This window comes from Comamonas sp. BIGb0124 (assembly GCF_003752175.1).
Taxonomy (GTDB): Bacteria; Pseudomonadota; Gammaproteobacteria; order Burkholderiales; family Burkholderiaceae_C; genus Comamonas_F.
In genome coordinates this window covers 1-114699 of record NZ_RJVF01000001.1, presented here as the reverse complement: position 1 = coordinate 114699, position 114699 = coordinate 1, and the positions used below count along the sequence as shown (strand labels likewise).

Annotated in this window: 100 protein-coding genes, 1 tRNA gene and 1 pseudogene (1 of these 102 only partly in view); 57 read left to right on the top strand and 45 right to left on the bottom strand. The window is 66.7% G+C overall.

Annotation, left to right across the window (positions count from 1 at the left end; all coding sequences use genetic code 11):
• From EC845_RS00515 to EC845_RS00505, 3 genes are all read right to left on the bottom strand, one after another.
• Positions 1–466, bottom strand: the 5' portion of a protein-coding gene (locus EC845_RS00515) for a C40 family peptidase (RefSeq protein WP_123295270.1). The gene continues 41 nt to the left of window position 1, outside the view; only the first 466 of its 507 coding nucleotides appear in the window; its start codon is at positions 464–466; its stop codon lies off the left edge, out of view.
• 57 nt (positions 467–523) lie between these two features.
• Entirely contained in the window at positions 524–832 is a 309-nt protein-coding gene (locus EC845_RS00510) for a hypothetical protein (protein ID WP_148077200.1), read from the bottom strand.
• Between the two features lie 143 nt (positions 833–975).
• Positions 976–1938 carry a D-glycerate dehydrogenase gene (locus EC845_RS00505; RefSeq protein ID WP_123295268.1) on the bottom strand — a complete coding sequence of 321 codons (963 nt, stop codon included), beginning with the start codon at positions 1936–1938 and terminating at the stop codon, positions 976–978.
• Here EC845_RS00505 and EC845_RS21995 point away from each other — a divergent pair.
• The 5 genes from EC845_RS21995 (at position 1922) to EC845_RS00485 (ending at position 6094) form a co-directional block, all read left to right on the top strand.
• Entirely contained in the window at positions 1922–2152 is a 231-nt protein-coding gene (locus EC845_RS21995; RefSeq protein WP_148077199.1) for a hypothetical protein, read from the top strand. The genes EC845_RS00505 and EC845_RS21995 overlap by 17 nt on opposite strands.
• Before the next feature lie 69 nt (positions 2153–2221).
• Positions 2222–2980: an SDR family oxidoreductase gene (locus EC845_RS00500; protein WP_123295267.1), complete on the top strand. Its 759-nt coding sequence runs from the start codon at positions 2222–2224 to the stop codon at positions 2978–2980.
• A 68-nt stretch (positions 2981–3048) separates the two neighbouring features.
• Positions 3049–4392, top strand: coding sequence for an MFS transporter (locus tag EC845_RS00495; RefSeq protein WP_123295266.1), 1344 nt, complete (start codon positions 3049–3051; stop codon positions 4390–4392).
• Between the two features lie 31 nt (positions 4393–4423).
• Positions 4424–4810: a VOC family protein gene (locus EC845_RS00490; protein WP_123295265.1), complete on the top strand. Its 387-nt coding sequence runs from the start codon at positions 4424–4426 to the stop codon at positions 4808–4810.
• 84 nt (positions 4811–4894) lie between these two features.
• On the top strand, positions 4895–6094 hold the full coding sequence (locus EC845_RS00485) for a citrate synthase (protein WP_123295264.1): 1200 nt from the start codon (positions 4895–4897) through the stop codon (positions 6092–6094).
• A 33-nt stretch (positions 6095–6127) separates the two neighbouring features.
• On the opposite strand, the gene EC845_RS00480 is transcribed toward EC845_RS00485, so the two are convergent.
• From EC845_RS00480 to EC845_RS00440, 9 genes are all read right to left on the bottom strand, one after another.
• Positions 6128–7576: an amidase family protein gene (locus EC845_RS00480; RefSeq protein WP_123295263.1), complete on the bottom strand. Its 1449-nt coding sequence runs from the start codon at positions 7574–7576 to the stop codon at positions 6128–6130.
• A gap of 89 nt (positions 7577–7665) precedes the next feature.
• Positions 7666–9183: a M81 family metallopeptidase gene (locus EC845_RS00475; protein WP_123295262.1), complete on the bottom strand. Its 1518-nt coding sequence runs from the start codon at positions 9181–9183 to the stop codon at positions 7666–7668.
• Positions 9184–9234: 51 nt separating this feature from the next.
• Positions 9235–10836, bottom strand: coding sequence for a gamma-glutamyltransferase (locus tag EC845_RS00470; RefSeq protein ID WP_123295261.1), 1602 nt, complete (start codon positions 10834–10836; stop codon positions 9235–9237).
• Positions 10837–10946: 110 nt separating this feature from the next.
• Complete coding sequence (locus EC845_RS00465; RefSeq protein WP_123295260.1) at positions 10947–12095, bottom strand: M20/M25/M40 family metallo-hydrolase; 1149 nt, start codon at positions 12093–12095, stop codon at positions 10947–10949.
• A gap of 44 nt (positions 12096–12139) precedes the next feature.
• Complete coding sequence (locus EC845_RS00460; RefSeq protein WP_123295318.1) at positions 12140–13792, bottom strand: ABC transporter ATP-binding protein; 1653 nt, start codon at positions 13790–13792, stop codon at positions 12140–12142.
• Positions 13793–13873: 81 nt separating this feature from the next.
• A complete protein-coding gene (locus tag EC845_RS00455; RefSeq protein ID WP_123295259.1) occupies positions 13874–14863 on the bottom strand; it encodes an ABC transporter permease in 990 nt (329 codons plus the stop codon).
• 124 nt (positions 14864–14987) lie between these two features.
• Entirely contained in the window at positions 14988–15929 is a 942-nt protein-coding gene (locus tag EC845_RS00450) for an ABC transporter permease (RefSeq protein ID WP_123295258.1), read from the bottom strand.
• 24 nt (positions 15930–15953) lie between these two features.
• Complete coding sequence (locus EC845_RS00445; RefSeq protein ID WP_370451217.1) at positions 15954–17486, bottom strand: ABC transporter substrate-binding protein; 1533 nt, start codon at positions 17484–17486, stop codon at positions 15954–15956.
• Between the two features lie 400 nt (positions 17487–17886).
• The gene (locus EC845_RS00440) at positions 17887–18816 is read right to left on the bottom strand and encodes a TIGR01777 family oxidoreductase (protein WP_123295256.1); all 930 of its coding nucleotides are present in this window, start codon (positions 18814–18816) and stop codon (positions 17887–17889) included.
• Positions 18817–19073: 257 nt separating this feature from the next.
• Here EC845_RS00440 and EC845_RS22720 point away from each other — a divergent pair, with 257 nt between their 5' ends.
• Entirely contained in the window at positions 19074–19205 is a 132-nt protein-coding gene (locus EC845_RS22720; RefSeq protein WP_255416880.1) for a hypothetical protein, read from the top strand.
• A 48-nt stretch (positions 19206–19253) separates the two neighbouring features.
• Here EC845_RS22720 and EC845_RS00430 read toward each other — a convergent pair whose 3' ends face one another.
• Genes EC845_RS00430 through EC845_RS00420 form a run of 3 tightly spaced genes read right to left on the bottom strand, consistent with a single transcriptional unit; the run spans position 19254 to position 22753 of the window.
• Positions 19254–19853 (bottom strand): TetR/AcrR family transcriptional regulator, encoded by a 600-nt coding sequence (locus EC845_RS00430; protein WP_123295254.1) that lies wholly within the window; start codon positions 19851–19853, stop codon positions 19254–19256.
• Between the two features lie 23 nt (positions 19854–19876).
• Positions 19877–21193, bottom strand: coding sequence for an LLM class flavin-dependent oxidoreductase (locus EC845_RS00425; protein ID WP_123295253.1), 1317 nt, complete (start codon positions 21191–21193; stop codon positions 19877–19879).
• A 36-nt stretch (positions 21194–21229) separates the two neighbouring features.
• Complete coding sequence (locus EC845_RS00420; protein WP_233597878.1) at positions 21230–22753, bottom strand: ABC transporter substrate-binding protein; 1524 nt, start codon at positions 22751–22753, stop codon at positions 21230–21232.
• Between the two features lie 318 nt (positions 22754–23071).
• Between EC845_RS00420 and EC845_RS00415 the strand changes: the two genes are divergently transcribed.
• On the top strand, positions 23072–23749 hold the full coding sequence (locus EC845_RS00415) for a DUF2238 domain-containing protein (RefSeq protein ID WP_123295316.1): 678 nt from the start codon (positions 23072–23074) through the stop codon (positions 23747–23749).
• A gap of 79 nt (positions 23750–23828) precedes the next feature.
• Here the strand turns inward: EC845_RS00415 and EC845_RS00410 are convergent, their stop codons facing one another.
• Both EC845_RS00410 and EC845_RS00405 read right to left on the bottom strand, forming a co-directional pair.
• Positions 23829–24749, bottom strand: a complete 921-nt coding sequence (locus EC845_RS00410; RefSeq protein ID WP_158615569.1) for an alpha/beta hydrolase — start codon at positions 24747–24749, stop codon at positions 23829–23831.
• A gap of 166 nt (positions 24750–24915) precedes the next feature.
• The gene (locus EC845_RS00405) at positions 24916–25824 is read right to left on the bottom strand and encodes a LysR family transcriptional regulator (RefSeq protein ID WP_123295251.1); all 909 of its coding nucleotides are present in this window, start codon (positions 25822–25824) and stop codon (positions 24916–24918) included.
• A 112-nt stretch (positions 25825–25936) separates the two neighbouring features.
• On the opposite strand from EC845_RS00405, the gene EC845_RS00400 reads away from it, so the two are divergent.
• Positions 25937–26815, top strand: a complete 879-nt coding sequence (locus EC845_RS00400; RefSeq protein ID WP_123295250.1) for an aldo/keto reductase family oxidoreductase — start codon at positions 25937–25939, stop codon at positions 26813–26815.
• Positions 26816–26842: 27 nt separating this feature from the next.
• On the opposite strand, the gene EC845_RS00395 is transcribed toward EC845_RS00400, so the two are convergent.
• Positions 26843–28051 carry a DSD1 family PLP-dependent enzyme gene (locus EC845_RS00395; RefSeq protein ID WP_123295315.1) on the bottom strand — a complete coding sequence of 403 codons (1209 nt, stop codon included), beginning with the start codon at positions 28049–28051 and terminating at the stop codon, positions 26843–26845.
• Between the two features lie 54 nt (positions 28052–28105).
• Positions 28106–29476 (bottom strand): annotated as a pseudogene (locus tag EC845_RS00390) (D-serine ammonia-lyase); the annotation flags it as partial.
• Between the two features lie 249 nt (positions 29477–29725).
• Here EC845_RS00390 and EC845_RS00385 point away from each other — a divergent pair.
• The 8 genes from EC845_RS00385 (at position 29726) to EC845_RS00350 (ending at position 39560) form a co-directional block, all read left to right on the top strand.
• Positions 29726–30694, top strand: coding sequence for a LysR substrate-binding domain-containing protein (locus EC845_RS00385; protein ID WP_123295314.1), 969 nt, complete (start codon positions 29726–29728; stop codon positions 30692–30694).
• A gap of 146 nt (positions 30695–30840) precedes the next feature.
• Positions 30841–32352 (top strand): cobyric acid synthase, encoded by a 1512-nt coding sequence (locus EC845_RS00380; protein ID WP_123295249.1) that lies wholly within the window; start codon positions 30841–30843, stop codon positions 32350–32352.
• Positions 32353–32582: 230 nt separating this feature from the next.
• Complete coding sequence (locus EC845_RS00375) at positions 32583–34079, top strand: SulP family inorganic anion transporter (protein WP_199739686.1); 1497 nt, start codon at positions 32583–32585, stop codon at positions 34077–34079.
• Positions 34080–34136: 57 nt separating this feature from the next.
• Positions 34137–34871: a response regulator gene (locus EC845_RS00370; protein WP_123295248.1), complete on the top strand. Its 735-nt coding sequence runs from the start codon at positions 34137–34139 to the stop codon at positions 34869–34871.
• A gap of 146 nt (positions 34872–35017) precedes the next feature.
• Positions 35018–36406, top strand: a complete 1389-nt coding sequence (locus EC845_RS00365; RefSeq protein ID WP_233597889.1) for a sensor histidine kinase — start codon at positions 35018–35020, stop codon at positions 36404–36406.
• Positions 36407–36576: 170 nt separating this feature from the next.
• Entirely contained in the window at positions 36577–37572 is a 996-nt protein-coding gene (locus EC845_RS00360) for a tripartite tricarboxylate transporter substrate binding protein (protein WP_123295246.1), read from the top strand.
• Between the two features lie 21 nt (positions 37573–37593).
• A complete protein-coding gene (locus EC845_RS00355; protein WP_123295245.1) occupies positions 37594–38037 on the top strand; it encodes a tripartite tricarboxylate transporter TctB family protein in 444 nt (147 codons plus the stop codon).
• Positions 38034–39560, top strand: a complete 1527-nt coding sequence (locus EC845_RS00350; protein ID WP_123295244.1) for a tripartite tricarboxylate transporter permease — start codon at positions 38034–38036, stop codon at positions 39558–39560. The genes EC845_RS00355 and EC845_RS00350 overlap by 4 nt, the downstream gene beginning before the upstream one ends.
• Positions 39561–39727: 167 nt before the next feature.
• Here the strand turns inward: EC845_RS00350 and EC845_RS00345 are convergent, their stop codons facing one another.
• Together EC845_RS00345 and EC845_RS00340 are read right to left on the bottom strand one after the other, a co-directional pair.
• Entirely contained in the window at positions 39728–40741 is a 1014-nt protein-coding gene (locus tag EC845_RS00345) for a CoA transferase (protein WP_123295243.1), read from the bottom strand.
• Between the two features lie 102 nt (positions 40742–40843).
• Positions 40844–41734: a LysR family transcriptional regulator gene (locus tag EC845_RS00340; RefSeq protein ID WP_123295242.1), complete on the bottom strand. Its 891-nt coding sequence runs from the start codon at positions 41732–41734 to the stop codon at positions 40844–40846.
• A 76-nt stretch (positions 41735–41810) separates the two neighbouring features.
• Between EC845_RS00340 and EC845_RS00335 the strand changes: the two genes are divergently transcribed.
• The 3 genes from EC845_RS00335 to EC845_RS00325 all read left to right on the top strand — a co-directional run bounded on the left by EC845_RS00335 (position 41811) and on the right by EC845_RS00325 (position 44045).
• Positions 41811–42272 (top strand): CidA/LrgA family protein, encoded by a 462-nt coding sequence (locus EC845_RS00335; protein ID WP_123295241.1) that lies wholly within the window; start codon positions 41811–41813, stop codon positions 42270–42272.
• Positions 42262–42951 (top strand): LrgB family protein, encoded by a 690-nt coding sequence (locus EC845_RS00330; RefSeq protein ID WP_123295240.1) that lies wholly within the window; start codon positions 42262–42264, stop codon positions 42949–42951. Before EC845_RS00335 ends, EC845_RS00330 begins: the two co-directional genes overlap by 11 nt.
• A 149-nt stretch (positions 42952–43100) precedes the next feature.
• On the top strand, positions 43101–44045 hold the full coding sequence (locus EC845_RS00325; RefSeq protein WP_123295239.1) for a DnaJ C-terminal domain-containing protein: 945 nt from the start codon (positions 43101–43103) through the stop codon (positions 44043–44045).
• 42 nt (positions 44046–44087) lie between these two features.
• Here the strand turns inward: EC845_RS00325 and EC845_RS00320 are convergent, their stop codons facing one another.
• The 6 genes from EC845_RS00320 to EC845_RS00295 all read right to left on the bottom strand — a co-directional run bounded on the left by EC845_RS00320 (position 44088) and on the right by EC845_RS00295 (position 53685).
• Positions 44088–44486, bottom strand: coding sequence for a nuclear transport factor 2 family protein (locus EC845_RS00320; RefSeq protein WP_123295238.1), 399 nt, complete (start codon positions 44484–44486; stop codon positions 44088–44090).
• A gap of 182 nt (positions 44487–44668) precedes the next feature.
• Entirely contained in the window at positions 44669–47137 is a 2469-nt protein-coding gene (rpoD, locus tag EC845_RS00315) for an RNA polymerase sigma factor RpoD (RefSeq protein WP_123295237.1), read from the bottom strand.
• A 519-nt stretch (positions 47138–47656) separates the two neighbouring features.
• Entirely contained in the window at positions 47657–49705 is a 2049-nt protein-coding gene (gene dnaG / locus EC845_RS00310) for a DNA primase (RefSeq protein ID WP_123295236.1), read from the bottom strand.
• Between the two features lie 185 nt (positions 49706–49890).
• Positions 49891–50721: an NAD(P)-dependent oxidoreductase gene (locus EC845_RS00305; protein ID WP_123295235.1), complete on the bottom strand. Its 831-nt coding sequence runs from the start codon at positions 50719–50721 to the stop codon at positions 49891–49893.
• Positions 50722–51034: 313 nt separating this feature from the next.
• Positions 51035–52576 carry an amidase gene (locus EC845_RS00300; protein WP_123295234.1) on the bottom strand — a complete coding sequence of 514 codons (1542 nt, stop codon included), beginning with the start codon at positions 52574–52576 and terminating at the stop codon, positions 51035–51037.
• Between the two features lie 125 nt (positions 52577–52701).
• Entirely contained in the window at positions 52702–53685 is a 984-nt protein-coding gene (locus EC845_RS00295) for a tripartite tricarboxylate transporter substrate binding protein (protein WP_123295233.1), read from the bottom strand.
• Positions 53686–53876: 191 nt separating this feature from the next.
• Here EC845_RS00295 and EC845_RS00290 point away from each other — a divergent pair, with 191 nt between their 5' ends.
• From EC845_RS00290 to EC845_RS00280, 3 genes are all read left to right on the top strand, one after another.
• A complete protein-coding gene (locus EC845_RS00290; protein ID WP_123295232.1) occupies positions 53877–54845 on the top strand; it encodes a LysR family transcriptional regulator in 969 nt (322 codons plus the stop codon).
• 171 nt (positions 54846–55016) lie between these two features.
• Positions 55017–55367: a RidA family protein gene (locus EC845_RS00285; RefSeq protein WP_123295231.1), complete on the top strand. Its 351-nt coding sequence runs from the start codon at positions 55017–55019 to the stop codon at positions 55365–55367.
• Between the two features lie 52 nt (positions 55368–55419).
• Positions 55420–56667 (top strand): FAD-binding oxidoreductase, encoded by a 1248-nt coding sequence (locus EC845_RS00280; RefSeq protein WP_123295230.1) that lies wholly within the window; start codon positions 55420–55422, stop codon positions 56665–56667.
• Here the strand turns inward: EC845_RS00280 and ggt are convergent.
• Positions 56664–58505 carry a gamma-glutamyltransferase gene (gene ggt, locus EC845_RS00275; protein WP_123295312.1) on the bottom strand — a complete coding sequence of 614 codons (1842 nt, stop codon included), beginning with the start codon at positions 58503–58505 and terminating at the stop codon, positions 56664–56666. The two genes, EC845_RS00280 and ggt, sit on opposite strands and share 4 nt — an antisense overlap.
• Before the next feature lie 493 nt (positions 58506–58998).
• Here ggt and EC845_RS00270 point away from each other — a divergent pair, with 493 nt between their 5' ends.
• The 3 genes from EC845_RS00270 to EC845_RS00260 all read left to right on the top strand — a co-directional run bounded on the left by EC845_RS00270 (position 58999) and on the right by EC845_RS00260 (position 62494).
• Positions 58999–61359: a Tex family protein gene (locus EC845_RS00270; RefSeq protein ID WP_123295229.1), complete on the top strand. Its 2361-nt coding sequence runs from the start codon at positions 58999–59001 to the stop codon at positions 61357–61359.
• Positions 61360–61509: 150 nt separating this feature from the next.
• Positions 61510–61836: a plasmid stabilization protein gene (locus EC845_RS00265; RefSeq protein WP_123295228.1), complete on the top strand. Its 327-nt coding sequence runs from the start codon at positions 61510–61512 to the stop codon at positions 61834–61836.
• An 88-nt stretch (positions 61837–61924) separates the two neighbouring features.
• Positions 61925–62494: a nucleoside 2-deoxyribosyltransferase gene (locus EC845_RS00260; RefSeq protein ID WP_123295227.1), complete on the top strand. Its 570-nt coding sequence runs from the start codon at positions 61925–61927 to the stop codon at positions 62492–62494.
• Positions 62495–62526: 32 nt separating this feature from the next.
• On the opposite strand, the gene EC845_RS00255 is transcribed toward EC845_RS00260, so the two are convergent.
• On the bottom strand, positions 62527–63663 hold the full coding sequence (locus tag EC845_RS00255; RefSeq protein WP_123295226.1) for an iron-containing alcohol dehydrogenase: 1137 nt from the start codon (positions 63661–63663) through the stop codon (positions 62527–62529).
• Between the two features lie 465 nt (positions 63664–64128).
• Here EC845_RS00255 and EC845_RS00250 point away from each other — a divergent pair, with 465 nt between their 5' ends.
• From EC845_RS00250 to EC845_RS00175, 16 genes are all read left to right on the top strand, one after another.
• Positions 64129–64572: a tripartite tricarboxylate transporter TctB family protein gene (locus tag EC845_RS00250; RefSeq protein ID WP_123295225.1), complete on the top strand. Its 444-nt coding sequence runs from the start codon at positions 64129–64131 to the stop codon at positions 64570–64572.
• 10 nt (positions 64573–64582) lie between these two features.
• Positions 64583–66109 carry a tripartite tricarboxylate transporter permease gene (locus EC845_RS00245; RefSeq protein ID WP_123295224.1) on the top strand — a complete coding sequence of 509 codons (1527 nt, stop codon included), beginning with the start codon at positions 64583–64585 and terminating at the stop codon, positions 66107–66109.
• 127 nt (positions 66110–66236) lie between these two features.
• Complete coding sequence (locus EC845_RS00240) at positions 66237–67202, top strand: alpha/beta hydrolase (RefSeq protein WP_233597877.1); 966 nt, start codon at positions 66237–66239, stop codon at positions 67200–67202.
• 139 nt (positions 67203–67341) lie between these two features.
• Entirely contained in the window at positions 67342–68166 is an 825-nt protein-coding gene (locus EC845_RS00235; RefSeq protein WP_233597888.1) for a YbgC/FadM family acyl-CoA thioesterase, read from the top strand.
• 208 nt (positions 68167–68374) lie between these two features.
• Positions 68375–69481 (top strand): aromatic ring-hydroxylating dioxygenase subunit alpha, encoded by a 1107-nt coding sequence (locus EC845_RS00230; RefSeq protein WP_123295310.1) that lies wholly within the window; start codon positions 68375–68377, stop codon positions 69479–69481.
• 21 nt (positions 69482–69502) lie between these two features.
• Positions 69503–70297, top strand: coding sequence for a GntR family transcriptional regulator (locus EC845_RS00225; RefSeq protein WP_123295223.1), 795 nt, complete (start codon positions 69503–69505; stop codon positions 70295–70297).
• A gap of 244 nt (positions 70298–70541) precedes the next feature.
• The gene (locus tag EC845_RS00220) at positions 70542–71549 is read left to right on the top strand and encodes a PDR/VanB family oxidoreductase (protein WP_123295222.1); all 1008 of its coding nucleotides are present in this window, start codon (positions 70542–70544) and stop codon (positions 71547–71549) included.
• Between the two features lie 148 nt (positions 71550–71697).
• Positions 71698–72882: an ABC transporter substrate-binding protein gene (locus EC845_RS00215; protein ID WP_123295221.1), complete on the top strand. Its 1185-nt coding sequence runs from the start codon at positions 71698–71700 to the stop codon at positions 72880–72882.
• Positions 72883–72900: 18 nt separating this feature from the next.
• Positions 72901–73779: a branched-chain amino acid ABC transporter permease gene (locus EC845_RS00210; protein WP_123295220.1), complete on the top strand. Its 879-nt coding sequence runs from the start codon at positions 72901–72903 to the stop codon at positions 73777–73779.
• Positions 73776–74834 (top strand): branched-chain amino acid ABC transporter permease, encoded by a 1059-nt coding sequence (locus tag EC845_RS00205; protein ID WP_123295219.1) that lies wholly within the window; start codon positions 73776–73778, stop codon positions 74832–74834. The genes EC845_RS00210 and EC845_RS00205 overlap by 4 nt, the downstream gene beginning before the upstream one ends.
• Entirely contained in the window at positions 74831–75709 is an 879-nt protein-coding gene (locus EC845_RS00200) for an ABC transporter ATP-binding protein (RefSeq protein ID WP_123295218.1), read from the top strand. Before EC845_RS00205 ends, EC845_RS00200 begins: the two co-directional genes overlap by 4 nt.
• Positions 75702–76406, top strand: a complete 705-nt coding sequence (locus EC845_RS00195) for an ABC transporter ATP-binding protein (protein WP_123295217.1) — start codon at positions 75702–75704, stop codon at positions 76404–76406. The genes EC845_RS00200 and EC845_RS00195 overlap by 8 nt, the downstream gene beginning before the upstream one ends.
• Positions 76407–76526: 120 nt before the next feature.
• The gene (locus EC845_RS00190) at positions 76527–77219 is read left to right on the top strand and encodes a TetR/AcrR family transcriptional regulator (RefSeq protein ID WP_123295216.1); all 693 of its coding nucleotides are present in this window, start codon (positions 76527–76529) and stop codon (positions 77217–77219) included.
• 340 nt (positions 77220–77559) lie between these two features.
• Positions 77560–78291 carry an OmpW family protein gene (locus EC845_RS00185; RefSeq protein WP_123295215.1) on the top strand — a complete coding sequence of 244 codons (732 nt, stop codon included), beginning with the start codon at positions 77560–77562 and terminating at the stop codon, positions 78289–78291.
• Positions 78292–78435: 144 nt separating this feature from the next.
• Complete coding sequence (locus EC845_RS00180; protein WP_370451216.1) at positions 78436–79530, top strand: transporter; 1095 nt, start codon at positions 78436–78438, stop codon at positions 79528–79530.
• A gap of 267 nt (positions 79531–79797) precedes the next feature.
• On the top strand, positions 79798–81651 hold the full coding sequence (locus EC845_RS00175) for a phosphoethanolamine transferase (RefSeq protein WP_123295214.1): 1854 nt from the start codon (positions 79798–79800) through the stop codon (positions 81649–81651).
• 9 nt (positions 81652–81660) lie between these two features.
• On the opposite strand, the gene EC845_RS00170 is transcribed toward EC845_RS00175, so the two are convergent.
• The gene (locus EC845_RS00170; RefSeq protein ID WP_123295213.1) at positions 81661–82422 is read right to left on the bottom strand and encodes a sulfurtransferase; all 762 of its coding nucleotides are present in this window, start codon (positions 82420–82422) and stop codon (positions 81661–81663) included.
• Between the two features lie 91 nt (positions 82423–82513).
• On the opposite strand from EC845_RS00170, the gene dnaE reads away from it, so the two are divergent.
• The 3 genes from dnaE (at position 82514) to mtlD (ending at position 89944) form a co-directional block, all read left to right on the top strand.
• Positions 82514–86068 (top strand): DNA polymerase III subunit alpha, encoded by a 3555-nt coding sequence (gene dnaE / locus EC845_RS00165; protein ID WP_123295212.1) that lies wholly within the window; start codon positions 82514–82516, stop codon positions 86066–86068.
• A gap of 1 nt (position 86069) precedes the next feature.
• Positions 86070–87308, top strand: coding sequence for a DUF418 domain-containing protein (locus EC845_RS00160; protein WP_233597875.1), 1239 nt, complete (start codon positions 86070–86072; stop codon positions 87306–87308).
• A gap of 425 nt (positions 87309–87733) precedes the next feature.
• Positions 87734–89944, top strand: a complete 2211-nt coding sequence (gene mtlD / locus EC845_RS00155; RefSeq protein WP_123295210.1) for a bifunctional mannitol-1-phosphate dehydrogenase/phosphatase — start codon at positions 87734–87736, stop codon at positions 89942–89944.
• Between the two features lie 180 nt (positions 89945–90124).
• On the opposite strand, the gene tolA is transcribed toward mtlD, so the two are convergent.
• Genes tolA through EC845_RS00110 form a run of 9 tightly spaced genes read right to left on the bottom strand, consistent with a single transcriptional unit; the run spans position 90125 to position 97068 of the window.
• Positions 90125–91270, bottom strand: a complete 1146-nt coding sequence (gene tolA / locus EC845_RS00150) for a cell envelope integrity protein TolA (RefSeq protein ID WP_123295209.1) — start codon at positions 91268–91270, stop codon at positions 90125–90127.
• A 45-nt stretch (positions 91271–91315) separates the two neighbouring features.
• On the bottom strand, positions 91316–91780 hold the full coding sequence (locus EC845_RS00145; protein WP_123295208.1) for a biopolymer transporter ExbD: 465 nt from the start codon (positions 91778–91780) through the stop codon (positions 91316–91318).
• Between the two features lies 1 nt (position 91781).
• Complete coding sequence (tolQ, locus tag EC845_RS00140; RefSeq protein WP_123295207.1) at positions 91782–92498, bottom strand: protein TolQ; 717 nt, start codon at positions 92496–92498, stop codon at positions 91782–91784.
• Positions 92499–92538: 40 nt separating this feature from the next.
• Positions 92539–92973 (bottom strand): tol-pal system-associated acyl-CoA thioesterase, encoded by a 435-nt coding sequence (gene ybgC / locus EC845_RS00135; protein WP_123295206.1) that lies wholly within the window; start codon positions 92971–92973, stop codon positions 92539–92541.
• Positions 92970–94154, bottom strand: a complete 1185-nt coding sequence (locus EC845_RS00130; RefSeq protein WP_123295308.1) for a pyridoxal phosphate-dependent aminotransferase — start codon at positions 94152–94154, stop codon at positions 92970–92972. The genes ybgC and EC845_RS00130 overlap by 4 nt, the downstream gene beginning before the upstream one ends.
• Positions 94155–94164: 10 nt before the next feature.
• Positions 94165–94701: a transcription antitermination factor NusB gene (gene nusB / locus EC845_RS00125; protein WP_123295205.1), complete on the bottom strand. Its 537-nt coding sequence runs from the start codon at positions 94699–94701 to the stop codon at positions 94165–94167.
• 59 nt (positions 94702–94760) lie between these two features.
• The gene (gene ribH, locus EC845_RS00120; protein WP_123295204.1) at positions 94761–95219 is read right to left on the bottom strand and encodes a 6,7-dimethyl-8-ribityllumazine synthase; all 459 of its coding nucleotides are present in this window, start codon (positions 95217–95219) and stop codon (positions 94761–94763) included.
• A gap of 47 nt (positions 95220–95266) precedes the next feature.
• Positions 95267–96406: a bifunctional 3,4-dihydroxy-2-butanone-4-phosphate synthase/GTP cyclohydrolase II gene (ribBA, locus tag EC845_RS00115; protein ID WP_123295203.1), complete on the bottom strand. Its 1140-nt coding sequence runs from the start codon at positions 96404–96406 to the stop codon at positions 95267–95269.
• The gene (locus EC845_RS00110; RefSeq protein WP_123295202.1) at positions 96403–97068 is read right to left on the bottom strand and encodes a riboflavin synthase; all 666 of its coding nucleotides are present in this window, start codon (positions 97066–97068) and stop codon (positions 96403–96405) included. The genes ribBA and EC845_RS00110 overlap by 4 nt, the downstream gene beginning before the upstream one ends.
• Positions 97069–97195: 127 nt before the next feature.
• Here EC845_RS00110 and serS point away from each other — a divergent pair, with 127 nt between their 5' ends.
• The 3 genes from serS (at position 97196) to EC845_RS00090 (ending at position 99601) form a co-directional block, all read left to right on the top strand.
• Entirely contained in the window at positions 97196–98512 is a 1317-nt protein-coding gene (serS, locus tag EC845_RS00105; RefSeq protein ID WP_123295201.1) for a serine--tRNA ligase, read from the top strand.
• A gap of 52 nt (positions 98513–98564) precedes the next feature.
• Positions 98565–98654: transfer RNA gene (locus EC845_RS00100), tRNA-Ser, on the top strand.
• A 440-nt stretch (positions 98655–99094) separates the two neighbouring features.
• Entirely contained in the window at positions 99095–99601 is a 507-nt protein-coding gene (locus tag EC845_RS00090; RefSeq protein ID WP_123295200.1) for a GAF domain-containing protein, read from the top strand.
• Positions 99602–100135: 534 nt separating this feature from the next.
• Here EC845_RS00090 and EC845_RS00085 read toward each other — a convergent pair.
• Positions 100136–100351 (bottom strand): hypothetical protein, encoded by a 216-nt coding sequence (locus tag EC845_RS00085; protein WP_123295199.1) that lies wholly within the window; start codon positions 100349–100351, stop codon positions 100136–100138.
• A gap of 201 nt (positions 100352–100552) precedes the next feature.
• Between EC845_RS00085 and EC845_RS00080 the strand changes: the two genes are divergently transcribed.
• The 9 genes from EC845_RS00080 to EC845_RS00040 all read left to right on the top strand — a co-directional run bounded on the left by EC845_RS00080 (position 100553) and on the right by EC845_RS00040 (position 108914).
• Positions 100553–101413: a sugar phosphate isomerase/epimerase gene (locus EC845_RS00080; RefSeq protein WP_123295198.1), complete on the top strand. Its 861-nt coding sequence runs from the start codon at positions 100553–100555 to the stop codon at positions 101411–101413.
• A 72-nt stretch (positions 101414–101485) separates the two neighbouring features.
• A complete protein-coding gene (locus tag EC845_RS00075; RefSeq protein ID WP_123295197.1) occupies positions 101486–102490 on the top strand; it encodes a tripartite tricarboxylate transporter substrate binding protein in 1005 nt (334 codons plus the stop codon).
• Positions 102491–102528: 38 nt separating this feature from the next.
• A complete protein-coding gene (locus tag EC845_RS00070; protein ID WP_123295196.1) occupies positions 102529–102969 on the top strand; it encodes a type II 3-dehydroquinate dehydratase in 441 nt (146 codons plus the stop codon).
• Entirely contained in the window at positions 102966–103475 is a 510-nt protein-coding gene (locus EC845_RS00065) for a nuclear transport factor 2 family protein (RefSeq protein WP_123295195.1), read from the top strand. The genes EC845_RS00070 and EC845_RS00065 overlap by 4 nt, the downstream gene beginning before the upstream one ends.
• A 91-nt stretch (positions 103476–103566) precedes the next feature.
• Positions 103567–104814, top strand: coding sequence for an ABC transporter substrate-binding protein (locus EC845_RS00060; protein ID WP_158615568.1), 1248 nt, complete (start codon positions 103567–103569; stop codon positions 104812–104814).
• Positions 104811–105710 (top strand): carbohydrate ABC transporter permease, encoded by a 900-nt coding sequence (locus EC845_RS00055; RefSeq protein ID WP_148077198.1) that lies wholly within the window; start codon positions 104811–104813, stop codon positions 105708–105710. Before EC845_RS00060 ends, EC845_RS00055 begins: the two co-directional genes overlap by 4 nt.
• Positions 105703–106572: a carbohydrate ABC transporter permease gene (locus EC845_RS00050; RefSeq protein WP_123295192.1), complete on the top strand. Its 870-nt coding sequence runs from the start codon at positions 105703–105705 to the stop codon at positions 106570–106572. Before EC845_RS00055 ends, EC845_RS00050 begins: the two co-directional genes overlap by 8 nt.
• A 3-nt stretch (positions 106573–106575) precedes the next feature.
• Entirely contained in the window at positions 106576–107751 is a 1176-nt protein-coding gene (locus tag EC845_RS00045) for an ABC transporter ATP-binding protein (protein ID WP_123295191.1), read from the top strand.
• A complete protein-coding gene (locus EC845_RS00040; protein WP_123295190.1) occupies positions 107748–108914 on the top strand; it encodes a PrpF domain-containing protein in 1167 nt (388 codons plus the stop codon). The genes EC845_RS00045 and EC845_RS00040 overlap by 4 nt, the downstream gene beginning before the upstream one ends.
• A 99-nt stretch (positions 108915–109013) precedes the next feature.
• On the opposite strand, the gene EC845_RS22225 is transcribed toward EC845_RS00040, so the two are convergent.
• The 3 genes from EC845_RS22225 to EC845_RS00025 are packed head-to-tail and all read right to left on the bottom strand — an operon-like array spanning position 109014 to position 110601.
• The gene (locus EC845_RS22225) at positions 109014–109280 is read right to left on the bottom strand and encodes a DUF2158 domain-containing protein (RefSeq protein WP_233597886.1); all 267 of its coding nucleotides are present in this window, start codon (positions 109278–109280) and stop codon (positions 109014–109016) included.
• A gap of 27 nt (positions 109281–109307) precedes the next feature.
• The gene (locus EC845_RS00030; protein ID WP_123295188.1) at positions 109308–109697 is read right to left on the bottom strand and encodes a nuclear transport factor 2 family protein; all 390 of its coding nucleotides are present in this window, start codon (positions 109695–109697) and stop codon (positions 109308–109310) included.
• Positions 109698–109701: 4 nt separating this feature from the next.
• Positions 109702–110601: an MBL fold metallo-hydrolase gene (locus EC845_RS00025; protein ID WP_123295187.1), complete on the bottom strand. Its 900-nt coding sequence runs from the start codon at positions 110599–110601 to the stop codon at positions 109702–109704.
• 189 nt (positions 110602–110790) lie between these two features.
• On the opposite strand from EC845_RS00025, the gene EC845_RS00020 reads away from it, so the two are divergent.
• Positions 110791–111747 carry a LysR family transcriptional regulator gene (locus tag EC845_RS00020; RefSeq protein ID WP_123295186.1) on the top strand — a complete coding sequence of 319 codons (957 nt, stop codon included), beginning with the start codon at positions 110791–110793 and terminating at the stop codon, positions 111745–111747.
• Between the two features lie 27 nt (positions 111748–111774).
• On the opposite strand, the gene EC845_RS00015 is transcribed toward EC845_RS00020, so the two are convergent.
• Together EC845_RS00015 and EC845_RS00010 are read right to left on the bottom strand one after the other, a co-directional pair.
• Positions 111775–112371 carry a TetR/AcrR family transcriptional regulator gene (locus tag EC845_RS00015; protein ID WP_123295185.1) on the bottom strand — a complete coding sequence of 199 codons (597 nt, stop codon included), beginning with the start codon at positions 112369–112371 and terminating at the stop codon, positions 111775–111777.
• 18 nt (positions 112372–112389) lie between these two features.
• Complete coding sequence (locus EC845_RS00010; RefSeq protein WP_123295307.1) at positions 112390–113898, bottom strand: MFS transporter; 1509 nt, start codon at positions 113896–113898, stop codon at positions 112390–112392.
• Between the last annotated feature and the right edge of the window lie 801 nt (positions 113899–114699).

The following is a 114699-nucleotide window of genomic DNA, read 5'->3' as shown; positions in this document are numbered from 1 at the left end:
TCGAATCCAGGCGATCGAGCCGCACCGTTCCGCCGGTCGACGGCGCGTGCACAAAACGCCCTTGGCCGACATAGATGCCGGCATGCCAGGGCGTGCCGCGGCCGAAGAGCACCAGGTCGCCGGTGCGCAGTTCGCCGGCATCGATGGCACCGCCAAAGGCGCTGAGCTGCGAGACGGTGCGCGGCGGCGCCACGCCTGCGCGCGAGCGGTAGACGTAGTTGATGAGGCCGCTGCAGTCGAAGCCGCCCTCGGGGGTGTTGCCGCCGTAGCGGTAGGGCGTGCCGACCAGGCCCAGCGCATGGATGGCCAGGTCGCTGGCCTGCTGGGCGCTGAGGGTGGGCCGGGTCGAGGTGACGCTGGGCACGGTGCCCGGCGAACCGGTGCGCGGCGCACTGCCGCAGGCGACGAGAAGCGCGGCGGCACAGGGCAGCAGCACGGGTCGCAACAGAATTCGAAGACATCCCATGCCTCGAGATTACCCGATCGTCGTGAGCATTCACGGCTCGTGCCTGCGGTGCGGGGGTCAGCTGCGGTTTGTGGACGGCCAGATCGAGACGCCGAGCGGCGACCGGATATCGAAGGGCGTCATGGGCTGGGGCTGGGTGGGCAGGTGTTCGATGGACGGCGGGCGGGTGTCGTCGCCGCCGGCGCCGCTGTCCTGTCCCTCGATCCAGCGGCGGACGATCGAGCCGTCGACGATGCTGTTGGCGGCCTTGGCCGACTGTTCGAGGATCTGGCGGTTGCGTGGCGTGTCGGGTATCCACTGACCGGTATGGACCGGCGCGTTACCCGTGGACGTGCTCACGCGCCATGCCATGCGGATTTGTTTCATCTCGATTTCCCTGTATCGGCCCGAAGGGGCCGGGCTGCCGTGTCAACGCGGAAATTGAAGCACGTGCAGGGAAATCCGAAGCCCGGAGAAAACCGGCAGGTCCGGCCTTTTTCGGGCTTTGGCGATGTGCCTCCTGGCAGGGATCAGACCGGATTGAGGGGCGCCAGGCCTTCGAGGACCGCCTGCACGTTGTCCAATGCGGTGTAGCCCATCTGGTCGCGGGTCTCGACGGTGGCGCTGGCCATGTGGGGCGTGAGAAAGACGTTGGGCAGATCGGCCAGGCGTTTGTCGAACCCCGGCTCTTTCTGGTAGACGTCCAGGCCCGCTGCAAACAGGTGGCCGCTGGTCAGTGCGTGGATCAGTGCATCCTCGTCGACCAGCGAGCCGCGAGCCGCATTCACGAACACCGCGCCGCGCGGCAGCAGGGCGAATTCACGGGCAGTCATGAGGTGGCCGTGGCCGCCGGGGACATGCAGGGTCAGCACGTCGCATTGCGGCAGCAGGGCGTCGAGGCTGGGGGCGAAGGTGGCGCCGTTCTCGAGCTCGGCGGGGGCGCGGGCGCGGTCGGTGTAGACGATCTTCATGCCGAAGCCGCGGGCTCGGTCGGCGACGGCGCGGCCGATGCGGCCGAAGCCGACGATGCCCAGCGTCTTGCCGCTGACCTTCAGGCCCAGCATGTCGGTCATGCCGAAGGTCTGTTTCCAGCCCTCGCGCATGATGCGTTCGTATTCGGAGGCGCGGCGGCTCGCGGCCAGGATGAGCAGGAACGCGAAGTCGGCCGTGCAGGCGGTGAGGGCGTCAGGCGCATTGGTGACCGCGATGTGGCGTGCGCGAGCGGCTTCGACATCGAGATGGTCGAAGCCCGCGCTGGCGTTGGCGATGATCTTGACGCTGGCCGGCAGCCGGGCGATATCCGCTGCCTGCAGGCCGGATTTCTTGCCGATCAGGACGGCCTGCACGCGGTGTTCGTTGCAGAAACGAACCACGGATTCGCTGTCCATGTCGGTGGGGCTGATATAGGCGTTGAACTGCGCTTGGGCACGCGTCGCGACGGCTGCGGGAATGCGGCGGGCCACGAGGAGTTGGTAGTTGGCTGATGTCGTCATGGATGTAGGGGGTGGAGTTGCAGCGCGATCTTATTCAGCCCCCGCCTGGACCGTCAATATTGATCTTTTCGATCAATATAAAGAAGGCTCGCACGGTATCCGGCTATCGGCTCTCCTGAGTCCGAATGCACCGATTTTCTCTCTCGGTGTTTGTACCTATGCCTCCCAGGAGAGGTTTGGAAATCATTGGGTTGATTTTATGAATCAAGATTGATGAGAAAGCCTTGGAATGCAATTCTGTCGAGACTCTTTCAATGACATTGCATCTACAAAAAGGCGAAAGATGAGTACAAATCAACGTGTGGCATTGGTCACGGGCGCCGGAAGCGGCATCGGCAAGGCCAGCAGCCTGGCGCTGGCCGCCCAGGGCTTTTCGGTGGTGCTGACCGGGCGCCAGATCGACCCCTTGAACGCGGTGGCCCGCGAGATCGAGGCGCAGGGCGGAACCGCGCTGGCGGTGACCTGCGACGTGACTTCGGCGGCGTCGGTCGACCAGCTGTTTGCCGAGACGGTGGCGCGGTTCGGCCGGCTGGACGTGCTGTTCAACAACGCAGGCCGCAACGCCGGCAGCACGCCGCTCGACGAGTACGACGTCGACCTGTGGAACGCGGTGGTGGCGACCAACCTGACGGGTGTCTTTCTCTGCACCCGGGCCGCTTTCAGGCAGATGAAGACGCAGACGCCGCAGGGTGGCCGCATCATCAACAACGGCTCGATCTCGGCGTATTCGCCGCGTCCCAACTCGCTGGCCTACACCGCGACCAAACACGCCATCAGCGGCATCACCAAATCGGTGGCGCTGGACGGCCGGCCCTACGACATCGTCTGCAGCCAGATCGACATCGGCAACGCCGTGACCGGCCTGACCGAACGCATGACCCGCGGCGTCTTGCAGGCCGACGGCTCGCTGGCGGCCGAAGACCGCCTGGATGTCGAGCACGTCGCGCAGGCGGTGGCGCACATGGCCGGCTTGCCGCTGGGCGCCAACATTCTGAACATGACCATCATGGCTTCGAAGATGCCATTCGTCGGTCGCGGCTGAGGCCGGTTACCGGTCCTGAATCCCGAGTTCGAAAAAACACACGCCACGAGAAGTGTGAGGAGATCAACATGTCCACCAGCCATCCCCCTTTGAGAAGTGCAGGCCGGCCGCCTGCTTCCGCCGCCGCCTCGGCTGCCCAGAAGCCGACCCGCGTGCGTTATGCGATCCTGGTCATGCTGCTGCTGGCCACGATATTGAATTACGTCGACCGCTCCAGCCTGGGCATTGTTGCCCCGTATCTGTCCAAGGACCTGGGGCTGGACAAGGTGCAGATGGGCGAGCTGTTTGCCGCCTTCGGCATGGCCTATGCCATTGCGCTGATGCCCGGCGGCGCAATGGCCGACATCCTGGGCTCGCGGCTGACGTATGCGATTTCGCTGATCGGCTGGTCGCTGGCGACCATGGCCCAGGGTTTCGCCAATACCTACCATTTGCTGTTCGGTGCGCGCATGGCCATCGGCGCGCTCGAAGCGCCGGCTTTCCCGTCGAATGCCCGTGCCGTGACGATGTGGTTTCCCACACAAGAGCGATGCCTGGCCACCAGCGTGTACGTGATGGGGCAGTACATCGGCACACCGCTCTTTGCCGGTCTGCTGCTGTGGATCACGACCAGCTTCGGCTGGCGCTCGGTGTTCTATGCAACGGGCATGGCGGGGGTGATCTTTGGTCTGCTCTGGTACATGACCTACCGCGATCCGGTGCACCACAAGCGCGTGAATGCCGCCGAGCTCAAGCACCTGCGCGACGGCGGGGCCTTGATGGGCAGCAAGCAGAAGGAGCCGTTCGACTGGAAGATGGCATTCAAGCTGCTGCGCTACCGCCAGATCTTTGCGATCTGCCTGGGCAAGTTCTGCAACAACACCATCCTGGTCTTCTTCACGACCTGGTTCATGACCTACCTGATCGAAGAGCGTGGCCTGTCGATGATCAAGGTCGGGATCTTCCAGGCGCTGCCTTTCCTGGGGGCGACTGCCGGGATCCTGCTGGCGGGCTTTTTCTCGGACTTCTTCATCCGTCGCGGCTGCTCGGTGTCGACGGCTCGCAAGGCGCCGCTGATCATCGGCACGCTGCTGGGGTCGTCCATCGTGCTGGTCAATTTCGTGGAGTCGAACGAGGTGATCATCGCGATCCTGACGCTGGCCTTCTTTGCCCAGGGGGTGGGCGCCTCGTCGTGGGCGGCGGTGTCGGAAATCGCGCCCAAGCAGTACATCGGCCTGACCAGCAGCATCACCAGCCTGGCCGCGAACATCGCTGCCGTGACCACGCCGATCATGATCGGTTATGTGCTGCAGGCGACCGGGAAATTCTATTGGGCGCTGAACATCATGGGGATTCTGTGCCTGTGCGGTGCTTTCTCGTATTCCTTCATCCTGGGGAAACTCGAGCGGATCGAAATCAAGCAACCGGCCTGAGTCCGGGTTTCATTGAAAAGGTATTTTGAATATGTCGCGATTTGTTTTCGATCATCTCCAGCTGCGCAGCCGAAACCCCGAGGCCGCGGCCGAATGGTTCCGTTCGTGCCTGGATGCAGAGGTATTCGTGCGGCCGAATGGAATCGGCATGCGGGTGGCCAGCGTGAATGTCTTCATTTCCCCGGTGGTGGACGGCGACGGCGTCGCGCCCGCGCCCTTGCCGCCCTACGAGGGGCTGGACCATTTCGGCCTGGTGGTGCAGGACCTGGATGCGGTGGCCCGCGAGCTGAAGGCGAGGAATGTGTTGTTCTATGCCGAGCCGCATATTATCCGGCCGGGCGTCAAGGGCTGTTTCATCAAGGGGCCGGATCAGATCGCCATCGAGATACTCGAGCGAAAACCCGTGGATCCGGCTTGATCCGGGTTTGTGTCGAGGGGTTTTGAAAAGGTGCCATGCTACAATCCGCGCTGTCTGTTGACTTTTATTTAGAAGATAAATCGAATGGCGACGTGGAGCACACTTTCCGAGGCGCAGCGGCTGCTGGGGGTTCAGGCACAGACCATATATGCCTACGCCAGCCGTGGCCGCATCGGGGTGAGCCCGGATCCGTCCGATCCCCGGAAAAGCCTCTACCGCACCGAAGACCTGTCGGCGCTGGTGCGCAAGAAGGTCACGGGCCGCAAACGCGAGACGTTGGCGGCGAGCACGATTTTCGGCGCCGAGCCCTGCATCTCGACCGGGCTGTGCGCGTTTCGCCAGGGGCGTCCGTACTACCGCGGCAAGGACGTCATCGCGTTGGCCGAGCATGCGTCGCTCGAAGACGCGGCCCGGCTGCTCTGGGAAACCGAAGGCATGCCGGTCTTCAGCCATCGCATCGGTGCATTGCCCGATCTTCCGGCCGGCCGTGAACGCGCTTTCGTGGCCTTGGCCATGGCGTCGTCCAAGGGGCATTCCACCACCGGCCGCATCCGCAAGGCCCTGCATGCCGAGGCCGCGCAACTGGTCGGCTACCTGGCCGAAGCGTTCGGTGCCGACAACGACCAGACGCTGCCCCTGCACGAACGGCTGGCACGCGGCTGGGGTCAGCCGGAAGAAGTCGGCCAGCTTCTGCGCCGCGCCATGGTGCTGCTGGCCGATCACGAGATCACCAGCTCGGCGTTTTCCGCCCGCATCACGGCCTCCACGGGCGCATCGTTGCCGGCCTGCCTGTTGACGGGGCTGACGACGTTCTCGGGCCCCCTGCACGGCGATGCATCGGGCCGCGTGCGGGCCTTGTTCGACGAGGTCGAGCGGGCCGGCGCCCATGCGGTGGTGGATCGTTATCTGTCGTCGGCGCTGCCTATTCCCGGTTTTGGCCATCACCTGTATCCCGAGGGCGATCCACGGGGTGCGGCTCTGATGGCGGTGCTGGATGTGCCCGACGAGATCCGGCGCATGACCGACAAGGTGGAGACGCTGACTGGTCTCAAGCCCAATATCGATGCCGGCCTGGCCACTTTGGTGGCGCGTTATCGCCTGCCTTCGGATGCGGCGTTTGCGCTGTTCGCCGTGGCGCGCAGCATCGGCCTGCTGGCGCACAGCATCGAACAGCTCAATGTGGGCATGGTGATCCGGCCGCGCGGCCGCTACACGGGACCGGCGATCGAGCTCGAACCCGAGCTCAAGCCCCCGACTCAGACTCAGGCCCTGCCCGGTCGCTGATCGCGCCGGGCCGGGTGCGATGGCCGGCGGCTGTCAGGCGCGTGTCCAGCCCGGGGTGACCGGGGGCAGGGCGGCGCTGCGGGCTTCGATGTCGGCGCCGGCCAGCAGCACGAGGTCTTCGCGGAAGCGGCTGGCGATCACCTGGATGCCCAGGGGCGTGCTGCCCTGGAAACCGGTGCACAGGCTCAGTGCAGGCAGCCCGGTGACGGGCAGGGCCAGCATGGGCATCTGGGCAGCCCATACGCGCTGGTAGCTGGCGGCGTCCTTCAGGTCGAGGTTGTCCTCGAACGGCAGTTCGGCGCTGGGCGGCATCAGCACCACGGGGTAACGCTCCAGGAACAACTGCCATTGTCGGGTGATGCTGGCACGCGCCATCAAGGCCTGCGAGAAGTCGGAAAAACCGATGCTGCGGGCGAACTCGGCCTGGCCTGCCAGTACCGCGATGGCACCGGGGTCGCCTTCGGCTTCGGCGGTCTTGACCTGGCTTTCATAGGCATCGGCCAGCCACAGCGTGAGCTGCACGGGCAAGGCGGCGTTGAGCGGCGGCAGGGCATCGATTTCGTCGACGATCCAGCCGGCATCGCGCAGCTTGGCGGCCGAGGCCAGCAGCGCTTCGCACAGGGCCGGGTGGGTGTCGAGGCCTTCGGGGCGCAGGCACAGGGCGGCACGCTTGGCGGTGTCGGGGTAGACCAGCGGCGCAGGCATCCACCAGGGGTCGCGGGCGTCGGGCCGGGCCATGGCGTGCAGGGCCAGGCGCAGGTCTTCGACCGAACGGGCCAGCGGGCCGGACACGGCCATCAACTGGCCGCCGATGGGCCGTTCGGATTTGCCGCTGGGGTTGAAGGCGGCGACGCGCCCCAGGCTGGGCCGCAGGCCGTGGATGCCGCAGGCGTAGGCGGGATACCGGATCGAGCCGCCGATGTCGGTGCCGTGCCCGATGCAGCCCATGCCGGCCGCCGTGGCCGAGCCTGCGCCGCCCGACGAGCCGCCGGGCGTCAGTCGCTTGTCGTGCGGGTTGTAGGTGGCGCCGTGGAGCAGGTTGCTGGTGAACCAGCGGTAGCTGAAGGCCGGTGTGTTGGTGCGGCCGACGGGCACGGCACCCGCGGTCAGCAGGCTGTCGACCACGGGGTTGTTGTGTTCGGCGATGAGGTTGCGGTTGGCGACCAGGCCGTTGGTCGTGGCGTAGCCTTTCTGGTCGACGATGACCTTGATGGTCACCGGCACGCCGGCCAGGGGGCCGACCGCGTGGCCCTGCGCAAGCAACTGGTCGATGTGGCGCGCACGGGCCAGGATTTCTTCGGGTCGATGCTCGACGATGGCGTTGAGCGCGGGATTGACGGCCTCGATGCGTTGCAGGTGCGACTGGGCGACTTCCGTGGCGCTGGTCTGGCCCAGGCGGATGGCCGAGGCGGTCTGGCTGGCGGTGAGCTGGTAGAGCTCGGTGGCCGGGAGGGCCTTCGGTGCGGTGCGGCTGGATGGCATGGCAAGTCTTTCGGAACGGCGATGAATCGGATGGGCCCGATGGGCCCGCAGGAACCCGGTGCTGAGCGTGAGCGGTCGATGCGGCGGGCTCAGGCCGTGCGCGAGGCGCGGAACGCGGCAAAGGTCGGTCCGCCCGGGAACATGCGGATGGCGGGATCGAGATGCCGCCAGTCCATCTCGGTCGGGTCCATGGCGATGGGGCCGGGGACGGCGCTGAAGAGAATGTCCTGTGCGATGGGGGCGAAGTCGGCCCGGAAATGCAGCGTGCTCTTGACCACCAGGATGCGCTCGCGGGTGGGCTCGATGCCCACGTAGCGGAACATGGCCTGATCGGCCAACTGGGCCTTGTGGCTGGCCAGCACGATCCGTACGCCGCCCAGCCGCAGGCAGGCGCTCGGGCCGAGATCCATGTGGAAACCGCCGTAGTAGGGGCCGAAGGCGTCGAAGCGGCCGTCGGACAGCGACTCGACCAGGAACTCGGCCTCGAAGGGGGTGTCGCCCGGCACACCGGATTTGCCGCCCAGCGACAGCCGCACGGTGGCACCGGCCCCGGCGGCGTGCGCGGCCGACGCGGCAGCGGGGTCGACCATCAGGCCCAGGGCCGCATCGGTCGCGCCGGCGTCGACCAGGGCACGCAGCAGTCCGGTGGTGTCCGACTCGCCGCCCGCGCCCGGGTTGTCCTGGGTGTCGGCGATCACCACGGGCTGGCCGGCCGGGGCCTGCAAGGCGCGTTGCACGGCGGCATCGGCCGGCAGCAGCTCGCCCTGGAAATCCATTTCTGCGGCGCAGACGGCGTCGTAGAGGGCATCGGCGGCCTGCTGTGCGGCCTGCGGACTGGTGGCATGGGCCCAGACGACCGGCCCGCATTCCGAGAAATCCGCAGCCGGAAACCCCATGGTGAACGACAGGCTGACGAGCTCGGGGTTGCCGCGCTCGAGGGCCTCGAGCTGGGCATACAGTCCCTGGGCCGGCTGCAGGTCGGTGCATTGCCAGACGGTGGGGATGAGGAAGGGGATGCGGCGCCAGGCGGTGTGCAGCGGCGGCAGGCCGTCGAACAGGCGCTGCAGCACGGCCATCGTGCGGCGGCCGGTGGCCGCCATGTCGACGTGCGGATAGGTGCGGTAGGCCACCAGCACGTCGGCCTGCTCGAGCATGGCGGCCGTGGTGTTGGCGTGCAGGTCGTAGCTGGTCACCAGCGGCACGTGCTCGCCGATGCAGGCGCGCACGCGGCGTATCACTTCGCCTTCGCCGTCGTCGTAGGCCTCGGCGGACATCGCGCCGTGGAGGTCGAGGTAGACCGCGTCGAGCGGCTTGGCCGCTTCGATGCCCGCCACGATCATGGCGCAGATGCGCTCGAAGGCATCGACGGTGACCCGCGACGACGGGCTGGCCGCGCACCAGACCGTCGGCAGCAGTTCATGGCCCTGGGCGCGGGCGGCTTCGACGAAGCCCGCTGCAGGAATGTTGGCGCCGCCGATGGCGTCGAAGATGGCCGGGCCGACGCTGAGGCCGGGCCACCCGCCGCCCAGTTCGAAGGCGTGGTAGTCGGCAGGTGCCGGGGCGAAGGTATTGGTTTCGTGCTGGAAACCGGCAAAGGCAATGCGCATGTCAGACCCGTCTGGACTAAGGGAAAGAAAAAGGCGATCGGCGTGCGGGCTTCAGTCGCAGGCCGGCAGGCTGTCCTCGCCGACGGCGTCGGTCCAGACGTGAAAGGGTTCGGAGTAGCCGGAGTTGCGGCCGCCCTGGCGCCGAACGGCACCCAGAATGGTGAAATGGTTGGGGCTCTCCATGCGGTCGGCCACCACCGTAGGATAGTGCCGGGCCAGCGCGGCGAGCGTGTCGTCCGGCAGGCGGCCGTCGGCCACCACGGTCGGCGGGGCCGAATAGTCGAGTCTCGGACTGGCTATGCACTGCTCCAGGCTCATGCCGAAATCGGCGGCGCAGGCCAGGGCATGGAAAACCGCCGGGATGATCTTGCGCCCGCCCGAGCCGCCGATGCCGAGGACATCGTCCTCGCCCGCCAGCAGCATGGGGGCGTAGTTGGCCAGGGCCCGGCGGCCCGGCGCAATGGCGTTGACGCGGCCCGGGCGGGGATCGAACCAGTTCACGCCGTTGTTGAGCAGGATGCCGGTGCGCGGCGACATCACCCCCGAGCCGAAGCTCGACAGCAGGGTCTGGGTGAGGGTGACGACCTGGCCGTTGCGGTCCACCACGCTGAGGTGGCTGGTGCAGCTCGGACGTGTGCGTTCGGCGGCATCGCCCAGACGCGACAGCCGGTACGCCCAGGCCTGTGCCAGGGCCTGCGCGTAGGCCAGGTAGGTGGCGGTGCCGGGCGCACCCCCTTCGGGCCGGTAGTGGCGTTCGCAGAACTGCAGGGCCATGGCGACGGTGATGCCGCCGTTGAGCTCGGGTACCAGGTGGATCTCGCGGCCTCGGTAGCGCACGCTGTCCGAGGGGCCGGCGGCGGCGGTGAATCCATGCAGATCGGATGCCTGCAGGTAGCCGCCGGCTTCCAGCACGTCTTGCGCCAGGGCCTGCGCCAGCGGGCCTTCGTACAGGGCGCGGGGGCCGGCTTCGGCGATGTGCTGCAGGCTGGCGGCCAGCGCCGGAGCGGGCAGACGCGCCACCTGGCCCGAAACGGCAGACGGCGTGAGCGGCAGCTTGCCGCCGGGAAAAAAATAGGCGCTGCAGGCGGCATTGCGGCGCAGGCGATCCATCTCGCAGGCGATCCATTGGGTGGTGTGGAAGTCGACGACCGGACCTTGCCGGGCGAGCTCGACCGCAGGGGCCACCAGCGCCGCCCAATCCAGGCGGCCGAACTGCCGGTGCGCAACGCCCAGGCCGTCGACGAGGCCTGGAATGCAGACCGACCGTGCACCGATGACGTTGCGGTCTTCCAGCACATTGGGCCAGCCGAAGAGATCGCCGTCGCTGCCGTCGACCAGCGGAAAATCGGCCGGATCGAGGCCTGCCGGCGAGTGCGCACCGGCGTCGATGGCGGTGACTTCGCCTTCGGGGCTGCGCACCAGCAGGGCGCCGACGCCGCCGATGCCGCTCATCCAGGGTTCGAGCACGCCGATGGCGAACGAGGTGGCGATGGCCGCATCGACCGCGGAGCCGCCTTGCTTGAGAACCCGCGCGCCGACGGTCGCAGCGAGCCGGTTGTGCGCGACGACGATGCCGCCCTCGCTTTCGACGACCGCCTTGTGCACACGCAAGGTGGACGAGAGATTGGGGGAACGGATATCGGTCAGGGACATGATGGAGGGGTCTGGGAAGGCGCGAGGCTTGCGGCGTGGCGGCAGAAGGGCGGGTAAGGTTGCAGTTGCAGTTGTGATCGTGGTCGTGGGTGCGTTGTGGAAGGGCGGCCTCAGCGCAGCCGCATCACCAGGCTGGCCATGAGCCGGGTGCGCGGCACCAGGCTGTCGACCTCGATGTGCTCTTGCAGCGTGTGGTGCAGGTCGCCGCAGGCACCCAGGCCGTCGAGCGTGGGCAGTCCCAGCGCCCCTGTGAAGTTGCCGTCCGAGCCGCCGCCCGAGACCAGGCGCGGCAGCTCGAAGCCCAGGTCTTTGGCGGCAGCTTCGGCGACCTCGTAGAGCGCCAGGCAGCCGGCGTTCTCTTCCCAGCGCGGGCGCTGCAGGGTCTGGGTGATGGTGAAGGAGCCGCTGGCATCCTGGCTGGCCAGGGCCTGCAGGGCAGCCAGCCGTTCCTCGCGCACGGCGGGATCGCGGATGAGGACCAGCAGCTCGGCCGTGCAGGTGGTGGCGACGCAGTTCGACCACAGGCCGCCGCGCAGGATGCCCACCGTGAAGGTCGCATCGGCGGTGCTCAACCGCTCGATGGCGATGAGTTTCTCGGCCATCTGCCGGATGGCCGACCGGCCTTTTTCAGGGGTGTTGCCGGCATGTGTGGGCTGGCCGGTGGATTCGAGCGCAAAGCGCACCACCTCATGCCGCCCCAGCACGATGGCGCCGTCCGGACGGGCCGGTTCCGGGACCAGGATGTACTTGAACTGACGGGCGGTGGACTCGATCAGCGCGCGGCTGGCGGGGCTGCCGATCTCTTCGTCGCCGGTGTACAGGATGGTGACCGGCAGGGGCGTGGTCCAGCCGGCCGCGCCGAGTTCACGCAAGGCGCACAGCGAAAGGTAGTCGCCGGCCTTCATGTCGTTGATGCCGGGGCCGTAGCAGCGCGAGCCTTCGCGGCGCCAGGGCAGTGCGGCCAGCGTACCGATCGGGTGCACGGTGTCGAGGTGGCCCATGACGAGGATGCCGGGCTGCTCGGGGTGCGGATGGGGAAAGCGGCCCATGACGGCGCCGGCATGCCCCGGCAGGGTCTGCAGGCGTTGGACTTCGGCGCCGGCCGCCGCCAGATCGTGCTGGGCCAGGTCGAGCATGCGTTCGACCGAGGACACATCCAGCGTGGGGCTTTCACACTCGACCCAGCGCCGCAGACCCGCAAGCATGGCCTCCTGGTCGAAGGGCAATGCAGAGACATCGAAAGGCGTGCCGGTGGCCATGGGAATCTTTCGTCTGGAAATGAAGGGGTGCACCCGCGTCGGTTTCAGGCGGCCTTGGCAACCGGCCGGAAGTTCTGGAAATCCCATCCGGGTGCCGGTGCCGCATCGATCAGCGAGCGGGTGTAGGCATGGCGGGGTGCGGCCAGCACCTCGGTGGCATCGCCGGCTTCGACGACCTGGCCGCGTTGCATGACCACGATGGTGTTGCAGATCTGCGCGGCCACACGCAGGTCGTGGGTGATGAACAGAATGCCGACGCCCGTGCGGTCGCGGATTTCCTCGAACAACTGCAGCACCTGGGCCTGCACGGACACGTCGAGCGCCGAGACGGCTTCGTCGGCCACCAGCAGGTCGGGCTCCATCACCACTGCGCGGGCGATGCAGATGCGCTGGCGCTGTCCGCCCGAGAACTGGTGCGGATAGCGGTTCATGACGTCGCCGGAGAGGCCCACGAGTTCGAGTGTGGCGGCGGCTTTCTTCAGGGCCTCGGCCTCGGGCATGCCGTAGTTGACGAGACCCTCGATGATGGATTGGCCCACCGTGCGGCGCGGATTGAGCGAGCGGTACGGGTCCTGGAAGATGTACTGCACGCGCTGGCGCACGGCATGCATGTCGCGCACCTGCGCGATGTCGTCGCCCTTGAGGAAGACGGCGCCTGCGCTGGGGTCGGTCAGGCGGATCACGCAGCGTGCGACCGTCGATTTGCCCGAGCCCGATTCGCCGATGATGCCGGTGATCTCGCCGCGCCCGACGGTGAAGCTGACGTTCTGCGCGGCCAGCACCGAACGGTTCTTGCCGAAGAAGCTCTTTTCCTCGTATCGTTTGTCCAGGCCCACCACCTCGAGCACCGTCTGGCTGTCGGGCAGGGCGCGGTAGCGCGGGATCAGGCTGGGCACGGACGACACCAGCATGCGGGTGTAGGCCTCGCGGGGCTGCGCGAGGATGGCGTCGCGGGTGCCGGTCTCGACCATGGCGCCGCGGTTCATCACCACGATGCGGTCGGCGATCTCGGAGACCACGCCGAAGTCGTGCGTGATGAAGACCACGGCTGTCTGCTCCTGCTCCTGCAGCTCGCGTATCAGCAAGAGGATCTGCTTCTGCGTCGTCACATCCAGCGCGGTGGTCGGCTCGTCGGCGATCAGCAGGTGCGGGCGCAGGATCAGCGCCATGGCGATCACGATGCGCTGGCGCTGCCCACCCGACAACTGGTGCGGATACGAGTCGTAGATGCGTGCGATGTCGGGTAACTGCACCCGCTCGAGCATCTTGAGCACCTTGTCCTTGCGCTCGGCGGCGTTGAGTTGCGTGTGCAGGCGCAGCACTTCGTCGATCTGGTGGCCGACGCGCTGCACGGGGTTGAGCGCGGTCATGGGCTCCTGGAACACCATGGCGACGCGGGTGGCGCGCAGTTCGCGCATGCGGTGCGGCGTGGCCTTGAGCACGTCTTCGCCGTCGAGCAGGATGCGGCCGCCGTTGGCGAACAGGCCGCCCTTGGGCAGCAGGCCCATGATGGCCAGCGAGGTCACCGACTTGCCCGAGCCGGATTCGCCGACCACGCACACGGTTTCGCCGGCACGCACGTCGAAGCCGATGTTCTGGACGATGGACTTGCCGCCGCTGCGTGCGGTCTGCACCGTCAGGTCCTGAACGGACAGCACGACCGGGGGCAGGGAGGAGGAGTGTGTTGCTTCAGCCATGTCGTAAGCGATGCCGGGTCTGTGAATGGGAAGGAAACGATCGGGGCGTTCGGGGCGATGCTGCAAGGCGTTCGGATGCGCTCAGAGGCGCTTGGCCATGCGCGGATCCAGTCCGTCGCGCAGCGCATCGCCCAGCATGTTCACGCTCAGCACCGTGAGCGAGACCAGCACGCCGGGGTAGAGGATGATCCCCGGCATGAGCAGGAAGAAGGTGCGGCCGTCGGCCATCAGGTTGCCCCAGGACGGCGTTTCCGGCGGGATGCCGGCACCCAGGAAACTCAGCACCGCTTCGGTCATGATGGCCGAGGCGAAGATATAGGTTCCCTGCACGAGCAGCGGCGCCAGCGTGTTGGGCATCATGTGGCGCCAGACCATGGCCGGCAGCCGGGTGCCCAGGCTGGTCGCGGCCTCGACATAGGATTCGTTGCGCACGCCCAGGATCACGCTGCGCACCATGCGCACCACGCGCGGAATCTCGGGCACCGAGATGGCGATCAGCACCGTCGCCAGCGTCGCGCCCGACAGGGCGACCAGTGCGATCGCCAGCAGGATGCCGGGTATCGCCATCATGCCGTCCATCACCCGCATGATGATGGCGTCGGCCAGGCGGAAGTACCCGGCCGCGATGCCGATGATCAGGCCCAGCGTGACGCTGATGAGCACCACGCCCGCGCCCACCACCAGCGAGACGCGGGCGCCGTAGACCACCCGCGAATACACGTCGCGGCCGAAGCCGTCGGTGCCCAGCCAGTGCTCGGCCGAGACGCCGCGCAGACGCTGCGAAGGGTCGAGCTGCACCGGATCGACCGTGCCCAGCCAGGGCGCGAAGACGGCCATGGCGACGATGGCCAGCAGGATGAGCAGCGAGATGCGCACCGGCCAGGTCTTGAGCAGGCGCTTGAACGCCGAGGGGCCGGCACTCTCGCCTGCGCCGAGCGGAGCGGGCGTGGGCAGCGTCGCAGCCTGGACGGCAGGGGGCGGGGTAGACGCCGAGGGCGTGGCCGCCGCCGCATGGCCTGCCGCTGCAGGCACGGGCTCTTCGACGGAAGCGTTGTACGTGGTGGTGTTCATGTCGGGCGATGGAAATCCGGGAGGCTTCGGGCGCCGGCCGGAGCCCGTGAGGGCAGGGGGCCGGCGGTCGACGGTTCTGATCGGGGGGTGGCGTGGAGCACGGGCACTTCGTGAGTACCGGATGTCAGTACCGGATGCGTGGGTCGAACACCGAATACAGCAGATCGATGCCGAGGTTGATCAGCACGTAGAGCGTGGAGAACAGCAGGATCAGCGACTGGATCACGGTGTAGTCGCGGGCGAGCACGGCTTCGAGAACCAGGCGGCCCAGGCCGGGAATGTTGAACACCGACTCGGTCACCACCACGCCGCTGATGAGCATGGCGATGCTGACGCCGATGATGGTCACGATGGGCACCGCCGCGTTGCCCAGCGCATGTTTCATCAGCACGGCGGTTTCGGACATGCCCTTGGCGCGGGCGGTGCGGATGTAGTCCTCGCCCATCACCTCGATCACGCTGGTGCGCACGATGCGGGCGATCAGCGCGATGTAGGGAAAGCTCAGCGCCACGGTCGGCAGCACCAGGCGTTCGGCAAAGCCGCCGAAACCGTCGGCCAGCGGCTGATAGCCCTGCACCGGCAGCCAGCCCAGCAGCCGCGCAAAGACCAGGATCAGCACGTAGCCGATGATGAAGACGGGCACCGAGAAGCCCACCACCGAGCCGGCCATCACCACCCGGTCGAGCGGCTTGCCCTGTTGCCAGGCCGCGAACACGCCGAGCGGAATCGCCACCAGAATGGCGAAGGCGATGGTGCTCAGGCTCAGCGCGATGGTCGGGCCGAACCGGTCGAGCACCATGTCGCTGACCGGCAGTCCCGAGATCAGCGAGGTCCCGAGGTCGCCCCGCAGCACCTTGCCGATCCACATGAACAGCTGTTCGAGCAAGGGCTGGTCCAGGCCCATCGAGGCCCGGATCGCCGCCAGCTGTTCGGGCGAGGCGTTGTCGCCGGCGATCATGACGGCCGGATCCCCCGGAGACAGCCGCAGCACCAGGAAAACGATGATGGCCACCATGAACAGCACCGGAATGGCTGCCAGGATACGCCGGACAAAAAACGCCGCCATGTGTTGCCTTTCGTGCGTTGCCTGTTATTTGCCGGACTTGGTCATGTTCCAGAACACGGGGGCTGCCGCATCGAGCTGGTTGCCGATCACCTTGCGTTTGCTGGTGACGTTGGTGAACTCGCCCATGGGGATCATCACCACCTGGTCGATCACCTGGCGCTGGATCTCTTCGGCCAGCTTCTTGGCTTCGGCCGGATCGCTGGTGCGGGCCATCTTGCCGCGCGCCTCTTCGATCGCCGGCACGTTGGGCCAGCCGAACCAGGCGCTGTCGCCCCCGGCGGCCACGCCGATGAAGCCCAGCGGGTCGGCCACGTCGGGCAGCACGTTGGTGGTCGAGAACACGTTCCAGCCGCCGGCCGACGGTGCGGCCTTCGAGGCACGGCGAGCCGTCACCGTGGCCCAGTCCATCGACAGCATCTGCACGTTGAAGCCGCCGTTGCGCAGTTGCTGCGCGAACACCGGGCCCATGGGCGAGAGGTTGATCAGGTCGGTCGCATGCAGCAGCACGATGGGGGTGTTGTCGTAGCCGGCTTCCTTGAGCAGCGCCTTGGCCTTGTCGGGCTGGGCTTCGATGATCTTGTCCTTGCCGGTGTCGCTGGCATAGGTGCTGCCGCAGCCGAACACCGCCGCGCAGGTCGAGTACATCTTGGCGTTGCCGACCTGCGCATCGAGCAGGGGCTTCTGGCCCAGCGCCAGCAGCGCGGCCTGGCGGATCTTCAGGTTGTCGAAGGGCGGCTGCGTGAAGTTCAGGCGGGCTAGGTTCTGCGAACCCTGCTTCTTGTAGACCGACAGGGTGTAGTCGGCATTGCCTTCGAGCATGGGCAGCAGATCGTGCGGGGTCTGTTCGATGAAGTCGACCTCGCCGCCCATGAGGGCCGTCACCGCGGTCATGGCGTCGGGCATGGTGATCCATTTCACCCGGTCGACCTTGACCACCTTGCCGCCGGCCAGGCCGCTGGCCGGCTCGCTGCGCGGCACGTAGTCGGTGTACTTGTCGAACACGGCCTGCACGCCGGGCTTGTACTCGGCGGCGTTGAACTTGAACGGGCCCGAGCCGATGGTCGAGGTGATGGGCTGCCCGATCGGAGCGGCCGCGGCCGAGGCCTGCATCATGAAGGGCGCCACGCCGCTGGGCTTGCTCAGCGCACGCAGGGCGATGTCGGTCGGCACGTTGAAGGTCATGTCGAAGGACTTGTCGCCCGTCGTCTTCATCTCGGTGAGCATCGAGGCCATGAGCTGCCCGAGCTTGTCGGCCTTGCTCCAGCGCTGAAGGCTGGCCACGCAGTCGGCGGCGGTGACGGGTGTGCCGTCATGCCATTTCAGGCCTTCGCGCAGCGTGAAGGTGTAGGTCTTGCCGTCGGGCGACACTTTCCAGCTCGCCATCTGGGGCTGGATGGCGTTGCTGGCGTCCTGGGCCAGCAGGGTGTCGTACACCATGTAGCCGTAGTTGCGCAGGATGTAGGCCGTGCTGATCACCGGATCGAGGGCACGCAGCGGTGCGTGCATGACCGCGTTGATGGTCTGGGCTTGTGCCGTCGTGATGCCGGCCACGGCCATGGCGGCACACAGGACGGCGGCCTTGAGATGGCGGCGAACGAAGCTGGGCTGGGACAAGGGAGACCTCCGGGAAGCAGGGTTGTTGAAGAAGCAGCTAGGGTTGCTGAGCATTCTTGCGACAAGCGGCCACGGATCGCTAACGATTTGTAATCGTTGCAGGCATTAGGCTGGCTGATGGCTGCAGCCGGTCAAGACACATCGTGGTGCAGCTTGTCCCGGCGATGGGGCGCCATGATTCATGTTGGAGGATGGTGCTGCACTGGAAGCATGCAGGACAGGCCGACTGTCATGGTGAACAATGCACCACACATCGGTCTGCACGGTTTTGTGGCGTGGAGTCGGCGTGCGAAGGCGCCGCATCGGCGGCCCGGCAGCGTGTGCCGGCCCGCGAAAGAAGGCCTCAGCCGAGTATTTTCTGCAGCGAGCCCTGGATCTCGGGCTGTTCGAACACAAACCCGCTGGCCAATGCCTGGCTGGGCACCACCTGCTGGCCCTGCAGCATCAGCTCTTCGGCCATGTCGCCCAAGGCCACGCGCAGCACAACGGGCGGAATGGTGAACAGGCAGGGGCGGTGCAGCGCGCGGGCCAGCGCGGCGCAGAACTCGGCCTGCGGCACGGGCTTGGGGGCCGTTGCGTTGACCGGTCCATTCAGTGTGGGCGTGCGGACGACGTGCAGAATCAGTCGGATCAGATCGCCGCGATCGATCCACGACAGCCACTGGCGGCCGTGCCCGATTCGTGCGCCCAGCCCCAGCTTGAAAGGCAGCAGCATCTTCTGCAGAAAGCCGCCGCCGGGGCCGAGCACCACGCCCAGGCGCAGCCGGACGGTGCGCACCCCCAGGGCTTCGGCGCACACGGCTTCCTGCTCCCACAGCGCGCACAGTTCGTGCGAGAACGCCCCGCCCTCGGTCGACGGCGGGGTCTGCTCGTCGAACACCGTGGAGACACTGGTGCCGTAGAAACCGATGGCCGAGGCGCTGATGAACACGCGGGGCGGGCGCGGGGCCTGCTGCATGAATTGAATCAGTGCCTGTGTACTGCCGATGCGGCTCGACAGGATGCGGGCCTTGGCTTGCGGTGTCCAGCGCTGCGAGATCGGCTCGCCCGCGAGGTTGATGACGGTATCGAACGACTCGCCCTTGAGTTCCTGCAGGCTGCTCACCTGGCGCAGGGCCTTGGCGCCGTGATCGCCCGCAGGCCGCTTCGACCGCGACAGCACCACCACCTGCGCGCCGGCCTGAAGCAGCGCCTGGCACAAGGCCCGGCCCACGAAGCCCGTGCCGCCCGTGACCAGGACGGTCGAACCCACCACGATGTCTTCTGTCTGCATGTCGATACCTCTCGATACAGTTTACCCGCACCCTCGTTCCGGCTTGTGTCGGGGCGCAGGCAAGTCCCAGCTCGCGGACGGCCACAGGCTGGCTTTCATCACGAATGCCCATGCGGTGTGGAACCCGTCTGTCTTTCCGCGGCTGAGCTACGACCCGGGCACCGACCTCAAGCCCGTCAGTCCGGTTGCCGTGCTGCCGATGGCCGTGGCGGTGCCGGCTCAACGCGGCCATCGGCGCGGCCCTGCGCCAGCCCGACATGGTTCAGGCCTATGCCGGCCATGGTTCGGTGATCTATCACGACACGCCGGCCCGGTTTGCGCGGCGCATCGCCGACGAACGGGCCACCTGGGGTCCGATGATTCGCGCGCTGGGCATCGCGCCCAACTGAAGACCGGGGCGGCCGCCGGCCGATGCCGCCCGGCGGCCTGCACGACGATCACGTGTCGCCTGGGCGGCGGGCCATCCACGCGCTCACCAGTGCGGCCGCGCAGCGACCCGCGACCGCAGCGGGCGCCGAGGTGCGTTGCACCATGATCTGGGCCAGCGCGCCGTCGTAGAGCAGTGCCAGCTGCCCTGCGATATCTGCGATATCGGTTGCGGGCAGAGGGCCGGCGTTGCCGAGAATCTCCGAGAAGATGTCGCGGACGCAGGCCTTGTGCCGGCGTGCGACCTCGACCACCTCGGCGTTGTTGCCATACTCCGAGACGGCCATGAGGAAGGCGCAGCCCCTGAACGTCTCGTCGCTTTCGGCCTTGTTCTCGAGCAGGCCGAACACTTGCATGACCTGGTCCTGCGGCGGCAGCGACGGCGAGAGCAAATGGCTTTTCAGGGATTCGATCACACGCTGGTGACGGCTTTTCAGGTACGCCACCACCAACTCGTCCTTGCTGCGGAAGTGCTTGTAGAGCGTGGCCTTGGCGACGCCCGATGCGTCGATGATCCGATCGATGCCGACGCCTCGGATGCCCTCGCTGTAGAAGAGCGCGCTGCTGACGTCGATGATCCGATCGCGTAAGGTCGGGGGTGCAGTTTCCATGGATGACGGGTGAGTCGGCGGTTTCAGGTGTAACGGTTCCTGGGTCTTGCAAGCCCCAGGTGCTCGCGCAGCGTGCGGCCTTCGTAGGCTTCGCGGTAGAGGCCGCGCCGCTGCAGTTCCGGCACGACGTGGGTCACGAAATCGTTGAAACCTTCGACACCGAAAGGTGCCATCAATGTAATGCCATCGCACGCGCCCTGACGGATCCAGTGCTCGAGATCGTCGGCAATGGTCGTGGTGCTGCCTGCCAAGACCCTGTGTTTGTTGCCCACGGCCAGCCTCTGGGCCGTCTGCCGGATGGTCAGCCCGTTCTGCGTGGCATAACGCGTGATCTCGCGTTGATGCCCGACCGAGAAACTGGCGGCAGGCAGGTCGGTGGGGAACGGCGCGTCGATGTCGTAGCCATGCAGGTCGAGCATGAGATTCTCGACCGCGACTTCGACCGGGAACAGCTTCGAGATTTCGTCGAGCCTGGACTCGGCCGCCTCGTCGGTCTCGCCCCAGACGATGCTGCAGCCGGGCATGATCTTGATCGCCTCGGGATCGCGGCCGGCCGCTGCGGCACGCTGTTTGATTTCCGAATGGAAAGCCCGGCCCGATTCGATGGACAGGCAATTGCAGAAAACGACATCGGCCGTCTGTGCGGCGAAAGCCCGGCCGTCTTCGGATGCGCCGGCCTGCGCGATCACCGGATGCCCCTGGATGGGGCGGGCGATGCGCAGCGGCCCACGCACATCCGGGTAGTACGGGCCGCTGTGCGCCAGCGGATGAATCCGGCTCAGGTCGGCGAACACGCCCGTTTCCCGGTCGCGGACCAGGGCGTCGTCCTCGAAACCGTCCCACAGGCCGCGGACGACCTCGATGAATTCCGAGGCTCTGGCGTAGCTGTTGTCGTCTTTCCGGTTGTCCGGCAGGCCGAGTTGCCGTGACGACGGGCCGTAAGAGGTCACGAGGTTCCAACCCGCCCGGCCGCCGCTGATGTGGTCGAGCGATGCCACCTGCCGGGCCAGCAGGGCCGGGGGGTAATCGCTCACGCTGGCGGTGTAGATGAGTCCGATGGCGCGGGTGTGTGCCGCGACGGCACTCAGCAGGCTGAGCGGTTCGAACAGGCTGACGGTCGCCATCCGGGCCACGACCGCATCGGGCGCTTCCGGAAAAACAGGGCTGTCGGCGATGAAGACCGTGTCGAAGAGGCCGCGTTCGGCCACCTGCGCGCTTTCGATGTAGTAATCCAGGGAAAACGGATAGTCGGCCCGGAGGCGGGCATGCCTCCAGGATTGCGAAGTGAAACCCGGCATCAGGAATGCCGCGATCTTCAGTTGTTTGAGGCTGGAGGTCATGTCGGTGCTCGGCTGGGCTGTGTCGGATGCCGCCGGTCAGCGCTGGATCCACACGGTCTTGAGCGAGGCTTGCGATGCATCGGCGTCGTCGGACAGACCGTGCACTTTCCGGTTGTAGACCGTGAAGTTCTTTTCCTCGTAAAGCGCCAGGGCCGGAATGTCCCTCTGGGCGATCCGCTGGAAATCGCCGAAGGCCTTGTACCGATCGTCCTGTCGGGTCGCGTAGCGGATCTTGTCGATGATCGCGTCGAGCTCGGGGTTGGCGTAACCCGATGCGTTCTGCCAGGGCGTGCCCTTGCTGATGGTCTGCGTCCAGAACTGACGAAGGCCGCCGAGTTGGGGATCGATGTAGGGCGCCCAGCGCGTGGTCTGAAGGTCGAAGTCGTAATCGGTATAGACCCGCTTCAGGTAGCTCGCCAGATCTTGATTGCGCACGTCGACCTCGATACCCACCTGCTTGAGGTTCTGCTTGAGGTACTCGGCATGTCGTCCGAAGTTCTGGTTGAAGGGCGCGTAATCGATGTGGATCGAGAAACGGACCCCGTTGGCTTGTCTGGGGTAGCCGGCCTGGTCCAGAAGGCGATTGGCCAACTGGGGGTCGTAGGGGTATTGGGGAACCTTGTCGGTGGTGTAGAACTGCTTGAGCGACGAGGGAATTGTGCTGGCGGACGGCGTGCCGAGGTTGTACCAGACGGCCCGTGTCAGGCCCGGGCGATTGATGGCGTGGGCGATCGCATGGCGAACGGTGGGATGGGCCAGCTCGGGCCGGCGGAGGTTGAACTCGAGCACCAGGTAGTTCGATTGCCACGAATAGCCCTGGTAGGTCACGGCCAGCGAGGGCAGCTTCTGCAGGCGTTCGACATCGTTCAGCGGCACGCTGTCCCAGGGAATGTAGTCGACCTCGCCGGTTTCCAGCGCCGCCGAGCGTGCCGCCGCGTCGGGGATGATGCGGAACACGATGCCGTCCAGGTAGGGCTTGCCCTTGTCCCAGTAGTCCTCGTTGCGGACCAGGTCGATCTGCTGACCCTTGGACCAGCTCTTGAATTTGAAGGCACCGGTCCCGACAGGTTTCTGGTTGTAGGGATTGGTGCGAACGTCGGTGTTTTCGTAAAGATGCCGAGGCAGCACGGGCAGGCCCTGTGCGTTCAGGAAGTTCAGCACGACCAGCGCCGGGCGCTTGAATTTCAGGACGGCCGTGTGATCGTCGGGGGTGGCGACGTCGTCGAGGTCGGCCAGGATGTTTCGGCCGATCGGGTGGACCTTTTTCCAGACTTCCAGCGCGCTGTACTTCACGTCGGCCGAGGTGAAGGGGCGGCCGTCGTGCCACTTCACCTCCTTGCGCAGCGTGAATTCGATCGACAGGGCATCGGGGGCGACTTTCCAGGCCGTCGCCAGCGAGGGACCGGGCTTGTGGTCCTTGTCGTAGGTGAGCAGCCCCTCCAGAACGTTGGTCGCGACCACACCGTTCACGTAGGAGTTGTTGTATCCGGGATTGAGCGTCACGGGTTCGGGTTGCACCACCGCCCGAAGAATGCCGCCCGGGGCCGGCGTTTGGGCCATGGCGCTGTGGAGCGGCAAAACCAGTGAGAGGGCCAGACCGGTGGCTATGCGGAGAAACATCATTCGACCTCGCGTTGTTCGAGGGTCAAACTGTATAGACAGACCGTTCTGTCCGCTTCTCGAAAATCGAGCAAGCTTAGTCGGAAACCGACGATTTGCCCGGGCCTCGCCGCGTGGCCGGGGGCCATGACGTGCGCCCGGCGCAGGGGCGGCGGCGAGAGAGACGACTCTGGCATGATGCAGGCGGTGTTGTCGTTGCAACGCACGGGCGCAGAGATCGGTCTCGCCCGTGCCTTTCATTCGGAGCGTCCACCCCGCATGTCCGTGCCATCCCGCTCAAGCCCCATTCCGCCTCACGCTCAGACCCTGCCGCGCGGGGTGCTGGGGCTCGCTGCCGCCGTCCTTCTGGTGCTGCTCGTGCTTTCGGGATGGCAACCCTACGACCGCACCACGTGGGTGCTCGAGGTGCTGCCGGTGGTGGCTGCACTGGCGGTGCTGGCGGCCACCCGGCGCCGCTTTCCGCTGACGCCGCTGCTCTACGGACTGGTGTTCGTGCACGCCTGCGTGCTGATGTACGGCGGGGCTTTTTCGTACGCACGCGTTCCGCTCGGTTTCGAGATCGCCCATTGGCTGGGGATGGAACGCAACCCCTACGACAAGATCGGCCATTTTTTCCAGGGTTTCGTGCCGGCCATCGCTGCGCGCGAGATTCTGCTGCGCGGCCACCACGTCCGGGCCGGCCGCATGCTGGCCTTTCTGGTGGTGTGCGTGGTGCTGGCGATCAGTGCCAGCTACGAGCTCGTCGAGTGGGCGGCCGCGCTGGCGCTGGGCCAGGGCGCCGAAGAGTTTCTCGGCACGCAGGGCTACGAATGGGACACGCAATCCGACATGTTCTACGCGCTGCTCGGCAGTCTGGCCGCGCTGATCCTGCTGTCACGCCTGCACGACCGTCAATTGCGGCGGCTGGAACCGGCTCCGGGCATCGGGCCCCGCTGACTCGAGACCGAACGATCGCCCGCCGCTGCCGATCCATCGAGACCGCGCGGCGGGCTTCAAGAGCGCGGCAAAGCCCGGCTCAGGCCTGCGCGAGCGCAAAGCTGCGCGGCAGCGAGGCCATGAAGGTGGCGCCGTGTCCCAGACCTTCGAGAACCTGCAGCTGGACTTTCCACGAGGGCTGCCGGCGCAGCAGTTCCACGAGCTGCAGCGTGGCCGGATTGGGGCCGGGGGGCCGTGACGGGGCGGGCTGGGCGCCGCTGCTGCCGGCCCGGCCCTGGCCGCGGGCTTCGCTGTCGCCCAGCATGACCAGCACATCGGCGGCAGGCGGCCGCTGGGGCCGTGTCAACCGGCCTGGCGCAGGCAGTTGCCGGTCGGCAAGCCCGGCCAGCAGGCTGTCGCCCCAGGTCGACGAGGGGCTGATCGCCAGATAACGCGAGAAATCGCGGGGCTGGGTGAGCAGGGTGTACAAGGCAAACAAGCCGCCGTACGAATGGCCCCAGAGCGACCGGCGCGTGCTGTCCAGCGCAACACCGCGGAGCATGTCCTGCTCGGCCACCGCGCGCAGCGGGCCGGCCAGCAGGCGCTGGAACTGCGGAGCACCGCCGGCCTTGTCGCGGCGAGGTTCGGTGCTGCCCTTGGGCAGAGGGGGCGTGTAGTCGCGTGTGCGGCCTTCGATGTCGAAGCCGCTGATCGACGGGTAACCCACGCCCACGATCACCAGGTCTGCGGCGAGTGCCAGGTTTTCGGCGGTCAGCCGGTCGAACAGCGAGTTGCCGTCCAGCATGTAGAGCACCGGAAAGCCGCCTGCCGGCGCGGCCCGGCGGGGCACCGCCGTGAACAGCTGGTACTGGTGTTGCGGCTGTTCGCCGATCTGCACCTCCTGGCGCGCAAGCCGATGCGATGCCGGCTCGGATTCGAACAGGCCATAGGCGGCGGGCGCCTGGGGTGCCCGCTGGGCCAGCGCCGCCGTGGCGGGGCCGAGTGCTGCGGCCGTCAGCATGCCGTTCTTCAGCAGGCTGCGGCGTGTGATTGGGGACGGGGGCGTGACGAGAGACGGGGAGAGAAGGGCGTGCTGAATCGGCATGCCGGCGATTCTGCGCAGGAACCGGTCGGTTTGCAGCATGTCCCTGCGGCCTGCAGGGAATGCCGGCAGCCCCGTCCGGCCCTTACAGCCAAGGCGGCATGGCCTTGACGAAATCCACGAAGGCCCGCAGCGTGGCCGGCACATGGCGGCGGCCCGGGTAGTAAAGAAAGGGGCCCGAGAAGCGGGGCCACCAGGGCTCCAGCACGGGTTCGAGTTCGCCGCGCGCCAGGTAGGGCCGCAGCCAGTCCTCGAACAGATGGATGACGCCGCTGCCGGCCACCGCGGCATCCACGGCCAGGTCGGTGGTGGCCCCGATGCGAACCAGCAAGGGCCCTGTCGGCTCGATGAGGATGCGTTCGCCCTTGCGTTCGAACGCCCACGCCGGGGTCGACCCGCTGGCGAACTGGCCGCGCAGGCAGGCGTGGTCGAGCAGCTCGCGCGGATGCCTGGGCCGGCCGTGCCTGAGCAGGTAGTCCGGCGAGGCGGCCGTGGCAAAGCGCTGTTCGCGCGGACCGATGGGGATGGCGATCATGTCCTGCTCGAGGCGCTCGTCGTAGCGGATACCGGCGTCGCAGCCGGCCGCCAGCACATCGACGAAGCTGTCTTCGGCGATCACCTCCAGCCGGATGTCCGGGTAGGCGGCCAGGAATCCCGGCACGATGCGCGGCAGCACCAGACGGGCGGCGCTGATGGGGACGTTCAGCCGCAGGGAGCCGGCGGGCTTGTCTCTGAAGCCGTTGACCAGATCGAGCGCGGCTTCGACCTCCTTGAGTGCGGGTTCGAGCCGGTCGAGAAGGCGTGTGCCGGCCTCGGTCGGCGCCACGCTGCGGGTGGTGCGGTGCAGCAGACGCACGCCGAGCCGGTTCTCGAGGCGGCGCACGGCTGCGCTCAGGCTGGAGGCGCTGCTGCCGGTGATGCGGGCGGCTTCGCGGAAACCGGCGGCCCGGGCCACGGCCATGAACGCGTGGATGTCGGCAAGGTCGGCGGCCATGGTCGATGTTTTCAGTGTTCGGTTTTCCGCACAAGCTGTGCCGATTCAAGTGGATTGTCGCACGCCGGACGACGGCCTACATTTCATGCATCACTCAGCGAAAGCCCATTCCATGACGACTCTGAACATTGCCGCGGCAGGCACATTCCCACTCGGCGACCGCACGGTCAAGCGCCTTGGCTACGGCGCCATGCAGCTCGCCGGCAAGGGCGTCTTCGGTCCGCCCAAGGACCCCGAAGCCGCGCTCGCGGTCTTGCGTGCAGCGGTCGATGCCGGGGTCGACCACATCGACACGAGCGACTTCTACGGACCGCACATCACCAACCAACTGATCCGCCAGGCGCTCCACCCCTACGGCCAAGACCTGACGCTCGTGACCAAGATCGGTGCCGTGCGCGGCGCGGATGCCTCTTGGAATCCGGCTTTTTCGGCCGAAGAACTGACCCGGGCGGTGCACGACAACTTGCGCAACCTCGGCCTCGACGTGCTGGATGTGGTCAATCTGCGCATCATGTTCGACGTGCATGGCCCTGCCGAGGGCTCGATCGAAGCCCCGCTCGCGGCATTGGCCGAACTGCAGCATCGGGGGCTCGTACGCCATGTCGGCCTGAGCAACGTCACCCGCACGCAGGTGGCCGAGGGGCGCGCCATCACCCCGATCGTGTGCGTGCAGAACCAGTACAACCTGGTGCATCGCGGCGACGACGCCTTGATCGACGAATTGGCCGCGGAAGGCATTGCCTATGTACCGTTCTTTCCGCTGGGCGGATTCACGCCGCTGCAGTCGACGGCGCTGTCCGAGGTGGCGGGCCAACTGGCGGCCACGCCGATGCAGGTGGCGCTGGCCTGGCTGCTGCAGCGTTCGCCCAACATCCTGCTGATCCCCGGGACCTCGTCGGTGGCACACCTGCACGAGAACCTGGCGGCGGCCACGTTGTCGCTGCCGCCCGCTGCCCTTGCGGCGCTCGAGAGGATCAAGACCGAAGGCTGACGCGACCGTGCGCGTGCTGCGCCTGGCTCAGCGGCTCAGGCCCCGTGCGTCGATCGTCCAGATCGACTCGACCTGGCCCCGGCGCACGCCGATCAGCGCATCGTGCAGGTTGAAGGTGGGATCGACATGGCCGGGCACCAGGCAGACCAGGCTGCCCAGGGCGGGCAGCGCAGCGACGGTCTGGTCTTCGGCCGGTTCGAGCGTGCAGTGTTCGTCGCTCACGCCGCTGCAGAGCAGGCGGCTGCTGCGCTGGCCGGGCTCGTCGGCCTCGACCTCCCACACCCACGGCAGGCCCGATTCCAGGCTCATGGATTTCAGGCCGGCGTCGAGCACGGCATGCCCCGGGGCGGCGCGGCTCATCACGCGGGTGGCCACGAACAGGCTGTGCTCGAACTGCAGGGCACCCTCGGCACCCGAGGTGCCGTTGAGGCGGTAGTCCACATCCATGAAGGCATAGCTGCCGGCCTGCAGTTCGGTGTAGACGCCGCTGGCGAAGTCGACCTCCGCGCTGCCCGTGCCGCCGCCGGTGATGGTGGGGCAGGGCAGGCCCGCTGCCTCGAGCGCGGCGACCGTCTGGCGGATGCGGGCGTTGGCCGCGGCGATGATCTGGCGGCGTTCTTCGGGCGAGCGCACATGCTGCACGGTGCCGTGGTAGGCCTGAAGGCCGCCGAAGCTCAGGCCCCGGGCGGCGGCGATCTGCCGGGCCAGGGCCACGGCGCTTTCGATGTCGGGCACGCCGCAGCGGCCGTGGCCGATGTCGATCTCGACCATGACGGTCAGTGTGCTGCCCGCAGCGGCCGCGGCCTCGGCCAGCCAGCCGACCTGTTCGGCCGCATCCGCACAGACGCTGAGTTTGGCGTGGTGTGCCAGGCCGGCCAGCAGGCGAGCCTTGGCGGGGCCGGCGATTTCATTGCTGATGTGGATGTCGTGAACACCCGCTTCGATGAACGGCAGCGCTTCGCTGACCTTCTGACAGCACACGCCCACTGCGCCCCGTGCGATCTGCGCGAGGGCGACGGACGGGCATTTGTGGGCCTTGGCATGGGGCCGCAGCGCGATGCCGGCGGCCAGCGCGCGCGATTGCAGCAGATCGAGGTTGCGCTCGAAGGCATCGAGATCGAGCAGCAAGGCGGGCGTGTCGATATCGGCCAGCGCATCGCCCGGGCGGGCAGCCGGCGGCAGCTCGGGCAGGGCGGGTGCGGGGATGGCGGAAGAGAGGGTCGTGGATGTCGTCATGGCTGCTTCGTATCTTAGAGCGTCGGTGCGCGTTGACGGACGAGCTTCGTTGCACAGGGCCTGGCCCTGCTGCCAGAAATCGCGGTACTGCTCGGGTGGCACGAACAGGCCGCCGGTGGTCCAGACCAGGTGGGTCGCCCGGTGCATCGACCCGGTCAGTCCGTGGCGGTCCACGTAGCGTTGTCCGGCCGCATCGCCGAGCAGCCAGGCGGGGCCGGAGAGGCCGGCCGTGGCCGAAGGCTCGACTTGCAGGCCGGTGCTTTGCTCCAGGCGGTAGACATGGGCCAGCAGCGTCGCGTCTTCGACCGTGAACACGCCGCCCAGAATGCCGCGCATGACGGCACTGGCCAGCAGCGAGGCCTGGGGCACGGCCAGGCCGTCGGCTTCGGTGCGGTTGTCGAGGCCGTAGTCGTACACGCTGGGGTGCGGACCCTGGGCGCCGTCCTGTCCGTCCATCATCTGCACCAGCACGCAGGGCGATTGCGTGGGTTCGGCAAAAAAACAATGCGCATGCGGGCCCAGCACCTGCCGGATGCCGAACGCAATGCCGGCCGGCGCACCGCCCACACCGCAGGGCAGGTAGACGAAGAGGGGATGCCGGGCATCCACCGTCACGCCCTGCTCCGCCAACTGCCGCCGCAGGCCCAGCGCGGCAGCCGCATAGCCGAGCAGCAGCGAGAGCGAACGTTCGTCATCGACAAAATGGGCCAACGGGTCGGCCTGTGCCTGCGCCCGGCCTTGCGCCACCGCCTGCGCATAGTCGCCTTCGTGTTCGACCACGGTCACGCCGCGCTGGCGCAGGCGGTCTTTTTTCCAGGCCTTGGCATCGGACGACATGTGCACGCTGGCCTGGAAACCCAGCGCCGAGGCGATCACGCCGATGCTCAGCCCGAGGTTGCCGGTCGAACCCACCGCCACGCTGTGTCTGGCAAAAAAGGCGCGTGCCGCCGGCTCGGCCAGCAGCCGGTAGTCGTCGCCCGGCTGGATCAGCCCTGCGCGCAGGGCCAGGGCCTCGGCGTGCTCGAGCACTTCGTGGATGCCGCCGCGCGCCTTGATCGAACCGGCCACGGGCAGCAGATGGTCCTGTTTGACCATCATGCGGCCCCCGGCAGCGCCTGTGCCGACGGCAGCGGCCAGTGCCGGGGTTTCGAGCAGCTCGGATTCGATGCGGCCGTTCGACTCGGCCAGCTCGGGGAAGAGCCGGGCCAGCAGCGGCGCAAAACGATCGAAGCGGTCCTGGCTGGCTTGTATATCAGCCAGACTAATGGTGCGCGCGGCGGTGCCCAGCGCGTGGCCGACCTCGACCGGCTGCGGGTCTTCGAGACGCTGCAGGGGATTGATCCACAGCACGGGCCGCGCGGCGCGCAGGGTTTCGCGCAGGTCTTGCGAAGCGGGAGAAAGGGGAGAGGAAAGAACGGTCGTCACGGGTCGAACGGCAAGAAAAGGAGAGATGGCGCGTGGCACGCCGACCGGCCGGCCTACGCGAGGGACGGCGTATTCAGGCGCCCGGGGCACGATGGCCCTGAGAGGCCGGGGATGCGAGGATTTTTCCGTGGCAAGCGCTGCGGAGCAAGCGATTTATAGTGCCCGAACCCCTAGTTTCACTAATAATGCGCCAGGGCTCCGCTGGGCCTGTTGTTCCGCCGATTCCTTTTCCGCACCCACGGCTTCGCCATGACCCGACTCCTCTCGCCCTCTCTGCTGTCCTGGCTGCGCTGTTTCGATGCCACGGCGCGGCATGGCAGTTTCACCCGCGCCGCAGACGACCTGTTCGTGACGCAGGGCGCCGTCAGCCAGCAGGTCAAGCAGCTCGAACAATGGCTGGACAAACCGCTGCTGCTGCGCACGCCGCGCTCCCTGGTGCTCACGCCCGAGGGCAAATGGCTCAGCGTGGTGCTCCGCGAATCGTTGCAGGCGCTCGAAAGCACCTTGATCGAATTGCGCCACACGCCCGACGAGCGGCCCATCACCATGAGCTGTTCACCCTCGTTCGCCATGGGCTGGCTGACGCCGCGGCTGGGCACGTTTTTTCAGAAGTACCCGCAGATCGGGCTGCGCGTGCAGGCCGAGTTCCATGCGCTGGATCGCAGCCGCATGGTCAACGACGGGCTCGAGGCCGCGGTGCGCTTCGACCCGGGCAACTACCCCGATCTTCACGCCCAGGAGATCCTCGAGGAATGGCTGGTGCCCGTGGCCAGCCCGGCCTTCCTGGCGCGCAACCCCCAACTGCAGTCGCCGGGCGATCTGCAGGGGTCCATGCTGCTGCACGACTTCAGCCCCTGGGATGGCGCCGCCGTGCATCAGGAATGGGCGCACTGGTTCGAGCAGATGGGCGTGCCCGCGCCCGACATGGGGCAAGGCGGCAACTACAACCTGTCGATGCTGGTGCAGAACGCGGCCTGCACGGGCCAGGGCGTGGCGTTGGGGCACAGCGCGCTCATTCTCGACGACCTGGCCGCAGGCCGGCTGGTGCCGCTGTTCGGTCACCGTGTGCGAGCCCAGGCCTCGTACTTCTTTGTCTGCGCGCAGAGCCGCAGCGACCGGCTCGCCAAGGTCGAGCAATGGCTGCTCGAGCAGGCGCAGGTCTTCCGCAGCCAATGGCAGCCTCTGCTCGATGGCCTGGCCGTGGCCGAGCGGCGTTGAAGGGGACGGACATGTCCTTCCTTGGCCCAGATCGTCCTTCGGCGACGCCCGCATCTACGCCTGCACCTGCACCTGCAGCACCCGCCTCCGCCTCCGCCTCCGCCTCCGCATCCGCATCCCTCCCCCCTGCACGCGCCGTCGCCGTGATGGTGCTGGGCACCAGCAGCGGTGCCGGCAAGAGCTGGCTGACCAGTGCCCTGTGCCGCCACTATGCGCGCCAGGGTCTCAAGGTGGCGCCGTTCAAGGCGCAGAACATGAGCAACAACGCCCGTGTGGTGCGCGATGCCGCCGGCCGCTGGGGAGAAATCGGCAGTGCGCAGTTCTTCCAGGCCCTGGCAGCGCGCGCCGAGCCGGCGGTGGCGATGAATCCGGTGCTGCTCAAACCCGAGGCCGACACCCGCAGCCAGGTGATCTGCATGGGGCAGGCCGACCGTGCCCTGGGTGACATGCCCTGGCGCGAGCGCAGCGCTCACCTCTGGCCGGTGGTGCGCGAGGCACTCGACGGGCTCATGGCCAGCCACGACGTGGTGGTGATCGAGGGGGCCGGCTCGCCGGCCGAGATCAACCTGCAGTCCAGCGACATCGTCAACCTGGCCGTGGCGCGGCATGTGCAGGCCCGCTGCCTGCTGGTCTGCGACATCGATCGCGGCGGTGCGTTTGCCCACCTCTACGGCACCTGGGCCCTGCTGCCGCCCGATGTGCGAAGCCTGTTGCGGGGTTTTGTGCTCAACAAGTTCCGGGGCGACGAGAGCCTGCTGGCGCCCGCGCCTCGGCAGCTCGAAGACCTGACCGGCGTGCCCACGCTCGCCGTGGTGCCCATGTTGCGTGAACACGGTCTGCCCGAAGAAGACGGCTGGCTGGGGGCCTCCGTGCCTGCGCAGGCGGCCGGTCCGGTCGCGAGCGGTTTGCGGGTGGTGGTGATCGCCTATCCGCACATCAGCAACCTCGACGAGTTCCAGCCGCTGTCCGTGCTGCCCGGTGTTCAACTGCGCTGGACACGCGAGCCGGATGACCTGGCCGATCTGAAGCCCGGCGACATCGTGGTGCTGCCGGGTTCCAAGCAGACGGCGCAGGATCTGTCCTGGCTGCGCGCGCGGGGTCTGGATGCGGCGGTCGCCGCCCATGCGGGGCGGGGAGGGCGTGTTCTGGGCATCTGCGGTGGCCTGCAGATGCTGGGCGAGGCCCTGATCGATACCCATGGCGTGGACGGCAACGGGCCCGGCCTGGGATTGCTGCCCCTGGTCACGGCCTTCGCGCCCGACAAGACCCTGGCGCGGCGCCGACTGGTGTTCGATCGCCTGGAAGGGCCCTGGGCGATGTGGTCGGGGCTGGCGGTCGAGGGTTACGAGATCCATCATGGCCGCACCGAACGGCATCCTGCCATGGCCCGCGCGGGCGATGTGGCACGGGCCGTTCTGCCCGACGACCTGGGCTGGCAGTCTTTCGGCGGGCAGGTGCTGGGCGTGTATGTGCACGGGCTCTTCGAACAGCCCGAGGTGCTGCAGGCCCTGGCCGCGCAGGCGTCGCCGGCCGCCACGGACGAGCTCACGCCCACCGCCGTACCGCTGCCGCTCGACGCCGTGTTCGACGGCCTGGCCGATCATGTCGCGCCCCGTTTTGGCCCGGGCGTGCTGGCGGTGCTGGCCACGCCCGACTGAGCCCGAAGCAGGTCTGCCGGCGCCGTGTGCCTCGTTGGCTGTCACAATGGCGCGCTGTTTCCGGCCTGGCCGTCGGCCTCGCTCCTCGATGATCCGGCAGGCTGTTCGCCTGTCCCGGCGCGCCGCGCACCTCGTCGATGTCTTTCTCCGCCGGTGTCTGCCGGCGGGTTCGACCTGAAGCGTGCCTTGCGCGGCTGCGCGGTTCATCGGTCTTCCTTGCGATTTCCATCATGTCTTTCCTTTCTCACGAACTGGCGCAATGGCGCGCCGCACCGCACCGCGAGGCCATGGCCGGCGCGGTGGCCACCTTTGCACTCATTCCCGAAGTCATCGCCTTCGCTTTCGTCGCCGGCATCGATCCGCAGGTCGGCCTGTTCGCGTCGTTCGTGCTCGGCATCGTCATCGCGTTCACCGGCGGCCGGCCGGCCATGGTGACGGCGGCCGCCGGATCGGTGGCCCTGGTCGCCGCACCCCTGGTGGCGTCGCACGGGCTGGCCTACCTGCTGGCTGCGGGCCTCCTGGCCGGCTTGATCCAGATCGTGTTCGGCCTGCTGCGCCTGGGCGTGCTGATGCGCTTCGTCAGCAGTTCGGTGCGCACGGGCTTCGTCAATGCACTGGCGATCCTGATCTTTGCCGCCCAGCTGCCGCAGTTGGCCGGCGCCAATGCGACCACCTGGGGCCTGCTGGCGCTGGGCCTCGCCATCATCTACGGCCTGCCGCTGCTGCGCATTCCGGTGCTGCGTGCCATTCCTTCGCCCCTGATCTGCATCGTGGTGCTGACGCTGCTGGCGTCCACGCTGGGCCTGCCGGTCAAGACCGTGGGCGAACTGGGCCGCCTGCCCGATACGCTGCCGTGGCTGGTCTGGCCGTCGGTGCCGCTGACCTGGCAGACACTGCAGATCATCGCGCTGCCCGCGCTGGCCATTGCCATGGTGGGCCTGCTCGAATCCATGATGACCGCCAGCGTCGTCGACGAACTCACCGACACCCCCAGCAACAAGAACCGCGAATGCACCGGGCTGGGCCTCGCCAACATGGCCGCCAGCCTGTTCGGCGGCATCGCCGGCTGCGGCATGATCGGCCAGACGGTGGGCAACGTGAAGTACGGCGGGCGCGGACGCCTGTCCACGCTGCTGGCCGGCGTCTTTCTGCTGGTGCTGATGGTGGCGCTCAGGCCCTGGGTCTCGCAGGTGCCGGTGGTCGCGCTGGTGGCGATCATGGTCATGGTCTCGGCCTCGACTTTCGACTGGGGTTCGCTGCGCACGCTGGTGCGCCACCCCAAGACCTCCAGCGTCGTCATGGGACTGACGGTGGTGGTCACGCTGGCCACCCACAACCTGGCCGCAGGCGTGGCGGTGGGCGTCATGCTCAGCGGTGTGTTCTTCACCTTCAAGGTGGCACGGCTGCTCGATGTCGGGCATCGCGACGAGATCCGGGCAGACGGCCAGTCCGTGCGGCGCTACCGCGTTGCGGGTCAGGTGTTCTTTGCCTCGGCCGATGCGTTCATCGAGTCCTTCGATCCGCGCGACGTGGCGGGACAGGCGGTGGAGATCGACGTGTCGGGGGCCAACTTCTGGGACATCACGGCCGTGGCCGCGCTCGACAAGGTGCTCACCCGCTTCGCACACCATGGCTGCCCGGCGGCGCTTTCGGGTGTCAACGACAACAGCGCCCGGCTGTTCGCTCAGTTCAAGGGCGGCGAGGCGCTGCGTGCCCATTCGCCATAATCGGTGCCAGGCGGGCGGCCTGCACGAGGCCGTCCCGGAGACAACCTGGACAAGAACATGCGCATTCTGTTGGTCGAAGACGAACCCGATCTGGCTCACTGGCTGTCGCGTACGCTGGCGCGCCAGTCGGGCATGGTCGTCGAGTGGGCCGATGACGGCGTGCTCGCCGACCGGCGGCTGGCCTCCGAGGACTTCGATGCCGTCGTGCTCGACCTGGGCCTGCCGGGACTCGACGGCCACGGCGTGCTCGAACGCCTGCGGGCACGCGACGACCGCACGCCCGTGCTGGTCCTCACGGCCCGCGATTCGCTGGGCGAGCGCGTGGGCACGCTCAAGAGCGGCGCCGACGATTTCCTGCCCAAGCCTTTCATGGTCGAGGAGCTCGAGGCCCGGCTGCAGGCCCTGGTGCGCCGCAGCCGTGGCCGCGACCACCCGCGCCTGAGCTGCGGCCCGCTGTCGCTGGACGTGGGCAGCCAGCGTTTCACCGTGCGGGGCGACGCGCTGGCGCTGTCGCCGCGCGAACACGCCGTGCTGCGCGCCCTGATCCAGCGCAGCGGCGAAGCCATCAACAAACAGCAGATCATCGACCGGGTGTTCCAGGGCGAGTCCGACGTCAATCTCGAGATCATCGAGGTGCTGGTCCACCGCCTGCGCAAGAAGCTCGTGGGCACGGGGGCGCAGATCGTCACGCTGCGCGGCCTGGGCTACAGCCTGGAAGAAGACGGCCCTGCGACCGAACCCCATGCCGCCGACGGTCCCCCGGTGCATGTGCGGCCCCTGCGCAACGCATGAGCGGCGAGCCCCCGACCGCCGACCGCGCTGCCGCAGGCACGGGTGCCCATGCTGCGCCTGCGCCGCTGCCGCCGCCAGGCCGGCGCAGGCGATGGCGCCCGCACAGTCTCAAGGGCAGCCTGCTGCTGTGGCTGGTGCCGGGCCTCATGCTCATCATGGGGGCCAGTGTGCTGTGGTCGTTGCAGTACCTGCGCACCCAGGTCGACATCGCCCACGACCGGGCCCTCATCGGTGCCCTGCGCGCCATCGACTACAACACCTCGACGGCCAGCGGCGGTCTGGCTGTCGAGCAACCGTACCTGTTGCTCGAATTCTTCGAGCTGACGGTCGAAGGCACGGTGTATTTCCGTGTGGCCACCGAAGACGGACTGGCCGAGGTCGGCAGTCCGGCCCTGCCGATGCCGCCCGATTCCCTCGAGCCGGGCGTGCCGCAGATCTACAACGCGCTGTATTTCGACGAGCCCGTGCGTGTGGCCACGCTGCTGCGCGAAGCCCGGCCGCCGATCGCCGGCCGCGAAGGCAGCCACATCATCGTCCAGGTGGCCGAGGGCCTCGAAGAGCGCGAGCAGTTCGAAGCGGCCATGATCAGCCGCTCCGTCGAACGCGACGTGTTGCTGGTCGTCATCAGCGTGCTGCTGCTGGTCGCGGGCGTGGTGATCACGCTGCGGCCGTTGCTGCGCCTGCGTGAAGAACTCGACGGGCGCGCACCGGACGATCTCGCACCGGTCGAAGCCACCGGTCTGCCGTCGGAGGTGCGCCCGCTGGTCGATTCGGTCAACCGGTTGATGGCGCGATATGCAGAAATGGCGCGCACCCAGCGCCAGTTCCTCGACGATGCCTCGCACCAGTTGCGCACCCCGTTGGCCGTGCTGCGCACGCAGATGAGCTATGCGCTGCGCGAGCAGGACCCGGTCGAGATGCGGGCGGCGCTCGATGCCATGCAGAACGGCCTGACGCGTGCCGAGCGGCTCACCAACCAGATGCTGTCCCTGGCCAAGGCCCGCGATCTGTCGCTGGCCGAAGGCGGCCTGCCCACCGCTTCGGTCGATCTCTGCGCGCTGGCCGAGCAGGTGGTGCGCAGCATGTGGCCCATCGCGCGTGCACGTCGCATCGATCTGGGGCTGGATTTCGCCACGGTCTCGCCGGAAGGCGGGGCCCGCGTCCAGGCCGTCGAGTGGCTGCTGCAGGAGGCCTTGAGCAACCTGGTCGACAACGCCCTGCGCTACACGCCGCCCGGCGGCCGCGTGACGGTCCAGGTCAGCGACGACGGCTGCAACTGCCGGCTGACCGTCGAAGACAGCGGGGGCGGCATGAGTGCGGACGACCTGGCACGCGCCGGCACCCGGTTCCGGCGAGGCGCGGCCGGCAAACACCAGCCCGGCGCCGGCCTGGGACTGGCCATCGTGCAGACCATCGCCACCCTGCATGGAGCCCGGCTGACGCTTCACAACCGTCCGGCCGATGCGCAGGGCGGGGCGGGTGGCCTGAACGCCGTCATGGTGTTCGGTGCGCCGGGCGAAGACGCACGGCCCTGAGTGCGTTCCCGGCTGGGAAATCCCTTGCATGGGAATAACCCTTGTTTGAAAGGTGATCGAAAGGCAGCGCTGAATACGATGGCATCGCCCGTGGAGCACCGCGCGGCGCCGAGCGGCCCGTGCACCTCCACGACCGGCCGTCGATTGCCAACAACACAGGAGACCTACATATGCGCACCCTCTGGACCCGTCACATCCTGCCGCTGGCCGCTGCTGCCGGCGTTGCCGCCGCACTGGTTGCCGCCCCCGCCCACGCCGAACCCAACCGGCCGGAATGCATCGCACCGGCCCAGCCCGGCGGCGGCTTCGATCTGACCTGCCGCCTGGCCCAGGGCGCGCTGCGCGACAGCAAGGCGCTGGAAAAACCCATGCGCATCGTCTACATGCCCGGCGGCATCGGTGCCGTGGCCTACAACAGCGTCATCGCCCAGCGTCCGGCCGACGGCAATGCCGTGGTGGCGTTCTCCGGCGGATCGCTGCTCAACCTGGCCCAGGGCAAGTTCGGCAAGTACACCGTCGACGACGTGCGCTGGCTGGCCGCCGTCGGTGCCGACTACGGTGTGGCCGTGGTGCGCGACGACTCCCCCCACAAGGATCTCAAGAGCCTGATGGAAGCCTTCAAGGCCGATCCGACCAAGATCGTGCTGGGTGCGGGCGGCTCCATCGGCAGCCAGGACTGGATGAAAGCCGCATTGACGGCCAAGGCCGCCGGCGTCGATTACAAGAAGATGCGTTTCGTGGCCTTCGAAGGCGGCGGCGAAGCCGTCACGGCCCTGCGCGGCGGTCATATCCAGGCCTACATGGGCGATGCTGCCGAGGCCGCCACCATGCTCGACGGCGGCGCACCCATCCGCATCCTGGCCGTCTATCACAGCGAACGCCTGCCGGGCAAGCTCGCCAACGTGCCGACCGCGGCCGAGCAGGGCTTCAAGATCGAATGGCCCATCATCCGCGGCTTCTATGTCGGACCCAAGGTCAGCGATGCCGACTACAACTTCTGGAAGCAGGCCTTCGACAAGACCATGGGCACGCCCGAGTTTGCCAAGGCACAGGTCCAGCAAGGCCTGTTCCCCTTCAACCTCACCGGTCCCGAGCTCGACACCTACGTCAAGGCCCGCACCAAAGAGTACGCCGAACTCGCCAAGTCGTTCGAGCTCATCAAGTAAGTCGTCCGTACGGAGCGTTGCATGATCCTCAATGACAGACTCCTGGGGGTGGCGGCCCTGCTGCTGGCCGCCTTCCTCACGTGGTTCGGCCACGACCTGCAGGCCCCCTTCGCCTACGAACCCGTCGGTCCCCGTGCCTTCCCGCTGCTGCTGGCTGCGGTGATCGGCCTGTGCGGGCTGCGCCTGGTGCTCAAGGGCGGTGGCGATGTCGAGCCCAATCCGCCCGGTGCCACGCCGCGCATCCTGCTCATGCTCGGGCTGGTCGTGGCCTATGCGCTGATGTTCCAGTGGCTGGGCTTCATCCTCTCGACCGCCATCGTCGCCACGCTGGTGGGCCGGCTGTTCGACGGCACCTGGCTCAAGTGCGTGATCGGCGGCATCGTGATGAGCGTGTTCTTCTTTTTCCTGTTCGACCGCGCGCTCGACGTGGTGCTGCCGCTGGGCTGGCTGGAGGGTGTCTTATGAGTGGCATGTTCGATCATCTGGCGCTGGGTTTCGGCGTCGCGTTCTCGGGTACCAACCTGCTGGTCGCGCTGATCGGTTCGTTCATCGGCACCATCGTGGGGGTGCTGCCGGGCCTGGGGCCGGTCAACGGCGTGGCCATGCTGGTGCCCATCGCCTTTGCCATGGGCCTGCCGCCCGACACCGCGCTGATCCTGCTGGCGGCGGTGTATGTGGGGGCCGAGTACGGCGGCCGCATCACCTCCATCCTGATCAACGTGCCGGGCGAGGCCGCGGCGGTGATGACCACGCTCGACGGTTATCCCATGGCACGCCAGGGCCTGGCCAGCGTGGCCCTGTCGCTGTCGGCCTGGTCCTCCTTCATCGGCTCGCTGATCGCCATCATCGGCATCACGGCGTTCGCACCGTTCCTGGCCCGCTGGGCGCTGGCATTCGGCCCTGCCGAGTACTTCGTGCTGATGGTCTTCGCCTTCTGCGCGCTCACCAGCCTGCTGGGCGATCAGCCCGTCAAGGGTGTGCTGGCGGCCGCGATCGGCCTGACCATCGCCACGGTCGGCGTGGACTCCAACTCCGGTGTCTACCGCTACACCTTCGACATGCCGCACCTGGCCGACGGCCTGGACTTCGTGGTGGTCGTGATCGGCCTGTTCGCGGTGGCCGAGATGCTGCAGATGCTGGAGAACAAGCTCTCGGGCATCAGCGTCGAGGTGCCGGCGAGCGAGCGCAAGCTGTTCAACCTGAAGGAACTGCGCTTCACCGCGGGCAGCACCGCGCGGGGCGGGCTGCTGGGCTTCGTCATCGGCGTGCTGCCGGGGGCCGGCGCCAGCGTTGCCTCGGCCGTGGCCTATGCCAATGAAAAGCGGTATTCCGAAGGCCGGGATCCCAACGCGAAGTTCGGCAAGGGCGACATGCGTGGCTTGACGGCACCCGAGGCCGCCAACAACAGCGCCGCCACCGGCTCCTTCATTCCCATGCTGACGCTGGGTGTGCCGGGCTCGGGTACGACGGCCGTGATGATGGGCGCGCTCACGCTCTACAACATCACGCCGGGCCCCGTGCTGTTCGATCAGCAGCCCGAACTGGTGTGGGGCCTGATCGCCTCGATGTTCATCGCCAACGTGATGCTGTTCTTCATGAACGTGCCCATGGTGCGGGTGTTCGCCTCCATGCTGTCCATTCCGGGCTGGCTGCTGGTGCCCGGCATCCTGGCGGTCAGCTTCATCGGCGTGTATGCCATCAGCGCCACCACCTTCGACCTGATGGCGGTGGTCGTCATCGGCGGGATCGGCTACCTGCTGCGCAAGCTCAACGTGCCGATGGCGCCGATGGTGCTGGGGGTGGTTCTGGGCGACATGATGGAGCAGAACCTGCGCCGTGCCTTGTCGATCACCAACGGCGACACCGCCATCCTGTGGAGCAGCCCGGTCACCCTGGTGCTGTGGGTGCTGGCCGCCGCCGTGGTGCTGGGCCCCATGCTCTACCGACGCATCACGCGCAAGAAACTGATCGAGGTGCCCGAAGCCTGATCCGCGCACAGGCTGCGCCACCCGGCCGCAGCCGCCGCACGCCGGCGTCTCGAACCGCACCCCGGAAGCTGGATGTCGCTCCAGCCTCCGGGGTGTTTTTCATGGGGATGCCGGATGTCGCGGGGCGCCTCGTGCGCCGTCTGGATGGGGCCGGCGATACCGGCCCCTCACGCCGCCTTCATCACTTCCAGCGGCAAGTCGTACAGTTCGCCCAGCCGCTGGATCTCGGCCCGCGTGCGGGCGGCCATGAAGCCGGCGATGTGTTGCCGCGAGGTGGGCTTGAGCAACTCCAGCGTGACTTCGCCCGCGTCGGGCTGCAGGCCCACGGCCTTGCACAGGCAGGCCGCAAAGTGCGGTTCCAGCGCGGCGAGCGCGACACGGCCGTCGCTGCAGGCGTACACGTGGTAGCCGGCGTGGCGGCCGCCGATCACGGCATCCGGCGTGGTCAGGCCCCAGGTGCGCGGCAGGGCCATGACCTGCACGGCCTCCGACAGCGCCACCGTGCAGTGCCGGCCGCGGCCCTGCGTGGCACGGTGCAGCACGCAGCCGAGGACCGCCTCGACGGCCTGCATCGAGCCCGCCATGTCGGCGTACAGCGTGGCGGGCAGATCGGTGCCGGTCAGCAGATCCTGTTCGGCCAGGTAGGTCAGGTCATGGCCCGGCCGTTCCGCTCGCGCGCCCGGAGCCCCGACGATGGCCACGGTCGACAGCTCGGGCAGGCTGGCACGCAGCGTTGCCGCATCGAGCTTCAGGCGAGCGAGCGCCGAAGGGCGGAACGAGGTCAGCAGCACATCGGTCTTCGCCAGCTGTTTCATCAGCCTGGCGTGGCCGGCTTCGGTCTTGAGATCCAGGCTCAGCACGCGCACGCCCCGGTGCAGGGCCTCGTAGGCCGCCGTGCTGTAGCGCGCCATGGGGTCGCCCGCCGGCGGCTCGATCTTGAGGCAGGTGGCGCCCAGTTCACGCAGCCGCATCAGCGCCGCCGGGCCGGGCAGGTTGAGCGCGAGGCTGACGATGCGGGTGCCCCGCAGCACCCGGTCCGAAGACTTTGCGGAAGCGCGCGATACCGCAGGCTTGCGGGCCGCCGAGGCAGAGGAGGTCCGGCCGGCGGCGACCGGCACAGGTTTCGAGGGCGTCTGGTCAGGAGAGGGGGCGGATGCCGGCGTACGGGTCTGGCGATTCATCGTGAGGCCTTTCTGCGGAACGAACAACGACAAGTCCGTTATAGGTCCGCTGCGGCGTCGCGGGCACCCGGTGTAACCCCGGGCAACGTCCCCGCCCGGTGCTCAGGCCTCGTGCGGAATGCGTTCCCGAGCCAGCGTCAGCCAGGCCTGCGCCGCCGCCGACAGGTGAGCGCCGCGCCGCCAGGCCAGGGCCAGTTCCCAGTCGGTGCCCTTGTCGCTGGTCAGCGGCACAAACCTCACCTGCCGCAGTTTCTGCTGATAGACCATCAGGCGCGGCAGGAACGCCACCCCTTGGCCGGCCGCCACCAGGGCCAGGATGAAGTCGATCTGGCCGCTGCGCACGCCCTCCGTCGGCTCGAAGCCCTGATGCAGGCAGGCCTGGCGCAACTGGTCGTTGAGGGCGAATCCGGCCTCGAAAAAGATGAAAGGCGTATCGGCCAGATCGACCAGGCTGAGGCGGGGCGTGCTGGCCAGGGGGTGATCGGTCGGCAGCACCGCCATCAGCGGCTCCTTGCACACCGGCTGGACGTCGAGGTCGTCCGAAAAAGGCCCCAGCGTGGCCGCCAGCTCGAGTTCGCCGGCCAGCAGCAGCGTTTCCAGCCGGCGGCTGCCGTGCTCGATCAGTTTGATCTCCACCAGAGGATGCTGCTTGCGATACACCGCCAGCAGCGGCGCGAACAGGCTGGCGCTGCCCAGCGGCGGCAGGCCCAGCCGCAGCTCGCCCCGGCGCAGGCCGCGCAATTCGTCCAGATCGTTGTGTATGCGCTGCTGCTCCTCCAGGATGATCTGCGCATGCCGGTAGACGATCTCGCCGGCCGGCGTGAGCTGAGGCGGCGAACTGCGGCGCTCGAGCAGCGGCGTGCCGACGTCCTCCTCGAGCTGCCGTACGGCCTTGCTGACCGCCGATTGCGAGGCGTGCGTGGCACGGGCGGCCGAAGAGAATCCGCCGCAGCGGACCACCTCGCAAAACATCTGGAGCAGTCTGAGTCGCATGACTATTCTTTTATGGAATGCCTGTCATTCTAAAGATTCGCTTTGAGAATGTCTTCTACAGGCGTATCGTCCGTCCATGAGCGACATTCCCCATATCCCCCGTCAATCGGTGTTGACCCGTAGCTGGCAGCATCCAGCACTGCGCTGCGCCCGGCAGTTGGTGGGCGTGACGGGATTCTGGTTGCTGGGTCTCGCCGCTTCCACGCTGGTGGGCTGGCCTCAACTGGCGGGTGTCACCGGCATGGCGACGCTTTGGCTGGCCTTGCGTGCCGGCCTCGTCCGCGTGGATCAGGTCCGCCTGGGTGCCGCCTGGCTGCTCACCCACATGCTGCTGTTCTTCATTCCGGCCGTGCTGGTGGTGCTCGATCACCGCGAGCTGCTGGGCTGGGTCGGGCTCAAGCTGTTTGCCGCCATCGTGGTGGGCACGCTGCTCGTCATGGCCAGCACGGCGCTCACCATCGAATGGTGCTTGCGCTGGAGCCGCCGGCGCGGCGTCGTGGCCCGGCGCCGCCAATCCGGAGCACATCGTGGCGCTTGAGTGGGCCACGCTCGGCTGGTCTGCGCTCACGCTCACGGTCTACTACGCCGTCAGGCGGGTCTACCTGCGTTGGCCGCGCTGGTGGAGCTCGCCCCTGGTGCTGGCCCCGCTGCTGCTGCTCACCGTGATGCTGGTTTTCCATGTCGGCTACCGTGACTACATTGGCGGCACGCACTGGCTGATCGTCATGCTCGGACCGGTCACGGTGGCATTTGCCGTGCCCATCTTCGAGCAGCGGGCCTTGCTTCGCCGCTACTGGTTCGTGCTGCTGCTGGGGGCCCTGGTCGGCAGCGCGATTTCGCTGTTCAGCGCCTGGCTGCTGGCGCGTGGCCTGGCGCTGTCGCCCGAGCTGCAACGCAGCCTCATGCCGCGTTCGGTGACCACGCCGTTTGCCGTCACCGTCTCGGGCCGCCTGGGCGGCTTGCCCGATCTCACCGCCGCTTTCGTGATCGTCACCGGCGTCTGCGGCGCGGCCATGGGCAGCGGCCTGCTGCGTTACCTGCGGCTGCGCTCGGGCATTGCACGCGGCGCCCTGTTCGGCATGGGCGCCCACGCGGCCGGCGTGGCCCGAGCCCGGGAGATCGGCGAGCAGGAGGGCACCGTGGCCGGCCTGGTGATGGTGCTGGCCGGCCTGCTCAATCTTGCACTCATGCCGGTGGTGAGCTACTGGATCGGCTGAGTCGCTTCGCCTCAGCGGCACCCCTGGCCGGCGCAATGCTTCATGGGCTTCGACCGGCTTGTTACATATTGATTCCACGCGTCACGCCCCCATCTCGTTCTCCATGAACGGCCACGGCGTACAGTCGCGGCTCCAAGGAGTTTGGGCATATGGATTTCAAGGACTATTACAAGACACTGGGGGTCCCCCGCACGGCCGACGCCGATGCGATCAAGACCGCCTACCGCAAGCTGGCCCGGCAGTACCACCCGGATCGCAACACCGCCGCAGGTGCTGCCGAAAAGATGAGCGCCATCAACGAGGCCCACACCGTGCTGTCCGATGCCGAGAAAAGGGCGGCCTACGACGCACTGGGGCCGGATGGCATGCAGGGCGGCGGCTTCAGGCCCCCGCCGGGCTGGGGCGGACGCCAGGGCTTCGGTGCCGAGGGCATGCAGGGCGGCGAACACTTCAGCGATTTTTTTGCCAGCATGTTCGGACAGCAGGGCGGAGCCCGTGGTTTCGACGGCATGGGCGGCGCCGGCTTCGGCGGCCAGTCCCGGCGGGCCCGGGCCACGCGCGGCGAAGACAGCGAGGCCCGGCTGGAAATCGACCTCGGCGACGCCTATGCCGGTGTGGCCAAGACCATCACGCTCAGCGGGGGCGCCCATGGCACTTCGCGGCAGATCGAAGTCACCATCCCCAAGGGCATCCGGGCGGGCCAGCGCATCCGCCTGGCGGGTTACGGGCAGCCGGGCGCCCATGGCGGGCCGGCCGGCGACCTGCTGCTCGAGGTCGCTTTCCGTCCCGACGCCCGTTACCAGATCGACGGCAGAGACATCACGCAGTTCGTGCCTGTCACGCCATGGGAAGCCGCGCTCGGCGGTGAAATCACCCTGCACACCCTGGCTGGCGAACTGACGGTCACGGTACCGGCGGGTTCGTCCACCGGACGCAAGCTGCGCCTGAAGGGCCGTGGGCTGCCTGGCCAGCCGGCGGCGGGCGATTACTACCTGGCTTTGCAGGTTGCCGTGCCGGCAGCCGACACCGAAGAGGCCCGGGCCTTCTACAGCGGCATGGCCGAACGGTTCGCCGGCTTCAGGCCCCGGGGCTGAAACCCGGCATGCAGCCCGCCGTACCGGCCGGTGCGCCGGGGCTCAGTCGGCCGCCGGCGTCGCCTGCGCGGCGATCAGCTGCAGCGCTCCGCCCTCTGCCAGGCGCCACACCCGCATGAAGCGGTAGTCGCCGGCCGTCTCCTGCTCGTTGTACACGCCGTTGATGTGGGTGCGGACCGAGACCACCCCCACTTCGCCCGCCACACGCACCACCGCGTCCGACGGCAGCAGGCTGTCGATGCGGATACGGTCCGATCGGTGGATGGCCAGCGTGTCCTCGCGCGTCAGCCGCTGCCCCAGGTGGTTCACGAACACCAGCATCGGCGAAAACAGACGTTCCAGCGCCTCGACATCGGACTGCAGAAGAGCCGTGCGCAACTGGTCTTCTGCATCCTGGACCAGGGCGTCGCTGAGCGGGGAGGGGGGGGAGGCGTAGGTCATGGGCTTTCCTGCGGGGGCCGTTCGGCATGGCGCCGAAGCCGACGCCGTTTCAGTGACATACAGCGTACCACGCACCTCCGGCCGCAAAAAAAGCCCGCCACACGGGGGTGTGACGGGCTTGCTGTCGTCTTGTGCGCCCCGGGCGCCGCGAGATTCCGGCGTCCAGGGCGGCGATCGGTCGATCAGAAGTTGTCGACGAAGCTGCGCAGCTTGTCGCTGCGGCTCGGGTGCTTGAGCTTGCGCAGGGCCTTGGCCTCGATCTGGCGAATGCGTTCGCGGGTGACGTCGAACTGCTTGCCCACTTCCTCGAGGGTGTGGTCGTTGTCCATTTCGATACCGAAACGCATGCGCAGCACCTTGGCCTCGCGCGGCGTGAGCGAGTCGAGGATGTCCTTGACCACATCGCGCAAGCCGGCCTGCATGGCCGCATCGATCGGCGCGGTATTGGCGCTGTCCTCGATGAAATCGCCCAGATGGCTGTCGTCGTCGTCGCCGATGGGGGTTTCCATCGAGATCGGCTCCTTGGCGATCTTCATGATCTTGCGGATCTTGTCCTCGGGGATGTCCATCTTCTCGGCCAGGATGGAGGCATCCGGCTCGAAACCGAACTCCTGCAGATGCTGGCGCGAGATGCGGTTCATCTTGTTGATGGTCTCGATCATGTGCACCGGGATGCGGATGGTGCGGGCCTGATCGGCGATCGAGCGCGTGATGGCCTGGCGGATCCACCAGGTGGCATAGGTCGAGAACTTGTAGCCGCGGCGGTATTCGAACTTGTCGACCGCCTTCATCAGGCCGATGTTGCCTTCCTGGATCAGGTCGAGGAACTGCAGGCCGCGGTTGGTGTACTTCTTGGCGATCGAGATCACCAGGCGCAGGTTGGCCTCGATCATCTCTTTCTTGGCGTCGCGCGAGGACATCTCGCCGGCGTTCATGCGCTTGTTGATCGCCTTGAGCTCCTCGAGCGGCACGACCACCTTGGACTGCACGTCGATGAGGCGCTGCTGCAGTTCCTGGATGGGCGGAATGTTGCGGCCCATGATCGCGCTCCAGGGCTTGCTGGCGTCGGCCTGCGCTTCGGACCACGACAGGTCGAGCAGGTGCGAGCGCACGGTATGGCCCTTGGCGTCGCGGCCGCTGAACTCGGCCACGAAGCTGTCTTGCGGGTAACCGCACTTGTCGACGATGATCTTGCGCAGTTCACGTTCGTGGCGGCGCACTTCGTCGACCTGGGCGCGGACCAGATCGCACAGGCGCTCGATGGTCTTGGCCGTGAAGCGGATGGTCATGAGCTCTTCGCTCAGGGCCTTCTGGGCCTTGAGGTAGTTGGCCGAGCCGTAGCCTTCGCGGTCGTACGACTTGTGCACCTTCTCGAACCAGCCACGGATGTTGTCGAAGCGGCGCAGGGCCTCGTTCTTGAGTTCCTCGAGCTTCTTGGTCAGGGCCTTGGAGCCGCCGTTGCCGTCGTCGTCGTCGTCTTCGTCGAACTCGTCGAAGTCTTCTTCGGCCACGTAGTCATCGGCTTCGTTGGGGTTGGAGAAACCGTCGACGATGGTCGAGATCACGACCTTGCCTTCACGGATTTCCTCGGCCATGCGCAGGATTTCGGCGATGGTGGCGGGCGAGCCGGAGATCGCCTCCATCATGTCCATCAGGCCGCCTTCGATGCGTTTGGCGATTTCGATTTCGCCTTCGCGGGTCAGCAGCTCGACCGTTCCCATTTCACGCATGTACATGCGCACGGGGTCGGTGGTGCGGCCGAACTCGCTGTCGACCGTGGACAGGGCGGCTTCGGCCGCTTCTTCGGCTTCTTCTTCGGTGGTGGCGCTGGCACCGCTGTTGTTGAGCAGCAGGGTGTCGGCATCGGGCGTCTGTTCGTAGACCGACACGCCCATGTCGTTGAGCATGCTCACCACGACTTCGAGCGTTTCGGCATCGACCAGCTTGTCGGGCAAGTGGTCGTTGATTTCGGCGTGGGTCAGGTAACCGCGCGTCTTGCCCAGCTTGATCAGCAGCTTCAGGCGGTTGCGGCGCTCCTGCATTTCGTCTTCGCCCAGGACGGTTTCGTCCAGGCCGAATTCCTTCATCAGGGCGCGTTCCTTGGCCTTGCTGACCTTGATGCGCAGCGGCTTGACCTTGACGACCTCTTCGCTGGCCGCAGCCGCAGGCACGTCCGCTTCGGTGGATTCCTCTTCGGTGAACTCGGCATCGACATCGGAGAAATCCTCGTCGTCGTCGATTTCCTTCTTGGCGGCGGCTGCCTTGCCGGGCTTGCGGCCGGGCTTCTTCTTGGGCGGCGTTTCCTTTTCCGCGGCGGCGGCCTTGGCCGGACGCACGGCGGCAGCCGGCTTGGCTGCGGTTTCCTTGGCCGCAGCGGCAGGTTTTTCAGCTTTGACGGCCTTGACCGCCTTGGGCTTCTTGGCCGCGGCTTTCAGGAGTTCATCGGCGGCGGCTTTGAGGTCTTTTTTAGAGATTTCGGTCACAGGGTTCGAGGCGGAAGCGGGGGCTTTCGCGGGCTTGCGGGTCGGGGCGGCAGATGCCGTCAAGGCCTGGGTTGCAGAGGGTTTTGTAGCGGAGTCCGGCGTCTGGGCCTTGCTTTTCTTGGCAGGGCTCGTGGCGACGGTGGACTTGCTGGGCTTCTGGGCTGGCATGGACTGACCTCTCCGATGAAACAACAAACACGCGACGCCGGCACAGGCATCCGGACAATCCGGACGCAAGGGCAGACAACCACAACGCGGGGTCATGCACAACCGGAAGGGCTGTGCACACGACACGCGAACTCACGACATCAAAACAGATATGGCGGCAAAACACGGTCGTTCAAGACGAACCATGCCCTGGGGAAAACACAGGTCTGCCGCAGGCAAGATGGGTGGGCGAACATTTGGAGTGCAGTCCTTGCGGGTAAGGTAGCCCAATCCGTGACGATCGGTCGCAAGTTCGTTGCGAGGGCTGGGGCCGGAGGTGCTGCTGTCGCTCTTGCCAGAAAACAGGTGGATTATACCCGGAAAACGACCCCCGAATAAATATTCGTTGTCAAGTACTTGACAAGCATTTCTGAACTGGAATCGCCCTGGGTGTTCAGGGTGTGCCCAGACGGAAAGCACCTTCGGCGTGGTTGTCGCTCTGTATCGTGCTCTGAAAATTGATGAGGCGAAAGCCGCCGATCAGAAGGATTTCATGCGGGCTTGAAGGGCTTTGCGCCGGCTTGCCAGCGAGCGATAGCGTTCCAGTGCCTCGGGATCGGTGGGCACCGCGGCCAGTGCCAGGCTTTCCTGGAGCTTGAGCTGGTCGTCGAGGATGCGATTGATCACGCCCTGCAATTCACGGCGGAGTTCTTCCGGCGGCGCATCGTCGACGGTGGGCAGGCTGCCCATGAGGCGCAGGACCTGTTCGCCGAACGGTTGTTCGGCCAAGGCCGCCTGCAGCGCAGCCCAGGGTTGCGCGCCGAATTCGTGGAGCTGTTCTTCGAGCCAGACGAACAGCGTGCCGTGCGGGGCCGGCAGGCCGGACAGCATGCTGCGCTCTTCCGGGCCCAGGTGGTCCCAGTAAGCCATGTCGCCCAGCAGCAGGCGCACGGCCTGGTCCTCTCTGGAGACCGGTTTCTGCCGTGGCAGCCGCGCACCCAGATCGGGCTCGTCGCGTCCGCCCCGGCCGTTCCAGGGTTTCTTGCTGCGCCATTCGCCGCTGCCGCTGCCGTTTCCATGGCCCTGGCCTTGGCGACGCCAGCTACCGCCGCCGCCGCCCGGCGGCGGCATGGACGAGCCCAGGGGCTCGCCATAGGCGCCCATGGCCTCCAGTCCGGCCAGGCTGTCGTCGGCCGGATGGGCGTAGCCGCCTGGGTCGCCCGACGGGGTGAAGCCGCCACGGTGGGGCGCCGTCCCTGCGCCGGCTCCGCCCGGCTTGAGCGCGGCCGCCTGCCACAGCTTCTGGAGTTCGCCGTCGGGCAACTGGATGAGGCCGGAGAACTCGTTGAGGAGCTGGCGCTTGAAGGCGCCGTCGGGCAGGGCGTTCCACAGGGGCTGGGCGTGGCTGGCCAGCCGTGCGCGCCCTTCGGCCGTACTCAGGTCGCAGCTCTCGCGGGCGCTGTCGATCAGGAAACGGCTGAGGGGTACGGCTTCGCCCACCGCCACCGCAAAGGCCTCGTGGCCAAAGGCACGGATGTAGCTGTCCGGATCATGTTCGGCCGGCAGGAACAGGAACTTGATGCTGCGGGTGTCGCTGGCCCAGGGCAGGGCGGCATCCAGGGCCTTGCGGGCCGCGCGGCGGCCGGCGCCGTCGCCGTCGAAGCTGAAGACGACGTTGTCGGTGAAGCGCATCAGCAAACGCACGTGGTCGGGCGTGCAGGCCGTGCCCAGCGTGGCCACCGCATTGGCGAAGCCCAACTGGGCGAGGGCCACGACGTCCATGTAGCCTTCGGTGACCAGGGCATAACCCAGGTTGTGGATGGCGTTGCGGGCCTCGAACAGCCCGTAGAGTTCGTGCCCCTTGCTGAAGACGGGTGTCTCGGGCGAGTTCAGGTATTTGGGCTCGCCCTTGTCCATGACCCGGCCGCCAAAGCCGATCACGTCGCCCTTCACATTGCGGATGGGGAACATGATGCGGTCGCGGAAGCGGTCGTAGCGCTTTTCTTCCTGGCCTTCTTCCTCGCGCAGGATGACCAGGCCGCTTTCGGCCAGCAGGGGGTCGGCGTAGTCGGGGAACACGCTGGCCAGGCTGCGCCAGCCTTCGGGGGCATAACCGAGTCCGAAGGTGCGCGCGATGTCGCCCGAGAGTCCGCGCCGCTTCAGGTAGGCGATCGCCGTGGGCGCCGTGCGCAGGTGCTGCCGGTAGGCCTGTGCCGCCTGGGCCAGCACGTCGCTGAGCGTGGCCTGTTTTTCGCGGCGGGCCGCGGCGCGGGCGCGCTCCTCGGGGCTGCTGTCGTCGTCGGGCACCTGAAGGCCGAACTGGCCGGCCAGATCGTGCACGGCCTCGACGAAGGTTTCACCGGTGTGCTCCATCAGGAACTTGATGGCGTCGCCGTTGGCGCCGCAGCCGAAGCAGTGATAGAACTGCTTGGTCGGGCTGACACTGAACGACGGCGATTTCTCGCCGTGGAAAGGGCACAGCCCCATGTAATTGGCGCCGCCTTTCTTCAGCTGGACATGTTGGCCCACCACGTCCACGATGTCGACGCGGGAGAGCAGGTCCTGGATGAAGGAAGAAGGGATGGCCACGGGATCGATACTTCGGCGTTTGCCTGCACAGTGCGCGTCGTGCCGGCAGAAAGGCCAGCGGGCGCCATGCTCCGCGCCGCCGCGGGAGGCGGGCGCGCAGCGCAGTTCAACGGTTGGGGAAAGCGCCTATTATCGCCGCCGGCCGGCCGCTCGTGGCGGCCAGGGCCATCTGCGGACCGGGGGCTTCAGTCGAACGGGCCGGTGCGGACAAACGGTCCGCCCTGATAGATATTGGCCGGATCGGACAGATCGGGCCTGGGATCGGCGGCTTCGACCTTGGCCCGGAACTGTTCCGAGCTGTCCTGGGGGCGGTAGCCCACATGGCGCGCGCTGGTGTTGTCCCACCAGGTGGTGGTGTTGTCGCCCATGCCGTACATCACGGTGTGGCCGAGTACCGGCGTCGTCAGCGCGGCAATCACCAGGCGCTCGAGGTCGTCGTAGCTCATCCAGGTGGCGAGCATGCGGCGGTTGCGGGGCTCGGGGAACGACGAACCGATGCGCACGCAGGCGGTTTCGATGCCGTAGCGATCGAAGTACAGGCGCGACAGGCTTTCACCGAAAGCCTTCGACAAGCCGTACAGCCCGTCGGGGCGCATGGGTTCGCTGGGGCTCACGACTTCGTCCTGGCGATAGAAGCCGGTGACGTGATTGGAGCTGGCGAAGACCACACGTTTGACGCCGTGCTTGCGCAGGGCTTCGTACAGGTTGTAGGTGCCGACGATATTGCCTTGCAGGATCGGGTCCCAGGGCTGTTCGGTCGAGACCCCGCCCAGGTGGATGACGGCGTCGACGCCTTCGACCAGGCTGTGCACGGCGGCCGCATCCTCCAGGCGCACGAGCTGCACCTCTTCGTGGCCGGCTTCGGCCTCGAGACCTGCCAGGTCGGAGATGCGCAGCACATCGCAGTAGCGGTGCAGGCGCTTGCGCAGTTCGGAGCCGAGGCCGCCGGCTGCGCCGGTGAGCAGCAGTCGTTTGAAACGGATGGGAGTGGGATGCAGTTTTTGGTCGGAGGACATGTAGCCGGCTTGTGCTAGTTGAAATAACGCTGCGACGAATCGTCAGTTGTCGTACTTGCCGGGCAAATGTAACTGGCCGATCGGTCCAAGCGATTAGGGATAACGCCTAAACCCTTGAGTGACAAAGCCGTTGTACCGGGGGTCAAGTACCTTGATGCGAAGATGTCATACGATAACTGATATTAGAAGCGGGCGTCCGGATCGACTGCGGCATCGAGCGGGAGCCTGCCGAGCCTGGACCCGGTCGGCGAGGCAGCCCGAGACCCCGGCATGGTCCCGTCAGGCTCGCCGGGGGCGGTCCTCGTTCGGGGCTTCAGACGACCGAGACCGTGCTCGAGCCCGCTTGCCGCGCATCGAACACGGGCGGTGCGGTCACGATCGAGTGCAGTGCCGGCACGGCGGGGCGCAGCCGGCTCAGGTCGGGACGCGGGCGCCGCAGTTCGGCATGGCCGGCAAAGGCCTGTTCCATCGCATGCGCGGCACCCAGCACTTCGTGGTCGCGGCGGAAACCGCCCACCACCTGCAGGCCGAACGGCATGCCCGCATGGTCGGTGCCGCAGGGCAGCGAGAGGGCGGGATGCGTGGTCAGCGTGACGACATACGTCAGTGCCAGCCAGCGGTAGTAGTTGGCCTGCTGCTCGCCGTTGATGGTGTCGGCGTGCGGCTGCGTCCACGGGAAAGGCGAGACCGGCGTGGTGGGCGAGAGCACCAGGTCGTACTCGGCGAAGGTTTCCTGAAAACGATGGATCAGGCGGGTCTGCTCGGCCTGTGCCCAGGCGGAATCGAGCAGGCTCATCCGGGCGCCCATCTCGTAGTTGGCGCGGGGATTCGGGCCCAGGCTTGCGGGATCGCGCTCGTAGGCCGATTGCATGCCGGCCACGAAGGATTCGGCGCGCAGCACATCGAAGCAGCGGTGCGCATCGCCCAGATCGAACTGGACTTCGTCGCAACGCGCGAACAGATGCCGCATGGCCTTGATCTTGTTGCGGAAGGTGGTGCGGATGCCCTGATCGACCGCGCAGACGCCGAAATCGTCCGTCCAGGCCACGCGCAGGCGGCTCAGGTCGGTGCGGGCGGGTGTCAGAAAGGACAGGGCATCGAGCGGGTAACTCAGCGGATCGCCCGCATGCATGCCGGCGCTGGCGGCCAGTTGCAGGCAGGCATCCTCGACGGTGCGGCCCATCGGCCCGACCACCGAGATCGGTGTCCAGCCCAGCAGCTTGCGCACGCTGGGCACCACGCCGGGCGAGGGCCGGAAACCGACGACGCCGCATTTGGCGGCCGGGATGCGCAGCGAGCCGCCGGTGTCCGAGCCGGTGCAGACCGGCAGCATGTCGCTGGCCAGGGCAGCCGCCGAGCCGCCCGACGAACCGCCGGCATTGAGGTTGTTGTCGAAGGGATTGCCCGTGGCGCCCCACACCGGGTTGCGCGAGTTGGCCCCGGCACCCATTTCCGGCACGTTGGTCTTGCCGGCCACGATGGCACCGGCACGGCGCAGGCGGGCCACGAGTTCGATGTCCTCGCTGGGCACATGGTCGCGGTAGATCGGCGAACCCCAGGTGGTCAGCAGTCCCGCCGTGGGTTCCAGATCCTTCACGCCCAGCGGCAGGCCGTGCAGCAGGCCCAGCGGTTCACCGGCCAGCACCGCGCGTTCGGCCGCCTGGGCTTCGGTGCGGGCGCGGTCGAAGCAGGTGGCGGTGACGGCGTTGATCAGCGGGTTCACCGCCTCGATGCGCTCGATGCAGGCATCGAGCAGCTCGACCGGCGAAATGGCCTTGCTGCCGATGAGCCGGCGCAGTTCGACGGCGGAGAGTTCGACCAAAGGGCCGCTGGAGGTGGTGGTTGCGCGGGTCATGTTGCAGGTGTCTCTTCTTGTCTGGCGTCTTTGGATGGGAGGCGGAAAGCGGCCCGGCGTGCGGCCGGGCCCGGGTCATGCGGCGCGCGGCAACGGTTTCGGGCTCGCGCGCCGGCCGGGCAGGGTCAGTCTGCCGTGATGTTGGCGCGCTGAGCGAGGGCACGCATCACGGGCAGTTCCTTGTTGATGAGATCGGAGGCTGCGGCGGCATTGGCGTAGGCGGGCTCGAAGCCCTGCGCCGTGAGTTTGCTGCGGGTGTCGGCATCGGCCATCACCGTGGCCAGTGCCTTTTCGAGCTTGGCCTTGACATCCGCAGGCAGGCCCTTGGGCGCGGCCAGCACCAGCCAGGTGTCCATGTTGATGTCGGGGTAGCCGTTCTCGGCCATCGTCGGCACGTCCGGCAGCAGGGCCGAGCGTTTGGCGGTGGTCACGGCGATCGCCTTGATCTTGCCGCTCTTGAGCTGCGGGATGGCGGCCGAGACGGTATCCACGGTGAACGGAATCTGGCCGCCCATCAGGTCGGTCATGGCCGGGGCGCTGCCCTTGTAGGGCACGTGGGTCATCTTCAGGCCGGTCGCGGAGAGCACGATCTCGCCGGCGAACTGTGCCGTCGTGCCGCTGCCGAACGAGCCGTAGGCGTACTTGTCGGGGGAAGCCTTGACGTAGTCGACGAACTGCTTGACGGTCTGCACCGGCACGTCCTTGTTGGCCAGCAGGATCAGGCCCGTGCGGCCGGCGATGCCGATGGGGTCGAAGCTCTTGACCGGGTCGTAGGGCAGGTTGTTGCGGATGGCGGGATTGACGGTGAAGGTCGTGCCCGAGCTGACCAGCACGGTATAGCCGTCCGGCGCGGCCTTGGCGACATAGGACGCACCGATGATGGTGCCGGCGCCCGCGCGGTTTTCGACGACCACGGTCTGGCCCAGCGTGTCGCCGAGTTTCTGGCCGATCACGCGGCCCAGCACGTCGGTGGCACCGCCGGGCGGGAAGGGGATGACGACGGTGATGGGGCGCGACGGGAAGGCGTCGGCGGCCAGGGCCGGGGCAACGGCGCCGAGAGCGAGTGTGCAGGCGGCGGCCAGACGGGCGAGAGGGGTGGCGAAGGGCATGTGGCGGGCTCCTGAAACGGTCAGACCAGGGGTGTAGGCGGGACGAGGCGCCAGCGGCTTTGTGTCACTGGCATGAAGTTCATCCTAGGGCAAACCCTAGGCACCAACAAGCGCAATGATTAGAATAAACGCTTGCTGAAAAGGCAATCGAAAAATCCCGCCTTCAGATCAGAGTCAGAACAGGAACCGGTATGCAGAACAGGGTGTTGCAGGAAACCGCCATGCGTTATTTCCTCGAGGTGGTGCGCACCGGCTCCATCAAGGATGCGGCGCTCAAGCTCAATGTGGCGTCGTCGGCGGTCAGCCGCCAGATCGCACGGCTCGAGGCCGAACTCGACACCCTGCTGTTCGAGCGCCGCTCGCGCGGCATGGTGCCCAATGCCGCCGGCGAACTGCTGGCCGCGCACGCCCGGCGTGTGCAGCAGGACATCGAGCGTGTGACCGGCGAGATCAACTCCCTGCGGGGCCTGCGTACCGGTCGGGTGCGCATCGTCAGCGTCGAGGGATTCGCCTACGACTTCATTCCGACGCTGATCGCCCAGTTCCGCGAGCGGTATGCCGGCATCCGTTTCGATCTGGATGTGTGTTCGCAAGGCGACGTGGCCCGCCGGGTGCGCGATGGCGAAGCCGATATCGGCATCACGCTCAGTTCGGTTCCCGAAGCCGGTATCCGGGTCGAGCTGCGTTACCCGAGCCCGGTGCTGGCCGTGATGGCGAGCGACCATCCGCTGGCCGGCCAGCGCCAGGTCTCGTTCAGCCAAGTCACGGCCTACCCGCTGGCCTTGCCGCTCAAGAACAGTTCGTTGCGCCACCTGCTGGACATCAGTTGCAGCCGCCAGGGTCTGCGCTATACCCCGGTGCTGCAGAGCAACCATGCCGATGCGCTGGTCAGCTTTGCCGCGGCTGGCGGCGGGGGGGTGGCGTTCTATGGCGAGATCTCGGTGCGCACGCGCTTGAAAGCGCAGTCCATCGTCGCCATTCCGCTGCGTGATCGCGAGATGAACGAGCGTTACCTCGAGGTGCAGACCATGGCCGGGCGCAACCTGCCCGAGGCCGGCAAGGCTTTTGTGCAGCATCTGGTCGCCGCGATCCAGGCGGCAGGCGGCGGGCTGGGCCGCTCGGAGGCGGTCACCGGCGAGAGTGGCTCGAACCCCGAGTGAAATTGCCGAAATCGCAATGAATTATTCTATTTAATGCGATTCAGGCATGTTTGGAGAGCGTTTTCCCGTCGCACAATGGGATGCGTCCGCCGCGGGCGATGCCACTGCGTCTCTGCGGTGATCCGCCCGCCGGCTGTTTTTTCACTCCGATTTGCCAAGAGAGCTGTCCTCATGAGCGTGCCTGCCAACCTTCCTTTCTCCAAGATCCGTACAGCTGCCGGCCTGGCTTTCCTGGCCGGTGAAATGCCGTTTGCCGCCGACGGCAGCATTCCGGAAGGCATTGCCGCCCAGACCGATCTGACGCTCGAGCGCATCTCCGCCACCTTGGCCACCGCCGGTCTCACGCTGGCCGATGTGGTCTCGGTCACGGTGTTCCTGACCGAAAAAGAAGATTTCGCGGAATTCAACAAAGCCTATGCGGCCCACTTCAAGGATCCGCTGCCCGTTCGCGCCACCGTCTGCTCGGCGTTGATGGCCCCTGCACGCATCGAGATCTGCGTGATTGCCGCACTCCGCAACTGAACGGGCCATGCGCCCACGGGCGCGAATCGGCCCTCGGGCAAAGACTGCGTATATGACAACTGACATTCTTGTCCTCGGTGCCGGCATGGTCGGCGTCAGCACGGCGCTGGCCTTGCGCCAGCGCGGACACCGTGTGCTGCTGGTCGATCGCAAGTCGCCCGGGCGCGAAACCTCGTACGGCAACGCCGGCATGATCCAGCGCGAAGCCGTCATGCCCTACGCGTTTCCGCGCGACTGGCGGGCGCTGTGGCGCGTGGCGCTGGGGCAGGGCAACGATGTGCACTACCACCTGCGTGCCATGCCGGCCTTGCTGCCGCGCCTGGCGCGTTACTGGATGAACTCGGCGCCCAAGGCCTACGCCCCGGTGGCCCAGGCCTACAGCCAACTGATCGCGCACTGTCTCAGCGAACACGAGGCCTGGATCGGTGCCGCCGATGCGGGCGATCTCGTCCAGCGCCAAGGCTGGCTGCAGGGCTATCGCACGCCGGCGCTGTTCGATGCCGCGCGTGCACAGGCCCAGGCCGTGGCGCAGGCACACGGCCTGTCGGTCGACATGCTGGAAGGCCCTGCGCTGTCGGCCGCGTTGCCCGGCTTGCGCGGCGGCCTGCTGGCCGGTGCGGTGCACTGGAAAGATCCGTGGTCGGTGAGCGATCCGGGCGAACTGGTCGAGCGGTATGCCGCGCTGTTTCTGCGCATGGGCGGCCAGTTCAAGCAGGGCGATGCGTCCACCCTGCGGCAGGATGGAAACGGCTGGTCGGTGCAGACGGCCGATGGCCGGGTCGAGGCGCAGCACGCGGTGCTTGCACTCGGTCCTTGGGCGGATGCCGCCACGCGGGCGCTCGGCTACCGGTTGCCGCTGTTCATCAAGCGCGGCTACCACCGCCATTACGCGATGGACCGGCCCCTGCGTCTGCCCTTGCTCGATACCGAACAGGGCGTGATGCTGGCCCCCATGAAGCGCGGCTTGCGTCTGACCACCGGCGCCGAGTTCGCCGCTCTCGATGCGCCGGCCACGCCGGTGCAACTGGCACAGGCCGAACGATCCACCCGCCAGTTGTTCGAGCTGGGCGCCGGCGTCGAGCCGCAACCCTGGCTGGGCGCGCGCCCGTGCACGGTCGACATGAAACCGGTGATCGGCGCTGCGCCCCGGCATGCCGGGCTGTGGTTCAACTTCGGCCATGCCCATCAGGGTTTCACCCTGGGGCCCGCATCGGGCCGGCTGCTGGCCGAACTCATCGGGGGCGAGGCGCCCTATGTGGACCCGGCACCTTTTTCACCTCGCCGATTCGACGCGGCTTAATCCCCCATCACCACGCCTTCGCGGCGGGGATCGGCGCCGCCGAAATAACCGGTGCCCGTGCGCTCGATGGCCTGCAGGCCGCTGGTCATCTCCTGCTCCTTGACGTCGTGGCCGCGCTGGCGCAACGTCGCCAGGGTGGCGGGCGGGAAGCGGCCGGCTTCCACCGGCAGGCCGGTCTCGCTGGCGCCGAAATTGGGCAGGTCGATGGCATGTTGGGCGTTCAATCCCCAGTTGAGCATGCCGTACAGCGTCTTGGCCGTGTAGTGGATGATGGCTGCGCCGCCCGGGCTGCCGACGCTGGCCAGCAACTGGCCGGAGTTGCGGTCGAAGACCAGCGTGGGCGACATCGACGAGCGTGGGCGTTTGCCGGGTTGCACGCTGTTGGCGATCGGCTGGCCCGACGCATCGGTCGGCGTGAAGCTGAAGTCGGTCAGTTCGTTGTTGAGCATGAAGCCCTTGACCATCTGGCGCGAGCCGAAAGCCGCTTCGATGGTCGTGGTCATGGCCACGGCGTTGCCGTCCTTGTCGATGATCGAGATGTGCGAGGTGCCGTACTCGGGTTGCGGCGGCATGGGGGCGTAACCCACGCGCAGCGGCGCCGGCTGGCCGGCCGTGGCCGCAGGCATGCGTTGCGGACCGATGAGCCGGCTGCGTTCCAGCAGGTAGCCGGGCGCCAGCAGGCTGCGCCAGTCGCCGCCGGGAGCCTGCACGAAATCCGGGTCGCCGATGTAGGCCGCGCGGTCGGCAAAGGCCAGCCGGGCGGCTTCGCTGTACAGGTGCAGCCAGTTTGCGCTGGGCACCACGCCCTGTGCGGTGGCCTGCGGCGGCTGCAGTGCGGCGTCGGTATTGCCCAGGATGCCCAGGATCTGCCCGATGGCCAGCATGCCGGAGCTGGGCGGCGGAAATCCGCAGATCAGGTAAGGCTTGCTGTTGGCCGAATAGTCTGCGCACAGCGGCGTGCGTTTCTTGGGCTGGTAGGCGCTCAGGTCGGCCAGCGACAGGCGGCCGGGATTGGTGGGATGGTTGCGTACCTTGTCCACCATGGCCTGGGCTATCTCGCCCTGATAGAAGACCTTGCTGCCGCCGGCGGCGATCTGCCTCAGCGTCTGGGTGAGCTCGGGATTGCGCAGGATGGTGCCCACGGGCAGGGCATGGCCGTCGGCGCCGTAGAAGTAGCGGGCAGCCACGGGGTCGCTGCGCAGAGACGGGTCGGTCTCGATCAGCGTATGGAGACGCTGGCTGACGGGAAATCCGCGTTCGGAGAGATTGATGGCCGGCGCGAACAGCGCGGCCCAGGGCAGCTTGCCATGCGCCTGGTGTACTTGTTCCAGCATTTTGAGCAGGCCCGGCGTCCCGACGGAGCGTCCGCCCACCACCGCCTGCTGGAAAGGCATGGGCTTGCCGTCCGCACCGATGAAGAGCCGGCCGTCGGCTTCTCGCGGGGCGGTCTCGCGGCCGTCGTAAGCCTCGACCGTCTTGCCGTCGAAATGCATGAGGAATGCGCCGCCGCCCAGTCCGCTGGATTGCGGCTCGACCAGGGTCAGCACGAGCTGCACCGCAATGGCGGCGTCGACCGCCGAGCCGCCGGATTTCAGGACCTGGTCGCCGGCGGCCGTGGCCAGCGGGTTGGCTGCCGCCACGGCATAGGTCTGGGTTGCCCAACCGGGCTTGCGGGTGTAGCCCGAGCCGCTTTCCGGCTGCATGGCAGCCTGCTGCGCCGTGGGCGTATTGCCGGTGAAGGTCGAGGAGATGCCCTGCGGCGCAGGCGGCTGGCTCTGGCATCCGGCCAGCACCAGCAGGGCGCTGCAGGCCAGGGCGGTGAGGCTGGGTCCTGCCATCGGGCGGCGTGTGCCGGCATCGACCCTGGCCGTGGCACCCGCCGACCGCGAGGGGGATTGTTCGGGCGAGGCGGACATGGACCGGGACAGGGCGGCGGCTGGGGCGGTGGCGATGGTGGGCGGTGGTGTCATGGATGCTCCTCGGGCTGGGGGACGCCTGGCATGGGCGGGAGACAGCCGGCGCAGGGCAGTGCTCTCGAATCCGCATCGCCGCATCCAGGCGGGCCGGGCTGGCGGATGGGATGTTCAGGCACCGCCGAGCCGGCCGTCACGAGACTACACGAGGAAGCCGGCCGATTCGGGGCGTCCCCGGGGAAAGCCGCTGTTTTCCTACAAGGCGCGGGGCCGCGGCCCCGGTTGGACGGCCGGCGAGGCGGCTGGGCTGTGGCAAACTCGCCAGCTTTACTTGGCCGCCCCGAAGGCCCCAGGGCCGGATGGCGCGGCATGGTGCGGCAGGGCGCAAGATCGAACTTGCGCGAGACAGAGATTGAATGTGAACAAGATATTCCAGCAGATCGCCAGTGAACTCAAGGTCCGGGTCGAACAGGTCTCGACGACCGTGGCCTTGCTCGACGGCGGGGCCACCGTGCCCTTCGTGGCCCGCTACCGCAAGGAGGCCACGGGCGGCCTCGACGACGTGCAGTTGCGCGAATTGGAATACCGGCTGGGTTATCTGCGTGAACTCGAGAGCCGCCGCGAGGCGGTGCTCAAGAGCATCGACGAACAGGGCAAGCTCACGCCCGAACTGCGCGCAGCCATCGAGGCCGTGCCCACCAAGCAGGAACTCGAGGATCTGTACCTGCCCTACAAGCCCAAGCGCCGCACCAAGGGCCAGATCGCCCGCGAGAACGGCATCGACCCCCTGGCCTCGTTGCTGTTTGCCGAGCCCGACCGCGTGCCGGCCGACGAGGCCGCCAGCTACGTCAAGCCGGCCAAGGGCGAGGACGGCAGTGACTTCACCACCGTGCAGGCCGTGCTCGACGGCGTGCGCGACATCCTGTCCGAGCGCTGGGCCGAAGACGCGGCTCTTGTGCAGGATCTGCGCGAATGGCTGTGGCAGGAAGGCCTGCTGCGCAGCAAGCTGGTCGACGGCAAGGACGAGAACCATGCCGATATCGCCAAGTTCCGCGACTACTTCGATTACGACGAGCCCATCGGCCGTGTCCCGTCCCACCGGGCCCTGGCGGTGTTCCGGGGACGCCAGCAAGAGGTCCTCGACGCCAAGCTGGTGTTGCCCGTCGAGCCCGAGCCCGGCAAACCCAGCGTGGCCGAAGGCCGTATTGCGCTTCATCTGGGCTGGAGCCATTCGGCGCGGGCGGCCGACGACCTGATCCGCAAGGCCGTGGCCTGGACCTGGCGTGTCAAGCTGTCGCTGTCGACCGAGCGCGACCTGTTCGCCCGCCTGCGCGAGGATGCCGAAAAAGTCGCCATCAAGGTGTTCGCCGACAACCTGCGCGACCTGCTGCTGGCCGCTCCCGCCGGCGCCCGTGTCGTGATGGGGCTCGATCCGGGCATCCGCACCGGCGTCAAGGTCGCCGTGGTCGATGCCACCGGCAAGCTGGTCGACACCTCGACCGTCTACCCCCACGAGCCCCGCCGCGACTGGGATGGCTCGCTGCACACGCTGGCCAAGCTCTGCATGAAGCACGGCGTCAATCTCATCGCCATCGGCAACGGCACGGCCAGCCGTGAAACCGACAAGCTGGCTGCCGACCTCATCAAGCTGCTGGCCAAGGACGCGCCTTATGCCATCGAGAAGGTGGTGGTCAGCGAGGCCGGCGCCTCGGTCTACAGCGCCAGCGAGTTCGCCAGCCAGGAAATGCCGGATGTGGATGTGAGCCTGCGCGGCGCTGCCAGCATTGCGCGTCGACTGCAGGATCCGCTGGCCGAACTGGTCAAGATCGATCCCAAGAGCATCGGCGTGGGGCAGTACCAGCACGACGTCAATCAAAGCGAACTCGCCCGCACGCTCGATACGGTGGTCGAGGATTGCGTGAACGCCGTGGGCGTCGACCTGAACACGGCCAGTGCGCCGTTGCTGACCCGGGTGTCGGGGCTCTCCGGCGGCGTGGCCAAGGCCGTGGTGCGCTGGCGCGAAGCCAACGGGGCTTTCCGCAACCGCCAGCAACTGCTGTCCGTGACCGGCCTGGGGGCCAAGACTTTCGAGCAGAGTGCCGGTTTCCTGCGCATCCGCAGTGGCGACAATCCGCTCGACATGACCGGTGTGCACCCCGAGACGTATTCGGTGGTCGAGGCCATGCTGGCCCAGGTCGCCAAGCCGATCGCCGAAGTCATGGGCCGGGCCGAACTGCTCAAGGGGGTGAAGGCCGAGAGCCTGGCCAATGCCCAGTTCGGCGTGGTGACCGTGAAGGACATCCTGGCCGAACTGGAAAAGCCCGGCCGCGATCCCCGGCCTGACTTCAAGGTGGCGCGCTTCAACGATGGCGTCGAAGACATCGCCGACCTCAAGGAGGGCATGGTGCTCGAGGGGACCGTGAGCAACGTCGCAGCCTTCGGTGCGTTCGTCGACCTCGGCGTGCACCAGGACGGCCTGGTGCACGTGAGCCAGCTGTCGAACAAGTTCGTCACCGATGCGCGCGAAGTCGTCAAGACCGGCGACATCGTCAAGGTCAAGGTGCTGGAGGTCGATGCGGCCCGCAAGCGCATCAGCCTGACCATGAAACTCGACGCGGCTCCGGCGCGGCGTGACGGGCCACGCGACAACCGGTTCGAGAACGCCGGCCGCGGTGCCGGCCGCTACACGCAGCAAGGCGGCCGGGGCGCCTCTGCCGATCAGGCCGCCGGCAGCGCGATGTCGCATGCCTTCGCCAAGCTGCAAGGGCTGAAGAAGTAGCGCGGTGTCGGACAGCGCCCCGCCCGCGTGTCTGCGGGCGTGACGCGCGCCTGCGCAGGGCTTGCGAGGCGGCAACGGCCGGGGGAGACTGGAATCCAGCCCGTTGCCGGGCAGCCGTCCGGTGCAGCGGGTCTCACACAGGAGACCGACATGCCAAGAACCCAATGGAGCAACAAACGTGAACGCCAGTACCAGCACATCAAGGCCGGTCTGCTGGAGCGTGGCCGCAAGGAAGACACGGCCGAGGAAATAGCGGCGCGCGTCGTCAACAAGGAACGCGCGCGCAGTGGCGAAGCCGAACACGGCAGCGCGCTGTCGCGTGAAGACCTGTCCTCGGGCCGACGCGGCGGCCTGCGTTCGCACAGCGGTGCAGCCGGACGGACCTACGCCCAGCTGTACCAGGAGGCACGCCGGCGCGGACTCCGGGGGCGTTCCAGCATGAACAAGGCCCAGTTGCAGCGCGCGCTGGCCCACTGAGCGCCTCGAGTCGAACGCCCTGGTGCCGGATGTGCCCCGGTGTGTCGCCTGATGTCCAGAGTCGGCCAATCGGCAGTATGCTGCCGCCATGGCTTTTCTGTCCGACACCTTACCCCGCGTCTACCTGGCCGGTCCCGATATCTTTTACCCCGATCAGGACGCGCGCTACGCCTGGCTCGAAGCGCTGTGCGTGAAGCACGGCCTGCGCGGCATCCGGCCTTCGGACGGCGGCATCCATGCCGATGAACACCTTGCGCCCGATGCGCGCGCGAGCCGGATCTACCAGGGCAATGTGGCGCACCTGCAATCGGCCGATGCCTTGCTGGTGAACCTCGAGCCGTTTCGTGGCGCGGTCGAGCCCGACAGCGGCACGGTGTTCGAACTGGGCATGGCCGTGGCGCTGGGCAAGCCGGTCGCGCTGTATCTGGAACAGGCCGGCGAGTCGCTGGCCGATCGGATTCGCGCCGAATGGGGAGCCTGGCCCAAAGACAACGACGCAGGCGAAGGCGCGGGGCCTGCTTACGACGCGCGCTACCGCATGATGATCGAGGATTTCGGCTTGCCGCTCAACCTGATGCTGGCCGTGCCTGCGCTGTGCATCGAGTCTTCGCCCGAGGCCGCCGCAGCCTGCCTGGCCGCCCATCTGCGCCGGCGCTGAGCGCACTGCGGCTGCGACATCCGCAGCCTCGCTCAGAGCGAGGTTTCCAGCAATTCCCGGTAATCCTGGGCCGTGGCCGGGCGCGGGTTGGTCCCGTGGCAATGGTCGGCCAGTGCGCCCGTCACGATGCGCTCGAAGTTGTCGCGGCGCACGCCCATCTGCGCCAGGCCGGACGGCAGGCCCAGCCGTGCATTCATGTCGCGCAGCGCCAGTGCGATGTCGGTACCGGACGACAGGCCCATGGCGCGCGCCATGCGCTCCAGGCGGTTTTCGCGCTGCATGCTGTCGGCCTCGGCGTTGAACTCGACGACGGCCGGAAGGAACATGGCATTGAGCGTGCCATGGTGCAGCATGGGGTTGACGCCGCCCAGGCTGTGACTGAGCGAGTGCACCGCTCCCAGGCCTTTCTGGAACGCCATGGCACCCTGCATGGATGCACTCATGAGGTTGGCTCGCGCCTCGCGGTCGTTGCCGTGTGTGGTCGCTCTTTCGATCCACGACCAGCCCCGGGCCAGGCCGTCGAGCGCGATGCCGTCGGCCGGCGGATTGAAGGCGCTGGCCATGAAGGTCTCCATGCAGTGCGCGATGGCGTCCATGCCGGTGGCGGCCGTCAGGCGCGGCGGCAGGCCCAGTGTGAGATCCGGGTCGCAGATGGCGGCGCGGGGCACCAGATGCCATGAATGAAAACCCAGCTTGCGGTGGTCGTCGACGATGAGGATGGCGCCCCGGGCGACCTCGCTGCCGGTGCCGCTGGTCGTCGGCACTGCGATCAGCGGCGCGACCTGGGCGGTGATGAGGGCCGAGCCGCCTTCGATGGTCGCATAGCGGGTGAGCGGGCCCTCGTGGGTCGCGACCAGGGCAACGCCCTTGGCGCAGTCGATGGCCGATCCGCCGCCCACCGCGATCAGGCCGTCGCAGCCTTTCTGCCGATAGAGCGCTGCCGCCGCGCGCACGGCGTCTTCCGTGGGGTTGGGCGGGGTCTGGTCGAACACCTCGACATCCCAGCCCCGCAGGGCGTCCAGGGCTTTCTGAAGGACGCCGGCCGCTTTCACGCCCGCATCCGTCACGATCAGGGGGCGGGTCATGCCCACCCGTACGCATTCCTGCGGCAGCAGTGCGATGGCGCCGTGTTCGAACTGGATCTGGGTGACGTAGTTGATGAATGCCATGGACAGCCTTGCCTGTTGGGGTTGCAGCGGCTGCCAGGAAGAGGCGCCGGCCCGGCGTTCAGGCTATCGAGGTGCCGGGCACCCAGCCATAGGGCCAATACCGGATAGCGTTGCGCGGCAAAGACGCTGCCACGTTTTTGGAGGCAATTCGGTCAAATTGGAGAAATTAGGTGATTTCCCTTGAATTGACGGTGAGATGACGTGTTGTACGTAATTTTACGGTCGATTGCCAACGCCGGCATCCCTACCATGCAGCGCTAGGACAGATCGGCATTTTTCTTAAGGTTTTCAAAAGAAAAATCGAAATAGAAAGCGGATATCGACTTCTTTTATTGAAGTGACTACCCGCATGGATAGGTGCGCCCAAAATAATCACAACAAGCACCCGTCCTGACCCGGGCATCCACGCGCCCGCTGTCCGCAGACCCCCTAGATCCACACAACACGGAGAACTGCGAGTCCGCAATGAAACACCGAGATACACACGACCTCCTGGGCGGCCTGGCGATGCTGGCCGCGGGCGTCTTCTTTGCCGTCTACGGCAGCCGCTACAACATGGGCACGGCTGCGCGCATGGGCCCCGGCTACTTTCCCGTCATCCTCGGCTGGCTGCTGGCCGTGCTGGGCCTGCTGGTCGCGCTGCCGGCCTGGTGGCGCCAGGGCTCGCCGATCGTGGTGCAGTGGCGCAACCTGTTCTGGTCGGTGGCCAGCGTGGTGTTGTTCGCCGTGTCGCTGCGCCTGCTGGGCATGGCGCTGGCGACGTTCGTCAGTTGCCTGCTGGCCCTGGTGCCGGTGACGATGCCGCTCAAGACGCGTTTCATCTTGAGCGCCGTGATCTCGGGGCTGACCGTGCTGATCTTTGCGGTCGGCCTGCGGATGATCCTGCCGGTCTGGCCCTGGAGCCTGTGAGGAAGACACCATGGAACTGATCGACAATCTCTTGCTCGGCCTGCAGGTCGCAGCCGAACCCACCACCCTGGCTTATTGCTTCTTTGGCGTGCTGCTGGGCACCGTCGTGGGCGTGCTGCCCGGCATCGGCGCACTGGCGGCCATCTCGCTGCTGCTGCCGATCACCTATCACATCCCCCCCACCGCGGCCATCATCATGCTCGCGGGCGTCTACTACGGCGCGCAGTACGGCGGCTCGACGGCCTCCATCCTGCTGAACCTGCCGGGCACGCCGTCGTCGGCCGTGACCTGTCTGGACGGCTATCCGATGGCCAAGAAAGGCCGCTCGGGCCTGGCCCTGTTCGTCACCACGATCGCTTCGCTGGTCGGCGCCATGAGCGGGCTCATCCTGCTGGTGCTGTTCTCGCCGATGATCGCCGACCTGGGCCTGAAGTTCGGTCCGGCCGAATTCTTCTCGATGATGGTGCTGGGACTGGTGGCCGCTTCTTCGATGAGCTCGGGCTCGGCCGCCAAGGGCCTGGCCATGGTGGTCTTCGGACTGCTGCTGGGCATGGTGGGCACCGATGTGAACTCGGGCGTGGCCCGTTATCACTTCGGCCTGCCCGAACTGATGGACGGCATCAACCTCGTGGCACTCGCCATGGGCCTGTTCGGCATTGCCGAGGTGGTGCGATGCATCAATGCGGACCACACCAATCAGCAGCCCGAGCGCGTCACCATGCGCTCGATGATGCCGACACGCGAGGAGTTCAAGGCCACCATCGCGCCGATGCTGCGCGGCTCGGCCCTGGGCTCCGCACTGGGTGCACTGCCGGGTGTCGGACCGTCGATCGCGGCCTTCATGTCGTATGCCATCGAAAAACGCGTGGCCAAGGATCCGAGCCGCTTCGGCAAGGGTGCGATCGAGGGCATCTCGGCGCCCGAGTCGGCCAATAACGCCGCCGCGCAGACCGCCTTCGTGCCTTCGCTGTCGCTCGGCATTCCCGGCGATGCGGTGATGGCGGTGATGATGGGCGCGCTCATCATCCACGGCATCACGCCCGGTCCGCTGCTGATCAGCGAGCAGCCCGAGCTGTTCTGGGGCCTGGTGGTGAGCTTCATGATCGGCAACATCATGCTGGTCGTGCTCAACATCCCCACCATCGGCCTGTGGGTGGCCTTGCTGCGCATTCCCTTTGCATGGATGTATCCGGCCATTCTGGTGTTCGTGGCGCTCGGCGTGTACAGCGTCAACAACAACGAGTTCGACATCTACATGGTGGCGGTGCTGGGGGTGCTGGGCTATGCGCTGATGGTGCTGAAGTTCGAGCCCGCGCCGCTGCTGCTGGGCTACATCCTGGGCCCCATGGTGGAGGAGAACCTGCGCCGTGCCATGCTGCTCTCGCGTGGCGACCCGGCCATCTTCATCAATCGACCCATCAGTGCAGGACTGCTGGCGGTGACGGCTGCGCTGCTGCTGTGGGCCATCTGGTCGACCGTGCGCCGAGCCGTGGCTGCCAAGCGCGCACTCGACGTGGCCGAGGGACGCGCCGCCTGACATCCCGATTCGATCACCAAGCGCCCCGAAGCGCATTGCGGCTCCGCCATTGAGCCGGACGGCATCTGCGGATGCCGTTTTTTTTTGCCCCACGCAAGGCGGCGGCGGGCGCGTTAGCATCGTGGCCATGAAGTCCCAACCCACCTATCCCGCGCCGGCGCCCATGACGGCGGCCATGCGCGACGTCATCGACCGCATGGCGCGCGCCGGGCGCCCGCCGCTGCACAGCCTGACCCCCGACGAGGCGCGCGCCGCCTATGAAAAAGGCGCCAACGTGCTCGAAGTGCCCTTGCGCGCGCTGCACCAGGTGCAGGACCGCACGCTGCCCGCTCGCGACGGCGTGCCGTTGCCGGTCCGTCTGTACCGGCCCACGTCGGAGCCCGGCCTGCCGGTGGTGCTCTACCTGCATGGCGGCGGGTTCACCGTCGGGAGCGTGCGCACGCACGACGCGCTGTGCCGCGAGATCGCGGGGCAGGCCGGCTGCGCCGTCGTCTCGCTCGACTACCGCCTGGCGCCGCAGCACAAGTTCCCGACCGCCGCGCACGACGCCTGGGACGCTTGCTCGGCCCTGGCCAGCGGCGCGCTGGACGACTGGGGCCTGGATGGCCGGCGCCTGGCGGTCTGCGGCGACAGCGCGGGCGGCACGCTGGCGGCGGTCTGCGCCATTCTGGCGCGCGATGCCGGTCTGCCGCTGGCGCTGCAGGCGCTGATCTATCCGGGCTGCACCGGACATCAGGACACCGCGTCGCACCACACCTATGCGGACGGCCATGTGCTGACGCGCGAGGGCATCACCTGGTTCTTCGAACACTACATCCGCGACGCCCGCGACCGCGACGACTGGCGTTTCGCCCCCCTGTATGCCGACGACCTGGAGGGCGTCGCGCCGGCCTGGATCGGCCTGGCCGAGTGTGACCCGCTGGTCGACGAGGGCGTGCAGTACGCCGACCGGCTGCGCATGGCGGGCGTGCCCGTCGAGCTCGACATCTACCGCGGGGTCACGCACGAGTTCATCAAGATGGGCCGTGCGTTGCCCGAAGCCCGAAAGGCGCATACCGATCTGGCCGCCGTGATTCGTGCCGCGCTGGCCTGATCTCCGCACCCACGCACGCGGCCTGCCCACCGACTCAACCTGCATTCCGGATTCCAACGTGACGACCTCCAGCTCTGTTTCCACTGCCCCCTCCGCCGCATCGGCGCATGCGGCGCCCGTCTCCCGTTTTCATCATGCGCTGACCGTGCGCCGGGCCGAGGTCGATGCCCAGGGCATCGTCTTCAACGCCCATTACCTGATGTATGCCGACACCGCCGTGATGGCGTACTGGCGGGCACTGGGCGTGCCGTACGCGTCGGCCATGCGTCGCCTGGGCACCGAACTGCCGGTGCGCAAGGCTGCCGTCGAGTACTTCGCTTCGGCCCGGCCGGACGACCGCCTGCGCATCGGCGTGCGGCTGGTGCGCGTGGGGCGTACCTCGGTCACGCTCGAGGCGGCGATGCGCCGCGAGCACACCGTGCTGGCGCGGGCCGAGGTCGTCTATGTCTGCGTGGATGCGGCTCGTCGCGTGCCCACGCCGGTTCCTGTCGTGCTGCGCGGCCTGCTCGAGCGCTTCGAGTCGGACGGTGCCGCCTGCCGGCTCGAAACCGGCGACTGGGCACGCCTGCAGGCCGACGCCCAGCCCTTGCGCCGCGAGGTCTTTGTGGTGGAGCAGGGCGTGCCCGAGCACGAGGAATGGGACGGGGCCGATGCGACGGCCGTGCATGCGGTGGTCTACAACGGCCTGGGGCAGGGCATCGCCACCGGCCGGCTGCTGCAGCACGCGCCGGGCGTGGGGCGCATCGGCCGCATGGCGGTCGACCACGGCGTGCGGGGCGGCGGCCATGGTGCGCAGGTGCTCGACGGCCTGATCGCCGCGGCCCGCGCGCGCGGCGACCGAGAAGTGGTGCTGAATGCGCAGCAGTCGGCCATCGGCTTTTACCGTGGCCGCGGTTTCGCGCCTTACGGCGAGCCTTTCGACGAGGTCGGCATCCCCCATCAATCCATGCGGCTGGTGCTGTAGCGCCTGCGGGCAGGCATGCGGCCAGGCGAGTTGGGGGCCGAGGGTCTTGAATACATTGCTTTGACAGACAAGTCGTTTTTACTGGTGTTTACCCTGTATTAGGGTTTGTTTGAGCCTGAAAAAACCATTCTCTGTATACATTGTCTTCACCGAGAGCAGTGAACTGCCCCTTGATGCCCCCCGAGGCCTGGAGAAGACAATGACCCCGATGAAAACCGCCGCGTTCCCCCTCAACGCCTGGTATGCCGCCGCCTACGACGTCGAAGTCAAGCACAGCCTGCTGCCGCGCACCATCTGCAAGCAGAAGCTGGTGATGTTCCGCAAGAGCGACGGGCAGGTCGCGGTGCTCGAGGACGCCTGCTGGCACCGCCTTCTGCCGCTGTCCATGGGACGGCTCGAAGGCGACGAGGTGGTTTGCGGTTATCACGGTCTGGTCTACAACGCCGCCGGCCGCTGCACCCACATGCCCAGCCAGGAAACGCTCAATCCCTCGGCCTGCGTGCGCAGTTATCCGGCGGTCGAGAAACATCGCTTCGTCTGGGTCTGGCCCGGCGATCCGGCCAAGGCCGATCCGGCGCTGATTCCCGACATGCACTGGAACGACGATGCCGAATGGGCGGGCGACGGCAAGCTGATCACCGTCAAGTGCGATTACCGGCTGGTGGTCGACAACCTGATGGACCTCACGCACGAGACCTTCGTGCACGGGTCGAGCATCGGCAACCGGGCCGTGGCCGAGTCGCCTTTCGTCGCCACCCATGGCGACCGCACGGCAACGGTCACACGCTGGATGGAAGGCGTCGAACCGCCGCCGTTCTGGGCTTCGCAGATCGACCACGCCCGCGGCTACCGCGGCCCGGTCGACCGCTGGCAGATCATCCGCTTCGAGGCCCCGTGCACCGTCACCATCGACGTGGGCGTGGCCGAAGCGGGCAGCGGCGCGGTGCCGCCCGGCGGCAACGCGGGCGATCCCACGCAGGGCGATCGCAGCCGCGGCGTCAACGGGTTCGTGCTCAACACCATCACGCCCGAAACCGATGGCACCTGCCATTACTTCTGGGCCTTTGCGCGCAACTATTGCCTGGGCGAGCAGCGCCTGACGCATCTGCTGCGCGAGGGTGTGGCCACTATCTTCCGCGAGGACGAACTGGTGCTCGAGGCCCAGCAGCAGGCCATCGACGAGCGGCCGGACCACATCTTCTACAACCTCAACATCGATGCCGGATCGATGTGGGCACGCCGCCTCATCGACAAGATGATCGCCAAGGAAACACCGCCCGGCCGCACGGTCGTGCCCATCCGCCAGGTGGCCTGAATGCCGCGAGGACTTGCAGCCATGCCCGACCTCACGCTGGACTCCACCACGGCAGACCCTGGCGCATCCTCGGCGGGCGCCGGTGCGCCGGCTTCCGCCTCGCAGGCCATGAAGGCCCAGCTCCAGCTGCGCGAGTCGATTCTTTCCGGCGACCTGCCGCCCAGCGCACGCCTGACCGAGATGGCCATCGTCGAGCGGCTGGGCATGTCGCGCACCCCCGTGCGCACGGCCCTGGCCCGTCTGGCCGAAGAAGGCCTGCTCGAATCCTCGCCCGGTGGCGGCTACAGCGTGCGCACGTTTCGGGAGCAGGACGTGGCCGATGCGATCGAACTGCGGGGCGTGCTCGAAGGCATGCTGGCGCGCCGCGCGGCCGAACGCGGCGCCCGGCGCGAGTCGCTCGATGCCGCCCGGCAATGCCTGAACGATATCGACGGCGTGCTGGCGGCCGCGACGCTCGACGACGAGGCCATTTCGCGATACGAGCAGCTCAACGATGTGTTTCACCAATGCGTGCAGGCGATGGCGCAGGCGCCGGTGCTGCAGCGTGAGCTCGATCGGGTGGTCAAGCTGCCGTTTGCGTCGCCCTCGGCCTTCGTGATCGTCGACTGCCATTCGCGGCGCGCACGCGACATGCTGACCGTGGCCCAACATCAGCACTGGCAGGTGCTCGATGCCATCGCCGCACGTGAAGGCGCGCGCGCCGAGGCTCTGCTCCGAGAGCATTGCCGCATCGCCCAGCGCAATCTGCAGGTGGCGCTGCATGCCGCACCCGACCAGCCCAATGCCCCCGGCGTCAGCCTGATTCGCCGCCGCTAGCGCCTGCAGCCTGCCGTGGCGGCCGGTGAGCGCGGCCGGCACGCGCAGGGCGCACGTGGCCGAGCGGCCAGGCCGGCCGCAGCGACCGAGCCGGCGGGCTCGACGGTCCGATTCAAACCGATCGTTGAATTGAAGATGAGATCGGGCGTTCACCCTGCCGCACGGCGACCTCGTGCCGTGTACCCCGTGCCCAGCCGCTGCCGTTTTTTCCGCATTCTTGATTTCTTGCCTCGGGAGACCCCCCATGATCGTCAACACCGAATTCTCCGAAGCCGTCGTCGAATCGCTGCACGATGTCACGCCCACGGTGCGTGAGCTGCGCATCCGGCCGATCGTGCACAAGCCCCTGCCGCACGACCCCGGTGCGCATCTGCAGGTGCAGATCCTGGTCGCCGGCGCGCTGGGTCAGCCCCAGGTACAGACCCGCCACTATTCGCTGGTGGGCGAGCCCGACGGCGAGCATTACCGGATCGCCGTGAAACGGCAGGACGATGGCCGCGGCGGCTCGCTGGCCATGTGGCGCCTGGCCGCAGGCGACCGCCTCGTCGTGAGCTCGCCGCAAAACCATTTCCCGCTCGACACACGGGCTCCGGACTACCTGCTGGTGGCCGGCGGCATCGGCATCACGCCCATGGTGATGATGGCCCAGCGCCTGGCCGCACGCGGCGCGTCGGTGCGCATGATCTACAGCGCGCGCAGCGCCGCCGAACTCGCGTTTGCCGAAGAGCTGAAGCCGGTGCTGGGCGACCGTCTGGACCTGTATGCCGGCGACCGCGGCGAACATGCCGACCTGGCTGCCGCCATCGATGGCTTGGCCCACGGCGGTCTGCTCTATACCTGCGGTCCGGTTCCCATGCTCGATGCGATCAAGCTGGCCTGGAGCCGCGTGGGCAGGCCGCCGCAGGATCTGCGGTTCGAGACTTTCGGCAGCGGCGGCAGTCATGCGGCCCAGGAGTTTGCGGTCCATGTACCGCGACATGGCCTTCAGATCACCGTGCCTGTCGGCAGCAGCCTGCTGGAGACGCTGGAGCACCACGGCATCGAGGCGGTATCCGATTGCCGGCGCGGCGAATGCGGCCTGTGCACCCTCGACGTGCTGTCGCTCGACGGCGAGATCGACCACCGCGACGTGTTCCTGTCGGACGAGGAAAAGCACAGCAACACCCGCATCTGCGCCTGCGTGTCGCGTGTCGTGGGCTGCATCACGCTCGATACCTCGTACCGGCCCGATACCTTGCCGACGCATGCATGAGCAGGGTCGTCCCGTTGCCCCGGGCAGCGCCCGGTTTGCACAGCTTTGCAAGGACTCGGGAATACCCCAGGGCATGGCCTGCACCCTTTGCCCCTTCGACTTCTATGATTCCCCGCCGATTGACAATTTCTGACACCAGGAGACAAACATGACTGCCAACACACGACGCACATGGATCAGTTGGGCCGCTCTGGCGGCCTTGGGCGCCACACTGGCCCAGCCCGGCTGGGCGCAGGACTCGACGTTCAAGGTCGGGCTGATCCTGCCGATGACCGGACAGCAGGCCTCCACCGGCCGCCAGGTCGAGGCCGCCGCACGTCTCTACATCGCCCAGCACGGCGACACGGTCGCCGGTAAAAAGATCGAGCTGATCGTCAAGGACGACACCGGCCTGCCCGATGTCAGCCGCCGCCTGGCGCAGGAACTGGTCATCAAGGACAAGGTCGGCGTGCTGGCCGGCTTCGGCCTCACGCCGCTGGCGCTGGCCGTGGCGCCCGTGGCCACGCAATCCAAGACGCCGCTGTTGGTGATGGCCGCCGCCACCTCCAGCATCACCGAGGCCTCGCCCTATGTGTTGCGGACCAGCTTCACGCTGCCGCAGGCCGCCGTGGTCATCGCCGACTGGGCGCCCAAGAACGGCATCAAGAAGGTCGTGTCGCTGGTCAGCGACTACGGCCCGGGCGTCGATGCCGAGAAGTTCTTCTCCGAGCAATTCAAGAAGAATGGCGGCGAAGTGGTCGAGAGCCTGCGGGTGCCGCTGCGCAACCCCGACTTCGCGCCTTTCCTGCAGAAGGTGCGCGACGCCAAGCCCGATGCGCTGTTCGTGTTCGTGCCGTCGGGTGCGGGTGCGGCGATCATGAAACAGTTCGTCGAGCGCGGCATGGACAAGGCCGGCATCAAGCTCATCGGCACCGGCGACCTGACGGACGACGATCAGCTCAACGACATGGGCGACGGCGCGCTGGGCGTGGTCACGGCTCACCATTACTCGGCCTACCACCCGTCGGATCTCAACCGCCAGTTCGTCGAGGCTTTCAAGAAAGCCAACAACAACCTGCGGCCCAACTTCATGGCGGTCGGCGGCTACGACGGCATGCATGCCATCTACGAAGCGCTCAAGGCCAGCAAGGGCGAAGGCAGCGATGCCCTGCTCAAGGGCTTCAAGGGCCTGAGCTTCGAGAGCCCGCGCGGCACGGTGACCATCGATCCCGAGACCCGCGACGTGGTGCACGACGTCTACCTGCGCAAGGTCGAACGCAAGGACGGCCAGCTTTACAACGTCGAGTTCGATGTCGTGAAGGCCGTGAAGGATCCGGGCAAGGCCCCCAAGTAAACCGCAAGCGCATTTCCCATGCTCACCATCCTGTTTGACGGCGTCGCCTACGGCATGCTGTTGTTTGTGCTCGCCGTGGGGCTGGCCGTGACCATGGGGTTGATGAATTTCATCAACCTCGCTCACGGTGCCTTTGCCATGGCCGGCGGCTACATCACCGTGCTGCTGATGCAGCGGGCCGACGTTCCCTTCCTGCTTTGCCTGCCCATCGCCTTCGTGGGGACGGCACTGCTGGGAGCGGTGCTCGAGCGCACGCTCTACCGCCCCATGTATGGCAAGCCGCATCTCGACCAGGTGCTGTTTTCCATCGGCCTGACCTTCATGGCCGTGGCCGCCATGGACTACTTCGTCGGCTCGACCCAGCAGCTCGTGCAGTTGCCGGACTGGCTGCGCGGCCGCACCGAGATCGGCGAGGGCGCCTGGACGCTGGGCATGGGTCACTACCGCATCTTCATCATCGTGGTGTGCGCGGCGTTGACGGTCGGCTTGCAATATGCGCTCACCCGCACGCGTTTCGGCAGCCGCCTGCGGGCGGCGGTCGACGACCAGCGTGTAGCGGCTGGGCTGGGCATCAATGTGAACGTGATCTTTCTGGCGACCTTTGCCGTCGGCTCGGGCCTGGCCGGGCTGGGCGGCGCGCTCGGCGCCGAGGTGCTCGGGCTCGATCCGACGTTCCCGCTCAAGTTCATGATCTATTTCCTGATCGTCGTGGCGGTGGGCGGCACCTCGTCCATCACCGGACCGCTGCTGGCCGCGCTGCTGCTGGGCGTGGCCGACATGGCGGGCAAGTATTACGTGCCCAAGCTGGGCGCCTTCATCGTCTACAGCGTGATGATCGCCATCCTGATCTGGCGGCCCCATGGCCTGTTCGTGCGCCGGGGAGGGCGCGTGTCATGAACCCGACTTCCTCGTCATCGCCCGGGCCCGCCGCGGCGCAACCGGCCTCGCAGGCGTCGGCCCTGGGAACCAGCCTGCTGGCCCGCAGCCGCTGGCGTGCCTGGGAATTGATCGCCTGGGCCGTGGCCTTCACCGTGCCGTGGCTGTTCAGCGATCAGGCCCTCATCGTCAACGAGATCGCCATCGTGGCGCTCTTTGCCATCTCGCTCGACTTGATCCTGGGCTACACCGGCATCGTCTCGCTGGGTCATGCGGCGTTCTTCGGCCTCGGCGCATATGTGGCCGCGTTGTTCGCCAAACACGTCATGCCCGATCCCCTGGTGGGACTGGTGGTCGCCACCGCCTGCGCCACGGTGCTGGGCGCCATCGGCAGCCTGTCGGTCATGCGGGGCACCGACCTCACACGGCTCATGGTCACCATCGGCGTGGCGCTGATCCTGCTCGAAATCGCCAACAAGATGGACTGGCTCACCGGCGGTGCGGACGGTCTGCAGGGCGTGGTGATCGGCCCCATCCTCGGTTTCTTCGAGTTCGACTTCATGGGGCAGACGGCGGCCTGGTACTCGCTGTCGGTCACCCTGGTGTGTTTTGTGCTGCTGCGCCGCCTGGTGCATTCGCCCTTCGGGGCCACCCTGCAGGCGGTGCGCGACAACCCGCTGCGGGCCCGTGCCATCGGCATTCCGGTCGTGCAGCGCATTGCCATGGCCTACACGCTGGCGGCCGCGGTGGCCGGGGCGGCCGGCGCACTGCTGGCGCAGACCACGGCCTTTGCCTCGCTCGACGTCTTTGCCTTCGAGCGCTCGGCCGACGTGATGCTGATGCTGGTCATCGGCGGCACCGGCTGGCTCTACGGCGGCGTGATCGGCGCCATCGCCTTCAAGATCATGCACGACGTGCTGTCCTCGATCACCCCGCAGTACTGGATGTTCTGGCTTGGCCTGTTCCTCGTGGTGCTGATGCTGGTCGGACGCGAGCGCCTGTTCAAGCCCTGGACCTGGTGGCGACGCAGCCAGAAGGCCATCCCTTCGGAACCCACGCGGAAGGACGCGGCATGAGCACCCCTCTCGTGAACAAGCCTCCCGGCACGGCCGGGCAGGCCCCGGATGCGGCGACCGCCGCGCCCGTGGTGCTTTCCGCCAGCGGGCTGGTCAAGCGCTTCGGCGGCATCACGGCCACCAGCCACGTCAGCCTGGATCTGCACCAGGGTGCCCGCCATGCCCTGATCGGTCCCAACGGGGCCGGCAAGACCACGCTCATCAACCTGCTCACCGGCGTGCTCGACGCCACCGAGGGGCGCATCCTGCTCGACGGCGAGGACATCACGCGCCTGCCGCCTCACCAGCGGGTGCGGCGCGGGCTGGTGCGGACCTTCCAGATCAACCAGCTGTTCGACAACTTCACGCCGTTGCAGACACTGGCCATGACGGTTGCGCAGCACCGGGGCCAGGGCCGCCGCTGGTGGCAGGCGTTGGGCGCCGACCGCGCAGTCAACGAACGCTGCGAGCAACTGCTGGCCGAGTTCCGGCTGCTCGGCGTGATGGATCAGCCGACGCGCACGCTGGCCTACGGCAAGCGGCGTCTGCTCGAGATCGCCATCGCACTGGCCTGCGAGCCGCGTGTGCTGCTGCTCGACGAGCCGGTGGCCGGCGTCCCCGCCGGCGAGCGGGAAGAGCTGCTGCGCACCGTGGCCGAACTGCCCGCCGATGTGTCGGTGCTGCTCATCGAGCACGACATGGACCTGGTCTTCAGTTTTGCCAAACGCATGACGGTGCTGGTCAACGGCGCCGTGCTCACCGAAGGCGATCCGGTCCAGATCGCCAACGATCCGCAGGTCAAGGCGGTGTATCTGGGCCATGGCGATTCGCCGTCCGATCCGCCGTCGCATCCGCACACCGCATCGACCCAACCCCAGGAGCTCTCGCATGGCTGATCTGCTCGACGTGCGCCAGTTGCGCGCAGGCTACGGCGAGGCCGTGGTGCTGCAGGACGTCTCCCTGTCCCTGGCCGAAGGCCACACCCTGGCCCTGCTGGGCCGCAACGGCACCGGCAAGACCACCTTCATCAACACCCTGGCGGGGGCCACGCGCCAGCATGGCGGCCGCATCCGGCTGGGAGACGCCGAGCTGCACCGCCTGGCGCCGCACGAACGAGCCGCCGCCGGCATCGGCTGGGTGCCGCAAGAACGCAATATCTTCAAGTCGCTCACGGTGCACGAGAACCTGACCGCCGTGGCCCGCCCGGGCCGCTGGCAGCCGGCGCGGGTGTACGAGATGTTTCCCCGCCTGGCCGAGCGCAAGGGCAACCTCGGCACGCAACTGTCGGGCGGCGAGCAGCAGATGCTGGCCGTCGGGCGTGCGCTGGTGCTCAATCCGCGGCTGCTGCTGCTCGACGAGCCGCTCGAGGGCCTGGCGCCCATCATCGTCGAGGAATTGCTCAAGGCCATCCGCCGCATCACCCGCGAGGAAGGGCTCAGCGCCATCATCGTCGAGCAGCATCCCCAGGCCATCCTGGCGATCGCCGACCAGGCGGTGGTGCTCGATCGCGGCACGGTCGTCCACCAGGGCGCGGCGGCGGCCCTGCTGGCCCGGCCCGATCTGCTCGACAGCCTGCTCGGCGTGAGCCGGTGAGCGGTGCATGGCGCCCATCGGGTGTTTTTTCCGAGGCCTTGCGTTGCGTGTGCGTCCGTCGTATGACAACTGAGGCGATAATCTTCGCCCATGCCGTCCAGTGCCCCTGATAAAAAACCGATGACCGCGCCGGAGACCGCTGCGCCCAAGATCCGCCAGGTCCGACGACCTGCCGGTGCCGTGCGCAAGACTGCGCGTGCCGAGGCTCCGCGGACCAACGACCCGGCCGCCACCATTGCCAACATCATGGAGGTGGCCACGGCCGAGTTTGCCGCCAAGGGCCTCAGCGGTGCGCGCATCGACGAGATATCGGACGAGACGCGCACCAGCAAGCGCATGATCTATTACTACTTCGGCAGCAAGGAAGGCCTGTACGTGGCCGTGCTCGAAGAGGCCTACCGCCGCATCCGCCACATCGAGACCGACCTGCACCTCGAAGACCTGGGCCCCGAGGACGCACTGCGCCGTCTGGTCTCGTTCACGGTCGAGTACCAATGGAAGAACCAGGACTTCATCCGCCTGGTCATGAACGAAAACATCCACCGCGGCGAGTTCCTGTCGCAAAGCGAGATCATCCGCGAACTCAACATCCCCGCGATCGAGGCCGTCCAGTCGGTTTACGAACGCGGGGTGACCGAGGGCGTGTTCCGCGCCGGACTCGATCCGGTCGACCTGCACATGTCCATCAGCGCGTTGAGTTTCTTCAACGTCGCCAACCAGCATACTTTTTCGCTCATCTTCGATCGGCAGGTCGATATCGACGCACGCGCCCGCGACAGTGCGGAAATGCTGGTCCGTTTCGTCAAGCGCTGAACGGCACGGAAAAGGCCGTTTCACGCGTCTGCCCTGTTGCCAAAAAAGTACGACCGTTCGCACTTTTAATTGGTGATAACACCAGTGCGAAGCGAAGTGGCCGATAGCAGTTCAATTGCGATTCTTATGATGGATCGGCAAAATATTTCAGATAATCAAACGAAATTCGAACGATTTTCTTGATTTCTGACTGAATCTCGAGGAACTGTCTCTGTTGTGTGGGCCAGCGCACAAGGCGGGCCGACGGCGCCTTAGTGGTTAGCCCGCAATGCGGCCATCTCCGAGCCTCTTTAGATTGTGAGTCGTGATCTTTCTTTGACATTCACAAACAGGAGACGACATGCTCAAGTCCAAGGTTCTGATCGGTACGGCATGGGCCGCGGCCATGCTGTGTGGCTCGGTGGCACACGCCCAGCAGGCGGGCGACATCGTGCTGGGCGCGGGATGGATGTATTTTTCACCCCAGGACTCCAGCAAGCCGCTGACCCGGACGGTGGGCGGTGTCTCGACTCAGATACCCAACTCCGGTGCGAAGGTCAGCAACGCCAACACCGTGGGGCTGAGCGGTCTCTATTATTTCGACAGCCACTGGGCGGTCGAAACCGTGCTGGGCATTCCACCCACCTTCAAGCTCGACGGCACGGGCTCGCTGGCCGGCGTGGGCCGCATCGGCGAAGCCAAGCAATGGAGCCCGGCGGTGCTGCTGCGCTACACCTTCTTCGACGGCCAGGCCAAGTTCCGTCCTTTCGTCGGCCTCGGTGCCACCTACGTCTGGTATTCGGACGTGAAGCTTTCCGACCGCTTCCACTCGACCATGGCCGGTGCCGCAGCGCCCGTCACCAACACGCGCGCCAAGCTCAGCAACTCGTTTGCGCCCGTCATCAACATCGGCGCGGGTTATCAGTTCGACGATCACTGGGGCGTGTCCTGGTCGGTGTCGTACATTCCGCTCGACACCAAGGCCAACCTCACGACGCGCCTCAACAGCAATGGCGCCACGGTGGGCACAGGGCAGACCAAACTCAAGCTCGACCCCATCGTGAGCTACGTGTCGCTGACCTACCGGTTCTGAGCGCCAGGCGCCGCCCGCAGTCCTGCCTTCGATGACAAGACTGCGGCATCGTGTCACCGAAACGTCATCGTTCGGGCCTAGCATGCAGGGACCTTGTCCAACTTGGTCCGCCGGCCGTGCCGGCAGCCTCTGCCCGGAGCATTTGTGGTGCCTGCCCCCGAGGCTCGATCGTCCTCCAGTCCGCCCACGGCCGAACCGGCCATCGCCGCCACCTATGGCGGCGACGAAGCCGGGCTGATCTGCGGTTATCTCTTCAATACGCTGGGCTCGGGCCATGCGCAGGAGCTGAACTCGCGTCAGGCCGCCGACTGGCTGGCCCGTCAGTCGGCACAGCCGGATCCGGCCGTTGCGGCGGACCAGTCCTCGCCGGCCTATCTGTGGCTGCACTTCAATCTCAGCCACGCGCAGGCCGTCAAATGGCTGCAGCGCCATGTCGACCTGGCCGAAGACTTCTTCGATGCCCTGGCCGAGAGCCAGCCTTCCACCCGCATCGAACGCACCGACGACGCGCTGGTCGCCGTGATCAACGACGTGCATTTCGATTTCGGTTTCGAGTCCGGCGATATCGCCACGTTGTGGATCAGCGTGGGACCGGGCCTGGTGGTCACGGCACGCAACCAGCCGCTGCGCTCGGTCGACACCCTGCGCACCGCGGTGCGGGAAGGCGAATCCCCGCCGTCGCCCACGGCGCTGCTCGAGCATCTGCTGCGGGCCCAGGCCGATGCGCTGGTCAAGATCGTGAGGGGCGTGACGGCGCGGGTCGACGCCGTCGAGGACGAACTGCTCAGGGGCCGGCTCGACCAGCGGCGGACCCGCCTGGGCGTGCTGCGCCGGCTGCTGGTGCGCCTGCAACGCCTGCTGGCCCCCGAGCCGGCGGCGTTGTTCCGTCTGCTGCAGCGGCCGCCGGGCTGGATGGCCGCCGACGACATCGACGAGCTGCGCGGCGCCACCGAAGAGTTCTCGGTCGTGCTGCGCGACATGCAGGCCCTGCAGGAGCGCATCAAGCTGCTGCAGGAGGAGATCGCCGCCAACGTCAACGAAGACAACAACCGCAGCCTCTTTGTGCTGACGGTGGTGACGGTGCTGGCTTTGCCCATCAACATCCTGGCCGGGTTGTTCGGCATGAACGTCGGGGGCATTCCCCTGGCGGAGAACGGCCACGGCTTCTGGATCGTGGTGGCGATCGTGCTCAGCTTCACGGCGATCGCGGCCTGGCTGGCCTTTCGAAACAAGCGCTGAGCCTTCGGACCGCTGCAAGCGGCGGTGCACTGGATGCGGCGATCCGGCCGAGTCGTGTCGGTGCAGCGACGGTTCCGTCGCCGCGTTGCACGCCGCCCGGAGTCGACCGGGCGTTCGAGGGTTTGCACGTGCTGGCCTGCCGCTTGACCGCACGTTTACAATGCGCGGCTTTGGCTGCACGGCCTGCGCCGTGTCGTGGTCCCGATCCACGGGCTTCCTGCGCGAAGTCTCGGTGCGGGACGCGAGCCTTGCCCGGGTGATTTCGAGATGAACAAGAACAACGCCCAGAACGCAGCGGCAGCGCCGCGTCTGGCTTCTGCGGCCCAGCGCCGCCTGGGTTGGCTCCTGGTGGGGGGATTCGTCGCCCTGCTGATGTACCCCAATCTGTATCTTCTGGGCGAGCCCTGGAACTGGGCCCTGCCGGGCCACAAGATCATCGGTTCCGGCCGTGTGCATGTGCTCTTCGTCAACCTGCTGCTGGTCGCCATGCTGGTGGCGGCGGTGCGGCGGGTGTGGATCGCGATTGCGGTGCTGTCGCCCTTCATGACCCTGCTGCCGCTCGAACTGTTCTACATGAGCCAGTTCGGCACGCCGACCCATGCCGCCTTGCTGGGCGTCATCTCCGACACCGATCGCACCGAGGCCATGAGCTGGCTGGGGACGACCGGGGTCATCGTGCTCGGCCTGGCGGCCTTGGCGCTGCTGGCGTCCTGGGCCCTGGCGGCCTGGCTGCACCGCATCGGGCTGTGCTGGCCGGCCGGCCGTGCGCGAACCGTGCTGGGGGTCTGGCTGCCGCTGCTGGTGGGGGTGCCGCTGGCGGTGGCCCTGGCCGTGTCCGAAGTGCGCGACGCCTGGCGCACCGACCAGCAGAAGCTCGACCGTGCCGTGGCCTATCGCATGGGCGGACTGCCGCGGGCCATGCTGATCAGCTACCCGGCCGGCATTCCCCTGCGCATCGCCGACTTCTATGCGTATCAGGACGCCATGCGTGTCATCCGCCAGCACGTCAACGGCATGGGCTTCGGGGCCCGCCGCAGTGCGCAGGCACCGGTGCAGCCCGTGCGTGAGGTCTATGTGCTGGTCGTGGGCGAATCGCTGCGCGCCGACCACCTGCAGATCAACGGCTACCCGCGCGACACCACACCCCACCTCGCGCAGGCCTCGAATCTGGTCAGCCTGCGCGATTTCGTGTCGGCGGCTTCCGTGACCCGGCAGGCCGTGCCGCCGCTGTTCACGCGGCGCCTGCCGCAGGTCGAGGGGCTGTTCAAGCCCGAGCCGTCGGTGCTCAAGGCCTTCAAGGAGGCCGGTTTCAAGACCTACTGGTTCACCACCCAGGCGCCTTTCGGCAAGGACGATGCGGGCATCAGCATGGTGCTGGCCCAGGCCGACGAAGTGCGTTCGGTCAGCCCGGAAGGCTGGCGTCCCGGTGTCTACGACGGCGATCTGCTGCCCTGGGTCGACGAGGTGCTGGCGCGGCAGGACGAGCCCCGGCAGCTCATCGTGCTGCACACGCGCGGCAGCCACGCGCAGTACAGCCTGCGTTATCCGCCCGAGTTCGAGAAATTCCGCCCCGCCGCACCGGCCGGCGAAGCGGTCGACCCGTGGGATCCGGCGCAACTGAGCACCCTGCACAACGCCTACGACAACTCGGTGCTCTACACCGACTGGTTCGTGTCGCAAGTCATGCAGCGGGTGGAGCACACGACCGGGCAAGCCGGGCAAGGCTGGCTGATGTTTGTCTCCGACCATGGCGAGACGCTGTTCGACGGCACCTGCGGCCGGGCCAGCCACGGTTTTCCGAGCCGGCCCAACTTTCTGCCGGCCGCGTTTTTCTGGCCCACCGCCAACTATGCGCACCGCCATGACGGCCAGATGCAGGCGCTGCGCGCCGCTTCGGTTCTGCGCACCGACTACCGGGTGATGTTCCATTCCCTGCTGGACCTGGCCGGCATCGCCGTGCCGGTCTACGATCCGGCGCTCAGCCTGTCATCGGGTCTTTACCGGGCGGCGACCGAGCGCCTCATCGATCCGAGCACCGGCAGCATCATCGATTTCGATCGCGAACTGCCGGCGCTCGACTGTGCCGGGCCGCAACAGGGGCCCGCCCGTCCGCCGCACTAGGGAGGACGGTCAGTCGCGTGCGGGCGGGGTGCCGCGCGCGTGGCTTTCGCTCAGATCCGGGGCCAGCGTGCGGCGCTCGTCGAAGACAAAACAGTCGCCGTGGTAGTGGCGGCCATCGGTTTCCTCGAAGTACTTGAGGATGCCGCCTTCGAGCTGGTAGACGTGCGCGATGCCCATTTCCTGCATCAGGATCGCGGCTTTTTCGCAGCGGATGCCGCCGGTGCAGAAACTCACGATCGTCTTGTCCCGCAACTCGTCGCGGTGGGCGGCCAGGGCCGGGGGAAACTCGGTGAACTTGTCGATGCGCCAGTCGATCGCGCCGTCGAACGTGCCGTGGTCGACTTCGAAGGCATTGCGCGTGTCGAGCGTCACCACCGGGCGGCCTTCGTCGTCGTGGCCCGCATCCAGCCATCGGCGCAGCGTGGCAGGAGCGACCGAAGGGGCGCGTCCCTGGGACGGCTGGATGGTCGGGTGATCCATGCGGATGATTTCCGGCTTGACCTTGACCAGCATCTTGCGGAAGGGCTGTTTGTCCGACCAGCTCTCCTTGGGCGCCAGGGCTTCGAATCGTGTGTCTTCATGCAGTTGGGCGACGAAGCCTCGCACGGATTCGGCGCTGCCGGCCAGGAACAGGTTGATGCCTTCCTCGGCCAGCAGGATGGTGCCCTTCAGCTCCAGCGCCTGGGCGCGTTCGAGCAGGATGGGCTGCAGTGCGCCGGCATCGGGCAGGGGAGTGAACAGGTAGGCGGAAATATTGAGCACGGCAGGCATAGGGCGAGATTGTAGGCAATGCGGCCCGGCCTTTGCGGCGCGGCGGGGGTGCGAAGCGGCGGAAGGCAACGGGATTTCCTACAATGCCGGGATGTACATCCACTTGCGCTTGCATACCGAGTTTTCCGTCATCGATGGCACCACACGCATCGGCGACGCGATCAAGCTGGCCGCCAAAGACGGCCAGCCTGCCTTGGCCATCACCGATTTCAACAACCTGTTCGGGGCGGTCAAGTTCTACAAGAAGGGACGCGGCAGCGGCGTCAAGCCCATCCTGGGGGCCGAAGTCCAGCTCGAACCGGCCGAGGGCGCGTCGCAGGGCTCGCGGGTCATTCTCCTGGTGCAGAACAGCCAGGGTTATCTCAACCTGTCCGAGCTGCTGGCCCGGGCCTGGACCCGCAATGTGCTGCGCGACCAGGCCTATGTCTGCTACGAATGGCTGCAGGAGCTCAACGACGGGCTGATCCTGCTGTCGGGCGCGGGTGCCGGGCCGGTCGGCCAGGCGCTTTCGCGCGGCGACACCAGCGCGGCGCGCGATGCGGCGCTGCAGTTCGCCAGCTGGTTTCCGCACCGCTTCTACCTCGAGGTGCAGCGTGCCGGCCGCCCCGACGACGAAGCGCAGGTCCGTGCCACCGCGCAACTGGCCGCTCGCCACCACCTGCCGCTGGTCGCCACCCATCCCATCCAGTTCGCCCGCCCGGACGACTACGACGCCCACGAGACGCGCGTCTGCATCGCCGAGGGCGAAGTGCTGGGCAATGCCAAGCGCGTGCGCCGCTTCACCCGCGAGCAGTACTACAAGAGCCAGGCCGAGATGGAGGCGCTGTTCAAGGATCTGCCCAGCGCGATCGCCAACACCGCCGAAATCGCCAAGCGTTGCAGCCTGAGCCTGGTGCTGGGCAAACCGCAGTTGCCCAACTTTCCCACGCCCATCCTGGCCGACGGCACCGCCATGCCGATGGCGCAGTATTTCCGCGAGCTTTCCTACGCCGGGCTGGACGAGCGCCTGGTGCTGCTCTACGCCGACGAGAAGGAGCGCGAGGCCCAGCGTCCGCGCTATGTCGAACGGCTCGAGTTCGAGCTCAACACCATCATCGACATGGGTTTCCCCGGCTACTTCCTCATCGTGGGGGACTTCATCCGCTGGGCCAAGAGCAACGGCTGCCCGGTGGGGCCGGGCCGGGGGTCGGGAGCCGGCTCGCTGGTGGCCTACGTGCTGCTCATCACCGACCTCGATCCGCTGCAGTACAACCTGCTGTTCGAACGTTTCCTGAACCCCGAGCGGGTTTCGATGCCCGACTTCGACATCGACTTCTGCCAGGGCAATCGCGACCGCGTCATCGACTACGTCAAGGACAAGTACGGCAAGAACGCCGTGAGCCAGATCGCCACCTTCGGAACCATGGCTGCGCGTGCGGCCATCCGCGACGTCGGCCGTGCCATGGACATGAGCTACGGCTTCTGCGACGGCATCTCCAAGCTCATCCCCAACAAGCCGGGCATGCACGTCACGCTGCAGTACCCGCCCAAGGCCAAGATCGAAGGCGACAAGAACAACTACGCCATCGAGATGGAGCCGCAACTGGCCGAGCGCATCGAACAGGAAGAGGAAGTGCGCACGCTCATCGAGATGGCGCAGAAGCTCGAGGGCATGACCCGCAACATCGGCATGCACGCCGGCGGGGTGCTGATCGCGCCGGGCAAACTCACCGATTTCTGCCCGCTCTATCAGCAGCCCGGCAGCGAATCGGCCGTGAGCCAGTACGACAAGGACGACGTCGAGGCCGTGGGCCTGGTCAAGTTCGACTTCTTGGGCCTGGCCACGCTGACCATCCTGGAGATCGCGCGCGAGTTCATCATGAAGCGCCACAAGGGCCAGGAAAACTTCGCTTTCGAGAAGATTCCGCTCGACGATGCGGCCACCTACAAGCTGTTCCAGGAAGGCAAGACCGAAGCCGTCTTCCAGTTTGAAAGTGTCGGCATGCAGCGCATGCTCACCGACGCGCGTCCCACCCGGCTCGAAGACCTGATCGCACTGAATGCGCTGTACCGGCCAGGCCCCATGGATCTGATCCCCAGCTTCGTGGCCCGCAAGCACGGCCGCGAAGAGGTCGAGTATCCGCATCCGCTGGTCGAGAAAGTCCTGGCCGAGACCTACGGCATCATGGTCTACCAAGAGCAGGTGATGCAGACCGCGCAGGTGCTGGGCGGCTACTCGCTGGGCGGCGCCGACTTGCTTCGCCGCGCCATGGGCAAGAAGAAGGTCGAGGAGATGGCCAAGCACCGCGAGCTGTTCCGCGAAGGGGCTGCCAAGAACGGGCTGAGCACCGAAAAAGCCGACGAAGTCTTCGACTTGATGGAGAAGTTCGCGGGCTACGGCTTCAACAAGTCGCACGCGGCCGCCTACTCGCTGCTGGCCTATCACACCGGCTGGCTCAAGGTGCATTTCACGGCCGAGTTCTACTGCGGCAACATGACCGTGGAAATGGACAACACCGACAAGCTCAAGGTGCTGTACGCCGATGCCACGCAGAAGTTCGGCATCCGCTTCGAACCGCCGGATGTCAACCGCGGCAGCTACCGTTTCGAGCCCGTTTCCGACAAGGTGATCCGTTACGGCCTGGGCGCCGTCAAGGGCACCGGGCAGCAGGCCGTCGAGGCCATCATCGCGGCGCGCGATGGGCGGGGCGGCGGCGCGGGAGGCGAGAAGTCCGGCCCGTTCACGTCGCTGTTCGATTTCACCAATCGCATCGATCGCCGCATGGTCAACAAGCGCACGGTCGAGGCCCTGATCAAGGCCGGTGCGTTCGATGCCATCGAGCTCAACCGCGCCAGCCTGCTGGCGACGCTGGATCTGGCCTGGGAATTCGCCATCACCCAGGAGGCCAACGCCAACCAGGGCGGGTTGTTCGACATGTTCGACGACGCCGTGGGTTCGAGCACCCAGGAGCCGCCGCTGATCGACGCCTTGCCGTGGGGCGTGAAAGAGCGTCTCACGCACGAAAAGACCGCTGTCGGCTTCTACCTCTCGGGGCATCTGTTCGACGAGGTCGAGCGCGAAGTGCGCCAGTTCGCACGCCGCAAGATCGAGGATCTCATCGACAGCCGCGAGCCGCAGATGCTGGCCGGCATCGTGACCGACCTGCGGGTGATCAACGGCAACCGCGGCAAGCTGGCGATCTTCAAGCTCGACGACAAGACCGGCACCGTGGAGTGCACGGCCGACGAGGCCATGATCAATGCGCACCGCGATCTGCTCAAGGACGACGAGTTGATCATCCTCACGGGCAAGGCGCAGCCGGACCGGTTCTCGGGCGGCGGCAATCTGCGGGTGTCGCTCAACCAGGTCTGGGATCTGCCGACCGCGCGTTGCCGGTTCGGCAAGTTCTTGCGGGTGGCGGTCAACGGTCAGAACCTGGATGTGACGCAGGTGGTGCGCGAGTTCCCGGCCATCAAGGAAAAGACGGAGCAGGGCGAACTGCTGCGCGGTCTGCCCGTGCGGCTGAGCATTCAGCGTCACGGCGCCAAGGTCGAGCTGGCGCTGGGCGAGCAGGCGCGGTTCTACCCCACCGATGCCGCGCTGGCCAGCTGGATGGCGCAGGCGGACCAGCGGTCGGCCCAGATTGTCTACGACATCACGGCCTGACGTGCCGTCCCCCTCCGTGCCCCACTCGCCGGAGCAGGATGGGGCACAGGACCCGCTTGCCGGCCGAGCCCGCATCGCGCAGCTCGACGTGCTGCGCGGTTTTGCACTGCTGGGCATCCTGGTCGTCAACATCTGCAGCTTTGCCTCGGCCTATTACGGCCTGGGGCTGGGCGCACCCCCTTTCGACGGTGCGGTCGATCGCGCCGTGCTGGGTCTCGTGGCCTGGTTGTTCGAGACCAAGTTCTACCTGCTGTTTTCGTTTCTGTTCGGCTACAGCTTCCATCTGCAGGAGCAGGCGGCGATGCGTGCGGGCCGATCGCCGGTGCCGCGCATGTTGCGCCGGCATCTGGCCCTGTGCGGGCTGGGGTTGGCCAACGCGGTTTTTCTGTTCCATGGCGACATCCTGCTGACCTATGGCCTGCTGGGACTGATGCTGCTGGCGGTTCGCCGCTGGTGGAGCGACCGGCAGATGGCGGTGGTGGCCTGTGTGCTTGTGCTGGGCACGGTGTTGGCCTGGGGCCTGCTGGGTGCCTTGCTGGCCTGGGCCGGCATGGACGCCGACCTGCAGGCGGCGCTGCAAGAGGCGCAACGGGCCGAACAGGCGTTTCGCGGCCCCGTTGCATCGGTGATCGCGCAACGCGTCATGGAGTGGCGCAACACCGTTCTTCTGGTGCTCACGTTGCAGGCGCCCTCGGCCTTTGCCTTGATGCTGCTGGGTTACGCGGCGGCCCGCAAGGGCTGGCTGGCCCGCACGCCGCCTGCCGCCCGCACCGTCCGCGGACTGGCCTGGGCGGCCTTGCTGGTCGGCCTGCCGGGTGCCACGGCCTACGCCTTGAGCTCGCAGATGGTCTACGACAGCCCCTGGGTGCTGCCGGGCCTGGCCCTGGCGCTGCTGACGTCGCCCTTCTTGAGCACCGGCTATGCCCTGGTGTTGATTCGGCTGCTTCGAGGCCGGGCCGGAACCGGTCTGCAGGCGGCCCTGGCACCCGCCGGACGCATGGCCCTGAGCAACTATCTGCTGCAGTCGCTGCTGTGTTCCTTCATCTTCTACGGCTATGGGCTCGGCCTCATGGGCCGCTTGCCTCCGCTGGCCGTGCTGGGGGTGGCTGCTGCCATTTTTGCGGCCCAGTGCGCGGCCAGCCGGTGGTGGCTGTCGCAGTACGCCTACGGCCCCGTGGAATGGCTGCTGCGCGCCGTCACCCATGCCGCCTGGCCCCGCCTGAAGCGTTCTGGCACGTAACTTGCCCCATCCCGGGGGAATGCCGTGCCATGCAGCGACATATATCGGCCGGTTTTCCCAGGGAAACACGTGAGATTCGGCCGCATAAGGGACTCCCTCGATGCCGGCATGAATACTTCATCTTGGTGCATATTGCACCATCGACAGGCCCGATTCCGTCCCGTCGATCGGGTGTATCCCGGCGGATCCTCGTGCGGCAACCTGCGGGCGACGGGCGGGATTCGGGTGGCGCATCGCCGTGGATTCGGTGCGGATTCTGGACTCGAGATTTGCCGATCCGGCTGGTGATTTGCCATGCTGCGCTCAGCATGTTAGACTGCCGGATTCTGCCTGATACGGCATTCATAACATATTATTCAACTATACGACTTATCGGATTCCATTCGATTCATTGAAAACTGCAAATCTAGGAAAGGTTTATTTGCATGATCGTCTTCAAAGAGAAGCATATTCGCAGCGCCATATTCGACATGGACGGCACCCTGTTCGATACCGAGCGTTTGAGGTTCAAGACACTCAAGCAGGCTTCTCTGGAGTTATCAGGCAAACCCTTGACGGACGATGTGCTGATCGGCTCGCTTGGCCTCAGTGCCAGGAAGGCCGAGGAGCTGGCCAAGTCCGTCCACGGCGACACGTACCCCTATGCCGAGATCCGCCGCCGGGCCGACGAGCTCGAACTGGCCCATGTGCGCAGCCACGGCGTGCCGGTCAAGCCGGGACTGGTGCAGGTTCTCGAGCGCCTGCGCAAGAGCGGCCTGACCATGGCCGTGGCCACCTCCAGCCGCCGCGCCATAGCCGAGGAATACCTCATCAATGCCAATGTGCTCAAGTTCTTCGACGTCACGGTGTGTGGCGACGAAGTCGAGCAGGGCAAACCCCATCCCGAGATCTTCCTGCGTGCCGCCAGCGCACTCAACAGCGCGCCCGATGAATGTCTGATGTTCGAGGATTCGGAAAACGGCTTGATGTCGGCGGTCCAGTCGGGCGGCCAGGCGATTCTGCTGCTGGATATCAAGCCGCCGCGCCCGGAAATCCGCTCGCGGGCCTTCCAGGATTACGCCAGCATGATGGATTTCCTGTCGGATCTGATGGCCTGTACGCCGCAGATGAATGAGCCGGCCCTGACCGAGGCCTTTCCGCAGACCCGCAGCCAGCTGAAAGCCGGTATTCATGGATTCGGTGCCATTGGCGGCGGTTACCTCACGCAGATATTCTCCCACTGGGACGGTTATACCCGTCCCGGTGAAATCATCGCGGCCACCGGCAATAAGTCGCTGCACGAGGCGGTGAATGCCTTCGGCAAATACAGCGTGCGTTACAGTGCGGCCGCCTTCGACCAGACGATCGAACATGTCCGCCTCATCGACACGGCCGATGCCGAGGCGGTGATGGAGATGTACGCCGCGTGCGAAATCGTCGGTCTGAGCCTGCCCGAGCAGGCGATCGTTCAGCAGGCAGGGCTCATCGCGCGGGGCCTGCTGAGGCGTTTCGAGCGCAGCGGCCGCGAGCTCACCCTCCTGGTGGTGCTCAACAAGGTGGAGGGCGGTGCCTACGTGCGTCGTCATGTGTCGCAGGCGCTGGCGGCGCTGGTGCCCGACGAGTCCCTGGCCCGCCAGGTGCTGGACAAGGTGTTCTTTGCCGAGACCGTGGTGAGCCGCATCGTCTCCAAGCTCTCCAAGGAGTCGCTGCAGCGGCAGATCCGAATCAAGTCGGCCATGTTCCAGAGCCGGCTGGCTCGGGTGCAGAAGAGCCTCTCCAGCACGTCTCGGGCCCCGGCGGCCGCGGGCCCCAAGCCGTCCGATCTGGACCGCATGGTGACGCAACTGCGGCTGGCGGCCGAGCCGGCCAATGCGCTGGCCTCGCTGCACCTGATCCTGTTCAACAGCGAGCCCGACATGATGCTGTACGCCGAGCGAGGCAGCCCCTTGCTCGAGCGGCTGCGCCAGGTCCGTACCGTCGACGACATCGCCCAGATCCAGACCATCAAGAACCGTCTCTGGAACGGTACCCACGCCATGCTGGCCTGGTACGCCAGCCTGCTGGGTCACGACACCATCGGCCGTGGCATGGGCGACGCGCGTGTTTCGGCCTTTGTCAGCCGCGTGATCCGCGACGAGATCGAGCCGGCCCTGCTGCGCGAACATCCCGAGATGAAGGACGTGGTGCGCAGCTTCGTCAACACCTTCATGGAGCGCTGCAAGTCGTCGTTCAAGGATCCATGCGACCGTGTCGGACGCGATCCCCTGCGCAAGCTGCAGCGGCGCGAGCGCATCCTGGGCAGCATCGAATTGGCACGCAAGCACGGCATCGAGACTCCGGCGCTCGAGTTCGGCGCCGCGCTGGCCGTGCTGTATGCCATTCGTGCGGCCGGCCCGGGCGACAAGGAAAGCCAGCGTATCCGCGAGCTGTATGCGGTGTCGTCGTCCATCGACGATGTGTTGACCTACAGCGGCAACTATGGCGGCAAGCCGTATCTGGGCCTCGACCCCGCACGCGATCGCCAACTGATCGCGGGCATCTCGTCGCACTTCGAACGGCTGGCGGCGACGGTCGATGGCGAGTACTGGAACTGGCCGCTGTCGCCGCGGGCCGCACGCGCTTCGGCCGGTCGCGAACGGCAACGAGAAGCGGCTTGATCGGAGGGCACCGGCGCCGGTCTTCCCGGCGCGGCGGGGCCTGCGGCGACGACCGCCCGGGCTGGATCGGCCGGTCAAGAGCGTGGCTCGCGTCGCCCGTCGGGCAATCGAAAAAGCCGGTACGACCCGAAGGCCGTACCGGCTTTTTCACGTCGGGCCGCCTGGCGCGGTGCCCGGGTCTCAGTCGTTCGGCCGGAAGCCGATGACCAGGGGCGAAGGGGGCGGACGGCCTTCGTCGCGCGGCAGGCTCTGCGTGCGGTCGACGGCGCGCAGCACGGCCTCGTCCCAGGCCGTATTGCCGCTCGAGCGGACCAGCCGGCGTCCCAGGATGGTGCCGTCGGGGGCCGTGCGCACCTCGACCTCGGCGCGCGGGTTGCCGGCGATGTTGTCGGGGAACACGATGTTGGGCCGGACGCGCGCGGCGACCTTGCCGCCGTAGCTCGACGAGGGGCCGGAAGACTGCGCCGCCGTGCCGCGCGAATCCGGGCTGCCCGAGCCGCTCGCACCGCCGGCCAGAGCCGCCATGCGGGCGATGTTGGCCTGACGGTCCTTTTCCTGCTGGGCGGCCTGGGCCTTGGCCTCTTTTTCGGCCTGAGCCTTGGCGGCCGCCTGCTTGCGTTTTTCGTCTTCCGCAGCCTTGGCCTTGGCTTCGGCTGCGGCAGCGGCCTTCGCCTTGGCATCCGCTTCGGCCTTGGCCTGTGCGTCTGCCTTGGCCTGGGCCTGCGCTTTGGCTTGCGCCTCGGCTTTGGCCTTGGCGTCCGCGTCGGCCTTGGCTTGTGCCTGGGCTTCGGCCCTGGCCTTTGCCTGAGCCTCGGCCTTTTCACGGGCCTGCTGTTCAGCCTGTTGCGCGGCTTGCTGCTGCTTGCGCTGGCGTTCCTGTTCTTCGATCCGGGCCTGCTTTTCGGCCTGCTCCTTTTTCTCGCGCTCGCGCTGCAACGCGATGTCCGGTGCTTCCGGCGCGGGCGTCGGGGCAGGTGCCGGCGCGGGGGGCGGCGGAGGCGGCGGCACGGGGACCGGTGCGGGCGCAGGTGTCGGCGTGGGCGGTGGCGGCGGCGGGGGCGGCGTGGGTTCCGGCGCCGTGCGCGGCTGGGGCTGCGGACTGGGCTCGGGCTGGGCGGTCGAGCTCGCGGGCGGTGCGGCCTCTTGCGGCACGCTCGACCAGACCTCGGCCTCGAACGAGGGCAGGTCGGAGCTCAGCCGCCAGTTCGTGCCGAAATACAGGATGGCGCCCAATGCCAGATGGGCTGCGATCGCCAGGCTGATCGAACGCAGCCTGCCGGGCGGTTCCGGCGGCACGAAGGCCGGGCGTTCAGTGTTGCTTTGCATAGGGTATCGCTAGATCGAGGGCAGGGCCTGGGCCGGGGCCACCCATCAGTTGTTGACGAGCTGAACCGAGAGGCCGACGCGTTGGATGCCGGCCTTCTGCAGCGTGTCCATCACCTTGACGACGGACTCGTACTGCACCGTGCGGTCGGCACTGATGACGACCGCCACGTTGTTCGGGTCGGGGCTCTCGCCTTGCGTGCCGTCGCGGGCCACCATGGGCGCGCTCTGTGCCGCCTTGACCTCGTTGGCCAGGGTATTGATGTTGACCGACTGCGTGGCATCGCGGGTCTTGATCTGCAGCGCCTCGTTCTTGCGCACGATGACCTGGATCACCCGGTCGGGCTGGCGCGCGGCCTGGCCCATGGACGGCAACTTGACCATGCTGGGCGTGATCAGCGGAGCCGTCACCATGAAGATGATGAGCAGCACCAGCATCACGTCGATGAACGGGACCATGTTGATCTCGTTCATGCTGCGGCGGCCTCGGCCGCGGTTGGCGACGCCTGCCATGTCAGTGTCCTTGGGGCGAAATCTGGCCTGCGGGCGCGCCGGGCGCGGCACCCAGGTTGCGTTGCAGGATGTTGGAGAACTCTTCGATGAAGGTGTCCAGGCGCGTGGCGATGCGGTCGACGTCGCGTGCGAAGCGGTTGTAGGCGGTCACGGCCGGGATGGCTGCGAACAGGCCGATCGCAGTGGCCACCAGGGCTTCGGCGATGCCGGGAGCGACGGAGGCCAGCGTGACCTGCTCGAGCGAGGACAGGCCCGTGAAGGCATGCATCACGCCCCAGACGGTGCCGAACAGGCCCACATAGGGCGACACCGAGCCCACCGTGGCCAGGAAGGACATGTTGGATTCGGCCGCATCGAGCTCGCGCTGCAGGCTTGCACGCATGGCACGGCGCGAGCCGTCGAGCAGGGCGCCCGAGTCGGTGATGCGGCGCTCGCGCAGCTTCTGGTACTCGCGCATGCCGCTGGCGAAGATGCGTTCGAGCGGTGCGCCCTTGTTGGCGTGGCGCACCGAGCTGGCGTACAGCTCGTTGAGACTGGTGCCCGACCAGAACATGTCTTCGAACTCGTCGTTGTCCGCGTTGATGCGGCGCAGCGAGAAATGCTTGCGGAAGATGGCGGCCCAACTGGCCACGGAAACCACCAGCAGCAACAGCATCACAAACTGCACCACCCAGCTCGCGTTGAGCACCAGGTGCAGTATCGACATGTCGTTATTCATGGATGTCCTCGGTAAATCAAATAATGTGGTGTGGATGATGTCAGCAATTCAGGTCCAGCGACGCCAGGACGCTCGCCGGCAGGCGCGAGGGCCGCATCGAATAGGCATCCACCCAGCCTATGCGGACAGTCCCTTCGCACAAAAGTTCCTTGCCGCCCTCGATGCCGGGCCGCGTTTTCCAGGTCTGCTGACGCAGCAGCAGGCTGGCGCGGCCGGTCTCGATGCACTGCACGGTGACTTCGAGCGTGTCGTCGAGCCGGGCCGGCCGTAGGTAGCGCAACTGGCATTCGGTGACCACGAACATGGCGCCGTGCTGGTCCTTGAGCGCCTGCTGAGCCTGGCCCCGGTGGCGCAGCCACTCGGTGCGGGCCCGCTCGAAGTACTTCAGGTAGTTGGCGTAGAACACGATGCCGCCGGCATCGGTGTCCTCCCAGTACACGCGGACGGGCCAACTGAAGTCCGGCGCCTCGCTCATGCCAGCAGTTCCTCGAGCCGGGCGATGGCCTCGCGCAGGTGCGCCATACTGCTGGCGGTCGAGAACCGCACGTAGCGAGCGGTCGAGTCGCTGCCGAAATCGCGCCCCGGGGTGATGACCACGTGGCAGCGGCGCATGACCTCGAAGGCGAATTCCCAACTGCTGGCCAGGCCCAGGCGTTCGCAGGCGGCGCTGCAGTCGGCATAGGCGTAGAACGCGCCGTCGGGTGTGACCGGTACCGTCAGGCCCAGGCGATTGAGCTCGGGGATGAAGTAATCGCGGCGGGCCTTGAACTCCTCGCGGCGCAGTTCGTACTCGGCCAGCGACTCGGGCTCGAAGCACGCCAGCGCGGCATGCTGCGAGATGGTGCTCGGGCAGATGAACAGATGCTGGGCCAGCCGCTCGACCGGCTCGACGGCCTCGGGCGGCACCACCAGCCAGCCCAGCCGCCAGCCGGTCATGCAGAAATACTTCGAGAAGCTGTTGATGCTCACGACCTGGTCGCCCAGTGCCAGCGCCGTCTGGCCATAGGCCGCGTCGTGCGACAGGCCCAGGTAGATTTCGTCGGCAATGGTGATGCCGTTGCGCTCGGCGACCACCCGCTGGATCGCTGCCAGTTCGTCCGCCGCGATGGAGGTGCCCGTCGGATTGGAGGGCGATGCCAGCAGCACCCCCCGCGTGCGCGGCCCCCAGGCCTGCTCGACCTGGCTGGCCGACAGCTGGAAACGCTGGACCGGCGTGGTGGGCAGCAGGCGGGCCGTGCCATCCGCAGCCTGCACGAACTGCCGGTTGCAGGGGTAGCTCGGGTCGGGCATCAGGATCTCGTCGCCCGGATTGACCAGCGCCAGGCAAGCCAACTGCAGGGCCGCCGAGGCGCCCGAGGTGACGACGATGCGGGAGGGCTCGATGGCCACCCCGAACCGTTGCTGGTACCAATGGCTGATGGCCACGCGCAGGCGCGGCAGGCCGGTGGCCTGCGTGTACTGGGTGTGGCCTTCGTGCACCGCGCGCTTGGCGGCCTGGCGCACGCGTTCGGGTGCCGTGAAGTCGGGTTCGCCGATATTGAGGAAGATCATCGGCCGCGCCGTGTGCGCGACCTCGGCTGCGAGCTTTGCCGCCGCCTTGGCGATTTCCATCACATAAAACGGCTCCACGCGCCGGGCGCGTTCTGCAATCTGCATGGCCATGCGGTCAGTTCGATGCCGGTGCGGCGCTGTGGCCCTTGGCCGCGTCGGCCGCCACTTCGTGCGGGCGCTGCACGGCGGCGAGCTGGTGCAGCACGCCGTTCACGTACTTGTGGCCGTCGGTGCCGCCGAAGGCCTTGGCCAGCTCGATGCACTCGTTGATGACGACACGGTAGGGCACGTCCAGGCAGTACAGGAATTCGTACGAGCCGATCCACAGCACCGCGTGTTCGATGGGCGAGATCTCGGCCATGGGGCGGTCCAGGCGCGGCGTGATGGCGGCGTCGAGTGCCGCGGCTTCGCGCACGCAGCCGTGGAGCAGGGCGTCGTAGTGAACCGAATCGGCCTTTCCGAAACCGGAGAGGTCACGCGTGAACGCATCCACGGACTCGATGCTGTTGCCGCCGACCAGGTATTGGTAGAGCGCCTGCAGCGCGAATTCGCGGGCGCGGCTGCGGGGCGGCTTGCTGGCGGTCTTGCGGGCACCGGTGCTGCTCAGCGCAGGCGTGTTCTTCTTGGCGGGGGAGGCGGATGGAGCGGACATAAACGTTCTTCTTGAATTCTGTGGGGGATTGCACGGGTCGTAGCAATCCGGAGGGGGGCTCAATCGGCCAGCAATTGGACCATTTCGAGGACCACACGGGCGGCGTCGCGGCCTTTTTCTTCCTGGCGGGCGACGGCCTGCTCGAGATTCTCGGTGGTCAGGATCACGTTGGCGATGGGCAGGTGGTGGTCGAGTCCGACCCGGGTCACGCCTGCACCCGATTCGTTGGCGACCAGCTCGAAATGGTAGGTCTCGCCGCGGATGATGCAGCCCAGTGCGACCAGCGCATCGTAGCGCTTGCGGCGAGCCAGGGCCTGCAGGGCCAGCGGCACCTCGAGGGCGCCGGGCACTTGCACGACCTCGATGTCGGTCTCGGCGACGCCCAGCCCGATCAATTCGCTGCGGCAGGCTTGCAGCAAGGCGTCGGTGATGCCTGCATTGAAGCGGGCCTGGACGATGCCGATGCGCCGGCCGCGTCCATCGAGGGCGCCCGTCTGGCCTTTGTCTGCATCCAACATGGGGGTAGATCCTTGATAAAACTGATGGGGGCGATGAGGCGGCAGCCTCAGGCCTGTTCGATGTGGCCGACGATCTCGAGGCCGTAGCCGACCATGCTGGGCATGCGGCGCGGCGTGCCCATGAGCTGCATGCGGCGCACGCCACAATCGCGCAGGATCTGGGCGCCGGTGCCGTAGGTGCGCAGATCGGTGGCGCCACGCACCGGCGCGTGCGCGGCCTGGGCCGTGCCGGCGAACTGCGACAGCAACTGCTCGGCGCTCTCGCCGCAGTTCAGCAGGATGGCCACGCCCTGACCGTGCCGGGCGATGTGGGACAGGCTGGAGTCGAGGCTCCACGAGTGCATCGAGCGGTTGACTTCGAGGGCGTCGAGCACCGACAGCGGCTCGTGCACACGCACCGGCACGACGTCCTGCTCGTCCCAGGTGCCGTGCACCAGCGCCAGATGCACGTTCTGGCCGGGGCGGTCCTGGTAGGCGTGGGCCACGAACTGGCCCCAATGCGTTTCGATCGTGCGGCTGCTCACGCGTTCGATCAGGGATTCGTGGCGGCTGCGGTACTCGATGAGATCGGCGATGGTGCCGATCTTCAGGCCGTGCTGGGCGGCGAACAGGCGAAGGTCGGGCAGGCGGGCCATGGTGCCGTCGTCGTTCATCACTTCGCAGATCACCGATGCCGGGCTGCAGCCGGCCATGCGGGCCAGATCGCTGCCGGCTTCGGTGTGGCCGGCGCGCATCAGTACGCCGCCGTCGACGGCCTGCAGCGGAAAGATGTGACCGGGCTGGACCAGGTCTTCGGCCCGGGCATCGCGGGCCACCGCGGCCTGCACGGTGCGCGCGCGGTCTGCGGCCGAGATGCCGGTGGTCACGCCTTCGGCGGCTTCGATGGACACCGTGAAGGCGGTGCTGTGCTTGGCGCCGTTGCGCTGCGTCATGGGGGGCAGGCGCAGGCGTTCGCACATCTCGCGCGAAAGCGTCAGGCAGATCAGCCCCCGTGCATGGCGGGCCATGAAGTTGATGGCTTCGGGGGTGACGTGGTCGGCGGCGATGATGAGATCGCCTTCGTTCTCGCGGTCTTCCTCGTCGACGAGGATGACCATGCGCCCGGCGCGAATGTCGGCGACGATGTCTTCGACGGGCGAGATCGCGCAGGCTTCTGCCGGCACGGGCGAGTCAATGACTGGGTTCATGGTACGCAATGGGAAGGGACGGCCGCCTTCTGCGCAGCGGCGGTATAGGCCAGCATGCGCTCGACATAGCGGGCAATGGTGTCGATCTCGAGGTTGACGCGGCTGCCTGCGGTCAGGCTGCCGAGCGCGGTGTTCTCGACCGTGTGGGGAATGAGGTTGATGGACATGACGGTGCCGGCATCGCCGGGCAGGTCTTCGACCGCGTTGACCGTCAGGCTCACGCCGTTGACCGTGATCGAGCCCTTGTAGGCCAGGAACTTGGCCAGCGCGGGCGGGCAGGTGATGCGCAGATCGTGGCTTTCGCCGACCTGCTCGAAACGCTGCACCGAACCGATGCCGTCGACATGGCCCGAGACGATATGCCCGCCCAGCCGGTCGTGGGCCCGCAATGCCTTTTCGAGGTTGACGGGGCCGGTCTGGTCCAGGCCCGCCGTCTTGTCGAGGGATTCCGCCGAAATATCGATCGTGAAGCGGCCGAGCGCCGCATCGAACGTGGTCACCGTCATGCACGCGCCGTTGAGCGCGATGCTGTCGCCCAGGGCGACGTCGTCGAGATAGCCGGCGGGCGCCTCGATGGTGAGTTGCTTGCCGTACTGAAAAGAGCTACCCAGGTCGTGGACGACGGCGATACGCCCCACGCCGGTGATGATGCCGGTGAACATAGGGCGCCATTTTCGCAGGGTTTCTCCCCCGTAGCGAGCCGCAGGGGCATGCGGCCCCCAAAACAGTCTGTTGCACGGCTGCAGCGACTGGGCCGAAGCGCCCTGTGAATCGCCCTAGAATCGCCGCATGCTAGACATCAACCTCCTCAGAAAAGACCTCGACGGCGTGGTCGCGCGCCTGCAGGCCAGAAAAAATCCCCAGGCTTTCCTCGACGTTGAAGGTTTCAAGACGCTCGAAGCCGAGCGCAAGACCATCCAGACGCGCAGCGAAGACCTGCAGGCCACGCGCAACCGGCTGTCCAAGGAGGTGGGCCAGCGCAAGTCCAAGGGTGAGCCGGCCGACGATCTGCTGGCCCAGGTGGCCGCACTCAAGACGGAGCTGGAAGTCGCCGGCAGCCGCAACGAGGCGATCCAGGCCGAGCTGCTCGCCATCCTGCAGGCCGTGCCCAACCTGCCGCACGAGAGCGTGCCGGTGGGCGCGGATGAAAGCGCCAATCTCGAAGTCCGCCGCTGGAGCCCCAACGGCAGCGATCCCCAGCCTCTGGGCTTCGCCGCCAAGGACCATGTCGACGTCGGCCAGCCCCTGGGCCTCGATGCCGAGACCGGTGCCAAGCTCACGGGCGCACGTTTCACGGTGATGCGGGCGGGCATGGCCCGTCTGCACCGCGCGCTGGCGCAGTTCATGCTCGATCTGCAGACCGACGAGCACGGCTACACCGAGCACTACACACCTTACATCGTCAACGCCGACAGCCTGCGCGGCACGGGCCAGTTGCCCAAGTTCGAGGAAGACCTGTTCGCCGTCAAGAAAGGCGGCCAGGAAGGGCAGGGCGAGTCCCTCTATCTGATTCCCACGGCCGAGGTCTCGCTGACCAACACCGTGCGCGGCGACCTGCTGCAGGAAAGCCAGCTGCCGCTCAAGCTCACGGCCCACACGCCTTGTTTCCGTTCGGAAGCCGGTGCCTATGGCCGCGACACCCGCGGCATGATCCGCCAGCATCAGTTCGACAAGGTCGAGATGGTGCAGATCACCCATCCCGACCACAGCTACGAGGCCCTGGAAGCCATGGTCGGCCATGCCGAGGCCGTGCTGCAGAAGCTGGGCCTGCCGTACCGCGTGGTCGCCTTGTGCACCGGCGACATGGGTTTCGGTGCCAGCAAGACCTATGACCTCGAAGTGTGGCTGCCCGCGCAGAACACCTACCGCGAGATCAGCTCGGTCTCCAACTGCGAGGCCTTCCAGGCGCGCCGCATGCAGACCCGTTTCAAGAACGCGCAAGGCAAGAACGAGTTCGTGCACACCCTCAACGGTTCTGGCCTTGCCGTGGGCCGCACCCTGGTGGCCGTGCTCGAGAACTATCAGAACGCCGACGGCAGCGTGACCATTCCCGATGCGCTGCGCCCCTACATGGGCGGTATCGAACGCCTCGAAGCCAAAAACTGAAAAAATAGCTGCTATACTTTCAGTCTTGCTTGACCACAAGGCAAACACACCAGGAGAGGTGGCAGAGTGGTCGAATGTACCTGACTCGAAATCAGGCGTACGTGCAAACGTACCGTGGGTTCGAATCCCACCCTCTCCGCCAAGCCAAGAGCCGTATAGACGCTATCAGAACGATAGAGCTATACGGCTCTTTTTTTGTTCTTGGTCGAGGTTTCTCAGCCGATCAACTTGATGGCATCGGCCAGCGTGTCGGTGGCCTAGGTTACTCTACCGTTTTGCCGACCGCGTCCAGGTGGCCGAGGATTGCGTCTGCCGTGAGCAGGTCCACGCCGGAGTTCACGCGCTGAGACTTGGCGCATGCATGCCGCGCGCAACGGCAGCGTGTATTCGACTGACCGGATGCGTATGTTTTACGCAAAGGACGGCAATCGTTACAACTGCGATTGCGATCAGCATCGCGACGATCATCCGAATCGCCTGCTTGACTACGGGTTTCCCCGAGAAGCAACTTGTACGATATGTTGCACGCTCTGCCTCGCTAACTGATAAAGTAAATATAAATGACTATGTGTAGGAGTCAGAATGGATGCCGTTGGCCATGTAGACGTGCCGCAGTTGCCCTCCATCTGGCAGCTGGAAGATCTGCTGAACAGGCGATCTGTTGGTGCCGCATTGGAGTACCTCAGCCAGTTCTTGCCTCACCGATTCACGGTGTTCTCCGTGTTGCGCGGGATGGAATTCGAGGCCGAGTACCTCATCGATAAAGAGGGCGTTCTGTGTGCTTCGGACATGGCACCATCCGGGTTCATCGGGAGCTACTGCGAGCTGGCGATGATCAATGGCTCATTGGTCATTACAGATTCACTGAAGGATTCACGGGTTCAGAAATCGCGCTACCGGGATCTCTATCGGAGTTATGTCGGCATGCCGATGCGCACGGGCAACAACAAGATGTTCGGCATTATCTGTTTTGCTGACTTGGTGCCGCAGCCGGGGCCGGACTGCACCCAGTATCAGTTTTTCCGCACAGCCGCTTCGATGATCGCCTCTGCCGCCGACCCTGGTCGGGAGCACATGTACCTGGCTTGATCCGCATGGCCGGCTGAACGACGAAGCCCTCAATGCGAGGGCTTTCTCAAGGCTTCGGCGGTCTGAATGCTCTCTGGCATGCACTGCATCTCGATGCGGCAGATCCATGAGCACCAAACGCGTTCACATCGTGGCCGCCGTCATGGCGCCCGGGCCTTGTGCAGCACCCCTCTTTCTTGATCCTGGGACGAGCCGGTCGACGAGCCCTTACGCGAGATTCGGGCGGCGCCACATGACGGGGGCAGTCGGCCCCCTCCGGGGAGGGGGTGGCCAGGATGGCAGGTGGCGTAGGATTCGTCCTACTTATGAAATCGGCGACCCAAAACAACAAAGAGCTTTTTATGATCAATTTGGCGGGATGGATCTGTCTGGGTGTGGGACTCTGTTATTTGCTGTGGATGATGTACGACGTCACCAAGAGCCTTTTTGTGCACTAGTCTCCTCCATTCGGACGGCCCGCTGCTCTCGTCGGCTCTGCGCGGGGTCAAGGCCTGCTTGGACGACCCACACCCAGTCTCGCCTCCAAAGCCCGTATCAAGCTTGGCGGGACTGCAGGATGAATTGGGCGGCACGCGCCTGACGTGACCGCATCTCGGCCTCGTCGATCAATTCCGGTCTGACCAGAATCAGATCGCCGGTGGGCACGCACTTGAACATCCGCCGGCGGCTGAAGAACAGCTTGGCCCACAGGGGCCGGGCGACGCGTAAATACTCGACGTCCTGCTTTTGTGGCAGCTTGAACGACACCATGACACGCTCTCCTTCTTTGTAAGAGAGTGTGAAATTTGTCTGACAGGTGGTCAAGTATTACAAAAGTTGACGTGACGTCAGAGGCCGACAAGCGTGCGGCTGAACCTCGGTGCCTCCCGGCACATATGAATGCTCCAAAAGCTTCGTTGTTGCGAGGTCGCGAGAACCTAACAATGCAAAAAGTATATTTTTTCATTGAATATGTATCTCGGATTTTCGACCACTCTGCTTCCCGAACTGACCGACCTGCCGGACATCGCCGCGCGTATCGCTGCGGCGGGGTACGACGGCATCGAATGGCGTGTCCATCCCGACTATCACATCCGTCCGTCCGAGATCCTGGTCCAGGCACCGCAGCTGCGTGAACTGGCCGATGCCCACGGATTGCGTGTGCCATGCCTGGCGTCCTATCTGCAGTGGACCGAGCTGGGCGCGATCGAGCAACTGCTGGAGGCGGCGCGGATTCTCGGCTGCCCCAAGGTGCGGCTGGCGGGTTTTGTCTACGACCGCACGGAAAGCTACGAACGTGTGCACGAGCGGGCACTGGAGCAGATTGCGCGTGCATTGCCGTTGCTCCAGAGCGCGGGGGTGGCCGGTCTGATCGAAACGCACTTCGGCACGATTCACGCGAGTGCCCAGGGGGCGCGGCAGATCGTTCGCCACTTCGACCCGGCTGCGGTCGGCGTCATCCTCGACGCCTCCAATCTGTGTGTGGAAGGCCGCGAGGACTGGGCGTTGAACCTGGATCTGCTGGGGCCGTGGCTGCAGCATGTCCATGTGCGCAACACCGAATGGTGGCGCGACGACCAGAACCGATGGCGCTGGCAGTGGGCCGACCTGGCGACCGGCCTGGTGCCGTGGCAGGAGGTGTTCGATCTGCTCGGCAAACGCGGCTACAGCGGCTTTGCCACCAGCGAGAACATCTGGGGCGTGCCCAAGCGCACGTCCGGCTACATCGGCGAGATCGGCCCCTACATGGGGGGACGCGGCGAGCCCCGTTCCATCGCTCAGCGCCTGGGCGACATCGATTACCTCAAGAAGCTCGCCCGTCCGCAGGGCTGAGCGCGCCACACGGTTCAGGGCCGCCACGTCGTTCGGCGCCGCCCGACCCCATTCACTACACAAGGGATACTCATGAGTCACGTCACATTGACGCGTCGCCGTCTGCTGGCCGGCGTAGCCGGCAGCGCCGGTCTGGCATTGGCGCCTTCGGTGGTCGGTGCGGTCGAGCCGCAAGGCCGCTATCCGCAACGCCCGATCACGCTGATCGTGCCTTATCCGGCCGGCGGCAGCGGCGACTACATCGGCCGCACGGTGGCCGACAAGCTTGCGCAGCGCTGGAATCAGCCGGTGGTCGTGCAGAACCGGCCCGGGGCCGGCGGCACCATCGGCGTGGCGGCCGTCAGCCGGAGTGCAGCCGACGGCTACACCATCGTCCTGACGACCGCGAGCGTGACGCTGACGCTGGCTCAGCAGGACAAACCCAGCCTCGATCTGTTCACCGACATCGAGCCGGTCAGCCTGGTGGCGGTGGCGCCCATGGTGCTGGTGGCGCACAAGGATTTTCCGGCCCAGTCGGTCAAGGACCTGATCGCGCTCACGCGACAGGCGCCGGGCCGGTACTTCTATGGCGGAACCGGGCAGGGCGGCGTGGGAAACCTCGCCATCGAGCTCGTCAAGCTCAAGCTCGGTCTCGATCTGACCTATGTGCCCTACCAGGGCGGTGCCGCATCGATCGCGGCCGTGGTCGCCAACCAGATCCCGCTGGCCATCAACGATGTCGGCAACATCCTGCCCTTCGTCAAGGCCGGCACGCTCAAGCCTTTGCTGGTGGCCTCGCCCGAACGGTTCTCGCTGTTGCCCGATGCCGTCGGCCTGAGCGAACTGGGGGTGTCCGACCTGGACATCAAGGCGTCGCTCGGCCTGGCCGCGCCCAAGGGCACGCCGGCGGCGATCACGGCTGCGCTGGCGCGCGAGGTCGGCGACATCATGAAGCTGCCCGATGTGCAGGCGCGTTTTCACCAGGCAGGCCTGCAGCCCGTGGGCTCCACGCCGCAGGCCTATGCCGAGTTCCTCAAGGCCGAGAACCGGCAGTTCCGTCAGGGTGTCCAGGCGACCGGACTGAGCCAGGGCGCATGACCCGGCATCGCAACCGTTTTATCAAGAGGTGATTGAACATGAAACGCATATTGGTCGTGCAGGGCGCGAACATGTCACGGCTGGGCAAGCGCTCGCCCGAACTCTACGGGCTGACCACAGCCGCAGAGCTCGACGAGCTGATCCGGCAATACGCCGACCGGATCGGTTATGGCGTGGACATCTTCTATACGCACATCGAGGGCGAGGCGATCGAGCGCATCTACGAAGCGGTCGATGCGGGCTACGACGGCTTGATCATGAATCCGGCCGGTTTCGTCTACAGCGGTTTTGCCCTGCGTGACTGCATACGCGACACCCAGCTGCCCTACATCGAAGTCCACCTGCGCAACTCGGCCGGCCGCGGAACGAAGTCGGCCACGGCCGAAGTCTCGCGGGCCTATGTCGCCGGCTTCGGTCCTCACTCCTACCTGCTGGCGCTGGAAGGCATACGCCGGCTGCTCGACGAGCCGTTGCCATGAGCCAGGACAACCGGCCCACGCCCACGCGTGACGAAAAGATTGCCCGGTGGCTCGCCCACTCCGAGATCCGTGCCGTGGTGGAGCGCTACTTCTACGGCCTGGATGCGCGCGATGCGCAGGCCTTGAGTGCATGCTTCACGCCGGATGCCTATTACGAAGCCAATACCGGCGGCGGCAGGCGCATCGTGTTCGAGGGTGCCGAAGCCATCGGCACCACGCTGGCACGCCTGATCGGCCGCTTCGAGGCCAGTCTGCATCAGGGCAGCAACCCGGCGATCACGGTCGAGGGGGATTCGGCCCAGGTCGATGTCTTTGCCATCGCGCGCATGGTTCACGTGCCCGTGGATGGGCAGAAGGTGGTGTTCGTGCGGGGCCTGCGTTATCGCGATGAACTGGTGCTTCACGACGGCGAATGGAAGATCGGCCGCCGCATCCACCAGGCGCTCTGGCAATACAACGCCGATGCCATCGAGCCCCACGTGCCGCCCGCACCGGGCATCGGCTGAAGCCGCCCTGCGGGGTCGCCGGTCTCCATGCGGGGCAGGCCTCGCACGGGCTGCCGGTTTTTATGGCTTGTTTTTCATTCGACATCATCACATGCGCAATTTCTGGAAACGCTGGGCCGCAGGCCTGGCAATGAGTGGCATCGCGACTCTGGCTGCGGCCGAACCGGCCAAGACCCTGTCGCTCTCGGCCTGGCAGTTTCTGCAGGCGGGTCGTGGCGACCAGATCTGGCAGGTCCTGGCCGGCTACGAGCAGACGCAGCCGGACGTCGGCCTGAAGAAGGTGGCCTATCCCTACAGCAGCTACATCAAGACCATCTCGACGCAATTGGGCGCCCGCAGCGGCCCCGATCTGCTGCTGCTCAACGATGTGGATCTCGCCAACTTCGCACGCGCAGGGGTGCTCGAGCCCCTCGACGACGTGGTCGACGAAGGCCTGCGCGGACGCCTGGCCGAAGTCAACGATCTGGCCCGGGTCGATGGCAAGCGTTATGCGCTCAATTTCGATACGGTCACGTTCGCGCTGGTCTGGAATCGCACGTTGCTCGCACAGGCCGGCGTGCAGCCGCCCCGTGATTTCGCGGGACTGCTCGCCGCTTCGCAGGCCGTGCGCGAGAAGGCCGGCGTGCCGGGTTACGGCGAGCGCAACCAGACAAACAACGAAGAGCAGTTGTGGAACGCGATTTCGACCTGGACCATCGGCTACGGCGGGGTCTGGTCGAAGGACGGCAAGCTGACCATCGACGCACCCGCCAATGTGCAGGCTCTTGCCGACTTCAAGAAACTGCAGGCCGGCGGGGGCGTGGCGGTGGGCGACGACTTCTCGACCCTTCGCACGCGGTTCGCACAGGGCAAGATCGGCATGCTGATCGAGTCCAGCTCCAATGTGCAGTCCATCCTGTCGTCCAAGGATGCGGCCATCGGCGCGCAAGACATCGGCATCGGCCGGCCGCCGTTCCCGCTGGACGCGGTGCGTGGCAGCAGCAGCTACATCGCCATCAACGCCCACGGCAAGAACAAGGCCGAGGCCAAGCAGTATCTGAAGTGGCTGTTCACGCCGCAGGTGCAGCAGCGTCTGCAGGAGGCCTTGGGAGGCAGCGTCGTCGGGACGACCCAGGTGCCGCCGCCGGCGGCGTTTCTGGCCGGCAATCCCTGGGCCAGTCAGTACTTCAAGCAGGCACCCCAGGCCCGCACGGCGGTCATCGTGGACTTCGAAGAGAAGACGCCGCAGATCCGCAGCATCATCGTGTCCGAGTTCGCCAAGGTGCTGCTGGGCAACGAGGACGTCGCCCAGGCCCTGGGCCGCGCGCAGACCCGAGCCGAGCAGGCCGTTCGCAAGTGAGCGCGATATCCGCGGCCGGGTTGCGGTCATCCCGGCGCGCGCCTTACGTGCTGGTGGCCGCCGCGGCCTTCTACCTGCTGTGTCTGGTGGTCGGGCCGATGCTCTACGAGTTCTACCTGAGCCTCACCGATGCGCGGCTGTTGAACATCTACCGGAATCAGTTCGTCGGCCTGGCGAACTACGCCCAGATGATGGCGGATACGAGAATGCTCGCGGCGCTGCGCATCACCGTCGTCTACACCGTGCTCACCGTCGGCCTGGCCCTGGCGGCCGGGGTCGCGAGCGCACTGGCGGTGCATGGGCGGTTTCCCGGCCGTTCGGTGGGACGTGTCGTCCTGATTCTGCCCTGGGCCATGCCTTCGGTAGCGGCGGCCCTGGCCTTCACCTGGATCTTCAACCAGGAAACCGGGGTGCTCAACCGGGTCGTCCAGACGATGGGCGGCACGGCGCACGGCTGGTTGACCGATCCGGACTGGGCACTGGCGGCCGTCATCGCCGTTTCTGCCTGGAAGACCTTCCCCTTCGTGATGCTGGTGGTGCTGGCGGCGCTGCAGTCCATTCCCGAAGACCTTTACGAGGCGGCAAGACTCGACCGGGCGGACGCCCCCAACACCTTTGCCGCCGTCACGTGGCCGCACATCGCGCCTGCCGTGGGTGTGGTGGCGCTGCTGCTGACCATCTGGGCTTTCCGCCGCTTCGAAGTGATCTGGCTGCTGACCGAAGGCGGCCCGCTGGAGGCCACCAATACCCTGGTCGTCGACGTCTACCGCGCCTCGTTCATCCAGGGCGAGATCGGCCGGGGTGCGGCGCTGGGCGTCGTCGGTCTGGTCTTTTCCACCCTGGTCACGCTGGTGTACTTCCATGTCACGCGGCAACGCGATTCCACCCATGCCTAGTCTGCTTTCCCTCATTCCACGGCCGACCCGGCTTCGCATCGGCCCCTGGACGCTGCTGCGCCTGGGCATCGGCGCGGTGCTCACCGTCCTGGCCGCATTTCCCCTGTACTGGATGCTGGTGTCGGCCACCCATGGCATGCGCGAGATGTTCGGCACGAATCCGCCGTGGCTGCCTGCCCCGCAGGCGCTGCCCGGCTTGTTGCGCGAAGTGTTGTCGAGCACACCGATGGGCGTCTGGCTGGCGAACAGCGCATTCATCGCTTTCGGCACGGCCGCCTGCAGTCTGCTGCTGGCCGTGCCGGCGGCCTACGCGCTGTCGCGCTACCGGTTCCGTGGGCGCGGGCTTTTCGGATACGTGCTGTTCGCGACGCAGATGCTGCCCGAGGCGCTGCTGGTGATCCCCCTCTATGTCATCTTCCTGATGCTGGGCTTGCTGAACCAGCGCACCGGTCTGGTCGTGGCCAACGTCGCCTTCGCCATGCCGGTGGCCGTCTGGATCCTCAAGAACGCGATGGATGCCTTGCCCGCCGAGGTCGAGGAACAGGCTCGGCTGGATGGCTGCAGCACCTTGTCCGTGCTGCTCTACGTGGTGGTCCCGATGGTGCGGCCGGCACTGGCTGCAGCCGCCATCGTGACGTTCTTCGATGGCTGGAACGAGTTCCTGTTCGCCAACCTCTTCATCGTCGACGAGACGCTGTGGCCGGCGACCAAAGGGCTGGCGTCCTTCATCGGCGAGTTCGTGACGCCTTTGAATCTGGTGATGGGCTCGGCGCTGGCCTTTGCCCTGCCGGCACTGGTGTTTTTTGTCCTGACGCAGCGCGCCATCGTGGGCGGCGGTGTCAGCGGTTCGGTGAAAGGGTAGGGCATGCCGGCAATCTCACTGCAGAAGATCTCCAAGTCTTTCGGTTCTCAACCGGTCTTGCGCGACCTCGATCTGGAGATCGCCGATCGCGAGTTCCTGGTCCTGCTCGGCCCCTCGGGCTGTGGCAAATCCACGTTGCTGCGCGTGCTCGCCGGCCTGACCGACGCGACCAGCGGGCGCGTGGCTTTCGACGGCAACGACGTCACGGCCACGCCGGCCGATCAGCGCAACGTGGCCTTCGTCTTTCAATCCTATGCACTCTATCCGCACATGACGGTGCGGCAGAACATCGCTTTTCCGCTCGTGATGGCCGGCTTTCGTGCCTGGTATCACCTGCCTCTGATCGGCTGGTGGAAACGTCGCCGGCTGGCCGGCAGCGCGCCCATCGCCGACGAGGTGGCCCGCGTGGCCGAGATCATGGGGCTCACGCCCTTGCTCGACCGCCATCCGAAAGCGCTGTCGGGAGGCCAGCGCCAGCGGGTCGCCGTGGCTCGCGCGCTGGTGAAGGACCCGGCCCTCTACCTGTTGGACGAACCCCTGTCGAATCTCGACGCCCAGTTGCGAACCCAGATGCGCGCCGAGATCTCGGCCCTGTACCGAAGCGTGAAAAAGAGCTTTGTGTACGTGACGCACGATCAGGTCGAGGCCATGACCATGGGGACCCGAATCGTCGTGCTCGACCGCGGCGTGGTGCAACAGTGCGGCACGCCGCAGGACATCTACGATCGGCCTGCCAACACCTTCGTCGCCCGTTTCGTGGGCAGTCCGCCCATGAACCTCTTCACCTGCACGGTCGAGGCGGGCAGGCTGCGCACCGTGCAAGGCGGCGTGCTGCCTCTTCCGGTCCCTCGGGCGTTGCAAGGGCAGGCCCGCATCGTCGTCGGCATCCGCAGCGAGGACCTGCTGCTCTCGCCCTGCGACGCCGCCGACGCCGGCGAGGACACGCTGCGGGGCTGGGTGGCATGGAGCGAACAATTGGGCGCCGAGACCGTGACGGGTTTTCATCTGGTGCCACCGGCTTCGCATGGCCCTGAAGCCAGGGGGCCTCGGGATGAGGTGTTCCAGGCACGGGGTCCGCGCAGCGAGAGCCTGCCTGCAGGCCGATCCGTGGCTATCCGTTTTCGACCCGACAAGCTGTCCTGGTTCGACGCCGAGACGCAGCAGAGGCTTGCGCCATGAACCGGCCGATCGGACCGATGCGTGCGCTGGAATGCAGTCTGCTGCGCGGTGGAACCAGCAAGGGCGTGTTCTTCGGCGCGGGCATCCTTCCTCCTCCTGGCGCAGAGCGCGATGCCTGGATTCTGCGTGTCCTCGGCAGCCCGGATCTGAGGCAGATCGACGGTCTGGGCGGAGCGGATCGGTTGACGAGCAAGATCGCGATCGTGGAGGCTTCGACCCGGGAGGATTGCGATGTGGACTACCTCTTCGCACAGGTCGATCCCCGCCATGCCGAAGTCGACTGGCAGCGCAACTGCGGCAACCTGGCTGCCGCTGCGGCTGTCTATGCCCTGAATCGCGGCCTGGCTGCAGCCGGTGTCGACGCGGATGTGGCGACCGTTCGCATCCATCAGGTCAACACGGGCCGCCGGGTCGTTGCGCGCGTGCCTCTGGCCTCCGGTCAACCGGCCGTGCACGGCGACTATGCCCTGGGTGGCGTGCCGGGCACAGGTGCCCGGATCGACCTGGATTTTCGGGATTTCGCCGCCTCGGCTCTGGGCCGCGGCGTTCTGCCGACCCGCCGCGTCACGGATACCTTGCAACTGACCGGCGGTCTGGCGCTGAACGTCACGCTGCTCGACTTCGCGAATCTGCATGCCTTCGTGCGATTGGTCGATCTGCTTCCCCATGCGGCGGAACACACGGTCGATACGCTCGGCGCCGATACGGTGCTGCTCGGACGGCTGGCCGAGGTGCACGCGGCCGTGCGGCAGCGCATCGAGCAGACCGGAAACGAAACGGCTTCCAGGCCAACGGCCGATCCCATCCTCTATCTGCTGGCGCCTGCGTCCGACTACGTCACGCTCAACGGCGAGAAGGTGCTGCACACCGGCTACGACCTGCGTTCCTTCTCTTTCGCCAACGGCCGGTTTTCCAAGGCCCATCCGGTCTCGGGTGCGCTGGCTCTTGCAGTCGCCACGCAGGTGAAAGACTCGGTGGTCCATCGCCTGTGCGGCCCGGCGATGCCGGTGCATGACCGGGATTTCCGCATCGGCCATCCCGGCGGCCTGCTGGACGTCGGCGCGAAGGTCGACGACACCGGTGAGCAACCGCACGTCCTCGAGGCCAGTCTGGCCCGCACCGCACGTCTTCTGTTCGATGGCCGTGCGTACATCACCGTGTGAGGCCTCGAGGGGCGTTGGATGAGAGGGCTGTGCTCAGATCTCGTCGACCTCCCCACCGCGGGGCCTCGACGTGCGGCCCCATCGCGCCTCGCAACGCCTTCACTGCGGGGTCTTCGAGTCGGGTGCGTCGTCGTTCAAGGCCGGCCGGCTTCTGGACGGACCGGCATCCTCGACAACGACCGGCGGCACTGATCCGCTCGCGACCAGTCGAGAGGCGGCGAACACACGTCGTGTGCGATTGCCGAACTCGCAAGTGATCTCCTCGCCCTGGATGTGGAGGACGGTCATCTCGGAACGTCCACCTTTGAGGTGAACGACATCCCCGACCTTGGGCACATACTTGGATTTCGGACGTGGGTGTTCCATCGCATCCCGGCTGCGTACGCCGTTCATTCAGCGCATGGCCCGATGGACGAGGTGGGTGTCGGTGAACTGCTCGAAGGCGACGATCTGTTGGTCTTGCAGCGTCCAGACATGCACCACCCGGGCCTGCATCGCCTTGCCCGTTGCGCGATAGGTGCCTTGGTAGCTTCCGATGCCGACCACATGCATGCCGCCGTCGATGAGGCTTTCCAGTTCGAAGCGGTAGCCGACCCAATCCCTCCCGAGTACGGCAAAGACGTTGTCGACAACCGCTTGCGGTCCGATCCAGGTGCCTGCGCACGGAAAACCCGCCATCTCGGTCCAGCGCACCTGCGGCGACACGTGGGCCATCATCTCGTCGAGGTGGCCTTGCGCCGACGCGGCGTAGTGGGCACGAACGATGTCGATAGGGGTCGTCATCGCCTCATCCCCACTTCATTTCGCCCTTGGCGACCTTGGCGCCGATCTGCAGCGCCACGCCCATGCCGGCGTCGGGGTAACGCTGGGTCATGGCGGCGATCAGCGCCGCACTGTCGGCCGCTTTCGCCAGTTCTTCCTCGAACGCCACGAGGTAGTCGCGGGTGTAGCGGATGGCCGTCGAATCCACGGCTGCACCCGTTGCCATGTGGCCGGGAACCACCACGGCCGGCTTCCGCGCGGCCATGGCGTCGAGCGCCTTCACCCAAGCGGCACGGCCCTCGGCACCCTGGGTGTCGGCGGTCCAGACGTGCACGCCGGAAAACACCAGCACGCCGCCGAAGACGGCCTGGAGCGAAGGCACCCACAGGTAACGGCGGTTTTCCAGTCCGTCGACCCCGGCGATTTCGATGGATTTGCCTTCGAGGACCAGGGACTGGCCGTCGAAGACCTCGGGCATCACGATATCCGACAGGGTTTGCGGACCGTTTTCTTTAAGCTGCGGACCCCAGGTCGCCAGCTTCTTTTCCACGTTGCCCTTGATGGCCGCGAGCGTGGCCGATGCTGCAATCACCTTGGCTCGGGGAAAGGCCGCCTTGATCGGGGCCAGGCTGAAGTAGTAATCGGGGTCGCTCTGGCTGATGTAGATCGTGGTCAGCGTCTTGCCACTGGCCTGGATGGCCTCGGCCAGCGCCTTGCCGTCGGGCAGCGTGAAACCGCCGTCGACGAGTACCGCTTCGCGTGCGCCGGAAATCAGAACGGGCGCACGGAAGAATCCGTTCTCGCCGGCTGGGAAGTGTTTCCAGGTCAGTCGTGTCTGGGCAGCCATGGCGTTGTTCACTCCGAGGTAAGCCGTCGCGATACCTGCGGCGGTGACGGTTTTGATCGCGTTTCTGCGTGTGATCATGGGATTTTCCACTCTGAAGAATAAACTCGAACAAGGGTTTTCCGGCAGTGGCCGGACACCGGGTTCAAGGGCCATGCCGGCTGTATCCAACGGATGCCTCGGTGTGTGAGATGCCGGTCTTCCATCGTTGTGGCGTGATCGTAGCGGCCCGCTATTGACTCTGTAAGGCATATCGGATAAACACAATGTATGCCAAAGACATACATTCAAAGTGAGCGCAGCCTGGGTGAAATGGGCAACCTCCGGCGCCTGACGTATTTCGTTTCCGTGGTCGAGACCGGATCTTTCACGGCCGCTGCCGAACGCCTCGGCATCACCAAGGCGGTGGTCAGCCAGCAGGTGGCACGGCTCGAGAGCGAGTTCAAGACGTCGTTGCTGGTCCGCACCACACGCAAGGTGCAGCCCACCGAAGCCGGGCAGGCCTTCTACCAGCGCTGCGCCATGATCCTGCGCGAGGCCGAAGAAGCCTTCGACGAACTGGCCGAGGGCTCGACCGAGCCATCCGGCACCCTGCGGCTGACCGCCCCCTTCGACTACGGCATCGGGGTCGTCGTGCCCGTCATCGCGGCCTTTCGGCAGCGTTATCCCGGCTGCAAGGTCGATGCCGTCCTCAGCGATCAGACGCTGAACATCATGTCGGGCAACATCGAACTGGCCATCCGCGTCGGCTGGCTGGCCGAGACCGGCCTGCAGGCGCGCAAGATCGGGACGTTCAGGCAATTGCTCGTGGCCTCGTCTTCGATGGCTACGCAGGCGGCACGGCTCACCGGCCCGGAAGATCTGGCCGGCATGCCCTTCATCGCCAACACCGCCCTGCGCGATCACCTCCGATGGACGTTCTCGCTCGGCGACACCGAACGCCGGGTGGTGAACCTGCAGGCTTCGATTTTCCTGGATGCGACGCTCGCCGTGCGCGAGGCCGTCTTCCAGGGGGCCGGGCTATCCGTGCTGCCGGATTTTGCGATCGCCGACGATCTGGCCACGGGCCGGCTGATCCACGTGCTGCCGCAGTGGCAACTGCCTTCGGGCGGTATCCATGCGGTGTTTCCAGCGGCCCGTTTCCGTCCGGCCAAAGTCCGGGCCTTTGTCGATCTGCTGGCGAAGACCGAGCAGCAACGCGGTGCCGCGGACGGAACGGTGGCTTGACGGGTGGCGCGTCGGCGCGCCACGGGCTCACACGGTCGGCGCTTGGGTGGTGGGCGAGGGCAGGGACGCCACGAGCGCATCTGCCGGGTCGCCCTGCAGCGCCTGCGCGAGGTGCTCCGCCACCTTCTGCCGGATGTCGGCGGGCAAGGGCTGACTCGACAGGGATTCGTAGATCCAGAGCCCATCGGCTGCGAGGCGCGCGATGAATCGCGACAGAGCCGCCTGGTCGTCGACGCTTTCGGGTGCGGGGGGCGCCCATCGATCCAGCACCCTGTCCCAGGGGGCCGCCAGTTCGGGGCTGTTGGAGGCGTCGAGCAGGAACAGCAGTTCGGCGCGTGTGGCGCTCTGGGCCGATGTCCGGGCATAGGCGACCGCACGTTCTTGCGGGCTGGTGTCCTGCCTGGGCTTGCCCGCGCTCAGCTCGAGACTGGTTTCCCATTGTTCCGCGAGATGCTGATGGAGCGCCTGCACCAGGGCCTCGCGAGACGGGAAGTGGTACATCATTCCGCCCCGCGTCACACCGGATTCGGCCGCAACCGAATCGAAGGTGATGCCGGTCACGCCATCGCGGTGAATGACACGAACGGCGGCATCGAGAATCTTGCTGCGGTTGCTGGGGCGCATGTCGGGTGTCCTTTGATTTCAGTGTGAGCCGTGGCTGTAGCTGAACGAGCCGGGGCCGTATTTTCGCAACAGGATAGCCGTGCCCAATGCACCCATGCCCAGAACGACTGCGATGACATACATCACGATTCGATAACTCCGATCGAAGGCCGCCGAGGCCGCCTGCACGAGAGCCGGACCGGTGGCCGGATCGAGCCGGGCCAGCGCCAGAGCCTCGGCCACACTGGAGCGGGCGGCCTCGGGAGCCCCGGCGGGAAGCTGCATACCCGAGGCATACAGCGCCGTCAGCAGGCTGCCGAGCAAGGCCACCGCCAGCAGGCCGCCGAACTCGTACGAGACCTCTTCGACCGAAGAGGCCATGCCTGCACGGCGGGCGGGTGCATTGCCGACGATGGCGCTCGAGGCCACCGAGATGGCCGCACCGAGGCCAAGGCCGGTCAGCGCCAGGCCCGCCACGGTCCGGCCCAGGCCCGCTTCCAGGCCCGATGCCGACAGCACGACCCCCACCGTGGCAACGGACAGCCCGCCGCCGATGAGCGGCAGAAGCCCCATGCGGTGCAGATAGGCGCCGCCCAGCAGCGCACTGGGCAGCGCCCCTGCGGCCAAGGCCGAGACCAGCAGGCCGGCCTCCATCGGGTCGAAGCCGGCGATCCACTGGAAACGCTGTGTTGTGATCAACTGCATGCCGCTGATGGTGAACATCGCGAAGGCCGCTGCCAGCACCCCGGCCATGAAGGCCGGATTGCGAAAGATCGAGAAGTCGAGCAGCGGGTAGGGCAGGCGCGCCTGGCGCCGAACGAACAGCGTGCCGGCAAAGGCTGTCGCGGCGAATGCGCCGCCGGCCAGCGTCCATGAGGGGGGCGCATGCGCCACTTCCTTGATGCCGATCACCAGACCGGACAGGGCGACCAGCACCTGCAGGGAAGACACCAGATCCCACGGCCTGCTTGTATCCGGCCTGCTGTGCGGCGTGACGGCGAGGCCGCTGATGAAGGCGGCCACCACGACCGGCAGGTTGATGAGGAAGACCGATCCCCACCAGAAGTGATTGAGCAGCAGCCCCCCGACGATCGGCCCCAATGCGCTGCCGACGATGGAGATGCTGCCCCAGATCGCAATCGCCATGTTGCGTTCGCGTTGGTCCGTGAAAGTGATGCGGATCAGCGCCAGCGTCGCCGGCATCATGGCCGCAGCACCCACGGCCAGTACGGCGCGCGCACCGATGAGCCATCCCGCACCCGGCGCAAAAGCGGCCATCAGCGACGCCAGGCCAAAGACCACCAGCCCGCCCAGAAACATCTTTCGATGGCCGATGCGGTCTCCCAGCGTTCCCGCGCCCAGCAGCAGGCCGGCCATGGCCAGGGGATAGGCATTGATGATCCAGAGGCCTTGCGTGGCGCTTGCGCCGAGCTCGCGCGTCAGGGTGGGCAGGGCCGTGTAAAGCACGGAATTGTCCAGGGTGATGAGCAGGAGCGATGCGGCTACGGTCACAAGCAAGCTCCAGCGCCGGTCTTTGGTCGCCGTCATGAAAAACATCTCTCAACAAGAACAGGAAGGCAGTAACTATACATTCTAGAATGTTAAGTTACAAGCCCATGCCGACCTCGGTGCAATGCATGACGGGAGGGCGGCTGGCCCTCTGCACAGGGCTTGGACTGCATGCCTTTGGCGTCGGCGGCCTGGGGTGCCGAGAGTTTGCGGATTTCAAGTGAAGGCGGGTTCATCCCATCGCCAAATCCAGCCGCCGGCCATTCGACCGAAATAAGAAATAGGGATTAAGTCATCAGTCGACCTACAACGAGACTCGTGCTCGTCAAGGTGTATCAAATGGTGTAAACCCCTATAAGTCGTGGTTGAAAAAGGTTTCCATGTTGTTTTAGGATATACGACAACTGATCTGTAAGGCTGTCATACCGGTTCATGGTTTCGACGCCCATACGGTGCTTTCACCGTCATGTGATCAGGCTGCATGGCTGCCCGGTTGTCGCCAACACGGCCACACCGAGCGAGCGTTCCAGGGCGGAGCGGGTTGTCGAAGAAGTCCATTGGGATGGATTCGGCCCGGTCCCTGGCGATCTGCGCGGGTCCTTTGGAGGGAGCCGGATCGTTCGAACGATTCCGAGGAGACGCGGCTCAGAGCCCCTGGCTTTGCGAGGGGGGCGGCTTTTTGTTTGTTACTGAAAAAATGGAGACACACGGATGAAGAAATCGACACGCCGCAGCCTGATGGGCGCCTGTGCACTGGCCAGCATCCTGGCCCTGCAACCCCTGACCGCGCAAGCCCAGAAGATGGTGCTCAAGGCAGCCGACGTTCACCCGGCCGGCTAT

Coding starts and splice junctions, on each gene's coding strand:
- EC845_RS00510 (WP_148077200.1), bottom strand. CDS start 832: ATGAAACAAATCCGCATGGCATGGCGCGTGAGCACGTCCACGGGTAAC.
- EC845_RS00505 (WP_123295268.1), bottom strand. CDS start 1,938: ATGACGACATCAGCCAACTACCAACTCCTCGTGGCCCGCCGCATTCCC.
- EC845_RS00500 (WP_123295267.1), top strand. CDS start 2,222: ATGAGTACAAATCAACGTGTGGCATTGGTCACGGGCGCCGGAAGCGGC.
- EC845_RS00495 (WP_123295266.1), top strand. CDS start 3,049: ATGTCCACCAGCCATCCCCCTTTGAGAAGTGCAGGCCGGCCGCCTGCT.
- EC845_RS00490 (WP_123295265.1), top strand. CDS start 4,424: ATGTCGCGATTTGTTTTCGATCATCTCCAGCTGCGCAGCCGAAACCCC.
- EC845_RS00485 (WP_123295264.1), top strand. CDS start 4,895: ATGGCGACGTGGAGCACACTTTCCGAGGCGCAGCGGCTGCTGGGGGTT.
- EC845_RS00480 (WP_123295263.1), bottom strand. CDS start 7,576: ATGCCATCCAGCCGCACCGCACCGAAGGCCCTCCCGGCCACCGAGCTC.
- EC845_RS00475 (WP_123295262.1), bottom strand. CDS start 9,183: ATGCGCATTGCCTTTGCCGGTTTCCAGCACGAAACCAATACCTTCGCC.
- EC845_RS00470 (WP_123295261.1), bottom strand. CDS start 10,836: ATGTCCCTGACCGATATCCGTTCCCCCAATCTCTCGTCCACCTTGCGT.
- EC845_RS00465 (WP_123295260.1), bottom strand. CDS start 12,095: ATGGCCACCGGCACGCCTTTCGATGTCTCTGCATTGCCCTTCGACCAG.
- EC845_RS00460 (WP_123295318.1), bottom strand. CDS start 13,792: ATGGCTGAAGCAACACACTCCTCCTCCCTGCCCCCGGTCGTGCTGTCC.
- EC845_RS00455 (WP_123295259.1), bottom strand. CDS start 14,863: ATGAACACCACCACGTACAACGCTTCCGTCGAAGAGCCCGTGCCTGCA.
- EC845_RS00450 (WP_123295258.1), bottom strand. CDS start 15,929: ATGGCGGCGTTTTTTGTCCGGCGTATCCTGGCAGCCATTCCGGTGCTG.
- EC845_RS00445 (WP_370451217.1), bottom strand. CDS start 17,486: ATGGCCGTGGCCGGCATCACGACGGCACAAGCCCAGACCATCAACGCG.
- EC845_RS00440 (WP_123295256.1), bottom strand. CDS start 18,816: ATGCAGACAGAAGACATCGTGGTGGGTTCGACCGTCCTGGTCACGGGC.
- EC845_RS22720 (WP_255416880.1), top strand. CDS start 19,074: ATGGTTCAGGCCTATGCCGGCCATGGTTCGGTGATCTATCACGACACG.
- EC845_RS00430 (WP_123295254.1), bottom strand. CDS start 19,853: ATGGAAACTGCACCCCCGACCTTACGCGATCGGATCATCGACGTCAGC.
- EC845_RS00425 (WP_123295253.1), bottom strand. CDS start 21,193: ATGACCTCCAGCCTCAAACAACTGAAGATCGCGGCATTCCTGATGCCG.
- EC845_RS00420 (WP_233597878.1), bottom strand. CDS start 22,753: ATGGCCCAAACGCCGGCCCCGGGCGGCATTCTTCGGGCGGTGGTGCAA.
- EC845_RS00415 (WP_123295316.1), top strand. CDS start 23,072: ATGTCCGTGCCATCCCGCTCAAGCCCCATTCCGCCTCACGCTCAGACC.
- EC845_RS00410 (WP_158615569.1), bottom strand. CDS start 24,749: ATGCTGACGGCCGCAGCACTCGGCCCCGCCACGGCGGCGCTGGCCCAG.
- EC845_RS00405 (WP_123295251.1), bottom strand. CDS start 25,824: ATGGCCGCCGACCTTGCCGACATCCACGCGTTCATGGCCGTGGCCCGG.
- EC845_RS00400 (WP_123295250.1), top strand. CDS start 25,937: ATGACGACTCTGAACATTGCCGCGGCAGGCACATTCCCACTCGGCGAC.
- EC845_RS00395 (WP_123295315.1), bottom strand. CDS start 28,051: ATGACGACATCCACGACCCTCTCTTCCGCCATCCCCGCACCCGCCCTG.
- EC845_RS00385 (WP_123295314.1), top strand. CDS start 29,726: ATGACCCGACTCCTCTCGCCCTCTCTGCTGTCCTGGCTGCGCTGTTTC.
- EC845_RS00380 (WP_123295249.1), top strand. CDS start 30,841: ATGGTGCTGGGCACCAGCAGCGGTGCCGGCAAGAGCTGGCTGACCAGT.
- EC845_RS00375 (WP_199739686.1), top strand. CDS start 32,583: ATGTCTTTCCTTTCTCACGAACTGGCGCAATGGCGCGCCGCACCGCAC.
- EC845_RS00370 (WP_123295248.1), top strand. CDS start 34,137: ATGCGCATTCTGTTGGTCGAAGACGAACCCGATCTGGCTCACTGGCTG.
- EC845_RS00365 (WP_233597889.1), top strand. CDS start 35,018: ATGCTCATCATGGGGGCCAGTGTGCTGTGGTCGTTGCAGTACCTGCGC.
- EC845_RS00360 (WP_123295246.1), top strand. CDS start 36,577: ATGCGCACCCTCTGGACCCGTCACATCCTGCCGCTGGCCGCTGCTGCC.
- EC845_RS00355 (WP_123295245.1), top strand. CDS start 37,594: ATGATCCTCAATGACAGACTCCTGGGGGTGGCGGCCCTGCTGCTGGCC.
- EC845_RS00350 (WP_123295244.1), top strand. CDS start 38,034: ATGAGTGGCATGTTCGATCATCTGGCGCTGGGTTTCGGCGTCGCGTTC.
- EC845_RS00345 (WP_123295243.1), bottom strand. CDS start 40,741: ATGAATCGCCAGACCCGTACGCCGGCATCCGCCCCCTCTCCTGACCAG.
- EC845_RS00340 (WP_123295242.1), bottom strand. CDS start 41,734: ATGCGACTCAGACTGCTCCAGATGTTTTGCGAGGTGGTCCGCTGCGGC.
- EC845_RS00335 (WP_123295241.1), top strand. CDS start 41,811: ATGAGCGACATTCCCCATATCCCCCGTCAATCGGTGTTGACCCGTAGC.
- EC845_RS00325 (WP_123295239.1), top strand. CDS start 43,101: ATGGATTTCAAGGACTATTACAAGACACTGGGGGTCCCCCGCACGGCC.
- EC845_RS00320 (WP_123295238.1), bottom strand. CDS start 44,486: ATGACCTACGCCTCCCCCCCCTCCCCGCTCAGCGACGCCCTGGTCCAG.
- rpoD (WP_123295237.1), bottom strand. CDS start 47,137: ATGCCAGCCCAGAAGCCCAGCAAGTCCACCGTCGCCACGAGCCCTGCC.
- EC845_RS00305 (WP_123295235.1), bottom strand. CDS start 50,721: ATGTCCTCCGACCAAAAACTGCATCCCACTCCCATCCGTTTCAAACGA.
- EC845_RS00300 (WP_123295234.1), bottom strand. CDS start 52,576: ATGACCCGCGCAACCACCACCTCCAGCGGCCCTTTGGTCGAACTCTCC.
- EC845_RS00295 (WP_123295233.1), bottom strand. CDS start 53,685: ATGCCCTTCGCCACCCCTCTCGCCCGTCTGGCCGCCGCCTGCACACTC.
- EC845_RS00290 (WP_123295232.1), top strand. CDS start 53,877: ATGCAGAACAGGGTGTTGCAGGAAACCGCCATGCGTTATTTCCTCGAG.
- EC845_RS00285 (WP_123295231.1), top strand. CDS start 55,017: ATGAGCGTGCCTGCCAACCTTCCTTTCTCCAAGATCCGTACAGCTGCC.
- EC845_RS00280 (WP_123295230.1), top strand. CDS start 55,420: ATGACAACTGACATTCTTGTCCTCGGTGCCGGCATGGTCGGCGTCAGC.
- ggt (WP_123295312.1), bottom strand. CDS start 58,505: ATGGCAGGACCCAGCCTCACCGCCCTGGCCTGCAGCGCCCTGCTGGTG.
- EC845_RS00265 (WP_123295228.1), top strand. CDS start 61,510: ATGCCAAGAACCCAATGGAGCAACAAACGTGAACGCCAGTACCAGCAC.
- EC845_RS00260 (WP_123295227.1), top strand. CDS start 61,925: ATGGCTTTTCTGTCCGACACCTTACCCCGCGTCTACCTGGCCGGTCCC.
- EC845_RS00255 (WP_123295226.1), bottom strand. CDS start 63,663: ATGGCATTCATCAACTACGTCACCCAGATCCAGTTCGAACACGGCGCC.
- EC845_RS00250 (WP_123295225.1), top strand. CDS start 64,129: ATGAAACACCGAGATACACACGACCTCCTGGGCGGCCTGGCGATGCTG.
- EC845_RS00245 (WP_123295224.1), top strand. CDS start 64,583: ATGGAACTGATCGACAATCTCTTGCTCGGCCTGCAGGTCGCAGCCGAA.
- EC845_RS00240 (WP_233597877.1), top strand. CDS start 66,237: ATGAAGTCCCAACCCACCTATCCCGCGCCGGCGCCCATGACGGCGGCC.
- EC845_RS00230 (WP_123295310.1), top strand. CDS start 68,375: ATGAAAACCGCCGCGTTCCCCCTCAACGCCTGGTATGCCGCCGCCTAC.
- EC845_RS00225 (WP_123295223.1), top strand. CDS start 69,503: ATGCCCGACCTCACGCTGGACTCCACCACGGCAGACCCTGGCGCATCC.
- EC845_RS00220 (WP_123295222.1), top strand. CDS start 70,542: ATGATCGTCAACACCGAATTCTCCGAAGCCGTCGTCGAATCGCTGCAC.
- EC845_RS00215 (WP_123295221.1), top strand. CDS start 71,698: ATGACTGCCAACACACGACGCACATGGATCAGTTGGGCCGCTCTGGCG.
- EC845_RS00210 (WP_123295220.1), top strand. CDS start 72,901: ATGCTCACCATCCTGTTTGACGGCGTCGCCTACGGCATGCTGTTGTTT.
- EC845_RS00205 (WP_123295219.1), top strand. CDS start 73,776: ATGAACCCGACTTCCTCGTCATCGCCCGGGCCCGCCGCGGCGCAACCG.
- EC845_RS00200 (WP_123295218.1), top strand. CDS start 74,831: ATGAGCACCCCTCTCGTGAACAAGCCTCCCGGCACGGCCGGGCAGGCC.
- EC845_RS00195 (WP_123295217.1), top strand. CDS start 75,702: ATGGCTGATCTGCTCGACGTGCGCCAGTTGCGCGCAGGCTACGGCGAG.
- EC845_RS00190 (WP_123295216.1), top strand. CDS start 76,527: ATGACCGCGCCGGAGACCGCTGCGCCCAAGATCCGCCAGGTCCGACGA.
- EC845_RS00185 (WP_123295215.1), top strand. CDS start 77,560: ATGCTCAAGTCCAAGGTTCTGATCGGTACGGCATGGGCCGCGGCCATG.
- EC845_RS00175 (WP_123295214.1), top strand. CDS start 79,798: ATGAACAAGAACAACGCCCAGAACGCAGCGGCAGCGCCGCGTCTGGCT.
- EC845_RS00170 (WP_123295213.1), bottom strand. CDS start 82,422: ATGCCTGCCGTGCTCAATATTTCCGCCTACCTGTTCACTCCCCTGCCC.
- dnaE (WP_123295212.1), top strand. CDS start 82,514: ATGTACATCCACTTGCGCTTGCATACCGAGTTTTCCGTCATCGATGGC.
- mtlD (WP_123295210.1), top strand. CDS start 87,734: ATGATCGTCTTCAAAGAGAAGCATATTCGCAGCGCCATATTCGACATG.
- tolA (WP_123295209.1), bottom strand. CDS start 91,270: ATGCAAAGCAACACTGAACGCCCGGCCTTCGTGCCGCCGGAACCGCCC.
- EC845_RS00145 (WP_123295208.1), bottom strand. CDS start 91,780: ATGGCAGGCGTCGCCAACCGCGGCCGAGGCCGCCGCAGCATGAACGAG.
- tolQ (WP_123295207.1), bottom strand. CDS start 92,498: ATGAATAACGACATGTCGATACTGCACCTGGTGCTCAACGCGAGCTGG.
- ybgC (WP_123295206.1), bottom strand. CDS start 92,973: ATGAGCGAGGCGCCGGACTTCAGTTGGCCCGTCCGCGTGTACTGGGAG.
- EC845_RS00130 (WP_123295308.1), bottom strand. CDS start 94,154: ATGCAGATTGCAGAACGCGCCCGGCGCGTGGAGCCGTTTTATGTGATG.
- nusB (WP_123295205.1), bottom strand. CDS start 94,701: ATGTCCGCTCCATCCGCCTCCCCCGCCAAGAAGAACACGCCTGCGCTG.
- ribH (WP_123295204.1), bottom strand. CDS start 95,219: ATGTTGGATGCAGACAAAGGCCAGACGGGCGCCCTCGATGGACGCGGC.
- ribBA (WP_123295203.1), bottom strand. CDS start 96,406: ATGAACCCAGTCATTGACTCGCCCGTGCCGGCAGAAGCCTGCGCGATC.
- EC845_RS00110 (WP_123295202.1), bottom strand. CDS start 97,068: ATGTTCACCGGCATCATCACCGGCGTGGGGCGTATCGCCGTCGTCCAC.
- serS (WP_123295201.1), top strand. CDS start 97,196: ATGCTAGACATCAACCTCCTCAGAAAAGACCTCGACGGCGTGGTCGCG.
- EC845_RS00090 (WP_123295200.1), top strand. CDS start 99,095: ATGGATGCCGTTGGCCATGTAGACGTGCCGCAGTTGCCCTCCATCTGG.
- EC845_RS00085 (WP_123295199.1), bottom strand. CDS start 100,351: ATGGTGTCGTTCAAGCTGCCACAAAAGCAGGACGTCGAGTATTTACGC.
- EC845_RS00080 (WP_123295198.1), top strand. CDS start 100,553: ATGTATCTCGGATTTTCGACCACTCTGCTTCCCGAACTGACCGACCTG.
- EC845_RS00075 (WP_123295197.1), top strand. CDS start 101,486: ATGAGTCACGTCACATTGACGCGTCGCCGTCTGCTGGCCGGCGTAGCC.
- EC845_RS00070 (WP_123295196.1), top strand. CDS start 102,529: ATGAAACGCATATTGGTCGTGCAGGGCGCGAACATGTCACGGCTGGGC.
- EC845_RS00065 (WP_123295195.1), top strand. CDS start 102,966: ATGAGCCAGGACAACCGGCCCACGCCCACGCGTGACGAAAAGATTGCC.
- EC845_RS00060 (WP_158615568.1), top strand. CDS start 103,567: ATGCGCAATTTCTGGAAACGCTGGGCCGCAGGCCTGGCAATGAGTGGC.
- EC845_RS00050 (WP_123295192.1), top strand. CDS start 105,703: ATGCCTAGTCTGCTTTCCCTCATTCCACGGCCGACCCGGCTTCGCATC.
- EC845_RS00045 (WP_123295191.1), top strand. CDS start 106,576: ATGCCGGCAATCTCACTGCAGAAGATCTCCAAGTCTTTCGGTTCTCAA.
- EC845_RS00040 (WP_123295190.1), top strand. CDS start 107,748: ATGAACCGGCCGATCGGACCGATGCGTGCGCTGGAATGCAGTCTGCTG.
- EC845_RS22225 (WP_233597886.1), bottom strand. CDS start 109,280: ATGGAACACCCACGTCCGAAATCCAAGTATGTGCCCAAGGTCGGGGAT.
- EC845_RS00030 (WP_123295188.1), bottom strand. CDS start 109,697: ATGACGACCCCTATCGACATCGTTCGTGCCCACTACGCCGCGTCGGCG.
- EC845_RS00025 (WP_123295187.1), bottom strand. CDS start 110,601: ATGATCACACGCAGAAACGCGATCAAAACCGTCACCGCCGCAGGTATC.
- EC845_RS00020 (WP_123295186.1), top strand. CDS start 110,791: ATGCCAAAGACATACATTCAAAGTGAGCGCAGCCTGGGTGAAATGGGC.
- EC845_RS00015 (WP_123295185.1), bottom strand. CDS start 112,371: ATGCGCCCCAGCAACCGCAGCAAGATTCTCGATGCCGCCGTTCGTGTC.
- EC845_RS00010 (WP_123295307.1), bottom strand. CDS start 113,898: ATGACGGCGACCAAAGACCGGCGCTGGAGCTTGCTTGTGACCGTAGCC.